The 98049-nt window shown below is 60.0% G+C and carries 92 protein-coding genes (1 of these 92 cut by a window edge); 75 read left to right on the top strand and 17 right to left on the bottom strand.

Annotated elements, in window-relative coordinates; genetic code table 11:
* Together ACWNRM_RS08305 and ACWNRM_RS08300 are read right to left on the bottom strand one after the other, a co-directional pair.
* Nucleotides 1-196: helix-turn-helix domain-containing protein (locus tag ACWNRM_RS08305; protein WP_485170338.1), on the bottom strand; the 196-nt coding region annotated here is incomplete at its 3' end.
* 144 nt (nucleotides 197-340) lie between these two features.
* A complete protein-coding gene (locus ACWNRM_RS08300) occupies nucleotides 341-2845 on the bottom strand; it encodes a glycosyltransferase family 2 protein (RefSeq protein WP_485172188.1) in 2505 nt (834 codons plus the stop codon).
* 151 nt (nucleotides 2846-2996) lie between these two features.
* On the opposite strand from ACWNRM_RS08300, the gene ACWNRM_RS08295 reads away from it, so the two are divergent.
* From ACWNRM_RS08295 to ACWNRM_RS08265, 7 genes are all read left to right on the top strand, one after another.
* Nucleotides 2997-3935 (top strand): glycosyltransferase family 2 protein, encoded by a 939-nt coding sequence (locus ACWNRM_RS08295; protein ID WP_485170336.1) that lies wholly within the window; start codon nucleotides 2997-2999, stop codon nucleotides 3933-3935.
* Between the two features lie 137 nt (nucleotides 3936-4072).
* The gene (gene pstC / locus ACWNRM_RS08290) at nucleotides 4073-5047 is read left to right on the top strand and encodes a phosphate ABC transporter permease subunit PstC (protein ID WP_485170348.1); all 975 of its coding nucleotides are present in this window, start codon (nucleotides 4073-4075) and stop codon (nucleotides 5045-5047) included.
* Complete coding sequence (pstA, locus tag ACWNRM_RS08285; protein ID WP_485170335.1) at nucleotides 5044-5913, top strand: phosphate ABC transporter permease PstA; 870 nt, start codon at nucleotides 5044-5046, stop codon at nucleotides 5911-5913. Before pstC ends, pstA begins: the two co-directional genes overlap by 4 nt.
* Nucleotides 5914-5932: 19 nt before the next feature.
* Nucleotides 5933-6739 carry a phosphate ABC transporter ATP-binding protein PstB gene (pstB, locus tag ACWNRM_RS08280; RefSeq protein ID WP_485170334.1) on the top strand — a complete coding sequence of 269 codons (807 nt, stop codon included), beginning with the start codon at nucleotides 5933-5935 and terminating at the stop codon, nucleotides 6737-6739.
* 31 nt (nucleotides 6740-6770) lie between these two features.
* Nucleotides 6771-7487, top strand: a complete 717-nt coding sequence (gene phoU / locus ACWNRM_RS08275; protein ID WP_023979057.1) for a phosphate signaling complex protein PhoU — start codon at nucleotides 6771-6773, stop codon at nucleotides 7485-7487.
* Complete coding sequence (gene phoB / locus ACWNRM_RS08270) at nucleotides 7484-8179, top strand: phosphate regulon transcriptional regulator PhoB (protein WP_023979056.1); 696 nt, start codon at nucleotides 7484-7486, stop codon at nucleotides 8177-8179. Before phoU ends, phoB begins: the two co-directional genes overlap by 4 nt.
* Before the next feature lie 84 nt (nucleotides 8180-8263).
* On the top strand, nucleotides 8264-9337 hold the full coding sequence (locus tag ACWNRM_RS08265) for a sensor histidine kinase (protein ID WP_485170333.1): 1074 nt from the start codon (nucleotides 8264-8266) through the stop codon (nucleotides 9335-9337).
* 310 nt (nucleotides 9338-9647) lie between these two features.
* Here the strand turns inward: ACWNRM_RS08265 and ACWNRM_RS08260 are convergent, their stop codons facing one another.
* Complete coding sequence (locus ACWNRM_RS08260; RefSeq protein ID WP_062164088.1) at nucleotides 9648-10019, bottom strand: DUF4870 family protein; 372 nt, start codon at nucleotides 10017-10019, stop codon at nucleotides 9648-9650.
* A 138-nt stretch (nucleotides 10020-10157) separates the two neighbouring features.
* Here ACWNRM_RS08260 and pstS point away from each other — a divergent pair, with 138 nt between their 5' ends.
* The 3 genes from pstS to ACWNRM_RS08245 all read left to right on the top strand — a co-directional run bounded on the left by pstS (nucleotide 10158) and on the right by ACWNRM_RS08245 (nucleotide 12719).
* Nucleotides 10158-11150 (top strand): phosphate ABC transporter substrate-binding protein PstS, encoded by a 993-nt coding sequence (gene pstS / locus ACWNRM_RS08255; protein WP_485170332.1) that lies wholly within the window; start codon nucleotides 10158-10160, stop codon nucleotides 11148-11150.
* Nucleotides 11151-11388: 238 nt separating this feature from the next.
* Nucleotides 11389-11856 (top strand): low molecular weight protein-tyrosine-phosphatase, encoded by a 468-nt coding sequence (locus tag ACWNRM_RS08250; protein ID WP_122049143.1) that lies wholly within the window; start codon nucleotides 11389-11391, stop codon nucleotides 11854-11856.
* A gap of 14 nt (nucleotides 11857-11870) precedes the next feature.
* Entirely contained in the window at nucleotides 11871-12719 is an 849-nt protein-coding gene (locus ACWNRM_RS08245; RefSeq protein WP_485170331.1) for a fructosamine kinase family protein, read from the top strand.
* 386 nt (nucleotides 12720-13105) lie between these two features.
* On the opposite strand, the gene ACWNRM_RS08240 is transcribed toward ACWNRM_RS08245, so the two are convergent.
* Nucleotides 13106-14743, bottom strand: coding sequence for a dihydroxyacetone kinase subunit DhaK (locus tag ACWNRM_RS08240; protein ID WP_485170330.1), 1638 nt, complete (start codon nucleotides 14741-14743; stop codon nucleotides 13106-13108).
* Between the two features lie 466 nt (nucleotides 14744-15209).
* Between ACWNRM_RS08240 and ACWNRM_RS08235 the strand changes: the two genes are divergently transcribed.
* The gene (locus ACWNRM_RS08235) at nucleotides 15210-16616 is read left to right on the top strand and encodes an amino acid permease (RefSeq protein ID WP_485170329.1); all 1407 of its coding nucleotides are present in this window, start codon (nucleotides 15210-15212) and stop codon (nucleotides 16614-16616) included.
* 18 nt (nucleotides 16617-16634) lie between these two features.
* Here ACWNRM_RS08235 and ACWNRM_RS08230 read toward each other — a convergent pair whose 3' ends face one another.
* The gene (locus ACWNRM_RS08230; protein ID WP_485170328.1) at nucleotides 16635-17867 is read right to left on the bottom strand and encodes a dicarboxylate/amino acid:cation symporter; all 1233 of its coding nucleotides are present in this window, start codon (nucleotides 17865-17867) and stop codon (nucleotides 16635-16637) included.
* Nucleotides 17868-18020: 153 nt separating this feature from the next.
* Between ACWNRM_RS08230 and ACWNRM_RS08225 the strand changes: the two genes are divergently transcribed.
* The 10 genes from ACWNRM_RS08225 to ACWNRM_RS08180 all read left to right on the top strand — a co-directional run bounded on the left by ACWNRM_RS08225 (nucleotide 18021) and on the right by ACWNRM_RS08180 (nucleotide 30397).
* Nucleotides 18021-18482, top strand: a complete 462-nt coding sequence (locus ACWNRM_RS08225) for a hypothetical protein (protein WP_485170327.1) — start codon at nucleotides 18021-18023, stop codon at nucleotides 18480-18482.
* Nucleotides 18483-19283: 801 nt separating this feature from the next.
* Nucleotides 19284-21395, top strand: coding sequence for an AfsR/SARP family transcriptional regulator (locus tag ACWNRM_RS08220; protein ID WP_485170326.1), 2112 nt, complete (start codon nucleotides 19284-19286; stop codon nucleotides 21393-21395).
* A gap of 218 nt (nucleotides 21396-21613) precedes the next feature.
* The gene (locus ACWNRM_RS08215; RefSeq protein WP_485170347.1) at nucleotides 21614-22048 is read left to right on the top strand and encodes a DUF3576 domain-containing protein; all 435 of its coding nucleotides are present in this window, start codon (nucleotides 21614-21616) and stop codon (nucleotides 22046-22048) included.
* 47 nt (nucleotides 22049-22095) lie between these two features.
* Nucleotides 22096-24693, top strand: coding sequence for a leucine--tRNA ligase (gene leuS / locus ACWNRM_RS08210; RefSeq protein ID WP_485170325.1), 2598 nt, complete (start codon nucleotides 22096-22098; stop codon nucleotides 24691-24693).
* Nucleotides 24694-24697: 4 nt separating this feature from the next.
* The gene (locus tag ACWNRM_RS08205) at nucleotides 24698-25348 is read left to right on the top strand and encodes an LPS assembly lipoprotein LptE (protein WP_122038871.1); all 651 of its coding nucleotides are present in this window, start codon (nucleotides 24698-24700) and stop codon (nucleotides 25346-25348) included.
* 6 nt (nucleotides 25349-25354) lie between these two features.
* Complete coding sequence (holA, locus tag ACWNRM_RS08200) at nucleotides 25355-26365, top strand: DNA polymerase III subunit delta (protein ID WP_485170324.1); 1011 nt, start codon at nucleotides 25355-25357, stop codon at nucleotides 26363-26365.
* Nucleotides 26366-26516: 151 nt separating this feature from the next.
* Complete coding sequence (locus ACWNRM_RS08195; protein WP_485170323.1) at nucleotides 26517-27479, top strand: ABC transporter permease; 963 nt, start codon at nucleotides 26517-26519, stop codon at nucleotides 27477-27479.
* Nucleotides 27476-28456, top strand: a complete 981-nt coding sequence (locus ACWNRM_RS08190) for an ABC transporter permease (protein WP_485170322.1) — start codon at nucleotides 27476-27478, stop codon at nucleotides 28454-28456. Before ACWNRM_RS08195 ends, ACWNRM_RS08190 begins: the two co-directional genes overlap by 4 nt.
* A complete protein-coding gene (locus ACWNRM_RS08185) occupies nucleotides 28446-29447 on the top strand; it encodes an ABC transporter ATP-binding protein (protein ID WP_485170321.1) in 1002 nt (333 codons plus the stop codon). The genes ACWNRM_RS08190 and ACWNRM_RS08185 overlap by 11 nt, the downstream gene beginning before the upstream one ends.
* Complete coding sequence (locus ACWNRM_RS08180; RefSeq protein WP_485170320.1) at nucleotides 29444-30397, top strand: ABC transporter ATP-binding protein; 954 nt, start codon at nucleotides 29444-29446, stop codon at nucleotides 30395-30397. Before ACWNRM_RS08185 ends, ACWNRM_RS08180 begins: the two co-directional genes overlap by 4 nt.
* A 96-nt stretch (nucleotides 30398-30493) precedes the next feature.
* On the opposite strand, the gene ACWNRM_RS08175 is transcribed toward ACWNRM_RS08180, so the two are convergent.
* Nucleotides 30494-32797 carry a TonB-dependent receptor gene (locus ACWNRM_RS08175; protein ID WP_485170319.1) on the bottom strand — a complete coding sequence of 768 codons (2304 nt, stop codon included), beginning with the start codon at nucleotides 32795-32797 and terminating at the stop codon, nucleotides 30494-30496.
* A gap of 246 nt (nucleotides 32798-33043) precedes the next feature.
* On the opposite strand from ACWNRM_RS08175, the gene ACWNRM_RS08170 reads away from it, so the two are divergent.
* Entirely contained in the window at nucleotides 33044-34225 is a 1182-nt protein-coding gene (locus ACWNRM_RS08170; RefSeq protein ID WP_485170318.1) for an SMP-30/gluconolactonase/LRE family protein, read from the top strand.
* Between the two features lie 127 nt (nucleotides 34226-34352).
* On the opposite strand, the gene ACWNRM_RS08165 is transcribed toward ACWNRM_RS08170, so the two are convergent.
* The 4 genes from ACWNRM_RS08165 to minC form a co-directional block, all read right to left on the bottom strand.
* Nucleotides 34353-34715, bottom strand: coding sequence for a YidB family protein (locus ACWNRM_RS08165; RefSeq protein ID WP_485170317.1), 363 nt, complete (start codon nucleotides 34713-34715; stop codon nucleotides 34353-34355).
* A 32-nt stretch (nucleotides 34716-34747) separates the two neighbouring features.
* Nucleotides 34748-35020: a cell division topological specificity factor MinE gene (gene minE / locus ACWNRM_RS08160; RefSeq protein WP_485170316.1), complete on the bottom strand. Its 273-nt coding sequence runs from the start codon at nucleotides 35018-35020 to the stop codon at nucleotides 34748-34750.
* Nucleotides 35017-35832, bottom strand: a complete 816-nt coding sequence (gene minD / locus ACWNRM_RS08155) for a septum site-determining protein MinD (RefSeq protein ID WP_485170315.1) — start codon at nucleotides 35830-35832, stop codon at nucleotides 35017-35019. The genes minE and minD overlap by 4 nt, the downstream gene beginning before the upstream one ends.
* Nucleotides 35833-35945: 113 nt before the next feature.
* The gene (gene minC / locus ACWNRM_RS08150) at nucleotides 35946-36680 is read right to left on the bottom strand and encodes a septum site-determining protein MinC (RefSeq protein ID WP_485170314.1); all 735 of its coding nucleotides are present in this window, start codon (nucleotides 36678-36680) and stop codon (nucleotides 35946-35948) included.
* 132 nt (nucleotides 36681-36812) lie between these two features.
* Here minC and fzlA point away from each other — a divergent pair, with 132 nt between their 5' ends.
* From fzlA to ACWNRM_RS07905, 49 genes are all read left to right on the top strand, one after another.
* Nucleotides 36813-37481 carry an FtsZ-binding protein FzlA gene (fzlA, locus tag ACWNRM_RS08145; protein WP_023979024.1) on the top strand — a complete coding sequence of 223 codons (669 nt, stop codon included), beginning with the start codon at nucleotides 36813-36815 and terminating at the stop codon, nucleotides 37479-37481.
* Nucleotides 37482-37498: 17 nt separating this feature from the next.
* The gene (locus ACWNRM_RS08140; protein ID WP_485170313.1) at nucleotides 37499-38677 is read left to right on the top strand and encodes a BaiN/RdsA family NAD(P)/FAD-dependent oxidoreductase; all 1179 of its coding nucleotides are present in this window, start codon (nucleotides 37499-37501) and stop codon (nucleotides 38675-38677) included.
* Between the two features lie 99 nt (nucleotides 38678-38776).
* The gene (locus ACWNRM_RS08135; RefSeq protein WP_485170312.1) at nucleotides 38777-39313 is read left to right on the top strand and encodes a type 1 glutamine amidotransferase domain-containing protein; all 537 of its coding nucleotides are present in this window, start codon (nucleotides 38777-38779) and stop codon (nucleotides 39311-39313) included.
* Nucleotides 39314-39397: 84 nt separating this feature from the next.
* Complete coding sequence (locus ACWNRM_RS08130; RefSeq protein ID WP_062164114.1) at nucleotides 39398-39643, top strand: hypothetical protein; 246 nt, start codon at nucleotides 39398-39400, stop codon at nucleotides 39641-39643.
* Nucleotides 39644-39806: 163 nt separating this feature from the next.
* Nucleotides 39807-41039 (top strand): DNA recombination protein RmuC, encoded by a 1233-nt coding sequence (locus ACWNRM_RS08125; RefSeq protein ID WP_485170311.1) that lies wholly within the window; start codon nucleotides 39807-39809, stop codon nucleotides 41037-41039.
* Between the two features lie 48 nt (nucleotides 41040-41087).
* Complete coding sequence (locus ACWNRM_RS08120; protein WP_485170310.1) at nucleotides 41088-41813, top strand: response regulator transcription factor; 726 nt, start codon at nucleotides 41088-41090, stop codon at nucleotides 41811-41813.
* Nucleotides 41800-43251 carry a sensor histidine kinase gene (locus tag ACWNRM_RS08115; protein ID WP_485170309.1) on the top strand — a complete coding sequence of 484 codons (1452 nt, stop codon included), beginning with the start codon at nucleotides 41800-41802 and terminating at the stop codon, nucleotides 43249-43251. Before ACWNRM_RS08120 ends, ACWNRM_RS08115 begins: the two co-directional genes overlap by 14 nt.
* Before the next feature lie 324 nt (nucleotides 43252-43575).
* The gene (locus tag ACWNRM_RS08110) at nucleotides 43576-46746 is read left to right on the top strand and encodes an efflux RND transporter permease subunit (protein WP_485170308.1); all 3171 of its coding nucleotides are present in this window, start codon (nucleotides 43576-43578) and stop codon (nucleotides 46744-46746) included.
* Nucleotides 46743-48026 carry an efflux RND transporter periplasmic adaptor subunit gene (locus ACWNRM_RS08105; protein ID WP_485170307.1) on the top strand — a complete coding sequence of 428 codons (1284 nt, stop codon included), beginning with the start codon at nucleotides 46743-46745 and terminating at the stop codon, nucleotides 48024-48026. The genes ACWNRM_RS08110 and ACWNRM_RS08105 overlap by 4 nt, the downstream gene beginning before the upstream one ends.
* The gene (locus ACWNRM_RS08100) at nucleotides 48023-49645 is read left to right on the top strand and encodes an efflux transporter outer membrane subunit (protein WP_485170306.1); all 1623 of its coding nucleotides are present in this window, start codon (nucleotides 48023-48025) and stop codon (nucleotides 49643-49645) included. Before ACWNRM_RS08105 ends, ACWNRM_RS08100 begins: the two co-directional genes overlap by 4 nt.
* 138 nt (nucleotides 49646-49783) lie before the next feature.
* Entirely contained in the window at nucleotides 49784-50218 is a 435-nt protein-coding gene (rplK, locus tag ACWNRM_RS08095; protein ID WP_023979014.1) for a 50S ribosomal protein L11, read from the top strand.
* Nucleotides 50219-50222: 4 nt separating this feature from the next.
* Nucleotides 50223-50915, top strand: a complete 693-nt coding sequence (gene rplA, locus ACWNRM_RS08090; RefSeq protein WP_023979013.1) for a 50S ribosomal protein L1 — start codon at nucleotides 50223-50225, stop codon at nucleotides 50913-50915.
* A gap of 293 nt (nucleotides 50916-51208) precedes the next feature.
* On the top strand, nucleotides 51209-51727 hold the full coding sequence (gene rplJ / locus ACWNRM_RS08085) for a 50S ribosomal protein L10 (RefSeq protein ID WP_485170346.1): 519 nt from the start codon (nucleotides 51209-51211) through the stop codon (nucleotides 51725-51727).
* Nucleotides 51728-51805: 78 nt separating this feature from the next.
* A complete protein-coding gene (rplL, locus tag ACWNRM_RS08080) occupies nucleotides 51806-52180 on the top strand; it encodes a 50S ribosomal protein L7/L12 (protein ID WP_023979011.1) in 375 nt (124 codons plus the stop codon).
* A 238-nt stretch (nucleotides 52181-52418) separates the two neighbouring features.
* Nucleotides 52419-56594: a DNA-directed RNA polymerase subunit beta gene (gene rpoB / locus ACWNRM_RS08075; protein ID WP_485170305.1), complete on the top strand. Its 4176-nt coding sequence runs from the start codon at nucleotides 52419-52421 to the stop codon at nucleotides 56592-56594.
* An 88-nt stretch (nucleotides 56595-56682) separates the two neighbouring features.
* Nucleotides 56683-60933, top strand: a complete 4251-nt coding sequence (rpoC, locus tag ACWNRM_RS08070) for a DNA-directed RNA polymerase subunit beta' (RefSeq protein WP_485170304.1) — start codon at nucleotides 56683-56685, stop codon at nucleotides 60931-60933.
* Between the two features lie 366 nt (nucleotides 60934-61299).
* A complete protein-coding gene (gene rpsL, locus ACWNRM_RS08065; protein WP_023979007.1) occupies nucleotides 61300-61671 on the top strand; it encodes a 30S ribosomal protein S12 in 372 nt (123 codons plus the stop codon).
* A gap of 14 nt (nucleotides 61672-61685) precedes the next feature.
* Complete coding sequence (rpsG, locus tag ACWNRM_RS08060; RefSeq protein WP_023979006.1) at nucleotides 61686-62162, top strand: 30S ribosomal protein S7; 477 nt, start codon at nucleotides 61686-61688, stop codon at nucleotides 62160-62162.
* A gap of 105 nt (nucleotides 62163-62267) precedes the next feature.
* Entirely contained in the window at nucleotides 62268-63458 is a 1191-nt protein-coding gene (tuf, locus tag ACWNRM_RS08055) for an elongation factor Tu (RefSeq protein WP_023979005.1), read from the top strand.
* Between the two features lie 123 nt (nucleotides 63459-63581).
* Complete coding sequence (rpsJ, locus tag ACWNRM_RS08050) at nucleotides 63582-63890, top strand: 30S ribosomal protein S10 (protein ID WP_007282720.1); 309 nt, start codon at nucleotides 63582-63584, stop codon at nucleotides 63888-63890.
* A 10-nt stretch (nucleotides 63891-63900) separates the two neighbouring features.
* Nucleotides 63901-64584 (top strand): 50S ribosomal protein L3, encoded by a 684-nt coding sequence (gene rplC, locus ACWNRM_RS08045; RefSeq protein WP_023979004.1) that lies wholly within the window; start codon nucleotides 63901-63903, stop codon nucleotides 64582-64584.
* 12 nt (nucleotides 64585-64596) lie between these two features.
* Nucleotides 64597-65211, top strand: coding sequence for a 50S ribosomal protein L4 (gene rplD / locus ACWNRM_RS08040; RefSeq protein WP_023979003.1), 615 nt, complete (start codon nucleotides 64597-64599; stop codon nucleotides 65209-65211).
* Nucleotides 65212-65252: 41 nt separating this feature from the next.
* Nucleotides 65253-65549 carry a 50S ribosomal protein L23 gene (locus ACWNRM_RS08035; protein ID WP_171840724.1) on the top strand — a complete coding sequence of 99 codons (297 nt, stop codon included), beginning with the start codon at nucleotides 65253-65255 and terminating at the stop codon, nucleotides 65547-65549.
* Nucleotides 65550-65565: 16 nt separating this feature from the next.
* Complete coding sequence (gene rplB, locus ACWNRM_RS08030) at nucleotides 65566-66396, top strand: 50S ribosomal protein L2 (protein WP_485170303.1); 831 nt, start codon at nucleotides 65566-65568, stop codon at nucleotides 66394-66396.
* Between the two features lie 17 nt (nucleotides 66397-66413).
* Nucleotides 66414-66692, top strand: coding sequence for a 30S ribosomal protein S19 (gene rpsS / locus ACWNRM_RS08025; protein ID WP_023979000.1), 279 nt, complete (start codon nucleotides 66414-66416; stop codon nucleotides 66690-66692).
* A gap of 2 nt (nucleotides 66693-66694) precedes the next feature.
* Entirely contained in the window at nucleotides 66695-67126 is a 432-nt protein-coding gene (rplV, locus tag ACWNRM_RS08020; protein ID WP_023978999.1) for a 50S ribosomal protein L22, read from the top strand.
* 1 nt (nucleotide 67127) lies between these two features.
* Entirely contained in the window at nucleotides 67128-67805 is a 678-nt protein-coding gene (gene rpsC, locus ACWNRM_RS08015) for a 30S ribosomal protein S3 (protein WP_485170302.1), read from the top strand.
* 47 nt (nucleotides 67806-67852) lie between these two features.
* Nucleotides 67853-68269, top strand: a complete 417-nt coding sequence (gene rplP / locus ACWNRM_RS08010; protein WP_023978997.1) for a 50S ribosomal protein L16 — start codon at nucleotides 67853-67855, stop codon at nucleotides 68267-68269.
* 2 nt (nucleotides 68270-68271) lie between these two features.
* Complete coding sequence (gene rpmC, locus ACWNRM_RS08005; RefSeq protein WP_023978996.1) at nucleotides 68272-68505, top strand: 50S ribosomal protein L29; 234 nt, start codon at nucleotides 68272-68274, stop codon at nucleotides 68503-68505.
* 13 nt (nucleotides 68506-68518) lie between these two features.
* Complete coding sequence (gene rpsQ / locus ACWNRM_RS08000; protein WP_023978995.1) at nucleotides 68519-68800, top strand: 30S ribosomal protein S17; 282 nt, start codon at nucleotides 68519-68521, stop codon at nucleotides 68798-68800.
* Between the two features lie 14 nt (nucleotides 68801-68814).
* Nucleotides 68815-69183: a 50S ribosomal protein L14 gene (rplN, locus tag ACWNRM_RS07995; protein WP_023978994.1), complete on the top strand. Its 369-nt coding sequence runs from the start codon at nucleotides 68815-68817 to the stop codon at nucleotides 69181-69183.
* The gene (gene rplX, locus ACWNRM_RS07990) at nucleotides 69183-69503 is read left to right on the top strand and encodes a 50S ribosomal protein L24 (RefSeq protein ID WP_025840917.1); all 321 of its coding nucleotides are present in this window, start codon (nucleotides 69183-69185) and stop codon (nucleotides 69501-69503) included. Before rplN ends, rplX begins: the two co-directional genes overlap by 1 nt.
* A 10-nt stretch (nucleotides 69504-69513) precedes the next feature.
* Nucleotides 69514-70080: a 50S ribosomal protein L5 gene (gene rplE, locus ACWNRM_RS07985; protein ID WP_222546858.1), complete on the top strand. Its 567-nt coding sequence runs from the start codon at nucleotides 69514-69516 to the stop codon at nucleotides 70078-70080.
* 115 nt (nucleotides 70081-70195) lie between these two features.
* Nucleotides 70196-70501, top strand: a complete 306-nt coding sequence (gene rpsN / locus ACWNRM_RS07980) for a 30S ribosomal protein S14 (protein ID WP_023978991.1) — start codon at nucleotides 70196-70198, stop codon at nucleotides 70499-70501.
* Between the two features lie 11 nt (nucleotides 70502-70512).
* Nucleotides 70513-70911, top strand: coding sequence for a 30S ribosomal protein S8 (rpsH, locus tag ACWNRM_RS07975; protein WP_188426066.1), 399 nt, complete (start codon nucleotides 70513-70515; stop codon nucleotides 70909-70911).
* A gap of 10 nt (nucleotides 70912-70921) precedes the next feature.
* Nucleotides 70922-71458 carry a 50S ribosomal protein L6 gene (gene rplF / locus ACWNRM_RS07970; RefSeq protein WP_485170301.1) on the top strand — a complete coding sequence of 179 codons (537 nt, stop codon included), beginning with the start codon at nucleotides 70922-70924 and terminating at the stop codon, nucleotides 71456-71458.
* A complete protein-coding gene (rplR, locus tag ACWNRM_RS07965) occupies nucleotides 71458-71820 on the top strand; it encodes a 50S ribosomal protein L18 (protein WP_222546860.1) in 363 nt (120 codons plus the stop codon). The genes rplF and rplR overlap by 1 nt, the downstream gene beginning before the upstream one ends.
* Nucleotides 71821-71833: 13 nt before the next feature.
* Nucleotides 71834-72415: a 30S ribosomal protein S5 gene (gene rpsE / locus ACWNRM_RS07960; protein ID WP_023978987.1), complete on the top strand. Its 582-nt coding sequence runs from the start codon at nucleotides 71834-71836 to the stop codon at nucleotides 72413-72415.
* On the top strand, nucleotides 72408-72593 hold the full coding sequence (gene rpmD / locus ACWNRM_RS07955) for a 50S ribosomal protein L30 (protein WP_023978986.1): 186 nt from the start codon (nucleotides 72408-72410) through the stop codon (nucleotides 72591-72593). The genes rpsE and rpmD overlap by 8 nt, the downstream gene beginning before the upstream one ends.
* A gap of 1 nt (nucleotide 72594) precedes the next feature.
* Entirely contained in the window at nucleotides 72595-73080 is a 486-nt protein-coding gene (gene rplO / locus ACWNRM_RS07950) for a 50S ribosomal protein L15 (RefSeq protein WP_023978985.1), read from the top strand.
* Nucleotides 73081-73187: 107 nt separating this feature from the next.
* Complete coding sequence (gene secY / locus ACWNRM_RS07945; RefSeq protein WP_485170300.1) at nucleotides 73188-74567, top strand: preprotein translocase subunit SecY; 1380 nt, start codon at nucleotides 73188-73190, stop codon at nucleotides 74565-74567.
* On the top strand, nucleotides 74564-75139 hold the full coding sequence (locus ACWNRM_RS07940; protein ID WP_485170299.1) for an adenylate kinase: 576 nt from the start codon (nucleotides 74564-74566) through the stop codon (nucleotides 75137-75139). Before secY ends, ACWNRM_RS07940 begins: the two co-directional genes overlap by 4 nt.
* A gap of 223 nt (nucleotides 75140-75362) precedes the next feature.
* Nucleotides 75363-75740: a 30S ribosomal protein S13 gene (gene rpsM, locus ACWNRM_RS07935; RefSeq protein WP_023978982.1), complete on the top strand. Its 378-nt coding sequence runs from the start codon at nucleotides 75363-75365 to the stop codon at nucleotides 75738-75740.
* A 92-nt stretch (nucleotides 75741-75832) separates the two neighbouring features.
* A complete protein-coding gene (gene rpsK / locus ACWNRM_RS07930; protein WP_023978981.1) occupies nucleotides 75833-76225 on the top strand; it encodes a 30S ribosomal protein S11 in 393 nt (130 codons plus the stop codon).
* A gap of 155 nt (nucleotides 76226-76380) precedes the next feature.
* Nucleotides 76381-77400, top strand: a complete 1020-nt coding sequence (locus ACWNRM_RS07925) for a DNA-directed RNA polymerase subunit alpha (protein WP_023978980.1) — start codon at nucleotides 76381-76383, stop codon at nucleotides 77398-77400.
* Between the two features lie 38 nt (nucleotides 77401-77438).
* Nucleotides 77439-77864, top strand: coding sequence for a 50S ribosomal protein L17 (gene rplQ, locus ACWNRM_RS07920; RefSeq protein WP_485170298.1), 426 nt, complete (start codon nucleotides 77439-77441; stop codon nucleotides 77862-77864).
* A 356-nt stretch (nucleotides 77865-78220) separates the two neighbouring features.
* The gene (locus ACWNRM_RS07915) at nucleotides 78221-79534 is read left to right on the top strand and encodes an MFS transporter (RefSeq protein WP_485170297.1); all 1314 of its coding nucleotides are present in this window, start codon (nucleotides 78221-78223) and stop codon (nucleotides 79532-79534) included.
* 73 nt (nucleotides 79535-79607) lie between these two features.
* Nucleotides 79608-80012, top strand: coding sequence for an ASCH domain-containing protein (locus tag ACWNRM_RS07910; protein WP_485170296.1), 405 nt, complete (start codon nucleotides 79608-79610; stop codon nucleotides 80010-80012).
* A gap of 96 nt (nucleotides 80013-80108) precedes the next feature.
* Nucleotides 80109-80282 (top strand): DUF1328 domain-containing protein, encoded by a 174-nt coding sequence (locus ACWNRM_RS07905; RefSeq protein WP_023978976.1) that lies wholly within the window; start codon nucleotides 80109-80111, stop codon nucleotides 80280-80282.
* A gap of 95 nt (nucleotides 80283-80377) precedes the next feature.
* Here ACWNRM_RS07905 and ACWNRM_RS07900 read toward each other — a convergent pair whose 3' ends face one another.
* Genes ACWNRM_RS07900 through ACWNRM_RS07885 form a run of 4 tightly spaced genes read right to left on the bottom strand, consistent with a single transcriptional unit; the run spans nucleotide 80378 to nucleotide 89689 of the window.
* Complete coding sequence (locus tag ACWNRM_RS07900; RefSeq protein ID WP_485170295.1) at nucleotides 80378-81916, bottom strand: efflux transporter outer membrane subunit; 1539 nt, start codon at nucleotides 81914-81916, stop codon at nucleotides 80378-80380.
* Nucleotides 81913-85191, bottom strand: a complete 3279-nt coding sequence (locus ACWNRM_RS07895) for an efflux RND transporter permease subunit (protein WP_485170294.1) — start codon at nucleotides 85189-85191, stop codon at nucleotides 81913-81915. Before ACWNRM_RS07895 ends, ACWNRM_RS07900 begins: the two co-directional genes overlap by 4 nt.
* The gene (locus ACWNRM_RS07890) at nucleotides 85188-88367 is read right to left on the bottom strand and encodes an efflux RND transporter permease subunit (RefSeq protein ID WP_485170293.1); all 3180 of its coding nucleotides are present in this window, start codon (nucleotides 88365-88367) and stop codon (nucleotides 85188-85190) included. The genes ACWNRM_RS07895 and ACWNRM_RS07890 overlap by 4 nt, the downstream gene beginning before the upstream one ends.
* Before the next feature lie 8 nt (nucleotides 88368-88375).
* The gene (locus ACWNRM_RS07885) at nucleotides 88376-89689 is read right to left on the bottom strand and encodes an efflux RND transporter periplasmic adaptor subunit (RefSeq protein ID WP_485170292.1); all 1314 of its coding nucleotides are present in this window, start codon (nucleotides 89687-89689) and stop codon (nucleotides 88376-88378) included.
* Between the two features lie 263 nt (nucleotides 89690-89952).
* Between ACWNRM_RS07885 and ACWNRM_RS07880 the strand changes: the two genes are divergently transcribed.
* From ACWNRM_RS07880 to ACWNRM_RS07865, 4 genes are all read left to right on the top strand, one after another.
* Complete coding sequence (locus ACWNRM_RS07880; RefSeq protein ID WP_025840905.1) at nucleotides 89953-90246, top strand: CsbD family protein; 294 nt, start codon at nucleotides 89953-89955, stop codon at nucleotides 90244-90246.
* A 200-nt stretch (nucleotides 90247-90446) separates the two neighbouring features.
* Nucleotides 90447-91088, top strand: a complete 642-nt coding sequence (locus tag ACWNRM_RS07875; protein ID WP_485170291.1) for a ribonuclease HII — start codon at nucleotides 90447-90449, stop codon at nucleotides 91086-91088.
* Entirely contained in the window at nucleotides 91088-92176 is a 1089-nt protein-coding gene (locus ACWNRM_RS07870) for a DNA methyltransferase (RefSeq protein ID WP_485170290.1), read from the top strand. The genes ACWNRM_RS07875 and ACWNRM_RS07870 overlap by 1 nt, the downstream gene beginning before the upstream one ends.
* A gap of 371 nt (nucleotides 92177-92547) precedes the next feature.
* Entirely contained in the window at nucleotides 92548-94788 is a 2241-nt protein-coding gene (locus tag ACWNRM_RS07865) for a beta-glucosidase (protein ID WP_485170289.1), read from the top strand.
* A gap of 177 nt (nucleotides 94789-94965) precedes the next feature.
* On the opposite strand, the gene ACWNRM_RS07860 is transcribed toward ACWNRM_RS07865, so the two are convergent.
* From ACWNRM_RS07860 to ACWNRM_RS07850, 3 genes are all read right to left on the bottom strand, one after another.
* Nucleotides 94966-95559 (bottom strand): ankyrin repeat domain-containing protein, encoded by a 594-nt coding sequence (locus ACWNRM_RS07860; RefSeq protein WP_485170345.1) that lies wholly within the window; start codon nucleotides 95557-95559, stop codon nucleotides 94966-94968.
* 90 nt (nucleotides 95560-95649) lie between these two features.
* A complete protein-coding gene (locus ACWNRM_RS07855) occupies nucleotides 95650-97719 on the bottom strand; it encodes a glutamine amidotransferase (protein WP_485170288.1) in 2070 nt (689 codons plus the stop codon).
* Nucleotides 97716-98049: the final stretch of a DUF4159 domain-containing protein gene (locus ACWNRM_RS07850; RefSeq protein ID WP_485170287.1), read on the bottom strand. It continues 2480 nt past the right edge of the window; the window shows 334 of its 2814 coding nt (coding positions 2481-2814); its start codon lies off the right edge, out of view — the gene reads right to left on this strand; its stop codon occupies nucleotides 97716-97718. Before ACWNRM_RS07850 ends, ACWNRM_RS07855 begins: the two co-directional genes overlap by 4 nt.

The raw sequence follows: 98049 nt of genomic DNA, 5'->3' as shown, positions 1-98049 counted from the left end.
CGATCCTGTGTGACAGTCGATCCCCACCGCGTGGTTTTGCTGCGGGGCTGCCAGTCGACGCGGCCAGGGCACACCAGCGAACCGCACTCGCCGGACTGACGCCAAAGCGCTCGGCAGCCTGCCGGCGCGACAGGCCCTTTGAAACCGCCGCGACAACGCGGGCACGTAGATCCAGAGACAGGGTGCGTGACGACATCCAGCGCCGACCTCCATCCCGGCCGTCACCTTGAATCAGATCACACACAGATTGGGAATCCCAAATGGTTCAATCAGCAAAGAAAACGCTCTAGCAGGCAAGCGCCTTGTCACGGGCGCGAGCCCTTCATGCGGGTAGCCCCGATCAGGTGCGTTGGGGATCGACCAGATCAAAGAAGGGCTGAAGATCGACGGTGAAGAAGCGCGGATAGGCCGGGTCGCGTTCATAGAGCGGGTGTCCGGCCCAGCGCTGCTGCATGACCTGTCCTTCCTCGAAGAAGCGCGCTTCCTGCTCCGGCACATCATCCGAGCCGCGTGAGACGCTTTCATGGTGCCAGGCCAGTGCCTCGGCGCAGTAGATAATGCGATGACCGGCCGCCCGTATCCTGAGGCAAAGATCGACATCGTTATAGGCGATCTTCAGATGGGTCTCATCGAACTGCCCGACATCCTCGAAAACCGAACGCTTGACGAGCATGCAGGCTGCGGTGACCGCCGTGACCTCATGGCTGAGCAGGATACGACCGATATAGCCGTAATCCTCAGGGCCGCAGCCGCGATGGGCATGGGCCCCCACGCCAGCAGGGCCAACCACGACGCCGGCATGCTGTATGGTCTGGTTGGGATAGAGCAGGCGCGCCCCAACGGCGGCGACGCCCGTATCGGCCAGCGCCTCATTCATCATCAGGCGCAGCCAGTTGGGGTGTTCGACGAACACATCATTGTTCATGAACACAAGATAGTCGGACCGGCATCCCGCCGCGGCTAGGTTGTTGAGCCTCGAATAGTTGAAAGGCTCTTCCACTGTCAGAAAGCGGATATTGGGTTGGTCACCGAACTCACGCATGAAGTCGTGTGCCTCGGGCGTGACTGACCAGTTATCGATCAGGACAATCTCGAAATCCGGATAATCCGTGCGTTCCAGCAGGGTTTCCAGGCAGCGGCGCGTGATGTCGATCTGATCCTTGAACGGGATGATGATCGAGACACTGGGGGCGGCATCGAGCCGCCAGTCCACCCGGTAAAGGGTAAGGCCATTGATGGACGAGACATCGGCCGGAAAGCCCCGACGTGTCAGATGGTCCGAGACGGCCTTCACCCCGGCGGCGATGGCGTAATTCTTGTTGCCCACTGTCACCGCAGTCGAATTGGGTGTCATGCGCCAGTGATAGAGCAGCTCCGACACATGGGCGATGCGATCATGGGGAACGGCTTCACAGGCACGCAGCATGAAATCGTGATCCTGCGCACCATCATATTCGGCGCGCAGCGGGCCGATGGCGCGCATGGTCGCGGTTTTAACCATCGTGAGATGGCAGATATAGTTGCAGCCCAGCAGGTAGCGGTAGTTGAAATCAGGCTTGAAATTGGGGGATTGCCAGTTATTGGCCAGATCAACCTTGTCCTCATCTGAATAGATGACGAGCGCATTGCTCTCCTGTGCCTTGCGCAGCATGATTTCTAGTGCGACATCGACCAGCATGTCGTCATGGTCGAAAAACACCGTATAGGCTCCCCTGGCGGCTTCCATGCCAGCATTGGTAGCCCCTGAAATTCCCTGGTTTTTCGTGAGCGGGAGAACGCGGATACGGCTGTCTCTGGCGGCATATTCCTTCATCAGCGCTGTCGTCCGGGGGCAGACCATGCCGTCATCAATCAGGAGAAGTTCCCAGTTGCGATAGGTCTGGTTCAGGACCGAGTTGATGGCGGTGACATAGTCTGCCTTCAGAGGCTTGTAGGTGGGACAAAGGATGCTGATCAGCGGTTCATCTGCCAGCGGGGCCTTGACGCGCATGAGTGCTGTGCGCTCGCGCAGGGCCGGATAATAGAGCGAGGCCCAGCGGTCATAATTGCCAAGATTATATCCTGCCTGGGGGATGGCAGCGCGTATCTCGGTGCGCAGCTTGGTCAGTTCGCGGTGCAGGCGGTCGATTGTCTCGGCAATGTCGAGAAGGCGCGTTTCAAGCGCGTCATCGGCGATCGAGCTTGTGAAAGGGCTGCCCATGAGGTGCTCCCCCTCGGGCATGACCTTGACCGAAAAGCTTCTGGGGGAGGAGCCGCGAAAGCGCTGCGGGATGGGAATTTCGAACCCGCAATTCGGATTGCAGCCCACAGCAGCGGCAACGTCGCCACGATAGCGATCGGCACGCACCTGCGCGACCATGACATTATTGGCTGTGACCGATATGATGCAGTCACCGCGCCATTCGACGTCTCCGGGCAATTTTTGCAGGATCCAGCCCTTGAGCGCCCCCTGTTTGATGCCATCAATGCAGCTTGAGTATTCAATTCTGGATTCCAAAGTAAATTTCAGGTAAGATTTCACGGAATCCGGTACAGAATCATCTCGTACAGGTAAAGATTTTCGATCTTGGAGGCGAATGGATAATTCGTGCGCCTTGCCATCCATGAAATCTGAAGGAATATCGAAAACGAAACCCAGACGGTCGTGGGGTGCTTTCAAGGCAGTCTGAACATCGCTCCGTGACCGATCGGCCAGAACCTGTGCGATTTCCTGACCGTCAATCAGGATATGGAGGCGGACCGGGGTTGAAGGATCAAGCCGGTTCACAGCCCAACCGGTGATGGTCTCATTCTGGAGACCTTCACAATAGCCAATAAAGGGACTGTTGGTTGGGGCGGTTTGCATAGTCTGTTTCTCTTGCCAGTCATCACCAATGACCTTCTCGCGGTCATTGATGCCAGCAATGCCGCAGTTACACTCTTGTGGCTAGGTAAATACCTTGTCCGATCTACTCAGGAGATATTTCATTACACTCCCTTCCAGAATACGCGTTGTCATGATGCAGCGTGATGAAGGCACCATGCTGATGGCATGGCTATCCTATTACGGTCGGTTGTTCGGCTTTCAGAACCTGACGATTTTCGATAATGGATCGTCTGACCCTTTCACGCTTCACCTTCTGGCTCAGGCCCGCCGATGCGGCGCAACCGTGCGGTATGATCGCGATGATCCGTCGGATTTCCACGGTAAAGGGCTGCATTTTGCCGAGCAGATACGTGAATGGGATCGTATCGGCGCATATGACTTTGCGCTTCCTGTTGATTGCGACGAGTTTCTTGCCGTCGTGGGTGATGAGGGTATTTCGACAAGCCCGGACATGATCATGCAGGAGTTTGTCAGTCATGCCAATGAAAAGCGCTCTTTGCGTATCGCGACATCACTGTTCAATATCCCCGCTCGGCCCGGCTGGTTTGCGGTTGATTCCGGATTCTACAAGGGGTTTGTGCCTGCGCATAGCGTCGGTGTGGTCGATAACGGGCAGCATAACCCGTCTTCCGTTCTGGCCCCCGGTTATGCCCTGACGCGCTTTACCTATCTGCACTGGCATAATCATGAGTATGACGAGATGCAGCGCCGCGCCCGTCGCAAACTGGCAAACTCACTGGTTGATCCCAATGATCACGAGGCCCTTTTCCGCTACGCAGCAACGCCCAACCTTCCCGGACGCCACCTTGTAAATGTGTTGCTGGAGAATGAAGCACATTATCTCGCCCGCTATGAGGGGCTTCTTCAAGTCTATATTCCGTGGGCAAAATCCCCATCCGCCTTGCCAAATCACCTTGAAGACGGACCGGTTTTCTTTCGCGATCATCTGACTGCACGGCCATGGAGAGCCGAATCATACAAGGCGGCGCAACCTGACGTCGGAGAGTGGTCACCGGGCCCGTTGATGCATTATCTGCTTCATGGCTGGGCAGAGGGGCGCGGCTTCTGACCTTGTCATGAAATCTTCACAGGCTTGCCACGAACAGGCTTGTTGTCTCACAGGGACTGGAAAGCTACACGACAGACTGGCAGAAGATGCCTTTGACCTCTGTCACCGCCTTGTTTGAGCCAGGACGCAACGACCGTATGACTAGTGCTGCCGCGCCGCGGACCCAGCCTGCCCCGCTCCAGGAAGCCCGGAAAACTCCGTTCTGGAAGGGCGATCGTCTATTCCGGCTGCTGGTAGGGGCATGCGCCCTTCTGGTGCTCGTATCGCTGGGCGGGCTTGTTCTGACCATGGCGCTGGGCGGAAGCAAGGCCTTCAGCACCTTCGGTGCCGGCTTTGCTTTCCATGATGTGTGGAATCCCGTCACCAATGAATACGGTGCACTGGCGCCTGTATTCGGTACGATCGGCTCGACGCTTATCGCCATTCTGATCGGTGTGCCGCTGGCCTTCGGGGCGGCGTTCTGGCTGACCAATATCGCACCGCCCATGGTGGCTGGCGTGGTCGGGACTGCCGTGCAGCTTCTTGCCGCGGTGCCCTCGATCATCTTCGGCATGTGGGGCTTCTTCATTGTCGTGCCCTTCATGGCGCAGCATGTTCAGCCTTTCTTCCGGCATCATTTCGGCCATGTGCCCGGCATACGCTGGCTCGTGCATGGGGCGCCGTTCGGTTATGGCCTGCTGACGGGAGGTCTCGTTCTGGCTGTCATGATCACACCCTTCGTGACGGCAGTGATGCGTGACGTGTTTGCGGTCATGCCGCCCATGCTCAAGGAGAGCGCCTACGGGCTGGGCGCCACACGCTGGGAGGTCATGCGCCGGGTAATCGTGCCCTGGTCGCGTGCTGGTATGATCGGTGGGGTGGTGCTCGGCATGGGGCGAGCCCTTGGTGAGACCATGGCGGTCACCTTCGTCATCGGCAATGCCAATACGATTGGCTGGTCACTGTTTGCACCGCGCAATACGGTGGCCTCTCTTGTCGCGCTCGAATTTCCTGAGAGTGCGGCAGGCAGCCTCAAGCTCTCCTCGCTTCTGGCTCTGGGTTTCATCCTGATGCTGCTGTCCTTTACCACGCTGGCCATCGCGCGCTGGTTACTGCGGGAGAAGCGGGCATGAGCAAGGCGATGGGACAGGGCTGGCGCAAGGACCCGCGCGCCACACAGCGCCTCGTGATGGACCGTCTGGCAACTATCATGAGTCTTGCCGCAACGGGCATACTCGTACTGGCGCTGGTTTCCATTCTCTGGACTCTGCTCTGGAACGGTCTCGCAGGGCTGTCTCTGGCGGCATTGCTTCATCCCATGGGGCCGCCGGGCAGTGATGGCGGTCTGGCCAATGCCATTCTCGGCAGCCTGATCCAGACAGCGGTGGCGCTCATCATTGCAACGCCGGTCGGTCTGGGCTGCGGGATCTATCTTTCGGAGTTCGGCAGCGGCTCGAAATTTGCGATGTCGGTGCGCTTCGTCTCTGACGTGCTGCTTTCGGCGCCGTCCATTCTGATCGGCCTGTTCGTTTATCTCGTGCTTGTGGCCCCTTTCGGCCACTTCTCCGGGCTGGCAGGGTCGGTGGCGCTGGCCATTCTCGCTGTGCCGATCATCGTGCGCACGACCGAGGATATGCTGCGCCTCGTGCCCGTGGCCATGCGTGAGGCTGGCTCGGCCCTTGGGGCGGCTCATTGGCGTGTTGTGCTCTTTCTGTGCCTGCGTTCCGCAGCACCGGGCGTTCTCACGGGCATCCTGCTTGCGCTTGCCCGCGTGAGCGGTGAGACCGCCCCCCTTCTATTCACCTCGCTTGGCAATCAGAACTGGTCGTTCAGCCTCAACAAGCCCATGGCGAGCCTTCCCATCGCCATCTACCAGTATGCTGGAGCGTCTTATGATGACTGGGTCCGTCTGGCCTGGACGGGCGCGCTTCTGGTGACGCTTGGCGTTCTGGGTATCAATATCATCGTGCGGTTCGGCTTCCGCAGCAAACAGTCATAAGCAAGAGGACGACACGCTCATGAGCGAAGCCCTGCAGGATTTTTCCCATACATCGTCCGCTCCGGCCACACCGGAGGCGGCTCTGGCTGTGCGGGAACTCGATTTTTACTACGGCGAGAAACAGGCCCTTAAATCCATCACGATGGATTTTCGCAAGCAGAACGTGACGGCTATGATCGGCCCTTCCGGCTGCGGCAAGTCCACGCTGCTGCGTATCTTCAACCGGATGTACGATCTGTATCCGGGGCAGAAAGCAACGGGGTCGGTCCTGTTTGACGGCGCCAATATTCTCGATCCGGCGCTCGACCTGAATATGCTGCGCTCGCGTATCGGCATGGTGTTCCAGAAGCCCACTCCGTTTCCGATGTCGATCTATGACAACATTGCTTTCGGTGTGCGCCTGCATGAGAAGCTCTCCCGCTCGGAAATGGACGCACGTGTCGAAGATGTGCTGACGCGCGTGGCCCTGTGGAAGGAAGTGCGCGATCGTCTGAAAGAGCCCGCAGCGGGCATGTCGGGTGGCCAGCAGCAGCGTCTGTGCATTGCCCGCAGCATCGCGACCAAGCCAGAAGTGCTGTTGCTCGATGAACCGACTTCGGCGCTGGACCCGATTTCGACCGCGCGTATCGAGGAGCTTCTTGACGAGCTCAAGCAGGATTTCACCATCGCTATCGTGACGCATAACATGCAGCAGGCGGCACGCTGTGCGGATCAGGTCGCCTTTTTCTATCTCGGCTCCCTGATCGAAATGGACAGCGCTGACCGGATGTTCACCAATCCGCGTCAGAAGCAGACTCAGGATTATATCACCGGGCGTTTCGGTTAAGTTTTCCCCAAGCGGGTAGGGATACGCAATTATGCCAGCGGACAGTCTTCACACAGTCAAGAGCTACGAGCAGGAACTGGACCGGATGCGCGCCATGATGGCGCGTATGGGCGGTATTGTCGAAAGTCAGGTGGCGCAGGCCGTAGCCGCCGTGACCGAGCATGATGAGGATGCCGCTCAGGCGGCCCCTGCGCAGGACCCGCAGGTGGATATGCTTGAGCGCGATGTCGAGGCCCTGGCGATCCGCCTTCTGGCGCTCCGCAGCCCGATGGCGGGCGATCTGCGCGAGATCGTGGCCGCTCTCAAGATCACCGGCGACCTTGAGCGTATTGGCGATTATGCCGCCTCGATCGCCCGTCGCAGTCAGCGTTTCGATCTGGTCGATCGCCAGATCTCGCTTTCGGGTCTGCGCAGCATGGGGCGACTGGTGCAGGAGAACCTGCGCCGCGTGATCGATGCCGTGACCCAGCAGGATGCCGACCGCGCAACCGAAGTCTGGCAGGCCGATCGTGAGGTGGACGAGTACTATACCGCCATGTTCCGCGAGCTCGTCACCTACATGATGGAGGACCCGCGCAACATCAGCCCGTGTACTCATCTGCTGTTCATTGCCAAGAATTTTGAACGCATCGGTGATCACACCACCAATATTGCCGAGCGCGTCTATTACGCCGTGACGGGGGAGAACCTGCCTTCGGTGCGCCCGCGCGGTGGTCTGGCAGCCGGGGATGATCTGGTTTCGCGATGAGTGGCTCTTTGGTGAAAATCGTTGTGGTCGAGGATGATCCCTCCCTGCAACTCATGATCCGCTATAACCTCGACAAGCTCGGTTATGACGTCTCGGCTTTCCCCGAGGCCGAGCAGGCCTGGGAGTTCATCTCCCGCTCCCGTCCGGATGCGATGGTGCTGGACTGGATGCTGCCGGGTATGTCGGGCATCGATCTGTGCCGCCGAATCAGGGGGACAGCCTCGCTGCATGACCTGCCTGTGCTCATGCTGACGGCGCGTGCCGACGAGCAGGACAGTATTCGCGGGCTCGACAGCGGTGCTGATGACTATATTGCCAAGCCCTGCAGCATCGAGGCGCTCGACGCCCGCCTGCGCGCCCTGCTGCGCCGTACGCAACCCGTCAAGCAGAATGTCCTGAGCTTTGCCGATCTGACACTCGATCTGCAGACACATCGTGCCGAGCGCAATGGCCGTGCCCTGACCCTCGGCCCGACCGAATTCCGCCTGCTGGAATTTCTGATGCGTCATCCGCGCCGGGTCTTTTCACGCGAGGATCTGCTCCAGAAAGTATGGGGCTCCAACGTGCATGTGGAACTGCGTACCATCGATGTGCATATCCGCAGGTTGCGCCGGGCGCTTAATCTCGACACGGAACTCGATTACGTCAGAACCGTGCGTTCTGCCGGTTATGCCCTTGACGATCAGGCCTGAGAGACCACGACCCTGACGGCTCTGCTTGCAATCCTTCTTGGTTGCTCATGTCTTGGGTGGGGGCTTACATGGCGACAGTCACGTTTGCGCCTCGCCCGCCTGCCAACCCCTGTGGCGATGGTGAACACCCAGCCGGGAGAGGCTCCCAAGGCCCCGGTCTTTTGCGAACTCCTGCCTATTCCTGCTGTGTTGCTGGGCGCAGGCGGGCGCATTTTCCATGCCAATCGTGTGGCACATGCTGTCTTTGGTGACGCGCTTGGGGCAGTCATCCGTCACCCTGCGGTGCAATCTGTCCTTGCAACGCTGACCCCCGAAACGGGGGTCGTCACGCGTGTCGAGCTCGATGTGCCGGTGCGGCGGATCGTGCAGGTGACTTTCCGGAAATGGCCGGAGCGCTTTGCCAGCGCCATAGGCTGGGAAGAGGGCGTGCTTGCCGTTCTGGAAGACTGCTCCGAGTTCGAGGTCGTGGACCGGATGCGCGCCGATTTCGTGGCCTATGCAAGCCATGAACTGCGCACGCCTCTGGCGTCACTCATAGGCTTCATCGAAACCCTGCAGGGCCCGGCGGCCGAGGACCCTGCAGCACAGCAGCAGTTTCTGGCCATCATGGCGGCGCAGGCTGCGCGTATGGAGCGGCTGATCGAGCGCCTGCTTTATCTGTCGCGTGTGCAGCGCCTCGAACATATGCGGCCTCATGACATGGTGTCCGCACAGGACCTTATGGATCGCCTGCTGGAAGACAGTCAGATCCTGATACGGTCATCCGATGCCAGACTGATCCTTCTGCCTACTGAGGATGACCTTTTCTTCCCGGCGGATGAGGATCAGATCGTTCAGGTGTTGCTCAATCTGGTCGAAAACGCTCTTAAATATGGCGGCCCTGCCATCGAGATACGGGTCGGGATCACAGCAGAGAACGGCAAGGGTATCGAGATTACCGTCGCGGATAATGGCCGTGGGGTGGACAGTCAGCATGTGCCCCGTTTGACCGAGCGTTTCTATCGGGTTGAGGGGCGTGCCACAGCTTCGCAATCGGGTACGGGGCTCGGACTGGCGATCGTCAAGCATATCGTGGATCGGCATGGCGGCCGCCTGCGTATCGAGAGCGCGCCGGGCAAGGGCATGACCTGTCGCATCTGGCTGCCAAGAACGAGCTGAGCAGGAATGGGGCGGGCGAGCCTCTGTCCCAAGCTTTGACAGAGCACAGAAACCTGCCGTGATGGCAGCTTCCAATTTCGTGATGACCCGAGGGCAATACACAAGCTGGTTCAGGAACCGAAGGCGAGCGAGGGAGGAGTGAGAGGGAAGGGCCCGAAATCCTGCAAGGGGCAGTGTATTATCGAGGCCGCTTTCATCCCCCCGATCTACGCAGGCTGTGGGGCGGCTTGTCCCGGCGTCCTCCAGAGGCATGGCATGCCGGCAGGGGACGCCTGCCGCATTCGGGCAGGCTCACTCACGGCGTGTAGTGTCAGAACCAGCCGCGCGGATTGCGCATCGGTGCTTCGTCAACCAGTGCGACGATGGGGCGGATGACGCGGACCAGCCACCAGACAAAAAGCAGACCAAGCAGGACATAACCGATCATCACGAGGCAGAGTAGTCCTGCCACGATGGCCCCCAGGAGTCCGAGCCAGAATGTGCGGATGGCGTAGATGAAATGGCTCTCATAGATCGTCCCCACCGCGTCACCGCGTTTGAGATAGGCAACAATCACACCGGGTATGCTGGTGATGCCGAAAAAGAACGAGGCGATGAACAGGATATGTACGATCCAGGCCCAGCGTCTTGCACGGTCGCTTCGGGGCGAAGCAGGCCAGGTTTGTGTAAAGCTCGGTTGCATGGAAGGAGTCGCTCCTGAAATCCTGTCGGGCCGATGCGGTATTAGGCCTGTTGGCGGGATATGGTATCGTATCATCAGCCCGTTCGCTCAGGCTATCCTGAAGAGCGGCATTGTGGTTACAGAAAATCGATCGGTGTCATGATTTCGCTTTCCCGCTCCCTTCTGCTTTTCGGTCTGGCAGCCGTCATTTCCGCTCCCGCCGCCCACGCCCAGAGCGTGACCGGTGCCGGGTCGAGTTTTGCAGCGCCGCTTTATGAAAGCTGGGGCGAAATCGCCAAGGCAAAGGCGGGGATCGGGGTGAATTATCAGAGCGTGGGTTCGGGCGCGGGGCTCAATCAGGTCGTGGCCGGTACGGTCGATTTCGGCGCGTCGGACAAACCGGCAGCGACTGCCCTGCTCGATGCCCATCACCTTTACCAGTTCCCCACCGCGCTCGGGGCGATTGTGGTCATCGTGAATGTTCCCGGTATCCCGGCCGGGGCGCTGCAACTCGACGGGCCGACGCTGGCCGCCCTTTATGATGGGCGCATCACCGAATGGAATGACCCGAAAATCCAGGCGCAGAACCCCGGGCTGAATCTGCCAGATGCGGATGTGGCACCGATCCATCGAGCCGATGCCTCAGGGACGAGCTTCGTCTTTACCTCCTATCTCTCCCATGTCTCCCCTGAATGGAAAGCCCATATCGGCGCGGGAACCTCTGTTGCATGGCGTGATGGCGCAGGCGCACGGGGCAACGATGGTGTCGCGGCCAGCGTCAAGGAGACCGTGGGGGGAATCGGGTATGTGGAATATGCCTATGCCAGTCACAACCACATTCCCATGGCGCGTATGAAAAGCCATGACGGGGTCTATGTCACGGCCTCGCCTCAAAGCTTCATGGCCGCTGCTTCGCAGGCCGACTGGGCCCATGCAAGCCACCATGTGGTGGATCTGCTCGACAGTGCGGGCGGCAATGCCTGGCCGATCATGAGCGCGACCTACGCCATCGTGCCGATTGAGGTGAAGCCGGAGACGAAGCGTTTCTTCGAGATCGGCCTGCGCGAAGGTGAGCAGGAAGCGCGAAAGCTCGACTACATCACTGTGCCCGATGCGGTGCGTGACGATATTCTGGCTGGCTGGCCGCACTGAACCCGGCTGCCGGAACGTTGCACGAACCGACACGACTGGCGCAGATTTCCTGAAAGGGTCTCTCTGACGCCTGATAGGGCCGGGGGCTGAAAGTTCCCTTGCCAGGCAGTAGCAAAGTCTTGATAGGCCATGGCATTTCCAAGCGTCACGGGCTGTCTATTCTGGTTCAGATCCTTCCAAGGCCGGTAAGTAACGCCCGGTTTCGGAACGGCACCAGAGATTCTGCGGGAATGATCCTATGCCTTTGCCTTCCTTTCTTTTTGTCTGCACAGGCAATATTTGCCGCTCTCCCCTTGCCGAGGCAGCCATGCGTGCCGAAGCGGCTCGTCGGGGCCTGACTTTGGACATCGACTCGGCGGCGACCGGTGTCTGGCACGTGGGCGAAGCACCGGACAGCCGTGCGCGGCGCGTTGCGAAGAAGCACGGGCTTGATATTGATACCTATGTCGCAAGGCAGGTCCAGGAAGACGATTTCACGCGTTTCGATCATATCATCGCGCTCGATTCAGGGCATTTGCGTGCCCTGCGTCGACTGGCCCCGGAGGCGGAACAGGAGCGTATCCGCCTGCTGATGGATTATGTGCCTGAGCGCGCTGGTGAGGAGATCTCAGATCCTTTTTATGGCAAGGACATCGATTTCGAGACGGCGTGGCAGGAAATTGCTCTAGGCTGCGCGCATCTGGCCAGTTTCACGCTGGATTCCTGATAGGGGCTTCCCTGATGACAGATCGCCCTCCTCAACAGGCCGCTTCCCGGTTCGTGCAGATTGCGGCCCTGATCGGGGAGGAGAGCGTCTTTGAGGTGCGATCCCTCGGTGGGGGCGATTTGTCTGACATCTGGCAGCTCGATTTCGCGTCCGGGCGCCGTGTTGTCGTCAAGAATGGCCCTCATGTCGCTACTGAAGCAGCCATGCTCGATGCGCTGGCGACAACAGGCGTGGCTGTTCCGCCCGTTCTGGCAGTGCAGGGGGATCTGCTCGCGCTGGGCTATGTGCCGCGGGGCGGGCAAGGCGACGAGGCGTGGTCGGCGCTGGGGCAGGCGATGCGCTGCCTGCATGAGGTGAAGCAGCCTCCACGTTATGGGTGGGCCGAGGATTACGCTTTCGGTACGGTGCCTATCGTCAATGACTGGACGCTCGACTGGCGTGATTTCTGGCGAGATTGCCGGTTAAGGCCTTTCCTCGCTAGCCTTCCCAGGGAAGTGGCGGCACGGGTCAATCGCCTGTCGCAAACCCTGGATCGCTTTCTGCCATCGATTCCGCGCCCCACGCTTTTGCATGGCGATCTCTGGACTGGCAATTTCATCACCTCGCCCGCGGCTGAGGGCGGAATACGCGCCGTCTTGATCGATCCCGCCTGTTATATCGGCGATGCAAGCGCGGATTTTGCCATACTGACGCTTTTCGCCACGCCGCCTGAGGCGTTCTGGCGCAGCTATGGTCCATTGCCGGAGGGATATGAACGTAGCATCAATGTCTATCGTCTCTGGCCTGCACTGGTGCATTATCGTCTGTTCGGGGCCACTTATCTCGGTCTTGTGCAAAGCCTGCTCGATACGTTGGAGCTTTGATATTGCTAACCCGGTCTGCGTTGTAGAGCATAAACGCTCTATTGATCCACAGGCGGAGTTCTTCGGGCATGGGCAGATCCATGACCAAGGGAGTCCAGCTCAAAGCACGGGGCTTGTTGTTCGACTGTCGCGGTTGTAGCGCAGCGCGCTATGGCAGCGCATCCGAATACACGGACAGGCTCCCCCCTGTCGCGAGTGCGCTCGGTGTCGTGGCGTCGCGATAACATGCGTTTTGATGTGTGTGAGGCCTGGGTGCGCGGCGACCTCATACCATTTGAGGTGGATGTCAGAGCCATCGGAGCGTGACCCATTGTCACGCTCCTTCGCTGTTGCCCCCTGTCCGGTTCGCGGGAAGCACCCGGGATGGAACAGGGGGGGGGGAGTTTTCAGGTCGATGCCGCCAGGGCCTCGAAGAGCACGGCGATGGCCTCGGCACCGGGGTCCGGGATATTGGCCAGCTGCTCGGGCGGGATATAGGAAGCGCGTCCGGCACGCGCTTTCATGCTCCGTGTCGCGTCGGCCCCCTTGCGTGCTGCGACCGCCGCCTGCGCGAGTGACTGACCGGATTGCAGCGCGGCAATGGCAGGAAGAAGTGCATCGAGCATGGTGCGGTCACCTGGCTTTGCCCCGCCATAGGCCTGCATGCGCGCGGCACCGTTATGCAAACCTTCGCGCCAGTTTTCATCATGCCCCGCCGTGGTCATGAGAATGGACAGCAGAACGCCGCTCGACCCACCGCTGTGACGGGCCAGAAGGCGGCCGATTGTGGCCATGAGTGCCTGCGGCGAGGCGAGGGGAAGGCGGTCGATGGCGCGCAGAACCTGCCGCGCGGCTTCGGCAAATGTCGAGCCTGCATCGCCATCACCGCATTTGGCATCGAGCGTATTGAGGGCGGCCTCGTGCCCGATCAACGCATTCGCGCCGCTTGTGATGAGGCGCCTGAGCAACGGATTGTCAGAGGGCGCATCCGTAAACGTTTCGGGCAGCGCGGGCACAGGCAGGGTCGCGACCGGACCGAAAGCGGCCAGACCGGGCCATGCGTGAGGCTCGGCCGGTGCAGCAAGCGCCTCAACGAAGGCGGGTTCTGCAGGGAGCGTCGTCAGGGAGAAGCCGTTCATGTCGAGCGCTGTCATGACCGGGGCTGGGCCGGCAATCCATGCTGTCCGGGCGGCCAGTGATGTGCGGGAGAAACCGTCAAGGAGTGCCAAGGCCTCAAGGGGCGGCACACTACCCAGCATGTTGAGAAGGATAATCTGCCTGGTTGCGCCTTTGGCATCGTTCTCTGGCAGGGATGACAGGAGCCGGTCCGCTGCGAGCGCAACCAGTTTGTCGAGAGGGGCCATCGGCATACGTTCGACGCCGGCTTCACCATGTATGCCGAGCCCGAGTTCGGCCTCGTTTTCGCCAAGGCGGGGCGGCTGGTCAGGCGTATAGACATTGCAGTCGCTCAGGGCGAGGCCGATGGAACGAAGCGCACCCGCCGCATTCCGGGCCTGCGCGGCGACCTCTGCAAGCGGGCGGCCAGTCTCGGCGGCGTAGCCAGCGATCTTGTGAACCAGAACGGTGCCGGCAATGCCGCGTGCCTTGGCCGTTTGGCCAAGGGCAATGTCATCGCCCACGATAACGAGCTCGACGTCGAGTCCGAGCGCCTTCGCCTGTTCGGCTGCGATACCGAAATTGAGCCGGTCTCCGGTGTAGTTCTTGACGACAAGCAGGCATCCGGCCGGGCCGGTCACGGCGCGTATGGCCGCAAGAATGGCATCGACACCCGGTGAGGCGAAAAGCTGACCGCAGACGGCTGCCGTCAGCATGCCCTTTCCGACAAAGCCAGCATGGGCGGGCTCGTGCCCCGAACCACCACCCGAGACAACGGCCACGCGATCTTTCGCCCAGTTCTTTCGCAGGACGACATGGATATCGTCGGCACCTTCAAGCCGACAAAGATGGCTCCCCGCTGAGGAGCGCAACAGCCCCTCAATGCCCTCGGCTACGATTGTGTCACGGGAATTGAAAAAGCGCTTCATGGACGAACTCCGCCTTGATCGCGGGGCTGTGGCGGCCCCTGTTGTCGCTCGGTTGGGTCAGGCTAGAATCGTCAACGATCGGAGGACATGACATTTCTATGTGAAAAGAGACACATTGATGTGACGTTGATCGCATTCCTGCGAGATCGGGCGTGATTTACCGGCATGCGGGTGGCAAGGATCGCGCCCCTGCATCGGCGTTCAGGCCGTATGGGTCCATTGGTCGCGTTGGATCAGTGCCAACGACCCCTCTGTTATCTTTCAGGCTCGACAGGTTGTGAAGAAGTGCCGACTGCCCCGCTCGGTCACCTGAATACGGGCAATGACTTGACACAAGCGGTGCGCTGCCGTGCATTTCCGGATTATGGCATCCGGTTCGGAGGCTGATCGAAACGATTGGCAGCGGTCCGGGAATTCGTTACGATTAGACAAGAATTTTTGTCAACAGGGTCAGGATTACAGAGTTTTGGACATTCCATCCAAGTCGCATCTTCATCCCCCACCGCAAGTCGATGAGGGCTATCACAAGGATCTCGGGCGCCGTCAGGTCCAGATGATCGCCATTGGCGGGGCTATCGGCACGGGGCTTTTCCTTGGTGCCGGCTCGCGGTTACAGCAGGCGGGCCCGGCTCTCGCACTCGATTACCTCGTTTGCGGCATGTTCTGCTTTCTCATCCTTCGGGCGCTTGGCGAACTGGTGATGTACCGCCCCAGCGCGGGCAGCTTCGTTTCCTATGCCCGTGAGTTTCTGGGCGAGAAGGCGGCCTATGCAGCCGGGTGGCTCTCCTTCCTGAACTGGGCCATGACCGGTATCGTCGATATCACGGCTGTTGCGCTTTACATGCATTTCTGGGGCACGTTCGATCATGTCCCACAATGGGTGTTTGCGCTCGTGGCGCTGGGCATTGTCGGCACCATGAACATGATTGGTGTGCGCTATTTTGGCGAGCTGGAGTTCTGGTTCTCGCTTATCAAGGTCATTGCGCTCGCCCTTTTCCTGATTTTCGGTTGCGTCGTTCTTGGCCTCAAGATGCCGGTGGCAGGCACTGTGCCCGGTTTTCATCTGATCTCCGAAAATGGTGGTATCTTCCCCCACGGGATCATGCCGGCGTTGTTCCTGATGCAGGGCGTCGTGTTCGCCTATTCGGCCATCGAACTGGTAGGCACGGCGGCAGGTGAGTGCGCCAATCCGCGTGAGATCATCCCGCGTGCCATCAACAGCGTGATCTGGCGTATCGGCCTGTTCTATGTCGGCTCGGTTATCCTTCTGGTCTGTCTGCTGCCCTGGAATGCCTACCACAAGGGCGTCAGCCCGTTCGTGACCTTCTTCCAGGCCCTTGGCGTGCCTCATGTCGATACGGTCATGAACATCGTGGTGCTCACCGCAGCCCTGTCGAGCTTGAATTCGGGCCTGTATTCGACCGGGCGTATCCTGCGTGCCCTTGCCATGGGGGGCTCGGCACCGCGTGCCCTGGCACGGATGAACAAGCAATCCGTCCCTTATGTCGGGATTCTGACCACCGTCGCAGTCTATCTGGTTGGGGTGGGTCTCAATTATCTCATCCCGTCCCGCGTGTTCGAGATCGTGCTCAACGTGGCAGCTCTCGGTATCATCAGCACCTGGAGCTTCATTCTGATCTGCCAGATACGACTGCGCCAGCTGGTTAATCGTGGCGCGGTCGAAAGTGCCGGGTTTCGTATGCCGGGTGCGCCGTTCACCTCGTGGCTGACGCTGGGCTTTCTCGGCTTTGTGGTTGTCATGATGGGGCTGGATTACCCCGAGGGCACCTACACGGTGCTCGCTATTCCGTTCATTGCTTTGCTTCTCGCCGGTGGCTGGGGACTGATCCTTCTGAGCCGCAGGAAAGCCTGACCAAACGAGACGGCCTGCTCAGTCCAGTTGGGACCGGGCAGGTTCTGCGGGCAACTGCCCTTCCCATTTGGCGACCACGGCCGTCGCCAGGGAGTTGCCGACGACATTCGTGGCCGAACGGCCCATATCCAAAAAAGTATCGACGCCTAGAATCAGCAGAACCCCCTCTTCCGGGAGTTTGAACTGGCTGAGCGTTGCCGCGATCACGACCAGCGACGCGCGGGGAATACCGGCAACGCCCTTGCTGGTCAGCATCAGGGTGAGCAGCATGATGATCTGCGTGCTCCAGGGCAGGCTGATATCATAGGCCTGTGCGATGAAGATGCTGGCGAAGGTGCAATACATCATCGTGCCGTCGAGATTGAACGAGTAGCCAAGGGGCAGCACGAAGGACGAAATGCGGCGTGAAATGGGAAACCGCGAGAGCTGGTCGAGCATCAGCGGATAGGCGGCTTCCGAACTTGCTGTCGAAAAGGCCAGCAGGAATGGCTCACGCATCAGGCTGATCAGGCGGCGCGCCGGCCGACCGAGAATGGCGAAGGCAGCCGCAATAAGCGAACACCAGAGCAGGAAGAGCGCAATATAGAACTCCCCCATGAACTTGCCGTAATTGATGAGCACGCCCAGGCCATTGGTGGTTATGGTCGCGGCCATGGCGCAGAATACGGCCAGCGGGGCCAGGAGCATCACATAGCCTGTTACCTTGAGGATGATCTGTGACAGGCTCTCTGTCCATTCCATGATCACCTTGGCCTTTTCAGGCATGGAGGCGCAGGCGACGCCAAAAAAGACCGAGAACACGACAATCTGCAGGATTTCGTTATCCGTCATCGCGCGGAAAACGGAATCTGGCACAATATGCTTGACGAAGCTGTCGAGCGACATGCCGTCGGTTGCGATGGGAGATGTTGTAACGCCGTGCAGGCGATGCATTCCGACACCGGGGCCAAAAAGATTGACCAGAATCATGCCGAGCGTCAGCGAGAACAGTGAGGCCAGAACGAACCAGATCATGGCTTTCGCCCCAACGCGTCCAACTGAAGCTGCATCCGACATATGACCGATACCCACCACGAGGGTGGAGAACACCAGCGGGGCAATGATCATCTTGATCAGGCGCAGAAAGACGGTCGAGCCGATGGAGATGTAATGCGCAAAATGCTGCTGCTGTACGGAATCGGCGATCCAGGCATGAGCGAGGCCACCCACCGTAATGCCAAGCAGCATCGCGATGATGATGAGTGTGGTCATGCTCATGCGCTTCATTGAGGCTGCTCCAAAACGGCGAGGGAAGCCTGGGTCTAGGCCATAACACCCTGTCATATCAAATCTGGAACAGTCATCAGGCCCCTTTGTCGCCTCCGAACCGCTTTCTGGACGGGTGTCATCCCGGAGCGACGGGCGGTGAAAACTTTCCTGACCTCCGGTCTTCATCTGGCGTTGTGGCCCCGTATGTTCTCGGTCATACGAGATAAGGCCCAACGGGCGATGGCGGGAGGCACGGGGGTAACCAACCCTGTCATCCTGTCTCGCCAATCTGCCAAGCCTTGCGCCGTTCAGAGGAAGAGAAGCGTGATACAAAATACCATTGCGGTGATATTCGGGCTGATTGTTGGTCTGTTTTCCCTGATCGTATCGGTTATTGCTGTTATTGAGGAGGCGGCACGGAGGGGATTGCAGTCCCTTGGTGTACCTCATCAGGTGCAGACTTCGCTTCTGGCTTTGCTACTGCTGATACTTGTGGTGGTATCTTTTCGATTGTTCGGTCGACTTTTCGGTTTCCTGATAGCGATCGCCCTGATTGCGCTTTTGCTGCATGCCCTTTTTGCGCCGCAAGTGCAGAATGTGTCTGGTATCGCAATCTGATAAGCCCTCGGGGTGAGGTCAGGAAACGGGTCGTACCAGTGACGTACGGATGTCCGTCTGTCGTGCGGTGATATGGATCATCACCTAGTTGCCCGAGTGCAGATTTTTTTTGGGAGCGCTTCGGGTCGCCGTACAGGAGCGGCAAAGATTGTGATGGTGTCCGCGGCGGGATTCGAACCCACGGCCCCAGGATTCATACCACTTCGGCTTTCGCCGCCGGTGCGCAAGGCGTACCGTTCGTGGTCTGGACTGTCTCTTCACCATGGCCCGGCGAACCGGACGACAGGCGCTGCCCGTACAGTCTCTACACCTCCATGCCTCCTTGCGAACGCATGTTTGGCTCGGGATTGGCACAGCTAGACGCCAGAGCGTTCCCCGAATTTGAGCAGATCCACCATGACGTTTCCGACCATGGCGCCCAATTTTAGGAATCCTGTGCTCTATCCTGCTGAGCTACGCGGACAACCTCGGCTACTTTAAGGTTCTCGCATGGGTCAGGCAAGAGGTGCATTTTCAATTTTTTCTGTACCCGCTGATCGGTTGCAATACTCGTAAGTCATTCTAAGATTGATTTTGTCAGTAAGTCCGTTTGCATGCGAAGGTGAAGAAAATTAAACACTTTTATGCTGGCATGCGGAACGATTTACTTTAGTTCTCTACCCTGAGGGTGCCAACGGCAGTCACATTCTTGGCATATTCGTCTCCTTCAACTACGCGCGATGCCGAGTGGAGAATACGTTTCGTAAAAAAAACCGGGATGGGGATGTGATACAAGGCTTTGAGAAAAGAAAGCGTGAAGTAATGTTCGATCTGGCCCTTCGTGGTGTTGCAAAAACCGATTCCACCCTGCTGCGTCTGCGACTGATTGGTCGCGTTGAGGCGACAACCCTGACGGGTGAAAGTGTTCTTCCTGTCGGTGGAAAGACGAAGGGACTACTCGCCATTCTTGCGCTTTCCGACCGCAAGCCTGTTGCCCGCTCCCATCTCGCCGAATTGCTGTGGAGCCGTCGCCCGGATGATCTGGCGCGCGCATCATTGCGTCAGGAAATACATCGGCTGCTTGATGCGCTCAGTCCCTTGGGGGTCGACGTCATCGACGTGCAGCGCCACACGCTTGCGCTCAAGCCCGCGCTTACTTCGGTCGATGTTGAGCGCATTCTCAATGGCGGGAAATCCATCCTGCGTGAATTGCCGCCGCCAAGCGAGGTTCTGCTCGGAGAGCTGAATGGTATCGATCCGGCGTTCAGCGAGTGGATCGAAGGTCAGCGCACACGCCTGAACCGTCACATCTATCAGCTTTTCGAGAGTGCCCTGCGTACGCAGGTTGATCCTGATGCCATTCTTGAGACTGCCGACCATTTGCTGGTGCGTGATGGCCTGAATGAGGCCGCATGGCGCGCGCGTATCCAGGCTTGGGTGACGAAGGGAGAGTATGCCCAGGCTGCCGCGCTGGGCGACCAGGTCGTGCAGCTTTTTCAGGACCAGCTAGGCACCGTGCCGGGGCCTGCGACAATGGGGCTTGTGCGCAGCCTTCAGGAGCGCATTGCCTTTGACTCCTATGCCATGACGCATCATGGCACCGCTGTTGCCAGTGACCCAGGGCTTGTTCACACGGATCTCCATGCCGAAAACGGCAGGCTGTTTCCCGGTGGAGGGGCGGAGGCGTCCCTTTTGACGACAGGTCACGCGCCGCGCACGCTGGGTTCCATCGCCGTTGCGCCCCTGAAGGCTGCGGGCGGTATACATGCCGACACCCTGGCAGCTGAGCTTACCGAGCGCCTTGAGGTCAAGCTCGTGGGCCTCCAGACCTTTACGGTTGTACCGTTCCCCGAGACGCCTCAGGGTGAAACAGGGCCTCTGCTGGGTAATACGCACAACCCGGGGACCGATTATGTCATTTCGGGTCTGGTTCGATCGAATGTCGAGCACGGTGATGCCAGTGAAGGCTATGTGATCATCCGGCTCCTGAGTCTGCGTCAGGAAGGATCTGTTGTCTGGGCTGATCGTTTTGAGCTGCCGCGGGATACGCGTGCTCAGCGTGCGTTGCTTTTCTATGTGATGAAGTCGCTTCAGTGGTCGCTCTTCGTTTCGGAGGGACAGCGTATGATGTCACGCCCGATCGCAGAACTGTCAGCCTTTCAGATGGCTGTGCGCGCGCTCACTCTCCTGTTGCGCTGCGACGTGACGCTTTTCGCCGAATTGAGCGATCTGGTCGAGCGAGCCTATCAGTCCGATCAGGAATCGGTTTTCGTTCTCTATGTGCGTTCACTGATAAGGTTCTTCCTTCATCAGGAAAACTGGTCGTCGACCCCGCGCGAGGATATTGAGGAGATTGCTTCTGCTGCGGGATATGTGGCCATTCAGCTCCGCGCCAATCCGCTTGGCGTATGGCTGTCGATGATGACGCGGACTTTCACGCCTGGTCAGCTCGATGAAGCAAAGGCGCTTACGGCAGAATATACCGGCGCTGCCGGTGTGTTTCCTGCTATCGCCATCTCGCCGTCCATTCATGCGCTCAAGGCTGCTCAGGCGCTGTTGTCCGAAGAGAAAGCGGTTGCGCTTGAGGAGATCCAGCAATTCCGGGCTTTGCGGGCCTCACAGCCTCTGGCCGTTCTGTCGGAGCCGTTCAGCATTTTTGTGCTTGAGGCCGCCGGAAACAATGAAGAGGCCAGGCAGGCGGGTGCAGCCTTTGTCAGTCTTTATCCGCGCAGTGCTGCCGGGGTGCTTTATTACCTCGTCTCCCTCGCTTCTCATGGGATGGGAGAAGAGACTGAGCGCGTGAAACGCCATTTGCTGCGGCTTGTGCCGGACATTACCATTTCTGGTGTGCTGTCACGACATGACTTTCTGCCGCAGGCAATGCAGACTTGGCTGCGTGAAATGCTTGGGCGGGTAAGCCTGCCGCAAGGATAAGTGGTAACCCAGCCTTGGCGGGACCGGGCGGGCGCGATATGAACGATTGTTGAAGCCGGACGCGGGTGCCGCGATCGGGGATTTCGACACGCGGCCAGTGCCAGTCTAATAGGGACAACATGACACCTCGTTTGCAGCCGATCGCCCCTCTCAACGCGCCCATAAAGGCGCTGTCATTCAAGGGACGGTTCCTCCCCGTTCTGCCGCTTTGCGCCCTTATGGCGCTGAGCGCCTGTGGCGGTGGGCGTGATCCCGACAGCCTGACACAGCCCCGCAACCATCTGCTTGGCGTCGATCGCGGCGCAACAGGTGGAGACGACCAGCTTCAGGGCGGGGTCAATGCCTATCTCTGGCGTGGTGCTATCGACACTCTGTCATTCATGCCATTTGCCTCGGCTGACGCCAATGGCGGCGTAATTCTGACGGACTGGTATCAGCCTCCAGCCAGTACCAATGAGCGCTTCAAGATCGCTGCCTATATTCTTGATCGCCGGCTGCGCTCGGATGCACTGCGCGTTTCTGTGTTCCGTCAGGAGAAACAGGGAGGCGAGTGGGTAGATACACCCGTTGCCCCGAATACGACCTCGGACATTACGACGCGTATTCTTGCCCGTGCGCGCCAGCTCCGTGCGGATAATGGCAACCGGGACTGAACGTCCCGTCCTGAAGACCATGTGACACGAACAGACGACAGAAGATCATGACGGAACAAGAGACACTCGGCTACGATTTCGGCAAGGCTGAGCCCAAATGGCAGGCAAAATGGGATGGCGTGCGCGCATTCGCCGCCGATGACCATCCCGCTGCTGACAAGCCGAAATATTACGTGCTTGAGATGTTTCCGTATCCGTCTGGTCAGCTCCATATGGGCCATGTGCGCAATTACGCGCTGGGCGATGTGGTGGCGCGTTACAAGCGTGCGCGTGGTTTCTCGGTTCTGCATCCCATGGGCTGGGATGCGTTCGGCCTCCCGGCAGAAAATGCAGCGCGTGAGCGCGGTGTGCATCCGGGGCAGTGGACGCTGGACAACATTGCCGCCATGCGCGGCACGCTGCAGCGCCTCGGTTTCTCACTGGACTGGGAGCGTGAAATCGCCACCTGCCTGCCGGAATATTACGGGCATCAGCAGAAGCTGTTTCTGGATATGTGGCGCAAGGGGCTGGTCGAGCGTCGTGAATCCTCAGTCAACTGGGACCCTGTGGACAACACGGTGCTCGCCAATGAGCAGGTGGTTGACGGGCGTGGCTGGCGTTCGGGTGCGCTGATCGAGAAAAAGCGTCTGTCGCAGTGGTTCCTCAAGATTACGGATTTTGCAGCACCTCTGCTTGAAGGCCTCGACAAGCTCGATCGCTGGCCGGCACGTGTACGCGTCATGCAGGAGCGCTGGATCGGCCGCTCGGAAGGCGCTCGTGTCCGCTTTGCGCTTCATACGCCCCCGGAAGGGTTCGACACCGACCTGGATTCGGTCGAGGTGTTTACCACGCGTCCGGACACGCTGTTTGGCATGAGCTTTGTCGCCATTGCTGCCGATCATCCGCTGGCCGCAAAGGTCGGTCAGGACAATGCTGCCGTACGCAGCTTCATCGAGGAATGTCAGCGTCTCGGTACGTCCGAGGAGGCAATCGAGGCTGCTGAAAAGCGCGGGATCGACACCGGATTGCGTGTCAGCAACCCGTTTGCGCCTGACGAGACCGTGCCGGTCTGGATCGCCAATTTCGTTCTGATGGAATATGGCACAGGCGCTGTGTTCGGTTGCCCCTGTGGCGATCAGCGCGATCTCGACTTTGCCCGTAAATATGACTTGCCAGTGCGTCCGGTGATTCTGCCGACAGGCGAGCAGCAATCTGGCTTTGCGGTGGGCAAGACCGCTGTCACGGGTGAGGGCACGCTTATCAATTCCGGCTTCCTCGACGGGCTGGACATCGTCGAAGGCAAGCGCAAGGCCATCGAGCGTCTCGAGGGTATGGGCATCGGCCGTGGCGTCGTGAACTGGCGCCTGCGTGACTGGGGTATTTCGCGCCAGCGTTACTGGGGCTGCCCGATACCGGTCATCCATTGCGACAGCTGTGGCGCCGTGCCTGTGCCCGACGACCAGTTGCCGCTGAAACTGCCCGAGGATGTCACTTTCGATCGCCCCGGTAATCCGCTCGATCACCATCCAAGCTGGAAGCATGTGGACTGCCCGCAATGTGGTGCCAAGGCACGTCGCGAGACTGATACGTTCGATACATTCGTCGATAGCTCGTGGTATTTCGCGCGCTTTACGGCGCCCCATGCCAGCACCCCGACTGACCCGATTGCGGCGAATAGCTGGTTGCCGGTCGATCAGTATATCGGTGGTATTGAACACGCGATCCTGCATCTTCTTTACGCACGATTCTTTACGCGCGCCATGCACGAGACGGGTCATCTGAACGTCGATGAGCCATTCGATGGTCTGTTCACCCAGGGCATGATCACCCATGAGAGCTACCGCGATGAGAGCGGCTGGCTTGCACCTGAGGATGTGGTGCGTTCGGGCGAGGGCTATGTGCGTCGTGACAATGGCCAGCCCGTGCAGCTCGGTCGCCTGGAGAAAATGTCGAAATCCAAGCGCAATACGGTTTCGCCTACGGCGATCATCGAGCGCTTTGGTGCGGATACGGCGCGCTGGTTCGTGCTGTCCGACAGCCCGCCAGAGCGTGATATGGAATGGACCGAGTCCGGTGTTGCCGCTTCAGCCCGCTTCGGTCAGCGTCTCTATCGTCTGGTGCAGAATGTCGCGGCGCAGGTGCCGCAGGGAGCGCCCTTCACTGAGGGCGGTCGCAGCCTGCGTCAGGCCACGCATCGCACCATCAAGGCTGTGACCGAGGCGCTTGAGGGCTTCACACCCAATGTCGCCGTGGCGCGTCTGCACGAATTGAGCGCTGCCCTGTCGGAGGCCGAGAAATCGACCGAGGACGGTCTTGGTGCAGCCCGCCGCGAGGCCGCTCTGTCACTTGCTCTGCTCGTGGCACCCATGATGCCGCATCTGGCGGAAGAAATGGTGGCCCTGCTGGAGCCTGAGGGGGCTATGGTTGTCGAGCGCGCCTGGCCGGAGGCGCTGGACGAGTTCCTTACGCGTGACAGCATCACGCTGGGTGTGCAGATCATGGGCAAGCTGCGTGGCACGATCGAAGTGCCACCCGACGCGCCGTCTGACATGGTTCTTCCGCTGGCTGAGGCCGAGCCGAATGTGGCGCGGATGCTGGAAGGCAAGCGTATCGTCAAGCGCATTCACGTGCCCAACCGTATCGTCAATTTCGTAGTGGCAGGCTGAACCGATGCGCCGTCTTATCCTGCTTGCTTCGCTGGCTCTGAGCGGTTGCGGGTTTCAGCCGCTTTACGGAAGCAACGGAGATGGCGGCGCCCGCGTGATGCACGAGATGCAGCGCATCTATGTCTCCAACATCCCCGAGCGCCAGGGGCAGGAATTGCGGCTGGCACTTCAGGAGCAGCTGGGGAGCGGCAGCACCAAGGCGCCAGACGGCTACACGCTCAATGTAAGCTACGGCGTCAATGCTTCAGTCATTGATATTCATAGCGATAATACTGCGGGCCGTTATCGCGAATTGGGGACAGCGCATTGGCGCCTCTATACTGTCGAGCCATCCCCAAGATTTCTGGCTGAGGGCGATGTGAACGAGCTTGATGGCTTCAATGCGACCTTCGAGCAGTATCTCGCGCAGACCCTGAATGACGAGACTGTGCGGGCCCGTATCGCCCAGACCCTTGCAGGATCAATTCGTCAGCAGATCGCCATATGGTTCAAGACCCAGATCAAGCCATCGCGCAACAACGCTGCGGATCTGCCTTCCTATTTCGATCCGAACGCCATGCCGACCCAGAATGGCCAGCCTTACGAGAAGGCGGGTCCTGATGGCTTCCCGGCTGCGGCAACGGGGCGTACGGATCTCAACAGTACGGACAACTGATCGCGCATGAAGATCGATGCCCGCTCGACTTCCCGCACACTCGCTGAAATTGGCAAGTGGCGCGGGGTCCTGCTCTATGGCGATGATCTCGGCCTGATACGCGAGCGGGCCGCCCAGTGCGTCAAGCTGGTGGCGGAGTCGCTGGATGATCCGTTCCGTGTCGCAGTGCTCGATCAGGAGCAGCATGGCCGCCTCGAAGAGGAGATGGGTGCGCTTTCCCTGATCGGGGGGCGTCGTGCCATATGGGTGCGCGATGCACAGGACGCGTTGTTGCCCAGAGTCATGGCGGCGCTTGCGATCGACAGCGATACGGTTCTGGTCATCGAAGCACCGGGGCTTGCCTCACGCGCGAAGCTGCGAACCTCGCTTGAAGCCCATGCTTCGATTGCCGCCATCGGTTGTTACCCCGAGGAGGGTAAGACCCTCATTGCCTCACTGGCGGATCTCTTTCGTGAGGCCTCAGTCACGATCGACCGCGACGCCCTGTTCTGGCTTTCTTCCGTCATGGGAGCCGACCGGGCGGCTATACGCAGCGAAGTCGGGAAGCTCGTTCTCTTTGCCGGGGAAGGGGGCCGACTGACGCTCGATGACTGTCAGGAATGTATCGGTGATTCTGCCAGTGCTACGCTGGATGATGCGACAACCGCTGCGCTGGCTGGTGATCGAACCATTGCTGATATTGCCCTGGAGCGTGCGCTTGCCGATGGGTTGTCCCCCATTGCACTGGCCCGTGCCTGTCTGTCGCTCATGAACCGGCTGCTGCGGGTGCTGGACTGGATGGATGAGGGCAAGTCGCGTCAGGAAGCCATGAAAATGCTTCGCCCCCCGGTGTTCTTCAAGAAAACCGAGAGCTTCACGAAAGCCCTTGAGCGCTGGGATCGCCAAGGTCTGAGGAGAGCCTGCGATGCCGTGCAAGGTTTCGAGCTGGCCTGCAAGCAAACGGGCAGCCCCGATCTGGCGCTGTCACGTCGTCTGATTGCCCAGCTCTGTCTCGGGCCGAGATCATTCCAGCGTTGAAATCACCGCGTCGTTTTGCCACGATCGGTGCGATGAGGATTTCGACCCGCGGCCCAAAGGCGATTATGGCGATTGGCGCGTTGCCGGCCAGCCCGCTGATGTCTCTCGCGGGGCAGGTTATTCCGCCGCGGCATGCGCGCTTGCGCAACCGATGAGAAACACGAGACGCTTCGCCCTGTGGCACGGAAACGTTGCGGTGTTGCTGGCAATTGGTGCCTTGCTCCTTCTGGTGCTTGGCGCGGTCGCCGCGCCGCTCTATGCGCGAGCGGTCGGGGTCGATGCAATGGCTTCCAATCTGGCCGGCACCGTCATGCGCAACGGCCATGCGCAGGATATCATGCAGGCCAATGACAACCCGCTCCATCTGGGGCTCTCTCCCATTGGCCCGTCATGGCGCTGGGGGCCTTATGCCCTTGGGGCCGATTCACAGGGGCGCGACATTGCTGCGAGACTGCTTTACGGGGCGCGGTCCTCGCTGGTCATCGCTTTTTCAGCCGCTTGTCTGTGCCTGATTGCCGCGACGTTTTGCGGTCTGGCGGCCGGATATTGTGGGGGCTGGGTCGATCTGATCCTGTCGCGCATACTCGATATTCTCTGGGCAGTACCGGTTTATCTGTTCGCCATCAGCCTCAGCGTGGTGACAATTGGCCACGATCTCTCCTTTGGCCCGATCCACTTGCGGGCGGACTCACTGCTTCTACCCATTCTGATCATCGCGCTCATCTATGTGCCCTATGCGGCGCGGCCCATACGGGCCCGGACGAAAAGCCTGCAAAATGCTGGCTTCGTTCTGGCCGCGCGTGGGCTGGGGGCGTCGTCCCTGCGCATCATCCTGCGCGAAATCCTCCCCCTGCTGGCAGAAACCGTATTCGTGCTGGCACCGCTCATCATGGCGCTTTGCCTCCTGGCGGAGTCCGCGCTGTCTTTTCTCAGCCTCGGTGTGCAGGCTCCTGCCGCCTCGTGGGGGAGTCTGATTCATGATGGCGAGGGATTGATCTATAGCCGCCCGGTGGTCGCCATCGCGCCGGGATTGGCCATCATTGTGACTGTTCTGGCCCTGAACACGCTGGGTGACGCTGCGCAGACGGCATTGCGCAGGCGGGGCAGCAGATGAGGGGCTTCCTCTCCCGCCTCGGGCAGATGCTGCTCGTGCTGTTCGGCATTTCGGTACTCGTCTTTGCCGTGTTTTTCGCAACACCGGGGTCGGACCCCTCAGCCCGTATTGCGGGGCGCGGCGCGAGCCCGGAGGTGATCGAACGTGTTCGCCATGCCTATGGCTTCGATCGCTCGCTCCCTGTCCGTTATCTCACAATGATGGATCATCTGTTCATCTCGCGAAACCTGACATCCTACGTCAATCACGGGCAGAATGTGGTTTCGGAGGTGTTTGCTGCTGCACCTGTCACGCTTTCGCTTGTGCTCTGGGCGGCGTTATTCTGGGTGAGTGGCGCGCTGGTGCTTGGTATGATGGGTGCGGCCTATCAGGGAGGTGCGCTGGACCGTCTCCTTTCTGTGCTGGCTATGGTTGGTTTGTCCGTCCCGGTTTTCTGGCTGGGCGAGATGGTCAATCTGGTGAGCCAGAGCCGGTTGCATGACACCTGGCTGTTCCGTTGGGTGCCCCCACTGGGCTATGTGCCACTCTCCACAAGCGTTCTTGGCTGGACGAAATGTCTGATCCTCCCGGGTCTGACGCTCGCTGTTGCTTTCATCGGCCTTTACAGTCGGGTTCTGCGCTCGGACCTGCTTTCGGCCATGCAGGAAGACGCGCTGCGCACGGCACGTGCGAAAGGGGCAGGGCCGTGGCGCCTCTGGTTCTTCCACGCCTTGCGCCTTTCCGGTCTGAGCGCGCTCTCATTGTTCGGTCTCGATTTCGCCCAGCTGCTTGGGGGCGGTGCCCTGTTGACGGAAGTCGTGTTTGCGCTGCCCGGTGTCGGGCATTTGACCTATCAGGGCCTGAGCACACTGGATCTGCCGCTTATTATGGCAACCGTGCTCTATGCGGCATTTTTCGTGGTGGTCGCCAATGCCCTGATCGACGGGCTGTATCGCCTGCTCGACCCGCGCATCGGGGGAGGGAAAAATGGGCACTGAGCCGCTTTTGTCCCTGCGCAACCTGCGCTTGAAACACCCCAGAGCCGGCTATCTGCTCGATGGCGTGACCCTCTCGCTGCAGCGCGGTCAGATCCTCGGGGTCGTGGGAGAATCAGGCTCGGGGAAAAGCCTGACCGGGTTGAGCGTGCTTGGGCTGCAACCTCCCGGCATCCTGTCCGGCGACCTGATTTTCGACGGGCAGGATCTGCAATCCCAGACCGAAAGGGCGTGGCAGCATTTTCGCGGCAGGCGGGCCGCCATGATCTTTCAGGATCCGATGACGGCTTTTCTGCCGGTTCGGCGTATTGGCGCCCAGATTGCCGAGCAGATCAGGCTGCACCAGCTTGTATCGAAACGCGAGGCGAATGAGCGTGTGGTGGCACTGCTCGGGCGTATGGGCGTACCGTCTCCCGCGCAGACTGCATTGCGTTTTCCGCATGAACTGTCTGGCGGGCTGCGCCAGCGCGCCATGATTGCAATGGCGGTATCCTGTGAGCCGGATCTGCTGATTGCTGACGAACCGACAACAGCGCTCGATGTCACGGTTCAGGCGCAGATTCTGGCGTTGCTGCGTGAGATCGGTGCGCGTGAGGCGAGCGTCATGCTGATCACCCATGACATGGGAGTAGTGGCGCAAAGCTGCACGCATGTTGCCGTTCTTTATGCCGGGGTCGTCATCGAGACCGGCCCTGTGGCGGCTGTTCTCTCAGCCCCGCGCCATCCCTATACGCAGGCCCTGTTGCAGGCCATACCACCGATCGAAGGACCGCGCCCTGACAGATTGCCCGTGATCGCGGGTGCTCCTCCCTCGCCACAAACACGCCCCAGCGGGTGCGTTTTCGCGCCGCGCTGCCCTCATGTCATGCAGCCTTGTGAAGTGCGCCCGGCGATGCGTCGCGTCATCGATGACGGTTACGGAACTACGCCTGCCGCCTCAGCCAAGGCGCAGAAAGAGGAGCGCCATGAGGTGGCGTGCGTGCTCTACGAATGACGGAACTGCTTAAAGCGCAGGATGTCGCCCGGACCTATCAGCTTGGGCGCGGCAGGACACTCCGGGCCGTCGATGGCATCTCGCTCGCCCTGAAGCGTGGAGAGAGCCTTGCCCTCGTCGGTGAGTCAGGCTGCGGCAAATCCACACTGGGCCGCCTCATGATGGGGTTTGATCGCCCCGGCAAGGGAGAGATCCTGTTCGACGGGCAGGATATGGCGCAAATGGGGAGACGCGCCCTGCGCGATCTGCGCAGCCATCTGCAGATGGTTTTTCAGGATTCCGGATCGTCCTTCAATCCGCGCTGGACGATCGGCAATACATTGGCGGAGCCGTTTCGTATCCATCGGCGTGAGTGGTCCAGGGCCACGTTGGCGGCGCTCTTGGAACGCGTGGGTCTGTCAGCAGATTATCTGCCCCGTTATCCCGGTGCGCTCTCTGGCGGGCAGCGGCAGAGGCTGAACATTGCCCGCGCCATCGCGCTCTCACCGCAGGTCATCGTCGCGGACGAGCCTGTCTCGGCGCTGGACGTTTCCGTACAGGCACAGATTGTCAATCTGCTGCGCCAGCTCCAGGCCGAGATGGGTCTGGCCTGTCTGTTCATCTCGCATGATCTGGCGGTGGTGCGACAGATTTCGGACCGCGTGGCGGTGATGTATCTGGGCGCGATTGTCGAGGAAGGGGAGACGCTCGCCCTGCTTTCGCAACCGCTTCATCCCTATACACGGGCGCTGGTAGAGGCCGTGCCACAACCGGGAAAACTTCTGGCAGCGCCCTTGCAGGGCGATGTGCCAAGTCCTCTTTCCCCGCCATCGGGCTGTCGCTTCCATACACGCTGCCCGATTGCCCGGCCCCGTTGTGCGGTTGAGAGGCCGATCCTCACGGATTACGGGGCAGGGCGCCGGGCGGCGTGCCATTACCCGCTTCTGCATGATGGCGACGCCGCCAGCTGATTGCCGGATGAGCTCGGCGTACCGGGCGTCCTGCTTCAGGCAGGGTGAGACAGATATCCGGGCCCTTGCCCGTTCTGGCAGGCAAGGGCCTGGGGCTCAGAACCTCTGCGAAATACCGGTCAGGATGGTGCGACGCAGGCCGTATTGGGGTGCCCCGACGCCAATGCCTGATCCGTCGCGGATCTGGTAGCTCTTGTCGAACAGGTTCAGCACATCGAGACGCAGTTCGGTGCGCTTGAGGAAGGGCACGCGGAACAGATCCCTGAAGGACTGGACAAGCGAGAGGTTGAACGTGGCATAGATCGGGACGGAGCGGCCATTGGGCACCACACCATCGGCGCGCAGGCCGCTACCATAGACCATCGAGGCCGAAACACGGGTGGGGTGGCCCGTGTGATAGAAGAAGGAATAGCTTCCCCCTGCGGACGCCGTCCAGCGCTGGTCATGATCGAGATGGATCCAGCGGTTCTGGACATAGGCAAGATCATCCGGGTCCATCGTCCACTGTGCGGTGGTGATGTCCTTGCCGATTGCTCGCGACCAGGCCGCGTTGCCGTAGAGCGAGAGCGGGCCATGCTCGTAATTGGTCGAGAGCTCATAGCCATTCACCTGCCCGCGACGATAATTGAACGCCGAGAGAATGATTGGTGCGCCAAACTGGCCTTCATCGATCATGTTCTTGGCAAGCTTCACATAGGCATCGAAGGAGGCGTGCCAGCCGGGCAGGATGGACTGCGTCACCCCGGCATCGAAGTAATGGTCGCGCTCCGCCTTGACCGTATTGTTCTGCAAGGTCTGCGGCTCGTTGGATGTGCCGACATATTTGCTGAGCGAGGTATTGGCGACGAGCTCAAAGGGAGGGGGGGTGAAATAGCGCGAATATCCGGCATGAATCACGCCCCCCCGCCATGCACGCCATACGATGTTGATGCGCGGGCTGACCTGTTTCGAGTGCGTGTACTCATCGACACCGTCGAAGCGCAGACCGTAATTGATGGTCAGATCACGCACCGGGCGCCACTCATCCTGAGCGTAAAGCCCATACATCCAGCCGGTGCGGCCGCTGCCGTCATGTACATTGGTGGTCGTACCATCATAGATGGGTGTGCCGTCATCCTCGGCGCCCGTCTGCTGATAGACGATGGAATCCGTCTTGGAGCTGTTGCGCTCGACATAGACCTGATAACCGAAGCGCACCGTATGCTGTCGGTTGGCGTGCCATGTGACATCGGTTTGCGAGCCCGTCGAGAAGACCGAACGCGCTGCGTGCTGGCTGATGCCGTTATAGACAAGATCGCCCAGCGGATCGGGCGAGTAGCCGAGCGACGAGTAGCGCGTGATAACCGAACTCTGCAGGCTGACCTTGCCCATGTCTTTCTGAAGCGAGAGGATGCCGAAATCGGTGATCTCCTTCTGGCGCTCGTTCAGACTGGCGCTGTCCACGCTGCCATAAACCTGCTGAGACAGGGCTGAATCCAGAAAGCTTGGATTGGCAAACTGGCGTTGCTGACCCGGGTTGTTCGGCAGCTGGTATTGAGCGTTCGACACACCTCCGGTGAGGCTGATACGGGTATTCTCATCAGCCGTGTAACGCAGATGACCGAGCGCATGATACTGGTTGCTCAGGTCGTGGATCGGGTTGAAGCTCGATGTCGGATTTTCAACACCGACCCGGTTATGAACAAAGTCACCGGTCGCGAAGAAATCCCATTTCCCGGCATGGCCACCATATTGCAGCGACGGGAAGAAATAGTCGCGCGCACCACCATAGATCGAGGCATCGCCACCAGGATCGGCGCTACCGTTCTTGGTAGTGATGTCAATCACACCGGCTTGGAGAAAACCGTATTCGCTGGGCAGGGCCCCGGTGGTGAGCGAAGCGGAATGGGCAAAGCGTGTCATCAACGCCTGACCGAAAACGCTCAGCCCTTCAGGAAGCTGCACGCCATCAAGGCGGAACTGGACCTCGTTATGATCACCGCGGACATGAATCTGACCAAAGCTGTCCTGCGCGACGCCGGGTGCCTGAAGAAGCAGTGTGTTGAGCGGTGCATTATCGCCGCCCGGATTGTTTTCGATATCACGGCGGGTGAAGCGATAGGTTGTCGCACCCGTGGAGGATTGGAGCGAGGAGCGGATTTCATCGAGGCGCGCATTGACGATGATATGTTCTTCCTTCTGGGCGTTCACGCCCTGCGAGGCTGTATCACCTGTGTTGTCAAAGGAGGTTCTGGACGCTTGGTCGCTCGCCGTGCCGGGCTGGGTCGTCACAGGCGTTACAACCGGGGTCGTCGTGGTTGAGGAAGGCACTGCAGTCTGGGCATGAGCAGGCGTGGTAAGCGCCAGAACCGAGCATGACAGGAACAGGCTGGACGACCACAGGGATCGGGATGACATCATGACTACCCAACAGGTTGAAGGCGGAACAAATCGCCTTCGTTCCTATTCTGTATGATATAACATAACAACTCTTTCTTAATCTTCGTCTGCCGGCTCTGTTGCGAACTGTGACAAATTGGCGACAGGTAAGGGGATAGTCCAAGCAGCATTCAGCTTCCCTTGTGAAAAGCATTTTAAGGACGAAGCCGCGCTCGTCGCATAGCGTTTCAAGCACGTCGTCCAGTCCTGATCGAGGTGAACCCCGCCATGAAACGCCGGTCCTTTCTTTCTGCTGCTTCCGTTGCACCGCTGCTGGGGGTGGCTGGTCCGGCTCTCGCCTCAGGCAATGCCGATGACGGGACGAGCTCGAGCGGTGAATTCGACATTGTCGCCAAGTTTGTCGGACCAGGGCCGTCTGGCGTTGCGGTGCTGCCCGATGGCCGCATGTTTGTCAGCTTTCCGCGTCACGCCGATAACCATGCCGGTGCCACACTGGGTGAGGTCAAGGGGGGCGTGGTGGTGCCTTATCCGTCAGCCGAGCTCAGCCTCCCATCCGACAGGGCCCCGGCAGATCGCCTGATGTCTGTCCATGGCATCGCCCATGATTCTGCCGGACGGCTATGGGTGATCGATGATGGCAAACTCGCGGGCCACGACATTCCTGAAGGCGCGGCAAAGATTGTTTGCATCGACCCGATGAGTAACCGCGTCACGCACAAGATCCTGCTCAAAGCCCCGGTCATGCTGCCGAACAGCCATATGAATGATTTGCGCGTTGCGCTGTCGGTCGGTGCCAAGGGAACTGTCTTCGTGACGGATTCCTCGTTCGGCGATGAGCCTGCCATGATTGTTGCGGATATTGCGACTGGCCAGACCAAGCGGGTTCTAGCGCATCATGTTTCGACCCAGGCCGTGCCGGGGTTCATGGCCATTGTCGAAGGAGAGCCCAGACGCTACGTGCCGCATCATCCCCAGATGGTGTCAGGTGGGGTGGATGGTATTGCCCTCCTGCCTGACGAATCCCGCCTGTATTACGCACCGCTGACAAGCCGGCGCCTTTACAGCATACCGACGCGCACACTGGCCGATCAAAGCCTGTCGGATGAGGCCTTGGCTGCCCAGATACGGGATGAGGGCGAAAAAGGTACAGCCGATGGCCTATGTTTCGATCAGCATGGCCGGCTCTACACCACGAATTACGAGCATGATTGCATCCTGCGCCGTGATTCTGACGGGTCGTTTGCCATGGCTGTCAGGGATGCCCGTATCCTGTCACCTGATGGCATCTGTGCCACGCGTGACTGGATTTATTGTACGCTTGGGCAGTGGAATCGCCTGCCGTCATTCAATGACGGCCATAACCGGCGTGAGCCGCCTTATCTGCTGATCCGTTTTCCCGTTGATCCGCTCTCGCCCCTCGATGCGCTCCCGGCTTCCTCACAGCAATAGAGACCGCTGTTATGCCCAGCCGTGACCCCAGGTCATTGCTCCAATGCCTGAAAACGAGAACAACCGGGTCGTCATCCGGCCCGGCTGTTCATGAAGTCATGCTTATCAACCAATTGGTCGCAATGCCTTACCCAGCCGCCGGGGGCTGGCCCTGCTCGTTGGTATGCTGATCGACTACGCCTGGAATGAACTGGGCGAGGGCAGGGAGAAGTGCCCCCGCAGGAAGGCCTGTCTTCGAAACGAGCATCTGGACCTGCTCGTCAGTCAGAAGGGCGCGTAGTTCATCAGCAGAGATGGGCAGGTTTTCACCCGAACCGATCCAGGAGCGTACCTTGTCTTCAAGACCGGCCTTGCGGGCCTGCTCGACCAGGGTCTGGATGCCCTGTTCACTGGTGAGATATTCACCGATGCTGCCACCCAGCTTGTCCTTGAGCTTGTCGCCCACGGACCCGAGGGCGGAATTGATCATTGATCCGAAAAAACCACTCAAATCTTGTCTCCAGACTGAACGCTCGGCCAGTTTCAGGCAGAGCGTCGTGCTTCCTTGTCGATCTGCGGCATCTCGATATCAATTTCGAGCATTGAGCAACCATCGAGGCCGCCATCGAGCTTTACTTGAACCTTGTCCTGATCAACTGCTACATGGCGCTTGATCACTTCAAGGATCTCCCGATGCAACTGGCTGATCAGTTCGGAGTTTCCGCCTCCCGAACGTTCATGCGCCAGCAGGATCTGCAGGCGATCACGGGCAACCGTACCGGTATTGCGCTTCGTAAAGAGTCCGAACAGGCTCATGCGACCCTCTTCTTGAACAGCCACTCGAGAATGCCTTTGCGCTCGAGCGGGACCTGGATTTCGATCTTTTCACCCTGAAGGCGCCGCGCCGCAGCGAAATAGGCACGCGCGGGAGCCGACTCCGGGTTTGACAACGTGACAGGCGCGCCAACATTGGAGGCGCGCAAAACCTCTTCGCTTTCGGGAATGATGCCGAGCAGCGGAATGGACAGGATTTCGAGCACGTCTTCGGTGTTCAGCATCTCGCCCCGGGCTGCGCGGGACGGGTCGTAACGCGTCATCAGAAGGTGCTTTTCGACCTTCTCGCCATTCTTTGCTTTTTCGGTCGTGCTGTCCAGCATGCCGATGATGCGGTCACTGTCACGCACCGAGCTGACTTCGGGGTTGGTTACGACCACCGCAATGTCAGCATGATACATGGCCATCTGGGCGCCACGCTCGATACCGGCAGGGCTGTCGCAGATGATCCAGTCGAATTTCTCGCGCAATTCGTCGATGACCTGAGCGACGCCCTCTGCTGTCAGGGCATCCTTGTCGCGCGTCTGCGATGCCGGGAGGATGGAGAGTGTCTCGACGCGCTTGTCGCGGATCAGTGCCTGAGAGAGCTTGGCATCGCCCTGCACGACATTGATAAAGTCAAAGACGACGCGTCGTTCCGCACCCATGATGAGATCGAGATTACGCAGGCCGACATCGAAATCGATCACCACCACGTTCTGACCCGACTGGGCAAGCGCGGCACCCAGTGCTGCTGTCGTGGTCGTCTTGCCGACCCCGCCCTTACCGGATGTGACTACCAGCACCTTAGCCATGTGCGCTCCACCAAACTTCCGTGAAAAAAGTCGCTTTTTCTGTGAAGCGACCAGAGTCAATACTACTGACGAAACGGCGGATGCCGCAATCGTCAGATTGCAAATAGTTGCATTCAGCCCAGCCGGGCGACCACGACGCGGTCTTCACTCAGCATGGCCTGGGCGGGCTGATCATGAAGATCAGGCTCAATTTCCTCCGCCACCTTGTAGAAGCCGTCGATTGCCAGCAATTCTGCCTGCATGCGGCTGGCAAATATACGCGCGTCAGGCTGGCCGCCCACGCCGGCTATGGCACGGCCGCGCAGTGCTCCGTAAACATGGATTGACCCGCCGGCAATCAGTTCGGCCCCTGAGGCCACGGAACCCAGAATGACGATATCACCGTCAAGATGGGTGATGCTCTGGCCAGACCGGATGGCCCTTTCGATGATCAGCCCTTCGGCGCGCTGTGTGGCCGGGGGGAGGGGAGCAGGTGAATCGTTGTCGGCTTCAGGGAAATCTACTGCGCCGCTCGCGCGACCGCCTTCAAGCGTGGCAGGCCAGGACCAGTTTTCAAGCTGGGTCCAGCTCTGATCTGCCCCTTCAATGCCAATCACGTGAATGCCGCGCACTTCAAGTGCTTCTTGCAGGTCTGCGAGGCCCTCGGCCTCTGGCGAAAGCAGCCCCAGATCGAGAATGACGGGCCGTCCCGCAAAAAAGCCGATTGAGCGGGCGATCTGATTGTCCAACCCCAACAGCCAGCCGACCAGTGGGGCCTCGGGTGACAGGACAAGGGCGAGAAAGGAGCGCCCACGCGCCCGGATGCGCATGGGTGCGGCAGCAGCAGGGTCGTTTTCAGCGCGGGTCATCTGGTCTGTCATGATCGTGGGACGCTCTGGAGAGACCCTGGGAGATCAGGATCGAAAATGGGGCAGAAAATGGAACGAAGGAACGCTGTAGCTCTCTTGCTTCACGGCGTGGCAGATGCGTAAGAATACAGCATGCGCATTTTGTATCATCTGCCGCTCTCGCCGCAAAGCCGTCAGGTCAGGCTTGTTCTCGCCGAGAAACGGTTACCTTATGAACCCAAGACCGAAAAGGTCTGGGAAAACCGCCCGGAATATCTCGCCCTGAACCCGGCGGGCGATGTTCCGCTTCTGGTGGAGGAGAACGGCCTTTCCATCCCCAACGCATGGGTGATCTGCGAGTATCTTGAGGAGGCTTATCCTGACACGCCGCTCATGGGACGCACCCTGGCAGAGCGCGTCGAAGTCCGTCGCCTCATGGCATGGTTCGAGGGCAAGTTCGGCCATGAAGTGTCGCGCAATCTCCTTGGCGAAAAGGTTGACAAGCGTCTGGCCGGACGCGGCAATCCGGACGGGACGGCCCTGCGTGCGGGCTATGCCAATATGCGCTTTCATCTCGACTATATCGGGTGGCTGGCCGAGACACGCGCCTGGCTGGCAGGCAACATGCTTTCGATGGCCGATTTTGCGGCAGCAGCGCATCTGTCCTGCCTCGACTATATCGGGGATATCGACTGGTCGAAGGCACCTGCGGCCAAGGACTGGTATGCGCGCATGAAATCACGCCCAAGCTTCCGCTCCCTGCTTAATGACCGGGTCAACGGATTCAATCCGCCCGCGCATTACGCCGATCTCGATTTCTGAGCGACGCAGGGTATCAGATGAGCAATGTGTTTGATGCGGTCGTTCTCGGCGCCGGCGCTGCCGGGCTCATGGCGGCAGCAGCGGCCAGCAAGGGCGGGGCGTCGGTGGCCATTCTCGACCATGCGTCCGAGCCTGGGCGCAAGATCCTGATCTCAGGGGGCGGACGCTGCAATTTCACCAACCTGGATGCGCGCGCCGAGAACTTTCTCTCAGCCAACCGTCACTTCATGCGCTCCGCTCTGGCCGGCTATACACCGCGCGATTTTCTGGCTCTGGTCGAGCGCCACGGGATCGGCTGGCAGGAAAAGGCGGAAGGCCAGCTTTTCTGTGCCGAATCGGCCCGTGACATCGTGACGCTGCTGCTGCGCGAGGCCGAAGGCTGTGCGCTGTATCTCGATACGCGCATCCAGGCGGTCACCAAAGGCGAGACTTTCGTCGTCAGAACAGACCGGGGTGAGATCGAAGGCCGTAATCTCGTGTTGGCAACAGGGGGGCTTTCCATTCCCAAGCTTGGTGCGACCGATCTCTCGCTGCGCCTTGCACGGCAGTTCGGGCTGGATGTGGTGCAGACGGTGCCCGGCCTCGTGCCCCTCACGCTGGAAACGCCACTACCCGATCTTGCCGGCGTGTCGCTGCCTGTGCGTGCAAGTCTTGGCAAGACCGGCTTCACGGATGGGATGGTGTTCACCCATCGCGGTCTTTCCGGTCCGGCGATATTACAGATTTCGTCCTATCAGCAGGGATCGCTTGATGCGCCGCTGATCGACATGATGCCAGGCAAGGATGCCCGCGAGGCTTTGGGTGCCATCAAGAAGGCACGGCCTCGCGCCGAGCCTGCCTCGCTGCTGGCGGACCTGCCGCAACGTCTGGCGCGTCACATCGCGGGGATCAGCTTGGCGGATGTAACGTGCACTCTTGCAAACCTGCCAGACAGACGCATCGCCGAGCTGGCCGCGCAGATTGCGTCATGGCGTCCCCGGCTATCGGGGACAGAAGGTTACGCCAAGGCCGAGGTCATGAAGGGTGGGATCGATACGCGCGCACTGTCGTCCAAGACCATGGAGGCCCGCGATGTGCCGGGTCTCTTCGCAATTGGCGAAGCGGTGGATGTGACTGGCTGGCTTGGCGGCTACAATTTCCAGTGGGCATGGTCGAGCGGTGTCGCTGCTGGCCGGGCGATCGCTGCGAGGCGCTGAATAGCGAACCCTTGCGTCTGTCCAGCGTCATGGCAGAACATAGTGCGCTGACAGGGCTCAATGCCGGGCTGTGGGCGCGTCGTATCAGGAGATCATCTCATGAAACCGTGCATTGCCATTCTCGCCACCAATGGCGTCGAGGAATGTGAACTCGTTCAGCCACGTCAGGCTCTTGAGGCAAATGGCTTCAGCACGTTGGTCGTCGCGCCGGAGAAAGGCACCATCCAGTCCATGAAGGGCGATGTGCACCCGGCCTCGACCATCGAGGTTGGCGCAACCATCGGCGAGGCTGCCGATATGGAGTTTGCTGGCATCCTTCTCCCCGGCGGGACGACAAATCCTGACGCGCTGCGTATCAACGAGGCCGCAATTGCGTTCCTGCGCGGGTTCGTTGCTCAGCAAAAGCCGATTGCGAGCATCTGCCACGGTGCATGGACCCTGATCGAGGCGGGTGGCGTCAAAGGCCGCACCCTGACGTCGTGGCCGTCACTTCAGACGGATCTGCTCAATGCCGGGGCAAACTGGGTGGATCGCGAGGTTGTGGTGGATGCCAATCTGGTCACCTCGCGCAATCCCGATGATCTCCCGGTATTCTGCGAGGCGCTGGTCGCGCAGTATCGTGACAAAACCGCCTGAAAACTGCCTTGTTTCTGCGTCGTTCTGACCGACGAGAAAACCGGCGACTTCCAGAGCCGGGAGCAAACAGGAAAGGTGTAAACCATGACGAACCCGACAAACTTCAGACGTTCTGCCCGTGTTCTCGGCGGCCTTGCCGGATTGCTCATGCTTGCCGCCTGTGAGGGAACGGCGGCACCTGGCCCCACGCCGCCGGGTACGCAGGTCGTTGGATACGGCTATACCTGCAAGGCAGGCATCTATACCTGCAAGATGCCGACACAGGTGCCGCTGGGTAACCCGTGTTCCTGCCCGGGTATTGGTGCTGCCTCCTACGGCAATATCCACTGATTCTGCCTGACGGGCCTCCCTGCTGATTGCCTGCATCAGGGGGGGCTCTATCCCTGCTGTAATCAATCTGGCCGCCGCAGGCTGATGGAGAATGGCTTGCAGCGAAACACCTTCCGCTATTCCTATTTTGTTCCTATACTGGGGAGGTAAAGCGGAGCCGGATTTGTCGCAGGATTTTTTCAGTTTTTTCCCCTGGCTGGTGGCTGTCATCGCCCTGGCTATCTCGGTGTTTCTATGGTCACGGCTCTCGCGCCGTGGCACAGACAGAGACCTTCTTTCACGCATCTACGTGCTGCTTGAGCGTGACGCGGCCGAACGCGGCAGCGAGAGTGAGTTCCATCGTAGTGCCCTGATCGAGACCGAGCGGGTCTTGTCTTCTCGTCTTGAACAGCAGCGCAGCGATATGAGTGATCGTCTGGCCGGGCTGAGTCATCGCCTCGGTCAGGAGCTTGCCGAGACAAGGCTGGCCCAGGCGCAGATGCTGCGCGACATGATGCGTGAAAATGCTGAGCAGCTTGCTCAGATCCGGGCCTCTGTGAGTGAGCAGCTGCACGTTACCGTCGAAAAACAGATGCAGACTTCGTTCCAGCGTGTTGTCGAGCAGTTCTCAGCCATGCAGAAAGCCATTGGCGAAGTCTCCGCCGTGACAGCCCAGATTGGCGATCTGAAAAGGCTGTTTGGCAACGTCAAGACGCGTGGTGGTTGGGGTGAAGCCCAGCTGCGCGCGATACTGGACGATATTCTGCCCGCAGAATCCTACGACAGTAACTACCGGATCGGCGATGGTGGTGAGGTTGTGGAGTTTGCCCTGCGCATGCCGGTGCGGAGCGCCACGCCGCCGCGCCTAGCTATCGACAGCAAATTCCCCACCGAAGCGTATGAGCGTCTGATTGATGCGGTGGATCGCGCCGATCAGGCAGCAGAGCGTATCGCGCGGCGCGCGCTCGATAATGCGGTGCGTCTGGAGGCGCGCAAGATTGCCGAAAAATATATTCATCCACCGCTTACCGTCGAGTTTGCCGTGCTCTACCTGCCAACAGACGGGCTCTACATGGAGGTTGCGCGCATACCGGGGCTGATCGATGAGGTTGGGCGTGTGCACCGGGTTATCATCATGGGGCCTTCCCTTATTCCCGCCCTGCTGCGTACAGTCCATCTCGGATATGTGACATTGGCGCTGGAGGAACGCACCGACGCCATCGCACGGCTTCTGGGGCTGACCCGGCAGGAAATGCTGCGCATGGACGGCGTACTTGAAAAACTCTCACGTGGTGCGGGCGCCATGAGCAACACAATCGACGAAGCAAGACGAAGGACGCGTGTTCTGGGGCGCAAGCTTCGAGGACTCGACGGGCAGGGAGCGGGTGACGACCTTGAAGCACTGGATGAGCTTTAATCTGAATTTTACTATCGTTTCGATGCAGGATTAGGCAGAAATGGTCATATGAAACCGGATCATAGTCTCTCTTCTGCTTTGTCAGAAGCGTCGTCAAAAGCCCGTATCCTATTTGTTGAGGATGATGACACGCTCGCGAAGGAAGTTGTCGAGGAACTTGCTGCACGCGGGTTTTCCGTCTCGCATGTTTCAACAGGCCAGGCAGGGCTCGAAGCGGCGACGAGCGACGCCTATGATCTGATGGTGCTCGACCGCATGTTGCCCTTGCTCGACGGGCTTTCCGTGATCGAGAAATTGCGTAACCAGAACATTCATGCCCCCGTACTCGTCCTGTCCGCGCTTTCAGCCGTCGATGATCGTGTGACAGGACTGAAGGCGGGTGGTGATGATTACCTGACCAAGCCTTTTGCGATGGATGAACTGGTGGCACGGATAGAGGCCCTGTTGAGGCGCCCCAACGATACGAGAGCCACGACGCTGCGTGTCGGACCCCTGGATATGGACCTGATTGACCGTACTGTGACGCGTGAGGGGCGTGAGATCGAGTTGCTGCCGCGCGAGTTCCGCCTGTTGGAATATCTGATGCGTCGTCCCAATCAGGTTCTTACACGGACCATGCTGCTTGAGGATGTCTGGAATTACCGGTTCATTCCACAGACAAATCTGGTTGACGTGCATATCGGCAAACTGCGTCGTAAGGTCGATGCAACGGGTGAAACACCACTGATTCACAGTATCAGGGGGTCGGGGTTCATGCTGCGTGTCGCTCTCTGACAATCCGCGCTTTGGCGTTTTCCGGACCGCAACATTTCGCCTGACGCTGGCTTTTGTCGCGGCCATCATTGGCGGCATGGTTCTGCAATTCATTCTGCTTTTCGTGCAGATGACGCATTTCGAGGCTGAGCGATCAAGCGGCATCCTGCATCGGGAGGCCGATGTGCTGGTGCAGGAAACGCCTGAACGTCTCGAATATCAGGTACGCGAACGGGCCAGCAACGAGTTGCGCGTGGTGATCAACTGGGTGGGCCTGTTTGACGGGCATTACCATCATATCGCTGGCGACCTCAAGGCCTGGCCTGAAGGGTTGGCAGTCGATGGCAAGGTCCATCGGCTCACACTCTCGCCAACCGATGATGCGCCCTACGAGATGAGTTTTCTGGCGGTCAAGGTGCCCGGTGGGCGCATATTGGTGCTGGCTCATTCGCTGCACCTGTTGTCTGAACTGCACTTCATGATACGGCGCGGCGCCCTGTTGTCGGTCTTTCCGGTTGTCATGTTTGCGCTGCTCACGGGTGTGGTGCTCAGTCACCGGGCGCTCGCCCGCGTCAAGACCATGCATGAGGCCATTGACCGCATCATGCAGGGTGATGTGCATGAGCGCCTCCCTGCAGCGAGGGAGCGGGACGAGCTTGAGCGTCTGGCGGGTTCCGTCAACAGAATGCTTGATCGCCTCGAATATCTGATGGATGAGATTCGCGATGTCGGCAACGACATTGCGCATGATCTGCGTACGCCGCTTTCGCGGGTGCGCGCGCGGCTTGAGCGCGCCACATCAAGCCCGCATGACGCTGATTATCTGAATGCCGTCATCGAGCGCGCCACGCAGGATCTGGACCAGTGCTTTTCTGTCATCACGGCGTTGTTGCGTATCGGCGAGATCGAGAACGGGCGTCGCCGGGCGGGGTTTGCCCTTGTGAATCTGGCCGATCTCGTGGCCGATATCGTCGATCTGTACGAGCCAATTGCCGAGACGAACGGGCTCGTGCTTGTCAACGCCGTCATGCCAGCCCTCCCGGTATCGGCCCAGGGTCGAGCCAGCGAGCGTGCGCCGGAGGCCATGATCACCTTTGGTGATCGCGATCTTCTGGTGGAAGTGCTGGCCAATCTGCTCGATAATGCCATGAAATTCACGCCGTCAGGTGGACGCGTTACGATCTCCGCACAGCCCGCGCCCGGGGTAATTCATCTGCGTGTGGCCGATACGGGTATTGGTATTCCAGAAGCAGAGCGCGAAGCGGTTCTCGGACGGTTTTACCGCTCGGACAAGAGTCGTCACGTCCCCGGGAGTGGTCTGGGGCTCAGTCTCGTTATGGCCATATTGCGACTGCACGGGGTTGAACTGGCTATTGCCGATGGTGACGGTGCACCTGATCGTCCGGGCTGTGCTTTTGAAATGGTGTTCCAGGCCTCCGAGACAGTCGAGGCTGTCTGAACCTGTTCATCCCGGATGCAAAGCCGCTGCGTCGAGCCGCATAGGGTGAGGCGCGACGGTCGGTAGGCTGACTCCCTGCTTCGCGGTCCAGGCGCCGGGGCTATGGACACAGGCAGGGTTCATTTTGTGGCAATTGCGTGAAAGGTCGTTGCAGAACGAAACTTAAAAGGAATTTTCCTTGTCGGCTTCCGAGCTATGCGTATTTCTGGCTGTAACAGGAAAAGGAATCTCCTTGATGATATCGGGAAACGGATGGGGACTCCTCATGCCGGGTGGTCAGCACAGGCAAAAGGTGGTTTCCATGCTGCGTAAGGCGACGACTAGATGAACCAAGTCGTCATTACCGCGCTCAAGCGGCCCTACACTTTCGTTGTCCTGTCCATCTTCATCGTCATTTTCGGTGTCCGTTCGGTTCTCAAGACGCCGACAGACGTTTTCCCGAACATCAATATTCCGGTTGTGGCGATCGTCTGGTCCTATCTGGGCCTCATGCCCGAAGACATGTCGGGGCGTGTCGTCTATTACTACGAGCGAGCTCTGACCACGACGGTCAATAATATCGAGCATGTTGAAAGTGGCTCCTATTACGGCCGCGGTATCGTCAAGGTCTATTTCCAGCCCGGTACCGATACCTCGGTCGCACAGACCCAGATTACCTCGGTTTCGCAGACGGTTATCAAGCAATTGCCCACCGGGGCGACGCCACCGCTGATCCTGACCTATAATGCCTCTTCGGTGCCGGTGCTGACGTTGCAGATCAATTCGGACAAGCTCAATGGCTCCGAATTGTACAACATGGCGTCCAACCTGATACGGCCGCAGCTCGTTTCCGTACCCGGTGTGTCGATCCCGAACCCGTATGGTGGTCTGGCGCCGTATATCACTGTCGATATCGACCCTTCCAAGCTGATGGCGCATAATCTTTCGGCGGTTGATGTCAGCACGGCGCTCAACAAGCAGAACATTGTGCTGCCGGCGGGCGATCAGCGTATTGGGCCGTTCGACTATATGGTGCGTACCAACGCGCAGCCGCGCGAGGTAGAAACCTTCAACAACCTGCCCATCAAGCAGGTTGGCAACGCCGTGGTTTATCTGCGTGACGTGGCTCATGTGCATCGCGGTGGCCCGCCACAGGCCAATATGGTGTTGGTGAAGGGCCGTCAGGCCGTCATGATGGTCATCATGAAAAGCGGCGATGCCTCGACACTCGATGTCGTGGCTGGCGTGAAAAAGCTGCTGCCTCAGATCATTGATACACTACCCAAGGGGACGAGCATCAAGATTCTGACCGATGCCTCAGGCTTCGTGAAGGACTCGGTCGAGGACGTGGTGCGCGAGATGATTATCGCCGCGCTGCTGACCTCTCTTGCGGTGTTGCTCTTCCTCGGGTCATGGCGTTCTACCCTGATTGTTGCGACCTCCATCCCTCTCGCCATTCTCTGCTCGGTCATCGGGTTGAGCCTTGCGGGTCAGTCCATCAATGTGATGACGCTTGGCGGGCTCGCGCTGGCGGTGGGTATTCTCGTCGATGATGCGACCGTCATGATCGAGAATATCGATGCCCATCTCGAGATGGGCAAGGATCTGGAAATGGCCATCATTGATGCGGCCAACCAGATCGTGGTCCCGACTTTCGTCTCGACAACCTGTATCTGCATTGTGTGGCTCCCGCTTTTCGAACTGACAGGTGTTGCGGGCTGGCTGTTCATGCCGATGGCCGAGGCCATCATCTTCGCCATGATCGCGTCGTTCATCCTGTCGCGAACGCTGGTGCCAACCATGGCCAACTGGATGCTGGCGGCGCAGGTTGCTGCCCATGAGCATGGTGATGACGGCAAGGAGCCGGGATTTTTTGGCCGCTTTCAGCGTGGCTTCGAGAACGGGTTCTTCAGTTTCCGCGAGCGCTACAAGATTGTGCTGGCGGGTCTGATCGAGGAGCGCGTGAAGTTCGTCCCGTTCTTCATGGGGGTGTCGATCCTGTCCACGGGGCTCTACTACTTTGTGGGTGAGGACTTCTTTCCCGAGATCAAGTCCGGCACATTGCAGCTCCATATGCGTGCCCCCATCGGGACGCGTCTGGAGGAATCCGGCAAGATTTCCGTGCTCATCGAGAAGAAGATGCACGAGATCCTGCCCGGGCAGATCGACGCCGTTCTGAATAATTGCGGCCTGCCTTTCTCTCAGCTGAACCAGGCCTTCATCCCGACCCCCACCGTAGGCACGGAAGACTGCGATATCACCGTCTCGCTCAAGAATGACGAGAGCCCGACCGCCGAATACCGTCGCAAGATACGCGCGGGTCTGATCGAGGCCTTCCCCGGCACACAGATTACGTTCCAGCCTGCCGACCTGACCGCCAAGATCCTGAATTTTGGCTTGCCAGCGCCGTTGGACGTGCAGGTTGTGGGGCGCGACCTTTACGGCAATTTCGCCTTTGCCAAGAAGCTCCGCCGCAAGCTTGCCACCATACCGGGCATCACCGATGTCTCGATCCAGCAGCCGATGACGCAGCCTACGCTCAGCATCAATGCCAAGCGCAGCTTTGCGCTAGGCACCGGTATTACCGAGCAGGATATCGCCCAGAACGCACTCGTTGTGCTCTCGGGGTCGGCGCAGGTCGGGCAGGTGTACTTCCTGAACAGTTCGGGTGTCGCCCAGCTGATCGACGTGCAGACGCCTGCAAATTATCTGCAGACGCTCAACGATCTCAAGACTGTGCCGATTGACCGTGGTGACGGCAACCCGACCAATGCCCAGCCCCAGCTTCTGGGCGCCTTGTCCGAAATCGAGCAAACGGGGACCCCGGCGGAGGTGGCGCACTACAACATCATGCCGGTGTTCGATATCTATGCGGCCAATGAAAACATCGATCTCGGTACTGTGGCCAAATCCGTTCAGCGCGTTGCAGACTCGATGAAATCGGAGCTGCCGCGCGGCTCGCATCTGGTGGTCCGTGGTCAGGCAGTGACGATGACGGATGCGTATTCGCAGCTGATTGTCGGCCTCGCGATGTCGATTACGCTCGTTTATCTGATCATTGTCGTGAACTTCCAGTCCTGGCTGGATCCGTTCGTGATCATTACGGCGCTTCCCGGTGCTCTGGGCGGTATCGCCTGGAGCCTGTTCCTGACCCATACGTCGTTGTCGGTGCCCGCCTTGACGGGAGCCATCATGTGCATGGGAACGGCCACGGCCAACGCCATTCTTGTCATCTCATTCGCACGTGAGCGGATGGAGATTCATGGCGATGCGCTCAAGGCAGCGCTTGAAGCGGGTTATGAGCGTATCCGCCCCGTGCTGATGACAGCGCTGGCCATGATTATCGGCATGGTGCCGATGTCCATAAGCAATTCCGACAATGCCCCGATTGGCAAGGCCGTGATCGGTGGCCTGCTGGTGGCAACGGCGGCGACACTCCTGTTCGTCCCCTGTGTTTTTGCCATTGTCCATTACAGAAAGCCGCGTGAACGCGGAGATGAGGGAGCCCACGCATGACCCAGCACCCAAAACAAGGTGCCGAGCCGAACCGCAAGCGGGGCCGCCTGATCATTCTCATCGTGCTGGGTATTGCCGTTCTTCTGGCCGTCTGGGGGATCGTCGAGCGTTCGATGCATTACGGCACCCTGCGCGAAGAGGCTGATGACAATGCCCGGGCGCGTGTCAGCCTGATCAACCCGCAGGCCGGTCCGGCCGAGCGGCATCTTGATCTGCCAGCCAATCTGGCCGCCTGGTATCAGGCGCCGATCTATGCGCAGGTCTCGGGCTACGTGAAGATGTGGTACAAGGATTACGGTGCGCATGTGAAATCGGGCGATCTGCTGGCCGAGATCAGCACGCCGAGCCTTGATGCCCAGTACGAGGCCGCCAAGGCGAATTACAACGTGGTTCTGGCCCGTTACAAGCTGGCCGTGATTACCGCCAAGCGCTGGGCGGATCTGCGTGACACACAGGCGGTGTCGCGTCAGGAAGTCGATGTGCAGGCTGCCAACGCTGCGGCACAGAAGGCGCAGGTCGATCAGGCACAGCACGAGGTCGAGCGCTTTGAGGCGCTGGAAAATTTCAAGCGCATCGTGGCACCGTTCGACGGTATCGTAACGTCGCGTCTGGTGAATGTGGGCGACTATGTGAATGCCGGGGGCGGTGATCTGAACTCCCGTGGGAGTGCGTCCGAGCTCTTTACGGTGGCGGATACGCACCGCATGCGCGTGTTCGTGTCGGTGCCGCAGGATTATGCGGCCGTGATTTCCGACAAGCTCGCGGCCAAGCTCACCCTGCCGCAATTCCCCGGTCGCGTTTACGATGCAAGCTTTCTGGCTACCGCGCAGGCATTCAATGCCGCGACGCGAACGGTCACTACCGAACTTGAGCTGGATAACAAGGACGGGTCGCTCTGGCCGGATTCCTACGCTACCGCCCACTTCACCGCTCCCGGTGAGCCCGGTGTCCTGATCGTGCCGGTCAATGCGCTGATTTTTCGCGCCCAGGGCACGCAGCTCGCCACAGTGGTCGATAACCGTATTCATCTGATCGACGTGAAAACGGGCATCAACTATGGCATGACGATCCAGATCCTTGGTGGCATTGCGGCCAAGGACCAGATCGTGGCTAATCCTACGGCAGATATGCTCGAAGGTGACGAGGTGAAGGTGGTGCCTGCAACGCGCGGCTATAACGATGCGACAGCCGCACCGCGCAAGAATGTGGCTCCTGCGCCGCATCAGCCGGTGCCGGAAGATGACGACGGTGGCAGCAACGAGAACGGGGCGCGTCGATGAGGGCAGGATCCAGGCGCCGCGCCTTGCGTGGCAGTGCCGCTGGTGCTGTTTTCAGCCTCGCCCTGCTTTCTGGCTGCGATCTCGCGCCGCACTACCAGGCCCCGAAATTCATCTATCCCGATGGATGGAAAGGGAAGGGCGTTCTGGTGGACGCCAGGCCGGCAGACGACGTGCCCAAGGGTAAATGGTGGGAGGTCTTTCATGACCCCCAGCTGAACGCCCTTGAGGAAAAGATGCTGGCCTCCAATCCCGACCTGCAGGCTCAGGCGGAGGTGTTCACGCAGTCACGCGACATCGCGCGGGAGACAGAGGCGCAACTGGCGCCACAGCTCAATGGCTCAGCGGGGATGTCGAACAACAAGACGTCGCTTACCCGTCTGTGGCGCGGAGCTAATGCCAATTCGCCGACAACCGAGTCGAGCGTGTTCTACAGTGGTGCCGCGACATGGGAGCCTGATTTCTTCAGCCGCATCCGCAATTCCACACATATGCAGAAGAACATGGCGCAGGCCAGCGCGGCTGACTACGCCAATCTGCGCCTGATGCTCGAGGCGGAGCTGGCTTCGAACTATCTCGGACTGCGCGGGCTGGATGCCCAGTATGCGGTGTATGACGACTCGATTCGTTATTACCAGACTGCGGTAAAGATCACCCAGCTTCGTCAGGCAGGGGCAATTGCGGCGGGGCTCGACGTCTCACGAGCCGAGAATCAGCTTTACGCCACGATGGCCTCTCAGAGCCATGTGCGTGCCCAGCGTCAGGTGCTGGAACATGCCATAGCGGTGATGGTGAACACCGTTCCGGGCAGCTTCCAGATCGCCCCGACCAACAAGCAGGTTCTGCCTTATTCCATCCTGCGTATCCCGAGCGGCTTGCCCTCGCAGCTTCTGGAGCGCCGCCCCGACATTGCCTCCGCCGAGCGCAATCTGGCGGCGAACAGCCGCGCCATTGGCGTCGCGCGGGCTGCGTTCTACCCGGATGTCACCTTCAGCCTGAATGGTGGCTTCATGAATAACGGTTTCGACCTCGCAAGCCTTGGTAACTCGATGTGGAGTTACGGCGTGCAGGCCGTAGAGCCATTGTTTACCGGGGGCTTGCGTCGTGCGGCCTTGCAGCGTGCCTGGGCCCAGTATCGCGAAAGTGCTGATCATTATCGCTCTACCGTCCTGTCCGCTTTTCAGGATGTGGAGGACGGCCTCTCGCAGACAAGCGCCTTTGCTGACCAGCAGAAGCAGCAATATGCCGCGGTGGACGCAGCGTTGCGTACGCAGCGCATGACCATGGCGCTCTACACGGGCGGGCTGACCAATTACCTCGACGTGGTTGTGGCGCAGCAGGCGGCCCTTGTCGCGCGTATTGATGCGGTTCAGGCCCAGACCATCCAGCTTCAGGCCAGTGTCCGCCTCATCAAGGCGCTTGGCGGTGGTTGGGATCGTTCGGCGCTGCCTTCGGTCAAGTCCATCGATCCGTTCGGTGTGCTGCAATATGACGGGCTGCATCACCCGCGACCCGCAGGCGATGTGGACACACGCAACAGCGCCAGCGATGTGAACCTGACCGGTGCGACACCCGCCGTTCCGGCGGTGACTCCCCTGTCGGCGACGGGCACTGCGCGATGACGAAAGACTTGACAGCCCCGGCCGCGGGGCGTTAAGGGGCCGCTCCCATTCGGAACGCGGGAGAGGCATGAGCGGTCGCGAGATCGCAAACGCCTCATTGGAACCGCGGTTCGGGCAAACCATCAAGGAGTCCCGGATATGGCCAAAAAAGTTGTTGGCTACATCAAGTTGCAGATCCCGGCAGGCAAGGCAAATCCCTCGCCGCCAGTCGGTCCGGCGCTGGGTCAGCGCGGCCTGAACATCATGCAGTTCTGCAAGGAGTTCAACGCCAAGACGCAGACCCTCGAGCCTGGCATGCCGATCCCGGTCGTTATCACGGCCTATGCGGATCGTACGTTCAGCTTCGTCACCAAGACCCCGCCGAACACCTACTTCCTGCTCAAGGCCGCCAAGGTCTCCAAGGGCAGCCAGACAGTCGGCAAGGCTGCCGCTGTTGGTTCTGTCACGACCGCGCAGCTGCGCGAGATCGCTGCAGAGAAGTTCAAGGACATGAACGCGAATGACATCGACGGCGCTGTGCGCATGCTGGCCGGTTCGGCCAAGTCGATGGGTCTGAACGTGGTGGAGGGCTGATCCTATGGCCAAGAACAAGAGGCTGAACGCCGCCCGTGCGACGGTCGACACCGACAAGCAGTACGACCTGTCCGCAGCTGTTGCCCTGGTCAAGGGTAACGCCAAGGCCAAGTTCGACGAGACCATCGAAATCTCGCTGAACCTCGGTATCGATCCTCGCCACGCTGACCAGATGGTCCGTGGTCTGATCTCGCTGCCGAACGGCACGGGCAAGACCCTGCGCGTCGGCGTTTTCGCCCGCGGCCCGAAGGCTGAAGAAGCCACGGCAGCCGGTGCGGAAGTCGTTGGTGCAGAAGATCTGGCCGAGAAGATCCAGAATGGTGAAATCGAGTTCGATCGCTGCATTGCGACCCCGGACATGATGGCACTGGTTGGTCGTCTGGGTAAGATCCTCGGCCCGCGTGGCCTGATGCCGAACCCCCGCCTGGGCACGGTGACCATGGACGTGAAGGGTGCCGTTCAGGCAGCCAAGTCCGGCCAGGTCGAGTACCGCGCCGAGAAGGCCGGTATCATCCATGCTGGTATCGGCAAGGCTTCCTTCGGTGAAGACAAGCTGGTCGAGAACATCAAGGCTCTGGTCGATGCCGTCCAGAAGGCTCGTCCGACTGGCGCCAAGGGCACCTATCTGAAGAAGGCAGCCCTGTCTTCCACGATGGGTCCGGGCGTACGCGTCGACGTGGCGTCGTTCACGGCCTGATTTGAGAGATGACACCGCGCGGCCTGGCCGTGCGGTGGCGTAGGGGTGGGGGAATTCCCCCGCTTCCGAACCTGTCCGAGACCGGGCGTACTGTTCCAAGGGGCAGTCTAAGGGATCTTGAGAAAGATCCGCGAGCGGGAGACGGGGCGCCAGCAGACAAGGGTAGGGCAACCTGCCGGAATGCTGGGTTCCGATTGAATGGACAGGCGAGCGGTACTTTTCCAATTGCGGGGAAGTGCCATGGGTAACCCGGTCTGGAAGCCAAGGTTTCCGGACTGACGAGGAGAATGGATTTGGACCGTCAGGAAAAACGGGCCTTCGTCGAATTCCTCGCCAACGTGTTCAACAGCACGTCCATGGTTGTCGTGACCGAAAACAAAGGTCTCACGGTAGCTGATGTGACGGAGCTGCGTCGACGCGTTCGTGCGGCGGGTGCGACGTACAAGGTTGTGAAAAACCGGCTGGCCAGCCTCGCTCTGCATGGGACCCAATTCGACGGGATTCTTCCGCTGCTGAAGGGCCCGACCGCGCTTGCGTGGTCTGAGGATCCGGTTGCAGTCGCGAAGGCGATCGTCGAGTTCGCCAAGACGAATGAGAAGCTTGTGGTGCTCGGTGGCGCCCTTGGTAGCCAAACGCTTGATGCGAATGGTGTCAAGGCTCTTGCCGCACTGCCGTCGCTGGACGAACTGCGTGCGCAGCTGGTGGGTATGATTTCTACCCCCGCTACGCGTATCGCAGGCGTTGTCCAAGCTCCGGCCGGCCAGCTTGCTCGCGTTTTCGGCGCCTATGCCAAGACCGGCGAAGCCGCCTGAATTGTCTTACGCAGCACCGCTCCTCTTCAGGAGCGCGGGTTGTGAATCGAAAACCAGTTACCATATAGGACCATCATCATGGCCGATCTGAACAAAATCGTTGACGAACTGTCCGCTCTGACCGTTCTCGAAGCTGCTGAACTCTCGAAGCTGCTCGAAGAGAAGTGGGGCGTTTCCGCTGCTGCTCCGGTTGCCGTTGCGGCTGCTGGCCCGGCTGCTGCCGCTGCTCCTGCTGAAGAGCAGACCGAGTTCACCGTGATCCTCGCCGAAGCCGGCGACAAGAAGATCAACGTGATCAAGGAAATCCGTGGCATCACGGGCCTGGGTCTGAAGGAAGCCAAGGACCTGGTCGAAGGCGCACCGAAGACCGTCAAGGAAGGCGTTTCCAAGGACGAGGCAGCCAAGATCAAGAAGCTGCTCGAAGACAACGGCGCCAAGGTCGAAGTCAAGTAATCAAGCCCACGGACCGCGCTTCGCCTTCGGGCGGGGCCGGTTGTGGATTGAGACAGGTCAGGGCGGAAATCCTTTCGGGTTTCCGCCCGATTTGCCGTTGCGGACAAACCCTGTATAAGGGCCGGTTGTCACGCAACAACAATGTGAATTCACGGTACCGGTCGTTCCGGTCGCCCGCCATGACAGGCTTCCTGACATGTGGACGACCCGAAGGTCTGGTGCGAGAGGGCAGGGATAGATGAACGCAATCACCAAATCGTTCACAGGACGCAAGCGGATTCGCAAGAGCTTCGGGCGGATCCCCGAAGTGGCGCCGATGCCCAACCTGATTGACGTGCAGCGCGCAAGCTATGAGACGTTCCTTCAGATGAACGTGGCGCCTGACAGCCGTCAGCAGACGGGTCTTCAGGAAGTGTTCCGGTCGGTTTTCCCGATCAACGATTTTGCGGGACGTGGCCGTCTCGAGTTCGTTTCCTATGAACTCGAAGAGCCGAAATATGATGTCGAGGAATGCATCCAGCGCGGGCTGACCTTTGCCGCCCCGCTGAAGGTCATTCTGCGTCTTATCGTCTGGGATGTGGATGAGGACACGGGCTCACGCTCGATCCGCGACATCAAGGAGCAGCCGGTCTACATGGGCGATATGCCGCTCATGACCGATAACGGCACGTTCATCATCAATGGCACCGAGCGCGTCATTGTCAGCCAGATGCATCGTAGCCCCGGCGTGTTCTTCGATCACGACAAGGGCAAGACACATTCTTCCGGCAAGTATCTCTTTGCTGCCCGCGTCATTCCGTACCGTGGTTCTTGGCTCGACTTCGAGTTCGATGCCAAGGACCTGATCTATGTGCGTATCGACCGTAAGCGCAAGCTGCCGGTAACGACACTGCTCTATGCCCTTGAGGGCGAGCACTCCATCGCTGCCCGCGCTGCCAAGGCTGCCGAAGGCGGTGATGTCGAGGCGCTTGGCATCCGTGGCATGGATCAGGACGAAATCCTGGCCTATTTCTACGGCACCGTGCCGTTCACGCGCATGCCCAAGGGCTGGGCGCGCCCGTTCGACCCCGAAGCGTTCCGTGGCATGAAGCTGCTTGAGCCGCTGTACGACGCCGACACCGGTGAAGTGGTGGCAGAGGCTGATGCCAAGCTGACCGCGCGCATGTGCCGCAAGATCGCAGAAACGACCAAGGACGTGCTCGTTGGCCGCGCCGATCTGCTGGGCCGTTTCATCGCGCAGGATCTCGTCAACGAGAACACCGGTGAGATCTACGCCGAGGCTGGTGAAGAGCTGACTGAAGCACGCCTCGAAGCGCTTGAGGAGTTGGGTGTTACCGAGCTGCCGATGCTTGCCGTCGACTCCTCTCATGGCCCTTGGATCCGCAACACGCTGGCCGTGGACAAGAACAACCGCCGCGATGAAGCGTTGATCGATATCTATCGCATCATGCGTCCCGGCGAGCCGCCGACCCCGGAAACGGCAGAAGCCATGTTCCAGGGCCTGTTCTTCGATGCCGACCGCTACGACCTCTCGGCCGTGGGCCGCGTCAAGATGAACATGCGTCTTGAAGTCGATGCACCGGACACCATGCGCGTGCTGCGCAAGGAAGACATCCTGCGCACCGTCAAGATCATGTGCGAGCTGAAGGATGGCCGCGGCCAGATCGACGATATCGACAATCTCGGTAACCGTCGTGTCCGCTCCGTTGGCGAGCTGATGGAAAACCAGTACCGCGTCGGTCTGCTCCGCATGGAGCGCGCCATTCGCGAGCGTATGGGTTCGGTCGATGTCGATACGGTCATGCCGCATGACCTGATCAACGCAAAGCCTGCTGCTGCTGCCGTGCGTGAGTTCTTTGGCTCCTCGCAGCTCAGCCAGTTCATGGACCAGACCAACCCGCTCTCCGAAGTCACGCATAAGCGTCGTCTTTCGGCGCTTGGCCCGGGCGGTCTGACCCGTGAGCGCGCCGGCTTCGAAGTTCGCGACGTTCATCCGACGCATTACGGCCGTATCTGCCCGATTGAGACGCCTGAAGGACCGAATATCGGTCTGATCAACTCGCTTTCGACCTATGCGAAGGTGAACAAGTACGGCTTCATTGAAACACCGTACCGCCTTGTTCAGGACGGTGTGCTGCAGGCCGGCTGGAAGTACCTCTCCGCTATGGAAGAGGACAAGCTGATCGTCGCTCAGGCAGACGCAGCGCAGGACAAGAGCACGGGCCGTCTGACCGACGAACTCGTTTCTGTCCGTCGTTCGGGTGACTTCCGCCTTGTGCCGCCCGAGCAGGTCACGGCCTGCGACGTGTCGCCCAAGCAGCTTGTTTCGGTCGCCGCCGCGCTCATTCCGTTCCTTGAGAACGACGACGCCAACCGCGCGCTGATGGGCTCGAACATGCAGCGTCAGGCCGTGCCGCTGGTGCGCGCCGATGCGCCGCTGGTCGGCACGGGCATGGAAGCCGCTGTGGCCCATGACTCGGGTGCGACCATTGTTGCCAAGCGCAATGGCGTGATCGACCAGATCGACGGTGCACGTATCGTCGTGCGTGCCACCGACGAAGCTGGGTCGACCCAAGGCGTCGACATCTATCGTCTGCGCAAGTACATGCGTTCGAACCAGTCCACCTGCATCAACCAGCGTCCGCTGGTGCGCGTGGGTGACACGGTTCATGCCGGTGACATCATTGCTGACGGTCCGTCCACCGAGCTGGGTGAACTGGCTCTGGGCCGCAACGTGCTCGTCGCGTTCATGCCCTGGAACGGCTACAACTTCGAAGACTCGATCCTTATCTCCGAGCGTATCGCCCGTGATGACGTGTTCACCTCGATCCATATCGAGGAATTCGAAGTCATGGCCCGTGACACCAAGCTGGGTCAGGAGGAAATCACCCGCGACATTCCGAATGTCGGTGAGGAAGCCCTGCGCAATCTTGATGAAGCCGGTATCGTCTATGTCGGTGCCGAGGTGAACCCGGGTGACATCCTGATTGGTAAGGTCACACCGAAGGGCGAAAGCCCGATGACGCCGGAAGAAAAGCTTTTGCGCGCCATCTTCGGTGAAAAGGCTTCTGACGTTCGTGATACCTCGCTCAAGCTGCCCCCGGGCACGAGCGGTACGATCGTTGACGTGCGCGTCTTCTCGCGTCGTGGCGTGGACAAGGACGAGCGCGCCATGGCGATCGAGCGCGCCGAGATCGAGCGCCTGACCAAGGATCGTGACGACGAGCGCGCCATCCAGGAGCGCAGCTTCGTAGCCCGTCTGCGCGAGCGTCTGCTGAATCAGACGGCGGCTGCCGGCTTCAAGGGTATCCGTGCAGGCACCGTCATCACCGACGAGGTTCTGGACGAGCATCCGCGTGGCGCCTGGCGCAACATCACGGTCAGCGATGACAGCGTGATGTCCGAGCTGGAAACGCTGCGCCGCGAATATGACGCTGCCGTTGGCAAGATTCAGGCCCGTTTCGACAGCAAGGTCGAAAAGCTGCAGCGCGGTGACGAGCTGCCGCCGGGCGTGATGAAAATGGTCAAGGTCTTCGTGGCTGTGAAGCGCAAGCTTCAGCCGGGTGACAAGATGGCCGGTCGTCACGGTAACAAGGGTGTTGTTTCGCGCGTCGTGCCGGTTGAGGACATGCCGTTCCTTGAAGATGGTACGCCTGTCGATCTCGTGCTGAACCCGCTGGGCGTGCCGTCGCGCATGAATGTCGGTCAGATTCTCGAGACCCATCTGGGCTGGGCCTGCGCCAATATCGGCCAGAACATCGGCAAGATTGCCGATGATTACCAGCGCACGGGTGAGCGCAAGCTCGAACTGCTTGAGAGCCTGCGTGACGTCTATGGCGACGCCGTGTTCGAGAGCGATATCGCGACCCTGCCGAACGAGCAGCTCCTCGAGCTGACCGGTAACCTCCGCAAGGGCGTGCCGATCGCAACGCCGGTGTTCGACGGTGCGTCGATCCCGGATATCGAGGACATGCTGGTGAAGGCCGGTGTCGACAAGTCGGGCCAGTCGCAGCTGATCGACGGCCGTACGGGTGAGGCTTTCGAGCGTCGCACCACGGTCGGCTATATCTACATGCTGAAGCTGCATCACCTTGTTGACGACAAGATCCATGCCCGTTCGATCGGTCCGTACTCGCTCGTCACGCAGCAGCCGCTGGGTGGTAAGGCGCAGTTCGGTGGCCAGCGCTTCGGTGAGATGGAAGTCTGGGCTCTTGAAGCTTACGGTGCCGCCTACACCCTGCAGGAAATGCTCACGGTCAAGTCCGATGACGTTTCCGGCCGTACGAAGGTCTATGAGGCCATTGTGCGTGAGCAGGACGATTTCGAAGCCGGTATCCCCGAGAGCTTCAACGTTCTGATCAAGGAACTGAAGTCGCTCGGCCTGAATGTCGATCTGGAGCAGAGCGCAATCTGATGTGCTTTGTCTCTGCCTCCTCTGTGTTTGTTGCTAACGCGGGCGCGGCCGGTCTTCCGGCCCGCTCCGTGAAATGGGATTTCGGCGCATGAACGAACTCATGAAGATCCTTGGTCAGACGGGCCAGACCCAGTCTTTCGACCAGATCAAAATCCAGCTCGCTTCATCCGAGCAGATCCGCTCCTGGTCTTACGGCGAGATCAAGAAGCCGGAGACCATCAACTACCGTACGTTCAAGCCTGAGCGCGACGGCCTGTTCTGCGCGCGTATCTTTGGCCCGATCAAGGACTATGAGTGCCTGTGCGGCAAGTACAAGCGCATGAAGTTCCGTGGCATCGTGTGCGAGAAGTGCGGCGTGGAAGTCACGCTCGCAAAGGTTCGCCGCGAGCGTATGGGCCATATCGAACTGGCATCGCCGGTTGCGCATATCTGGTTCCTGAAGTCGCTGCCGAGCCGCATCGCGACGATGATCGACATCACGCTGAAGGACCTTGAAAAGGTCCTGTATTTCGAGAGCTATATCGTTCTCGAATCCGGCACGAGCCCGTTCAAGCGTTATTCGCTGCTGTCGGAAGACCAGTATTTCGACGCGATGGACGACTACGCCGATGAAGGCCTGGAAGTCGGTATCGGCGCTGAAGCGGTCAAGAAGATCCTGTGGAAGGCGCGCCTGCTTTCCACTGAAACCGATCGTCCGGGCCTGATCGACCGTGACGGTCGCGATCAGGACAAGTCTGACGGCGATCTGCTGCGTGAAGACCTGCGTGAAGCCACGTCGGAAGCCAAGCGCAAGAAGCTCGTCAAGCGTCTGAAGCTGTTCGAAGCCTTCGCCGAGAGCGGTTCACGCCCGGAATGGATGATTCTCGACCTCGTCCCGGTCATTCCGCCCGAGCTGCGCCCGCTTGTGCCGCTGGACGGCGGTCGTTTCGCGACGTCCGATCTGAACGATCTCTATCGTCGCGTGATCAACCGTAACAACCGATTGAAGCGCCTGATCGAGCTGCGTGCGCCGGACATTATCGTCCGCAACGAAAAGCGCATGCTTCAGGAAGCCGTTGACGCGCTGTTCGATAACGGCCGTCGTGGTCGCGCCATCACGGGTGCCAACAAGCGCCCGCTGAAGTCGCTTTCCGACATGCTGAAAGGCAAGCAGGGCCGCTTCCGTCAGAACCTTCTCGGCAAGCGCGTCGACTATTCGGGCCGTTCGGTCATCGTGGTCGGACCCGAGCTGAAGCTGCACCAGTGCGGCCTGCCGAAGAAGATGGCGCTCGAGCTGTTCAAACCGTTCATCTACAGCAAGCTGGAAAAATACGGTCACGCCACCACCATCAAGGCTGCAAAGCGCATGGTGGAAAAGGAGCGTCCGGAAGTCTGGGATATCCTCGAAGAGGTCATCCGCGAGCATCCCGTGATGCTGAACCGCGCACCGACCCTCCACCGTCTCGGCATCCAGGCGTTCGAGCCCGTGCTGATCGAAGGCAAGGCGATCCAGCTGCACCCGCTGGTCTGTACCGCGTTCAACGCCGACTTCGACGGCGACCAGATGGCCGTTCACGTGCCGCTGTCGCTCGAAGCCCAGCTTGAAGCCCGCGTGCTGATGATGTCGACCAACAACATCCTCAGCCCTGCAAACGGCAAGCCGATCATCGTGCCGTCGCAGGATATCGTGCTTGGCCTGTACTATCTGAGCCTTGAGGTTCCCGAGTATCACACGACGCCGGATCAGGCAGAGTATGACGCAGAGGGTCGCCTGGTTAAGGCCGGTCCGTCCGCCTACGCATCGGTGGCCGAGATCGAGCTCGCCATGAACGAGGGCACGCTCAAGCTGCACGACAAGATCCGTCTGCGCATGGACACGCTGGATGCCGACGGCAAGCCCGTTCGTCAGACCATGCTCACCACGCCGGGACGCGCGCTGATCGCGCAGATCCTGCCGCGCAATGCGGCTATCCCGTTCTCGCTGGTCAACAAGCAGCTGACCAAGAAGAACGTGTCGGACGTGATTGACGCCGTGTACCGTCACTGCGGCCAGAAGGAAGCAGTCATTTTCTGCGACCGCCTCATGGGCCTCGGTTTCCGCCATGCCGCGCGCGCCGGTATCTCCTTCGGCAAGGATGACATGATCATCCCGGTCGAGAAGCAGGAGCTGGTCGAGCGCACACAGGCCGAGATCAAGGAATTCGAGCAGCAGTATCAGGACGGTCTGATCACGGCTGGCGAGCGCTATAACAAGGTGGTCGATGCTTGGTCGCGTTGCACGGACGAAGTCCAGGCGGCGATGATGAAGGAGATTTCCCGTCAGGTTATCGGCAAGCCGACGAACTCGGTGTGGATGATGAGCCACTCCGGTGCGCGTGGGTCGCCAGCCCAGATGAAGCAGCTTGCCGGTATGCGTGGTCTGATGGCCAAGCCTTCGGGCGAGATCATCGAGCAGCCGATCATCGCGAACTTCAAGGAAGGCCTTTCGGTTCTCGATTACTTCACCTCCACTCACGGTGCCCGTAAGGGTCTCGCGGACACGGCGCTGAAGACGGCGAACTCGGGTTACCTCACGCGTCGTCTTGTCGACGTGGCGCAGGACTGCATCATCGTCGAGAACGATTGCGGCACCGAGCGTGGCCTGACGATCCGCGCAGTCATGGATAGCGGTGAGGTGATCTCCTCGCTTTCCGAGCGTATCCTGGGTCGTACCCTGACGGCTGACGTGACCGACCCGGTGAGCGGTGCGGTTCTCTTCCCGCGCAATACGCTGATCGAGGAAGCCGAGGCTGAGATCATCGAGAAGGCAGGCGTCGAAAGCGTTCTGATCCGCTCGGTGCTGACCTGTGACAGTCGCGTTGGTGTGTGTGGTCATTGCTATGGCCGCGACCTTGCGCGCGGTACGCCGGTCAATATCGGCGAGGCCGTGGGCGTTATCGCTGCACAGTCCATCGGTGAGCCCGGCACGCAGCTGACCATGCGTACCTTCCATATCGGTGGTGCGGCGACGCGTGGTGCAGAGCAGTCGATGGTTGAGGCGTCGCGTGACGGCAAGGTGACCATCCGCAACCGCAACGTGGTTCAGAACAGCCAGAACGTCACCATTGTGATGTCGCGTAACTGCGAAATCCTGCTGACAGACGAGAAGGGTGTCGAGCGCGCACGCTATCGCGTGCCCTACGGTGCCCGTCTTATGGTCAATGAGGGCCAGGAAGTGACGCGCGGTCTGAAAATGGCCGAGTGGGACCCCTACACCCTGCCGATCATCACCGAGCAGGCCGGTACGGTCGAGTATCTCGACCTGATCGACTCCATCACGCTCGTCGAGCGTATGGACGAAGTCACGGGCCTGACCTCCAAGGTGGTCGTTGACTACAAGCAGGGCAGCAAGGGTGTGGACCTGCGTCCGCGCCTGCAGCTCAAGGATGCGGCGGGCAATGTCGTTCGTCTCGCCAATGGCAATGAGGCACGCTACTTCCTGTCGCCCGATTCGCTGCTGTCGATCGAGAATGGCGCCACGGTCCATGCCGGTGACGTGCTGGCCCGCATCCCGCGTGAAGGCTCGAAGACCCGTGACATTACGGGTGGTCTGCCGCGCGTGGCCGAACTGTTTGAAGCCCGTCGCCCAAAGGATCACGCGATCATCGCGGAAACCGAAGGCCGGATCGAGATCGGCAAGGACTACAAGTCCAAGCGCTGCATCATCGTGAAGAACGACGAGACCGGGGAAGAGACCAACTACCTCATTCCCAAGGGCAAGCATGTGTCGGTGCAGGAAGGCGACTTCGTGCAGAAGGGCGATCCGCTGGTCGACGGTCCTCGCGTTCCGCATGACATTCTCAAGGTCATGGGTGTCGAGGCGCTGTCCGATTATCTCGTCAACGAGATCCAGGACGTCTATCGACTGCAGGGCGTGAAGATCAATGACAAGCATATCGAAGTCATTGTTCGTCAGATGCTGCAGAAGGTGGAAATCCTCGAGCCGGGCGATACAACGTATCTGATTGGCGAGACGGTGGACCGCATCGAGTTCGAGGTCGAGAACGAGAAGCGCGTCAAGATGGGTGAGGAGCCTGCACGCGGCATGCCCATCCTGCAGGGCATCACGAAGGCCTCGCTGCAGACGCAGTCGTTCATCTCTGCGGCTTCCTTCCAGGAGACCACACGTGTGCTGACCGAAGCGGCGACAGCCGGCAAGGTCGATACACTGAACGGCCTGAAGGAGAACGTGATTGTCGGGCGTCTGATCCCGGCAGGTACGGGCAGTGTGATGAACAAGCTGCGCGCCATGGCGGCTTCTCAGGATCGTCAGCGTGTCAGCCGCGCAACTCCCGAGGTAACGGACGACGCAGCGGAGTAAGACCCCGCTCCAGCCTCGGAAAAACTAGTTTACGTTTGAGATCGGGCGGGGTAATACCCGCCCGATTTCGTATCCGGCGATTCGAGACGGGAATCGAACGAGAATCGGGCAGAACGCTAGAGTATGCTTGACTTTCATTCAGAACGGTCATAGGGTCCGCGCCCTCGGCTACCCCCGTCTCCTGAGGCGTCTGAGCCGTTGATAGACAGCATCAAACGCTAACGGTGCCGCCGCCTTCGGGTGAGGCTCAGGCCGGTAGTGAAAGAGTCAAAAGCGGGCGGCATTCTGCCGCGCGCTGAATTTTGTTGGAAGCAAGCAGATCGGGCGTCGCTCGGTCTAGCAGTGAGCAAGGATCGGGAAGGGCGTATGCCGACCATCAACCAGTTGATCGCCAAGGGCCGTGAGCCTGCCGCCAAGCGGAATAAAGTGCCGGCCCTTCAGGGTTGCCCCCAGAAGCGCGGCGTTTGCACGCGCGTCTATACGGTTACCCCGAAAAAGCCGAACTCGGCCCTGCGTAAGGTGGCAAAGGTGCGCCTGACCAACGGGTATGAGGTCGTTAGCTACATTCCGGGTGAAGGCCATAACCTGCAGGAACACAGCGTCGTGCTGATCCGCGGCGGCCGTGTAAAAGATTTGCCGGGTGTGCGTTATCACATCCTGCGCGGCGTGCTTGACACGCAGGGCATCGCCAAGCGTCGTCAGCGCCGTTCGCTGTATGGCGCGAAGCGTCCGAAGTAAGAGGAAATTCAGGCATGAGTCGCCGTCATCGCGCTGTAAAGCGTGAGATCCTTCCCGATCCGAAATTCGGAGATGTCGTCATCACGCGTTTTATGAACGCCCTGATGTACGATGGTAAGAAGTCCACAGCCGAGGGTATCGTTTACGGTGCGCTTGAGTCCGTGCGTCGTCGTGGCGGTGCCACGGCCGACCCGGTCGCCATGTTCCATGCGGCTCTGGACAACGTGAAGCCGGCCGTAGAGGTTCGCTCCCGCCGCGTCGGCGGTGCGACCTATCAGGTCCCCGTCGAAGTCCGTGCCGAGCGCCGTCAGGCCCTCGCCATCCGCTGGCTGATCGACGCCTCGCGCAAGCGCGGTGAGAACACGATGCAGGAACGCCTTTCCAACGAGCTGATGGACGCGATCAACAATCGCGGCTCCGCCGTCAAGAAGCGCGAAGACACGCATCGCATGGCTGAAGCAAATAAAGCATTCAGCCACTATCGTTGGTAAGCTTAAAAGGCTAACCGGTTTTCCCGGGTGCCTCCTTCGGGGGTGCCTGGTACGAATTAGCAATCTTCCCCGCCGCACCTTCGGCGGTGGGTTATGGAGAGAATGATGGCTAAGGCTAAATTTGAGCGGACGAAGCCGCACTGCAACATCGGCACCATCGGTCACGTTGACCATGGCAAGACCTCACTGACGGCTGCAATCACGAAGACGCTCGCCAAGTCCGGCGGCGCGACCTTCCGTGCGTATGACCAGATCGACGCTGCTCCTGAAGAGCGCGCTCGCGGCATCACGATCTCCACCGCTCACGTTGAGTACGAGACCAAGAACCGTCACTACGCCCACGTCGACTGCCCGGGCCATGCTGACTACGTCAAGAACATGATCACGGGTGCCGCCCAGATGGACGGCGCGATCCTGGTTGTGTCCGCTGCTGACGGCCCGATGCCCCAGACGCGTGAGCACATCCTGCTCGCTCGCCAGGTTGGCGTTCCGGCGCTGGTCGTGTTCCTGAACAAGGTTGACCAGGTTGACGATGCCGAGCTCCTCGAGCTCGTCGAAATGGAAGTCCGTGAGCTTCTTTCGTCCTACCAGTTCCCCGGTGACGATATCCCCATCGTCAAGGGTTCGGCTCTGGTGACGCTTGAAGACGGCGACGCAGCAATCGGTGAAGACCGCGTGCTCGAGCTGATGGAAGCCGTTGACACCTACATCCCGCAGCCGGAGCGTCCGGTTGACCGTCCGTTCCTGATGCCGATCGAAGACGTGTTCTCGATCTCGGGTCGTGGTACGGTTGTCACGGGTCGCGTTGAGCGTGGCGTTGTGAACGTGGGTGACGAAGTTGAAATCGTCGGCCTCAAGGACACCGTCAAGACGACCGTCACGGGCGTTGAGATGTTCCGCAAGCTGCTTGATCGCGGTGAAGCCGGTGACAACATCGGTGCCCTGGTTCGTGGCACGAAGCGTGAAGACGTCGAGCGTGGTCAGGTTCTTGCAAAGCCGGGTTCGATCACCCCGCACAAGAAGTTCAAGGCCGAGGCTTACATCCTCACGAAGGAAGAAGGCGGACGTCACACTCCGTTCTTTACAAACTACCGTCCGCAGTTCTATTTCCGCACGACCGACGTCACGGGCGTCGTTCAGCTGCCGGAAGGCACGGAAATGGTCATGCCGGGCGACAACGTTGCCATGGACGTCGAGCTGATTGCTCCGATCGCCATGGACGAAGGTCTCCGCTTCGCTATCCGTGAAGGCGGCCGCACCGTCGGTGCAGGCGTGGTCTCCTCGATCAGCGCCTGATTGTAAGCACGGCCCCTGATTTGGCTGGCCCCGGTCGGAGTAATCCGGCCGGGGTCGGCTTTAGAAGGGACCAGGAGGGAGCAGGGTAAGACCCGAACCCCAACGAGTTGGATTATTGGTAAGATGGACAACCAGAACATCCGCATTCGCCTAAAGGCGTACGATCACCGCGTGCTCGACAACAGCACGAAGGAAATCGTAAACACGGCGAAGCGTACGGGTGCGCGGGTTCGGGGTCCTATCCCGCTACCGACGCATATCGAGCGGTTCACCGTGAACCGTTCCCCACATGTGGACAAGAAAAGCCGCGAGCAGTTCGAAATTCGGACTCATCGCCGCCTGCTCGACATTGTTGAGCCGACACCGCAGACCGTGGACGCCCTCATGAAGCTCGACCTCGCCGCTGGCGTTGATGTCGAGATCAAACTTTAAGGTCCAGACGATGCGTACCGGATTGATCGCAAAAAAGCTGGGTATGACCCGGCTATTCAAGGAAGATGGCACACATGTGCCGGTCACAGTGCTGCATCTCGACGAAGTCGAGGTTGTGGATGCCCGCACGCAGGAGCGTGATGGCTACACGGCAGTGCAGATCGGCATGAGCAAGGCAAAGGTGAAGAACGTCACCAAGCCGATGCGTGGCCATTATGCTCGCACCAAGGTGGAGCCGAAGAAGACTCTTGTCGAGTTTCGCGTGGCAGAAGATGCCGTGCTTGAGGCTGGCACGAAGCTCTCCGCGGCCCATTTCGTCGTTGGCCAGAAGGTCGACGTCACCGGCACCAGCAAGGGCAAAGGCTTCGCCGGCGTCATGAAGCGCTGGAACTTCGCTGGTCTTGAAGCCTCCCACGGCGTGTCCATCAGCCATCGTTCGCATGGTTCGACGGGTCAGCGCCAGGATCCGGGCAAGGTCTTCAAGGGCAAGAAAATGGCCGGTCACATGGGTGACGAGCGCATCACGACGCTTAATCTCGAAGTGGCAGCCGTCGACGCCGAACGCAACCTGATCATGGTTCGTGGTTCGATTCCGGGTGCCAAGAATGGCCTGGTGATGATCCGCGATGCGATCAAGAAGGCCCGCCATGCAGATGCGCCGTACCCGGCAGCGACTGCGGCGGCCGCCGGTTAAGGACTGAGGGCGATGGAATACGATATCAAAACCCTCGATAATGGCAGCGCCGGAACGGTGACCCTGCCAGAGGAACTGTTCGGCGCGACCCCGCGCGCGGACATCATGGCACGCGTTGTCCACTGGCAGCTGGCCAAGCGCCGGGCCGGTACGCACCGCACCAAGGGCATGGGCGAGATTTCTGGCACGACCAAGAAGCCGTACCGCCAGAAGGGCACAGGCTCGGCACGTCAGGGCTCGCTGCGCGCACCGCAGTTCCGCACTGGTGGCGTCGTTCATGGTCCGGTCGTTCGCGACCACGGCTATGACCTGCCCAAGAAGGTGCGTCGCCTCGGCCTGATTTCTGCGCTCTCGCAGAAGGCTGCCGCTGGCAAGCTGATCGTCATCGACCAGGCCGCTGGTGTGACCAAGACCCGTGAAGCCGCTGCAAAGCTGGCAGCACTCGGCTGGTCCTCCGCCCTGATCGTTGATGGCGCCGTTGATGTGGCTTTCGGTCGCGCTGTGCGCAACCTGCCCAAGATCGACGTGCTGCCCACGATCGGCGCCAACGTCTATGACATTCTGAACCACGATGTTCTCGTGCTGACGCGCGCAGGGCTCGAGGGTCTCAAGGAGCGCCTGGCATGACCACGGGCATCGTTCTTGCGCGCCGCACAAAGGCGCAGCGCATGACGCGTGAAGCGATGTTTGACATCGTTCGCGCGCCGCTCATCACCGAGAAGGCGACGGCCCTCTCCGAGCGTAACCAGGTTGTTTTCCGCGTGGCGATGACCGCCGCGAAGCCGGAAATCAAGGTTGCGGTCGAGACGCTTTTCGGCGTCAAGGTCGTCTCCGTGAACACGCTGGTGCAGAAGGGCAAGACCAAGATGGTCAAGGGCCGTCCTGGTCGCCGTTCGGACATCAAGAAGGCGTATGTTCAGCTTGCGGAAGGTCAGTCCATTGACCTCACCGCGAAGCTGGGCTGACGCGGGATAGGATACCATGGCACTCAAGCACTTTAATCCCACGACGCCGAGCACACGTGGCACGGTACTGATCGACCGCAGCGAGCTCTTCAAGGGCAAGCCGGTCAAGCAGCTGACCGAAGGCAAGAACAAGACGGGCGGCCGTAACAACCACGGTCGTACCACGTCGCGTTTCCGTGGCGGCGGGCACAAGCAGTCCTACCGCTATGTCGACTTCAAGCGTCGCAAGTTCGATGTGGCCGGTACGGTCGAGCGTCTGGAATATGACCCGAACCGCACCGCTTTCATCGCGCTGATCAAGTACGAAGACGGCGAGCTGGCCTACATCCTGGCACCGCAGCGCGTTAAGGTTGGCGATCAGGTTATCGCTGGCGAACGCACCGACGTGAAGCCGGGCAATGCCATGCCGCTGGGCGCGATGCCTGTCGGTACGATCGTGCACAACATCGAGCTGAAGCCCGGCGCTGGTGCCAAGATCGCCCGTTCGGCTGGCACGTATTGCCAGCTGGTCGGCAAGGATGCCGGCTACGCCCAGATCAAGCTTCAGTCCGGTGAGCTCCGTCTCGTCCGTGGTGAATGCATGGCCACTGTTGGCGCGGTGTCGAACCCCGACAACATGAACCAGCATCTCGGCAAGGCCGGTCGCAACCGTTGGCTCGGCCGTCGTCCGCATAACCGCGGCGTCGTCATGAACCCGGTCGACCATCCTCATGGTGGTGGTGAAGGTCGTACCTCTGGTGGCCGTCACCCGGTTACGCCATGGGGCAAGCCGACCAAGGGCTACAAGACTCGCGTTAACAAGAAGACGGACAGCCTGATCATCCGTCGCCGCAAGACCGGCAAGTAAGAAGGGGGCACACAGAGATGGCACGTTCCGTCTGGAAGGGCCCGTTCGTTGACGGGTACTTGTTCGGCAAGGCTGAAGCGTCACGCGCTTCGGGTCGTAATGAGGTGATCAAGATCTGGTCACGTCGTTCCACCATCCTGCCGCAGTTCGTCGGACTCACGTTCGGCGTTTATAATGGCCACAAGTTCCTGCCGGTGCAGGTTACGGAAAACATGGTCGGGCACAAGTTCGGTGAGTTCTCGCCGACACGCACGTTCCCTGGTCATGCTTCCGACAAGAAGTCGAAGCGGGGCTGATCATGAGCAAGCCGAAGCACATTCGCACACTCGCTGATACGGAAGCGCAGGCTGTCGCCCGCAACATCCGCGTCAGCCCGCGCAAGCTGAACCTGGTTGCGGCAATGATCCGCAACCAGCCGGCAGACAAGGCAATCGCAGCGCTGACGTTTTCGCGTCGCCGTATCGCTCAGCAGGTTCGCAAGACCCTCGAGAGCGCCGTGGCCAACGCAGAGAACAATCATCAGCTCGATGTCGATCAGCTCGTGGTCAAGACCGCAGAAGTTGGCAAGTCGATCGTCATGAAGCGTTTCCACGCTCGTGGCCGTGGTCGTTCCTCGCGCATCGAGAAGTTCTTCAGCCACCTGAAGATCGTCGTTGCCGAGCGCGCTGCAGACGAAGCGCCTGCGCCGAAGGGCAAGGGCAAGGACGCAGCAGAGCAGAAGGCAGCCTGATATGGGACACAAAGTCAATCCGATCGGGCTCCGGCTCGGCGTAAACCGCACCTGGGATAGCCGCTGGTACGCTGGCAACGACTATTCCCGTCTGCTGCATGAAGACCTGAAGCTGCGCGCTTATCTGCGTCGCAAGCTTTCTGGTGCAGGCGTTTCCCGCGTTGTGATCGAGCGCCCGGCCAAGAAGCCGCGCGTCACGATCTATGCAGCGCGTCCGGGCGTCGTCATCGGCAAGAAGGGGCAGGACATCGACGCTCTGCGCAAGGATCTGAGCCGTCTGGCAAAGACCGACGTTGCGCTGAACATCGTCGAGATCCGCAAGCCCGAAATCGACGCAACCCTGGTTGCCGAGAATATTGCACAGCAGCTGGAGCGCCGCGTGGCCTTCCGTCGTGCAATGAAGCGTGCGGTTCAGTCTGCCATGCGTCTTGGCGCGCAGGGTATCCGAATCAACTGCTCCGGCCGTCTCGGTGGTGCGGAAATTGCTCGTATCGAATGGTATCGCGAAGGGCGCGTGCCACTTCATACGTTGCGCGCCGACATCGATTACGGTATCGCCACTGCCAAGACGACCTATGGTACGTGCGGTGTGAAAGTCTGGATCTTCAAGGGTGAAATCCTTGCCCATGATCCGATGGCTCAGGACCGTCGTGCAGCGGAACAAGCGCCGCAGCGCTGAGCAGTAGATTATGACAAGCGCCGCGAGGCGCATGAGGATACGACACCATGCTTTCCCCGAAGCGGACTAAGTTTCGCAAGGCCCACAAGGGCCGCATTCATGGGTTGGCCAAGGGCGGAACGACGTTGAATTTCGGCGCGTTCGGCCTTAAGGCTCTTGAACCCGAACGTATCACCGCACGCCAGATCGAGGCGTCGCGTCGTGCGATCACTCGTGCGATGAAGCGTGCCGGTCGCGTGTGGATCCGGATTTTCCCGGATCTGCCGGTTTCCACGAAGCCTGCCGAAGTCCGCATGGGCTCCGGCAAGGGCTCGCCCGAGTTCTGGGTGGCCCGCGTGAAGCCCGGTCGCGTACTGTTTGAAATCGAAGGCGTGCCGCCCGAAGTGGCACGTGAGGCCCTGGCTCTTGGCGCAGCGAAGCTGCCGATCAAGACCAAGTTCATCACCCGTATCGGGGAGGCATAAGAATGGCTGACGCTTACAAGGTAGCCGATCTTCGCGCCAAGTCCCCTGATGAACTGCAGGCCCTCCTTCTGGACCTGAAGCGTGAGCAGCTGAACCTCCGGTTCCAGGCCGCCACGGGCCAATCAGAGGGAGTCGGACGCGTTCGCGTTCTCCGTCGTGCGATTGCTCGCATCAAGACGGTGGCGCATCAATCGAAGAACAAGGCGGGCGCAAAAACGTCCGCCGCAGAGTCCTGAGAGGAGACGGACGATGCCAAGGCGCGTCCTGACAGGGCGAGTGACGAGCGACAAGATGGACAAGACGGTTACCGTTCTTGTTGATCGTCGTATCATGCACCCGCTCTATAAGAAGTTCATTCGTCGTTCCAAGAAGTACGCGGCGCATGACGAGCTGAACGAGTGCAAGATCGGAGACACGGTGCGCATCGAAGAATGCGCTCCGATTTCCAAGCGCAAGACCTGGACGGTGATTACCCGCAACGGTGCGGCCCTTGAGGCAGCAGCGGCGGCACCGGCTCAGGCGTCAGCGTAAGAGGGGACTGAGAAATGATCCATCCCGAGACCAATCTCGACGTCGCCGATAATTCCGGCGCACGTCAGGTGCAGTGCATCAAGGTGCTGGGCGGCTCCAAGCGGAAAACCGCCTCGGTCGGCGACGTGATCGTCGTGTCCGTCAAGGAAGCGATTCCCCGCGGCAAGGTGAAGAAGGGTGACGTGCATCAGGCCGTCATCGTTCGCACGTCCTATCCCGTTCGTCGTGCTGACGGCAGCGCCATTCGCTTCGACAAGAATGCGGCCGTGCTGATCAACAAGTCGATGGAACCGATCGGTACGCGTATCTTTGGCCCGGTGGTTCGTGAGCTGCGCGCGCGCAAGTTCATGAAGATCATCTCCCTGGCTCCGGAGGTGCTATAATGGCTGCTCGTATCAAGAAGGGTGATCAGGTTCTGGTCCTCTCCGGCTCTTCACGCGGCACGCGTGGCGAAGTCCTGGCCGTTCTGCCGAAGGTCGAAAAGGCTATCGTGCGTGGCGTTGCCGTGGCCAAGCGTCACCAGAAGCCGACCCGTATGAATCAGGAAGGCGGTATCATCGCCAAGGAAATGCCTGTTCATTTGTCCAACCTGAAGCTCGTCGATCCGAAGAGCGGCAAGCCGACCCGCGTCGGTTTCCGTCAGCTCGAGGATGGGCGCAAGGTCCGTGTCGCCAAGGTGACCGGCGAAGTGATCGAAGGCTAAGGGGGCGACAATGAGCGAGACCATTACCCGCATCCAGCCGCGCCTGCAGCAGCATTACAATGATGTTCTCCGTGACAAGCTGCGTGAGCAGTTTGGTTACAAGAACGCCATGCAGGTTCCCAAGCTGGAAAAGATCGTGCTGAACATGGGCGTCGGCGAAGCCGCTGGCGATCAGAAGAAGCTCGATGCCGCCGTTGCCGAAATGGCAGCCATCTCCGGTCAGAAGCCCGTCAAGACGGTTGCTCGCAAGGCAATCGCCGGCTTCAAGATCCGCGAAGGCCTGCCGATCGGCTGTAAGGTAACCCTGCGCCGCGCACGCATGTACGAATTCCTCGACCGTCTCGTAACGATCGCGATGCCGCGCATTCGTGACTTCCGCGGTCTGCCCCCCAACAAGGGCTTTGACGGTCGTGGTAACTTCGCCATGGGCATCAAGGAGCAGATCGTGTTCCCGGAAATCGACTACGACAAGATCGACTCCGTACGCGGCATGGACATCATCTTCGTCACCACGGCGAAGAGCGATGAAGAGGCAAAAGCGCTTCTCAAGGCGTTCGATCTGCCCTTCACTGCCTGATTTATCGGGTTGAGCCGGGTTTTTTCCTTTTCAAAGGGAGCTCGGCTCCCTATATACACACGCTGTTTGGAAAACCGTTGGGATTGGCCCGACAGGTTCCGGGAGAAGATTTAGCATGGCAAAAATCTCCGCCGTGAACCGCAACGCCAAGCGCGCCTACATGGCGACGCGCGACAAGGCGAAGCGGACCGCGTTGAAAGATATCATCAAGGACCGGAGCCTTCCGGTAGAGGAGCGTTTCGACGCAACCCTGAAGCTGGCAGAAATGCCGCGCAACGGGTCGCGCGTTCGTTTCCGTCTGCGCTGCAAGGTTTCGGGACGTCCCCGCGCGAACTACCGCAAGTTCGAGCTGAGCCGTATCGCCCTGCGCGACCTGGCCTCCACCGGCCAGATCCCCGGTATGGTCAAGTCGAGCTGGTAAGGTAGAAGCGAATGTCATTGTCCGATCCGTTGGGTGATATGCTCACCCGCATTCGCAATGCCCAGCGTGCACGTCACGCGGCTTGCATCGCGCCGGCTTCCAAGCTGCGTGCGAACGTTCTGGAAGCGCTGCGTCGCGAAGGTTACATCCGTGGCTACACCACGGAAGAGCTGCGCGCCGGCATCTCCCAGCTGCGCATCGAACTGAAATATGCCGATGGTCAGCCTGTGATCAAGGAAATCCACCGCGTCTCCAAGCCGGGCCGTCGCGTGTATTCCAAGATCAAGGAACTGCCGCGCGTGTATGCCGGTCTCGGCGTGTCGATCCTGTCCACCCCGCGCGGTATCCTGTCGGATATCGAGGCTCGCGCCGCAAATGTCGGTGGCGAAGTCCTCTGCCGCGTCTTCTGAGGAGGATCACATGTCACGAGTAGGCAAGTATCCGGTTGTCATCCCTGCTGGCGTGGACGTGTCCATTGCAGATGGGTCTCTGACGGCCAAGGGCAAGCGCGGTTCGCTGAGCATGCCTCTGACCCGCTTCGTTCAGGCGAAGGTGGAAGACGGCAAGGTTTCTGTCCTTCCGGTGGGTAACCGTTCGCGTGAGACCTGGACGATGTGGGGCACAACCCGCGCCATCGTCGCCAACCTGGTCAAGGGCGTTTCCGAAGGTTTCAGCAAGACGCTCGAAATCACCGGTACGGGTTTCCGCGCCAGCGTGCAGGGTTCGAACCTGGTGATGAACCTGGGTTATTCCCATGACGTCGTCTATCCGATCCCCGCCGACGTGAAGATCACCACGCCTCGTCCCACGGCCATCACGGTCGAAGGGAACGACAAGCAGCGTGTTGGTCAGGTTGCGCTCGACATCCGTAACTTCCGCAAGCCGGAACCCTATAAGGGCAAGGGCGTGCGTTACGAGACCGAAGTTCTCCGTCGTAAGGAAGGCAAGAAGAAATAATGGCTACGCAGCATGGATTGCAGGAACGGCGCCGTCAGCGGCTTCGCTTCCAGCTTCGCCGCAAGAGCGGTGGCCGGCCGCGTCTGTCGGTCTTCCGTTCTGGCAAGAACATCTACGCACAGGTCATCGACGACGCTCAGGGCGTTACGCTGGCCAGCGCATCCACGCTTGAGAAGTCTCTTCGTGAGACCGGCAAGACGGGTGCAAATGTCGACGCCGCTTCGGTTGTTGGCAAGCTGGTTGCCGAACGCGCTGTCGCCGCTGGTGTGACGGCTGTCGTGTTCGATCGCGGCGCGTATCTCTATCATGGTCGCGTCAAGGCGCTGGCCGAAGCTGCCCGCGAGGGCGGCCTTTCGTTCTAAGGAAGGATCACACATGGCACGTGAGCCAAGAGAAGGCGGCCGTGGTGGTCGCGAGCGGGAACGCGAAGGCGACGATCTGGTCGACAAGCTGGTAACGATCAACCGCGTGGCCAAGGTGGTCAAGGGTGGACGTCGCTTCGCTTTTGCTGCCCTGGTTGTCGTTGGTGACCAGAAGGGTCGCGTCGGGTACGGTGCGGGCAAGGCCCGTGAAGTGCCGGAAGCAATCCGCAAGGCCACCGAGCGCGCCAAGCGCACGATGATCCGCGTTCCGATGAAGGAAGGCCGCACGCTGCATCACGATTCCTACGGGCATTTCGGTGCTGGCAAGGTCGTGGTTCGTGCAGCCGAGGCCGGTACCGGTATCATTGCAGGCGGCCCGATGCGCGCCGTTTTTGAATCGCTGGGCGTGAATGACGTTGTTGCGAAGTCCCTCGGGACCCGTAACCCGCATAACATGGTCAAGGCGACTTTTGCCGCTCTCGAGCGTTGCAGCAGCCCCCGCGCTGTCGCAAGCCGCCGTGGCAAGAAGGCCTCTGAGCTGTTTGCAAAGCGTGATGCATCGTCTGACGAGGCAGTGGAGGCGACCAATGGCTGAGAACAAGACTGTTCGCGTCAAGCAGATCGCTTCGGCTATCGGGCGCAAGCCCGGCCAGGCTGAGACCCTTGTCGGTCTGGGCCTGCGCGGCATCGGCAGTGTTCGTGAGCTGGAGGATACACCTTCGGTTCGCGGCATGATCCGCAAGGTTGCCCACCTCATCCAGGTGGAGGGTTGATATGAACCTTAATGAACTGCGCGATAACGCCGGTGCGCGTTACCGCAAGAAGCGTCTGGGCCGTGGTATCGGCTCGGGCAAAGGCAAGACCTCCGGTCGCGGCGTCAAGGGTCAGAAGGCCCGTGAAGGCGTCTCGCTGAACGGCTTCGAGGGTGGTCAGCTTCCGCTGTACCGTCGTATGCCGAAGCGCGGGTTCAAGAACATCTTCCGCAAGGAATTTGCTCCTGTGAACCTGGGTGCGATCGACCGTGCACTGGCTGATGGCAAGCTTCAGGCAGACGCAACGATCACGGAAGAGGCTCTGCGCGCCGCTGGTCTGGTGGGCACTGGCAAGTATGCCGGTATCCGCCTGCTGGCAAAAGGCGAGCTGACCCGCGCCGTGACCGTTGAAGTTTCCGGCGCTTCGGCAACCGCGATTGCGGCTGTCGAGAAGGCTGGTGGCTCTGTCAAGGTTGCCGCCAAGGCTGAAGCTCCGGCAGAAGCCTGATCGCCCGAAACGCTCATCGCGCACCTTTTCGTGTGCGACGAACGACGGTAATCCTGAACAGCGTCCCGCGCCTGCGGCGACGCTGTTTTTGTTGAAAGGACCGGTGGATGGCCTCCGCAGCCGAGCAGCTTGCCGCCAATCTCAATCTGAGTTCGTTCTCCAAGGCGACCGAACTCAAAAAGCGCATCTGGTTCACCCTGGGCGCGCTCATCATCTATCGTCTGGGAACCTACATCCCGGTTCCCGGCGTCGATGCGGCCGTGATGGGTCAGCTTTTGAACCAGAATCAGGGCGGCATCATCGGCATGTTCGACATGTTCACCGGTGGTGCGCTTGGGCGTATGACTGTGTTCGCCCTGAACATCATGCCTTACATCAGCGCATCGATCATCGTGCAGTTGCTCTCGACGGCGCTGCCTTCGCTTGAGGCGCTCAAGAAAGAGGGTGATCAGGGCCGCAAGAAGCTTAACGCCTATACGCGTTACCTGACTGTGCTGATCGCCCTGTTCCAGGCCTATGGCATCGCCATGGGGCTTGAGCACATGACCAGCAAGACCGGTGCCCTGGCTGTCGTGGCGCCCGGCCCGTTCTTCATCCTGTCCTGCGTGGTGACCCTTGTGGGCGGAACCATGTTCCTGATGTGGCTGGGTGAGCAGATCACGTCGCGTGGTGTCGGTAACGGCATCTCGCTGATCATCTTTGCTGGTATTGTCGCCAACCTGCCTCACGCGCTCGCCAGCCTGTTCCAGCTTGGCTACACGGGCGCGCTCTCGCCATTCTTCGTGTTGCTGTTCCTGGTGCTTGCCGGGGCGACCATTGCGTTCATCGTGTTCATGGAGCAGGCGCAGCGCCGGGTGGTCATCCAGTATCCCAAGCGTCAGGTCGGCAGCCGCATGTTTGGTGGCGATTCCTCGCATATGCCGCTCAAGGTCAATACGGCTGGCGTGATTCCGCCTATCTTCGCTTCCTCCGTTCTGTTGATCCCTGTGACGATTGCAGGCTTCATGAACGGCAAGGGGCTTCCGGGCTGGCTCAACACGCTTGGTCAGGAACTGGGGCAGGGGCAGCCGCTCTACATGCTGTTCTATGCTGCGATGATCCTCTTCTTCTCGTATTTCTACGCAGCAGTAACCTTCAACCCTGAAGAAACTGCCGAGAATCTGCGCAAGCAGGGGGGCTTTGTGCCGGGTATTCGTCCCGGATCGAACACGGCACGTTATTTCGACCGTATTCTGTCCCGCCTGACGACCATCGGTGCGCTCTACCTCGTGGCGGTCTGTCTGCTGCCTCAGATTCTGATCAGCCGCTACAACGTGCCTTTCTACTTCGGTGGTACGAGTCTGATCATTATCGTGTCGGTCACGATCGACACCATGACGCAGGTGCAGTCGCATCTGGTAGCTCATCGCTATCAGGGCCTTATCCGCAAGCAGCGTGGCCGTGGAAACGGCAAGGCTGAGGCTGGCAGGGGAGTGCGCCGTCGATGAACATCATCCTTCTTGGCCCGCCTGGTGCGGGCAAGGGAACGCAGGCCCAGCGTCTTGAACAAGAGCATGGCCTCAAGCAGATTTCGACGGGCGATATGCTGCGCGCCGAGATGGCCGCAGGAACGCCGTTGGGTCTCAATGTAAAGTCGATCGTCGAGTCCGGGCAGTTTGTGCCGGACCCGGTGATGATCGATCTGATCAGGAGCCGCACCCTGCAGGCCGATTGCGCGAACGGGTTCATCCTCGATGGATTCCCGCGCACCGAGAGCCAGGCAGAAGCGCTGGACGCGATGCTGGCTTCGCGCGATATGAAGATCGATGCGGTGCTGCTGCTCGAAGTCGATGCCGATCAGATCGTGGCCCGCCTGGCGGAGCGGCGTGCGCCGGATGGCTCACGACGCGCCGATGATGAACCCGACACGGTCCGTCGTCGTATACAGGTCTATCGTGATCAGACGGCGCCCATTCTGCCTTATTACGAGAATGCGGGGCGTCTGCGTCGTATCGATGGTATGCAGAATGTCGAGACGGTGCATCAGGCTATCGTCACGGCGCTTGGGCTTGCAAAATAAGTCTGATATGGCTGATCACGCAAAAGTGAACGGTTTTATTTGACTCAAGGGGGGTGCTCGATATATTGCGCGCCCTCGACACAGGTGCTGTCAGTCGCGTTAATCGTCGCCCGTGAGGCGTTCGATTCTTTGGCGGATTGAACAGTTTCGATTGAACTGGCCCATGACATGGGTCGAAGCAGAAAGAGAGCCTGGCTTTCCGGTCAGGCAGGGAGTGAGTGGCGTGGCGCGTATTGCCGGCGTAAATATTCCGACGAACAAGCGGGTAGTCATTGCCCTGAGCTACATCTACGGCATTGGTCCGTCGACGGCGAAGGCAATCTGCTCGAAGCTCGAAGTACCTGAAGCGAAGCGCGTCAACGAGCTGAGCGACGATGAGATCGTGAAGATCCGCGAACTGATTGACGGCGATTACCGCGTCGAGGGTGACCTCCGCCGCGAAACCGCGATGAACATCAAGCGTCTGATGGACCTTGGTTGCTATCGTGGTCTGCGTCACCGTCGTGGTCTGCCGGTGCGCGGCCAGCGTACGCACACGAATGCCCGTACCCGTAAGGGTAAGGCCGTGGCGATTGCCGGTAAGAAGAAAGCGACGCGCTAATTCGCGCATCTTAGGCGGATCGTGGCGAGTGGCGGCCCTCAGGCTGTCCTCTGCCCTTCGCTCATTGCCAAGTTTGACAGGACGACCTCATCATGGCCAAGGCCGCAACTCCGCGTATCCGCAAGAAGGAGCGCAAGAACATCATCTCTGGTGTCGCGCACGTTCTTTCGACGTTCAACAACACCATGATCACCATCTCCGACGCCCAGGGCAACTCGATTGCATGGTCTTCGGCTGGCGCGCAGGGCTTCAAGGGCTCGCGTAAGTCCACGCCGTATGCCGCACAGGTTGCCGCCGAAGACGCAGGCCGCAAGGCACGCGACCACGGCATGGAGACGCTGGAAATCGAAGTTTCGGGTCCGGGTTCGGGCCGTGAGAGCGCCCTGCGTGCCCTTCAGGCCGTCGGGTTCTCCATCACGTCGATCCGCGACATGACTCCGGTGCCGCATAACGGCTGCCGCCCGCGCAAGCGTCGTCGCGTCTGATTGACGGCGGCCCTTTGGGGGCTGCTTGTCTGTCACCACCCGTCCGTAGGTGGTTTCTCCTTCGGGAGAGGCCACCGGCACGTTCTGACCGCGCTCCGGCGCGGTTGATGTTCCGTTGGGTCCCAGCGGGACAAGTTGTTTGAAAGGCCACGACATTGGTCCTCCAGAAGAACTGGCAGTCCCTTATCAAGCCGGAAAAGCTGGAAGTCGCGCCCGGCTCCGTGCCCACGCAGACAGCCACGGTGATTGCCGAGCCGCTGGAGCGTGGTTTTGGCATGACGCTCGGCAACGCGATTCGTCGCGTGCTGCTCTCCTCGCTGCAGGGTGCTGCCGTCACCGCGATCCAGATCGACGGCGTGCTGCATGAGTTTTCGTCCGTGCCGGGCGTCCGCGAGGACGTGACGGATATCGTGCTGAACATCAAGCAGCTTGCCCTGCGCATGCATGGCGAAGGCCCCAAGCGCATGGTGCTGACGGCTACTGGCCCCGGCGAAGTGCGTGCAGGCCAGATCCAGGCCGGTCATGACATCGAGATCATGAACCCCGACCTCGTGATCTGCACGCTCGATGACGGCGTGAAGCTCGGCATGGAGTTCACGGTGAACATGGGCAAGGGCTACGTCCCGGCTGCTGCCAACCGTCCGGAAGACGCGCCGATCGGGCTTATCCCCATCGATGCGATCTACTCCCCGGTGCGCAAGGTGTCCTACAAGGTTGAACCGACCCGTGTGGGTCAGGTCACCGACTATGACAAGCTGCTGCTCACGGTCGAGACGAATGGTGCGGTTACACCGGAGGATAGCCTGGCTCTGGCCGCCCGCATCCTGCAGGATCAGCTCCAGCTCTTCATCAACTTCGACGAGCCGCGCCCGGTGCGTCAGGAAGAGCCGCGTGACGATCTCCCGTTCAACCGCAACCTGCTGCGCAAGGTTGACGAGCTCGAGTTGTCGGTGCGTAGCGCCAACTGCCTGAAGAACGACAACATCGTCTACATCGGCGATCTGGTTCAGAAGTCTGAGCAGGAAATGCTGCGTACGCCGAACTTTGGTCGTAAGTCGCTGAATGAAATCAAGGAAGTCCTGACTTCCATGGGTCTGTCGCTGGGCATGAATGTTCCGGCCTGGCCTCCCGAGAACATTGAGGATCTGGCAAAGCGTCTCGACGAGACGTTCTGAGCCCTATCCGGTAGAAAGCAGAGTAAGGAAACCCGATCATGCGTCATGGTGTTGCTGGGCGTAAGCTCAATGTAACCTCGACCCACCGCGCAGCCATGTTCCGCAACATGGCCGTGGCTATCATCAAGCACGAGCAGATCACGACGACGCTGCCCAAGGCGAAGGAAATTCGCCCGATCGTCGAGAAGCTGATTACCCTCGGCAAGCGCGGCACGCTCCACGCCCGCCGCCAGGCGTTCGCTCAGCTGCGCGACGAAGCTATCGTCACCAAGCTGTTCTCGACCGTCGCTGAACGCTACCAGGGCCGTTCGGGCGGTTACACCCGCGTCCTGAAGGCTGGCGTGCGCTATGGCGACAACGCTGACATGGCCGTTGTCGAGATGGTGGACCGTGATGTGGACGCCAAAGGCAAGGATAGCGGCCCGGTGTTCAACCAGTCCGGTGAAGAACCAATGGCTGCCTGATCCTGAAGGATCGGAACGCCGATGAAGAGGCCGGGCAGGAAACTGCCCGGCCTTTTTCATTTTGGCTTACAAATTTCTTTCCAATCGTTTAAACAACTAGCCAACACGTAAACACATCAATCCTACCTCTAAGAGCAGGATTTTTGGTCAGTTTCGATACCGATCCTTCCTATCATGGGGTCGGGGGGCCAGTCTCGATATTCGCTATGAATATTCAGACGTCTTCTCGCGTTGGCGGGATCTGGCTTCTTTCACGGTCCGAGCACTCTCGTAGGACCAGTCACCACGTATCCTATGCCGATCCGGGCAATGAGGTCCGGTACGCTCGCGCTGCGTGTAGATACAGGAGAGCTTCTTTGTCTGAGGCAAGTACCACCCAGAGACGCGGGATCGCAGAGATCCTCGGTATTCCACGCCCTCTCTTTTTCGGCTTTGTCGGTCTGCTTTTGTTCATGATCGGTGACGGTGTCGAGGCGGGATACCTTGATACATTCATGCTGCATAATGGGCATACCCAGGGCGACGTGAACCTTTTGTTCACCACCTACGGCATCACAGTCATGATCTCGGCCTGGTTTTCCGGGCCACTGTCAGACCTGTATGGCCCAAAGCGTGTGATGTGGATTGGACTGATCCTGTGGTCCGTGCTTGAGGTTGGCCTTCTCGCGTTGGGTCTTGGCCCGAACAACTTCACCATGACGCTCGTTTTCTACACGTTGCGCGGGTTTGCCTATCCGCTTTTTGCCTATGGTTTCCTTGTCTGGATCGCAGCGGCGACACCGGCCACCATGCTGGGTTCAGCAGCGGGCTGGTTCTGGTTTTCCTTCTCAGCGGGTCTGCCGACGCTCGGTTCGCAGTTTGCCCGTTATGCCATCCCCGCAATCGGCGAGCTGGCAACATTCTGGTGTTCGCTTGGTCTCGTGATCCTTGGTGGTCTGGTGGCGCTGCTCTTCACCCATGAACCAACCGGCAAGAAGCGTCTGCTGCCCGATCATGTGAGCACGCGTGACATCTTCTTCGGCTCGATCAGCATCATGTGGCGTGAGCCCAAGACACTGATCGCCGGTATCGTGCGCACAATAGACACGTCGTCGGAATACGCGTTTCTCGCGATCATGCCGGCATTCTTCATCGATCATCTTGGCTTCACACAGGGCCAGTGGCTGAATCTGCTTTCGCTGATCTTCCTGAGCAATATCCTGTTCAACCTGGTGTCAGGCATGCTGGCCGATGCGCTCGGGCATCGCTTCATCGTTTCCGTGTTCGGCGGTATTGGTGGTTTCGTTTCGATCCCGCTCTTCTATTATATTCCTGTCTGGTATCCCGGTAACTTCGCGGCTGCCGCGGCTGTTGGCATTTTCTACGGCGCAACCGTCGCTGCCTTTGTGCCGCTTTCTGGTCTGATGCCGCAGATCTGCCCCAAGGAGAAGGCGGCTGCGCTTTCAATCCTTGGTCTGGGTGCTGGTGCCAGCACCTGGGTTGGCCCGGCCATTGCCGGCATCTGCGAGAGTGTGTTCGGCTTTGGCATGGAAGGGATCATCTGGGCCTTTGCCCTGATCTATCTGGCAGCCGCCGGTATGACGATCACGCTTCGTATCTCGGACGAAGCGCGCCGCTATACGCAGGAAGCGCTTGCCCGTGGTGATAACATGACGGCCGTCGGACACTAAGGGTTCGCTTCTTTCTTTTCCGACGTAGAGAGGCGCCGTTGACATCTGTCGACGGCGCCTTTTCTCTGTCTGGATGACTGACCCTGTCTCTTCACCACCGGCAGAATGGGAAAGCTTTGATCGCTTTTCCTTCGGTGACAGTCCGGCTCTTGCCGATGAACTTCTCAGCCTCGTTATCCGCGGGATCAAGACGGGCACATGCTGGGCTGCCTGCGACGGACAGCAAACCCATATAGGGAAATTGAGCGTCGTCTGTGACGGCAGGGACGAGCCTCGTGTCATCGTCCGCACGCTGGCTCTCGAGAAACGACGCTATTGTGACGTGGATGAGGCTTTTGCGGCCAAGGAAGGCGAGGGCGACCGGAGCCTCGCCTATTGGCGGGGCGAGCATGAGCGTTATTTCCGTCGTCTAAACCAATTCAACGAGACGATGGAGCTATGGTGCGAGGAATTTGCTGTCGTGTTCGTATTGCCTTAGGTGCCCTCACAGGGCGCCTGTCACCAGTGCGGCGGCAGGGTGAACTTTCATTGCGACATCGCGTTGACCCCGGACAGAACTAATAAGGGTTTCGCTATGCTAAAGCTCGCCATCTTCTTCCTGATCATCTCCCTGATTGCAGGGCTCTTCGGATTCACCGGTATCTCGGCAGCTTCGGCGGGGATCGCGAAAATCCTGTTCTTCCTCTTCATCGCCCTGTTTGTGCTTTTCCTGGTCATTGCCGTGTTTGTTGGCAAGGCCGTGACCTGAGCCCATCAGAGACGCCACAGCGAAAAGGGGAGAGCCGAAAGGCTCTCCCCTTTTTTGTTTGCTCGTGCTGCCGAGCGGAAAACGTTGGGTGAGGTCTACTGCTTCGTCTTGGACAGAAATTCCGGCAGCAACGGATTATTGGTCTGCAAGGAGGCCTTGCTGGGAAGCTGCGAGACATCCCAGCCACCGCCGAGGGCCACAATCAGATCGACATGCGCAATGGCCTGGCTCTGATGGATACCAAGGGCCTGAACTTCGTAGTTCAGGGCATTCTGCTGGCTGGTCAGGACGGTCGTGTACGTCTGGGTACCTGCCATGTATTCATTAAGCGAAACACGCACAGCTTCCTGAGCTGACTTGACCGCGACATCCTGTTGCGCGAGCTGCTGGTCGAGGATACGCAGGTTAGACAGATTATCCTCAACGCCCTGCAGCGCGCTCAGCACGGTCTGACGATAGGTCGCCACCGAGGCATCATAATCAGCCCGGGCGCTGAGCACGGCCGCGCTGCGTGCGCCGCCATTGAACAGGGTCTCGGTCGATGACGCACCGAGTGACCAGAAGCGGGTGGCTGCCTGGATCAGCGTCTGGAGCGGGTTGCCACTATACCCATAACTCGCGCTTACCGAGATCTCCGGGTAGAAGGCGGCGATATAGTAGCCGATCTCGGCATTATACCCTTCCATGTTGCGTTCGGCGGCCGCGATATCGGGGCGGCGCTGCAGCAGCACTGATGGCACGGCACTGGGGGCTGTGGGCAGGGTAAGCGGCAGAGCCCCGACGGGAATGGTCAGATCAGCAGGTGCCCGACCGATCAGCACCGCTATGGCATGTTCGTACTGGGCCCGTGTGATCCCGGCCTGGGTGGCCTGCGCCTCGGTCTGCTGCAACTGATATCGCGCCTGCCAGAGCGAACTTGGGTCCGTTACGCCGGCATCGACCTGATTTTGCACGATGCTGAGAGCCTGACGGAAATAGCCGACATTATCGAGGTAGAGCTTCTTCAGGCTGTCCTGATAACGCAGGTTGAAATACGCATTGGCCAGCTGGGACTGATAGGACAGCTGCGCATTAGCGAGATCAGCCGCGCTCGCCTGGGTGGCCGTCACCTGTTGCTGGATCTGGCGACGGATACGGCCCCATACGTCGAGTGTCCAGGAGGCAGAAGGCCCTGTGTTCCATGTATTGACTGTGGTGGTAGACGAGTAGTTGACCACCGATCCCGAACTGGCGCTTCGTGAGCTGCTACCCTGGGCGTTACGGCTGAAACTGAATGAGCCGGAAAGCGTGGGGAAGAGCTGGGCGCGAATGGAATCGATGGTCGCCTCTGCCTTGCGATACTGCGCCTCATATTGCTTCACGTTCTGGTTGGAGATCGCGACCTGCGACTCAAGCCAGTTCAACTGGGGATCGTGATAGACCTCCCACCACGCCCCTTTTGGCGCCTCGGCCAACTGGGGCTGGGCGACACCCCAGCCTGCAGGCGGCTTTGGGGCTTCCTTGAACTTGGCCGAAATCACCGCATGAGGACGATGGTAATCAGGCCCCACCATGAAGCATCCTGAAAGCAGGGGCGTGCAACATGCAGCAAGGAGGGACAGGCGTCGGGCTGAGCGAGACGGGAAGAGAGTCATCCTTGGGTCTGATCCTGATGGTGCCGGCGGAAAAGCATGAACGTGGAGTGGAAAAACCGTGAGATCCTGCGTCCCATCGCATCGAGCGTCAGGAAAACGGCAGGCGTGCTGTAAAGGGTCAGGGCCTGACTGACGACCAGACCGCCGAGAATGGAAATACCAAGAGGGCGGCGCAATTCTGCACCATAGCCATTGGCAATGATCAACGGAACTGCACCCAGCGCTGCGGCGAGCGAGGTCATGATGATGGGGCGAAAGCGCAGGGCGCTGGCCTGACGGATCGCCTCTTCGGGGGTGGCGCCGTCACGCTGGGCCTGCATGGCAAAATCGATCAGCATGATGGCGTTCTTCTTGACGATGCCAATCAGCAGGATCACGCCGATCATGGCGATCAGCGAGAACTCCTCGCCAAAGATCTGGAGCGCCAGAATGGCGCCGACCCCAGCTGAAGGCAGCGTGGAGAGAATGGTGAGCGGGTGCACAAGGCTCTCATAGAGCACGCCCAGCACGATATAGACCGCGGCCAGGGCCGCGAGGATGAGCAGGGGCTCGTCATTGACCGATTTCTGGAACAGGGCGGCATTACCGGCAAAGCCACCCTGAATGTCTGACGGCACATGCAGCTTGATCAGTGCGGCACTGATGGCCGTCACCGCATCGCCCAGCGACACGCCCTGCTTGAGGTTGAATGAAATGGTGGTGGCCACCGATTGTCCCTGATGGTTCACGCTCAGGGCTGTGGTGCCCGGAATGATGTGCGAGGTCAGGCTGAGCGGCACCATGGTCTCGGCGCTGGTCGCCACAGCCGAACCGGAAGAGGCATTGCTGCCGCCGGCCAGACTGTTGGCCATCTGGTTCTGATAGTTGGAATCGGCGGTCGAGACGCTGCTGGAGGCCGTGCTGGTCGAGACAACGCGGATACGGTTCGATGCGACGCTGCCTGAGGCCGTCCCGCCCGAGGTGCTGATCCAGACCTGCTGTAGCGTGTTGGGGTCCTGCCAGAAGCGTGGCGCTGCCTCCATGATCACACGATACTGGTTGATCGGCTTGTAGATGACCGACGCAGCACGCTGGCCATAGGCATCGAACAGGATGTTCGAGACGAGTTGTGGGGTGATCTGGAAACGTGACGACAGGTCGCGGTTGATCTTCACATCCAGTGCCGCGCCGCCTTCGCTCAGATCGGACGAGACATCCATAAGCCCCGGAATTTTCTGGAACGCTTCCACCACCTTGGGGGTGAGGGTGAAGAGCTCATCGGCATCGGGGCCCTGCAGGGCATATTGGTAGGAGGCATTGCCGCCGCGGGCACCCGCCCTCACGGCACCGGGGGCCATGAAGAAAATCTCGGCGCCCACCATATGGCTGAACTTGCGGCCGAGGCGCTCGATGGTCTGGGTGACCGTGTCGTTGCGGGCTGACTTATCCTTCAGCGAGGCAAAGAGATTGGCCTGATTGGCCTGACGACCGCCCAGAAAACCGACGATGGCGGCAACATCGCGATCTTTCGAGACGGTCTTGGCCACCTCATAGGTCTTGCCGCTCATCTGGCTGAATGATGATGACTGGTCGCCGATGATATGGCCCATCATCATGCCGGTATCTTCATCCGGGAAGAATCCCTTGGGCATCTTCACGAAAAGCGCACCTGCGATGAACAGGGTAGCTGGCAGCGTCATCAGCATCAGCCAGCGATGGCGCAGGGACCAGTCGAGTGAGGCGACATAGCCGTCGGTGACACGGGTGATCTGCCGATCGAGGAAGATGGCGATACGCGCGCGTTGATGCCCTTCTTTTGCAGGGTGCAGCAGCAGGGCACAGATCATGGGGGTGAGTGACAGCGACAGGATCATCGAGATCACAAGGGTGATCGAGATGGTCATGGCGAATTCGTGGAACAGGCGCCCGGCAATCCCACCCAGAAGGATGATCGGCACAAACACCGCAATAAGTGAGAGGGTGATGGAGACGACCGTAAAGGCCACTTCACCCGCGCCGATCAGCGCCGCCTTGAGCGGCGAGAGACCCCGCTCCAGATAGCGCGTGATGTTCTCAAGCACCACGATGGCATCATCAACCACGAAGCCGGTGGAAATGGTGAGGGCCATGAGTGACATGTTGTCGAGCTGGTAGCCTAGCAGCTTCATGACAGCGAAGGTCGCGATGATGGAGGTGGGCACTACAATCGCCGGGACCAGAATGGCCGGGGCCGATTGCAGGAAGACCAGCACGACCAGCACCACCAGCACGACGGCAAGGATGAGCGTCAGCTTGGTGTCATCCAGCGCGGCGCGAATGGTCTTGGAGCGATCAACGGCAATATGCAGGTCGATATCGGGGGGCAGGGCCGCCCGGATGAGGGGCAGACGCGCCTTGATCTCGTCGGTGGTCTTGACCACGTTCGCCCCTGCCTGAGCAAAGACGAGCCCCACCACGGCACGCTGTCCGTTATAGACGCCAAGCGTACGCAGGTTTTCCACACTGTCATTGACCTCGGCCACACTCGACAGGCGGACAGGGCGGGCATTGCGGTAGGCGATGATCAGGTCGCGATAGGCCTGGGCCTTCTCAGCCTGGTCGTTCGTGTCCAACGTAAAGCGGTAGCCGCCCTGATCGATGAAGCCTTTGGGCGTATGAGCATTGGCCGAGGCCAGCGACGCACGCACGTCCTCGAAGCTGATCCCGAATTTGTAGAGCAGGAGCGGATTGACCTCGACGCGCACGGCAGGGAGGGCACCGCCACCGACTTCCACCTCGCCGACACCCTGAACCTGACTGAGCTGCTGCTGCAGAACGTTCGTGGCCTGATCGTACAGCATGGCCGGAGTCTTGGTGGGGGAGGTGAGCGCCATCACGAGGATGGGCGCGCCGTTCGGATTGGCCTTCTGATAGCTGGGGTTGGTGCGCAGCGTGGTGGGCAGGTCGGCACGGGCGGCTTGCAAGGCGGCCTCGACATCGCGCGCGGCCCCGTTGATGTCGCGTGACAGATCGAACTGCAGGATGATCCGGGCCTGATTGACCATGGATTGCGAGGTCATCTCGCTCAGCCCGGCAATAGCACCCAGATGACGCTCAAGCGGCGCTGCGATCGTGCTCGCGATCTCGGTAGGCGAGCCACCCGATTGCTGCGCCTGTACCATGATGACCGGCATGTCCACATTGGGCAGATCGGCCACGGGAAGCATGGTGTAGGCCAGCATCCCGGCAATGAGCATGGCGGCCGTCAGAAGCGAGGTCGCAACGGGCCGCAGAATGAAGGGGCGGGTGATATTCACTCGCCACCTTGCTCCGCAAGGCGCTCAGACATGGAGCGGAGTCCGAAACGGCGACGCGTTGCGGCGGCAATGCGATCCATCATCAGGTAGATGACCGGTGTGGTGAACAGGGTAAGAAGCTGCGACAGCAGCAACCCGCCCACAATCGACACACCAAGCGGACGACGCAACTCCGACCCCACGCCGTGGCCGAGCATCAGTGGCAGGGCACCGAAGAAGGCCGCCAGCGTGGTCATCAGGATCGGGCGAAAGCGCAGCAGCGCCGCACGACGGATGGCGTCGAAAGGCGCCAGCCCGTCCAGTCGCTCGGCCTCGAGCGCGAAGTCGATCATCATGATGGCGTTTTTCTTCACGATGCCGATCAGCAGCACAATGCCGATGATCCCCATGACATCCAGATCCATGCCACAAAGCGAGAGCGCCAGCAGCGCGCCGATGGCGGCAGAGGGCAGGGTGGAGAGGATGGTGATCGGATGGATGAAGCTCTCATAGAGCACGCCCAGCACGATATAGACCGCCACAAGCGCCGCAATCACCAGATAAAGCTCATTGCTCAGCGAGGAGCGGAATGCAGCCGCCGTGCCTTGGAAGGCCGTCTGGAACGCAGGGGGCAGACCGATGCTCGACGCTGCGTGGTCGATGGCATTCGTTGCGGCACCCAAAGAATAACCCTCAGCCACGTTGAAGGATACGGTGGTTGCCGGGAACTGGCCGAAATGCGTGATCAGCAGCGGGGCGAGGCCCTTGGTGATGGTGGTCACCTGATGCAGCGGCACCAGACCGGAGGTGGGCAGACGGGTCGGGCCGGACGAGCTCTGGCCAGCCTCGCTGGAGATGCCAGGCAGGTAAAGCTGGCCGAGGCTGGCCAGGTCATGCTGGAAACGCGGCTCAGTTTCGAGGATCACGCGATACTGGTTGGACTGGGTATAGATGGTCGAGATCTGGCGCTGGCCGTAGCTGTCATAAAGAAGGTTATCGATGGTCTGTGGCGTGATGGAGTAACGCGCGCCATTGGTGCGATCGAGGTCGACATGCGCGACCAGCCCCTCGGCCTGCAGGTCGGAGGTGACATCGGCCAGAGCGGGTTCCTGCTGCAAGGCGGTAAGGAGCTTGGGCACCCAGGTCTTGAAGGTATCGTAATCCGGGTTTTCGAGCAGGAACTGATACTGCGTGGCGGACACCGTGGAATCCAGAGACAGATCCTGCACGGGCTGGAGGAACAGCCGCGCACCGGGTGTCGAGCTTCCTCGTTCGGCCAGACGCTTGAGGATGGCAGAAAGCCCGGTGCTGCGCTGGTCCAGCGGCTTCAGGTTGATCAGCATACGCCCGACATTAAGCGTCATGTTCTGCCCGTCGATACCGACGAAGCTCGACACGCTGGCAACGTCAGGATCTTCAAGCACGGCGGCGATCACCGCCTCCTGATGCTTCTTCATGCTGTCGAATGAGATGGCCTGCGCCATCTGGGTAATACCCTGCACCACGCCTGTGTCCTGACGGGGGAAGAACCCCTTGGGGATGATCACGGCAAGGAACACGGTCAGCACGAAGGTGCCCAGCGCCACGAGCAGGGTCGCTGTCTGGTGACGCAGCACGAAATCAAGCCAGCGCGCATAGGTGGCGATCAGGCGTTCGATGGCATTGCCAACCCGTGCGGCGACGCGCTGGAAGCGGGTGGTGGCATGTTCGTCATGAGCACGCTCGCTGAGCAAACGGGCGCACATCATGGGCACGAGCGTGATGGAAACAATGGCCGAGATCACGATGGTGATGGCCAGCGTCATGGCAAATTCATGGAACAGGCGACCGACCACATCGCTCATGAAAAGCAGCGGGATGAGCACGGCAATGAGCGAGACCGTCAGCGAGATGATGGTAAACCCGATCTCCTGCGAGCCCTTGACGGCTGCGGTGTAACGGTCTTCGCCCATCTCGATGTAGCGCGCGATGTTCTCGATCACCACGATGGCGTCATCCACCACGAAGCCCGTCGCAATGGTCAGGGCCATGAGTGAGAGATTATCGAGCGAGAAATCGAGCAGATACATTACTGCCAGCGTACCGATCAGCGAGAGCGGCACGCTCAGGCTTGGAATGATGGTGGCGGGCACGTTGAACAGAAACACGAAGATCACGGCCACCACGAGCAGCATGGCCATGCCAAGCTCGAATTCCACATCCGCCACCGAGGCGCGGATGGTGGTGGTGCGGTCGGTGAGCGGGGTGATCTCGATACCGGGCGGCAGGGTCTTGCGCAGCTGCGGAAGGACCGCCAGCACGTTGTCGACCACTGAAATCACATTGGCACCGGGCTGGCGCTGCACGTTCAGGATCAGCGCCGGTGTCTTGTCGGACCAGGCGGCAAGCTGGTCATTCTCGGGTCCCTGCACCACGGTGCCCACATCGCGCAGGCGGATCGGGCCGTTATCCTGATAGGCGATGATCTGGTTCATCAACTGGTCGACAGAGGAAATCTGTCCGTCGATGCGCAGCGTGGTTGAGCGATGTGGGCCGTCGAACGTGCCGGTTGGCGAATTGATGTTGACCGTGCCGATGGTGGTGCGCACCGTATCGATGGCGATGCCATAGGAGGTCAGCTTGGGGATGTTGATCCGAACACGTATGGCCTTGCGATTGCCACCCGAGAGCGTGACAAGGCCCACACCCGAAATCTGGCTGACACGCTGCTGAAGCCGCGTATTCACATAATCCTGCACCTCGGTCAGGGGCATGGTACGCGAGGTGATGCCCAGCGTGAGGACGGGGGTGTCAGCCGGGTTGACCTTGGCATAGATCGGCGGGGCCGGAAGGTCGGTTGGCAGAAGCGAGTTGGACTGGTTGATGGCCGCCTGGACTTCCTGCTCGGCAATATCCATCGACATGTCGAGCCCAAAGCGCAGCGTGATGACCGAGGCACCGCCCGATGACTGCGAGGTCATCTGGTCGAGGCCGGGCATCTGACCGAGCTGCGTTTCGAGCGGGGCCGTGACCGATGTCGCCATCACATCCGGGCCTGCGCCCGGATAGAAGGTCGAGACCGTGATGGTCGGATATTCCACCTGGGGCAGGGCCGAGATCGGCAGGAAGTGATAGCCGAGCAGGCCGGTCAGCATGATCGCCAGCATCAGGAGCGATGTGGCGACCGGGCGATCGATGAAGAGACGAGAAGGATTCATGGGCGGGCTTACTGCGCGGGCTTGGCGGCAGGAGCGGGAGTGGCGCTGGTGTCGCCCTTGTTCCCGTTATCCGACGCATTGGCATTGTCCGCAGGGATGCTCACCTTGGCGCCGGGGCGCAGATGATTGGTGCCATCGGTCACCACGCGCTCGCCCAGCTTGAGCCCGGTCTTGATGACCGTCACGTCATTGCTGGCAATGCCGGTCGTGACGTTGCGGACCTCAACCGTGTTGTCGTCTTTAACGACATAGACGAACTGGCCGTCCGGGCCAGTCTGGAGCGCGTTGGACGAGAGCAGGATGACGTTATGCAGCGTGTCGACCAGCAGACGGGCATTGACGAACTGGTTCGGAAACAGGTGCTCGTCTTCATTGCTGAAGATGGCGCGCATACGCACCGTGCCTGTGGCCGTATCGATCTGGCTGTCCAGCGCCTTGACGGTGCCGGAGGCGATCTTGTTCAGGTTCGCGCTATCCCACGCATCGACAGGAAGCTGGCCCACAGCGCGCAGCCTGTCCATGACCTGCGGCAACTGGTCCTGCGGCAGGGTGAAGATCACGGAGATCGGCTGCATCTGCGTGAGGATGGTCAGACCGCCTGACTGTCCCGCCGTGAAGTAATTGCCCATATCGACAGCGCGGATGCCGACACGACCATCAACAGGCGCAATGATGTGACAGTAATACAGGTTCAGGCGGGCATTATCGACATTGGCCTGGTCGAGCTTGACGGTGCCCTCAAGCTGCTGGACCTTGTACTGCGCATCGATGGCCGTCATGGCGGCGATCGAGTTCTGCTTAATCAGCTTGTCGTAACGTCCGGCATTGATGCGAGCATCGGCCAGCTGGGCCTGATCCTGCTTCAGCGTACCAAGCTGCTGTTCCAGCGCTACCTGATAGGGGCGCGGATCGATCAGTACCAGCTCGTCACCAGCCTTGACATGTTGCCCTTCCTTGAAGGCCACATTCATGATGTAGCCGCTTACGCGGGCCTGCACGGTCACGTTGGTGATCGGCACGACGGTACCGAGCTCCGTCAGGATCTCCGGCATGTCACCTGTTTTGACCACAGCCACGGCGACAGGTGTCGCCTCGCTGCTGCCCTGTGCGGTGGCACCGGCGCGGTGGCTGCCGCGACTGGCATGGCGTGTACCTGAATGGGGGCGCAGGAAGGCGACGGCAAGAAGCAGGACAATCAGACCGCCGATAATGAAAAGCAGGCGCCACTTGCGCCGGGGTTTTGCCGGCGCGGACGAGGCGGAAGGGTGGGGCGCAGCATGGCGCGCAGGCTGGGTCCGGTCAGGGCCCGTCTGATCAGTCATCTCTTCTCGTCTTCCATCACCCAAACCAAAGGCGAACAGATGCGCCTACTGGTGTTTGAGACATACGTTATTTGAGGCCGCCGTAACATGACGTCAGCTAAATTCTAGTTCAAACTCGAAACAATTCACAATATCCCGTGTTACATGGGGTCGGCCGTGATGATAGATTAAGACTTAAACGGTGAGGAAACCGTTTTGCTCATGCGCCGTTCGTCCTAAAGTCACGGAAGTTTCAAGTTGCGTTAAGTGAAAGGATTATGACAATGGCCGATGCAGTGGAAAAAAAGGGAGAAGGCCTTCTGGATGAAGCCAAGGGCCGCCTGAAGGACGCCGCTGGTGGTCTCACTGGTGATGCCAAGCTGCAGGCGGAAGGGAAGGTCGATCAGCTCTCTGGCATGGCCCAGCAGGAGTTCGCTGATCTGTATGACGACGCCGAGACCACGCTGGAAAAGGCAACTGCCTTCGTGCAGGACCGTCCGCTGATCTCGCTCAGCGTCGCCATTCTGGTCGGCACCATTCTGGGTGCCATCTTCTTTGGGCGCTCCAAGAAGAAATAACGTTCAGGGCGCTGCCTGAAATTGGAAAGGGAGATCGCAGCAATGTGGTCTCCCTTTTGTCATTTTGAGGGTAAAAACGATTCGTTCACGCATTGCAGGGGTTTACAGCGCGATTCGGGTGATTCAAAAGCGATTCGCAGGACTGTGCGACTCGGGCAGTCTATCTCGTTTCAAGCTGCCAGGGATCATGTGACTGCACCATGCCGGACTACACTCTCGAACTTGCCAATGGGGCACCGAAGAAGAGGGTCGCTGGCCTGGACGAGGTGGGCCGTGGCCCACTTGCCGGACCTGTCATCGCGGCAGCACTCGTGTTTCTTGAGCCGCCAGAAGCGGCGCTTTCTGCGCTGATCGATGATTCAAAGAAGCTGAGCGCCCGTCGTCGCGAAGCAGCGTATGCGGCGCTGATCGAACACCCCTCAGTCCGGATCGGGCTTGGTGCGGCATCGGTAGCTGAAATCGAGCAGATCAATATCGGCAAAGCCTGTCACCTTGCCATGCAGCGCGCGCTGGCGCATCTCGGTGCTACCCCGGACCTTGCTCTTGTCGATGGTAATCGCCTGCCTAAACTGGGTTGCCCTGCCATCACTGTCATTGGCGGCGACCGCAAGAGCCTTTCCATTGCCGGAGCATCGATCATCGCCAAGGTCAAGCGAGATCGCCTCATGGCTCGCCTCTCGGAACGCCACAATGCTTATGGCTGGGAGAAAAACGCTGGCTATGGCACGGCTGTCCATATGGCCGGTCTGCGCGAAGCTGGCGTTACGCCGCATCACCGACGCGATTTTGCCCCTATACGTGCCCATATTGCGGGTGCCACCCTTTCGGCCGGAGCCATCTAATGCAGGATTTTCCTCTTGATCAGATCCTGTGTGGCGAGTGCATCGACACGATGCGTGGCCTGCCTGATGCCAGCATTGACTGCATCTTTGCCGATCCGCCGTATAACCTGCAGCTGCGCGGCGAACTGCGCCGCCCGGACGAAAGCGTGGTCGACGGTGTTGACGATGCCTGGGACAAATTTGCCGATTACGCGACCTACGACAACTTTACGCGTGAATGGCTGACCGAAGCCCGTCGCTTGCTGACAAAGGACGGAACGATCTGGGTAATCGGGTCCTATCACAACGTGTTCCGGCTAGGCGCGATCATGCAGGATCTGGGGTTCTGGATCCTGAACGACATTGTCTGGCGCAAGGCCAATCCGATGCCCAATTTCAGGGGGCGTCGTTTCACCAATGCCCACGAGACCCTGATCTGGGCCGCGCGCGGGCCTGAAAGCAAATATCGCTTCAATTATCAGGCCATGAAGGCGCTGAATGATGACATGCAGATGCGAAGCGACTGGTATCTGCCGCTCTGCACCGGCAATGAGCGCCTGCGCAACGCGCACGGGCTGAAGCTTCACCCGACCCAGAAGCCGGAAAGCCTGCTTCATCGCGTCCTGATTGCATCCACCATCGTGGATGACATTGTTCTTGATCCGTTCTCAGGTAGCGGGACAACGGCGGCGATGGCAAAGCGCCTTGGGCGCCGGTTTGTCGGTATCGAGCGGCATCCCGACTATATCGAGGCGGCTCGTGCCCGTGTCGAGGCTGAGGTGCGTCTTTCCGACGAGCAGCTCGCGATCACTCCGGCCAAGCGTGAGATGCCGCGCGTGCCGTTCGGCAGTTTCGTCGAGCAGGGAGCCTTGCCCGCCGGGACCGAACTGTTCGATCGCCAGCGTCGTGTCAGCGCGATTGTCATGCCCGATGGCAGCCTCGTTTCCGGCTCGCATCGCGGCTCCATTCACAAGATGGGCGCCTTGCTGACCAACGCCCCGTCCTGCAACGGCTGGACGTTCTGGTATTTTGAACGCCAGGGCGAAGTGCTTCAGATTGATATCCTGCGCACCGAAATGGCGCAGACGCCCCTGCGTAACGTCGGCTAGGTCCGCCCGTCCTGCCGTAAGGCTCTGCGTCCGTGGGGTCTGATTTGTAAAACTGGGCAAGATCAGGCTGCCCGGCACGCCGCTCGTGCTCATGGCATTGCGGCACACCCCAGGACTCGGAAGAGTGTCGCACCCTGATTGTGCAGACAGAACCAACATCAGGCCGGTGCAAGCCGGCGCTCGTGTATTCGTTGGTTTTATTGACAAATTATGTCGCGTTACTGTGACTTTGCATCTGTAACATGCTGGCGCGTTTATAGATCAGGCTCGCGGGCAAGCGTCTTTGGAGCGCAATGCCGATCCATCAGGGAGGGTGTGCGCGTTTTCCGTCCTGCGAGTATCCGCTGAAGATGATGAGGCAGATATCGATCATGGATACGACGACATCCCGCGCAGATACCCAGGGCACTGGCACTGGCACTGGCACTGACACGGGCAAAGGGTCGAGAGAGAGCAGGCCATTGTGGCTCGACCCGACGCTGGACCCTGATACGCGCGCCCGTGCGGCCACCAAAGCCATGAGCCATGCGCAAAAGATGTCATGGATGGCCGGCCCGATGGCAATCCCGATTGGCGATGAGAGCAAACCCGAAGGCGCTATCGGTTCTGCCGGTTATTTTCCGGCGATGCCAGAGCTGGGTATTCCGGCGCAGCAGCAGAGCGATGCAAGCCTGGGCATAGGCAACCTCAATAATGTCCGCCCCAATGACAACGCCACGGCGCTGCCATCGTCCCTCATGCTCGGTGCCTCTTTTGACCCTGAGCTTGCCCGCGAGACGGGCCGCGTGGTTGGGTGCGAAGGACGCGCGAAGGGGTTCAATGTCGTGCTCGGTGGGGGTGCCAATCTCGTGCGCGAACCACGCGGGGGGCGCATTTTCGAATATATATCTGAAGATCCCCTGCTGACCGGTCAGATCGCGGGTGCGTCCATTGAGGGAATCCAGTCACAGAAGGTGGTCTCGACCATCAAGCATTATGCGATCAACCCCGAGGAAACCGGTCGGGTGATGATCAGCTCGGATATCGATGAGGCAGCCCTGCGGGAGAGCGACCTTCTGGCGTTCGAGATTGCCATCGAGATCGGCAGCCCAGGCGCCGTCATGCCTGGCTATAATCTCGTCAACGGCCATTGGGCGTCAGAAAATACCTTTTTGCTCAGCGAGGTGCTGCGTCGGGACTGGGGCTATCGTGGCTGGGTCATGTCGGACTGGGGAGCCACCCACACCACCGTCAAGGCCATTACGGCAGGGCTCGATGTGCAATCCGGCGCCAATATTGACCCCAAGCCGTTCTTTGGTGCGCTGCTGGACGAGGCAATAACCTCTGGTGAGGTGCCACAGGCGCGTCTTGATCAGTCAATCCAGAGACAGCTGCGCAGTCTCTTCGCCGTGGGAGCCATTGACGATCCTGCCGAGCCGGGTGGGAACATCGATTTTGAGGCGCATAAACGGATCGCCCAGCGTGCCGCCGAGGGCGGTATTGTCCTGCTGCGCAACGAAAACGCGCTATTGCCGCTCAGGGCTACGGCTCAGAATATTCTGCTGATCGGTGCCCGCGCTGATCAGGGTGTTCTTTCAGGAGGTGGTTCGTCCTCGGTCACACCGAAGGGCAGCCTGCAGATGGAGGGCGCGACTTTTGCCGGTGTGCCGCTGGAAAAAGTCTATCATCCTTCCTCTCCCATGCGGGCCATCGCCGCTGCAGCGCCGCAGGCGCATCTGGGTTGTGATGACGGTCAGGATATCGACCGTGCGGCCGGTCTGGCAGCGGCAGCGGATATCGTGGTCATTTTCGCGGAGCTGTGGCGCACCGAAGGGCAGGATGTGCAGGGGCTTTCGCTGCCCGGTGAGCAGGAACGCCTGATCGAGCGTGTGGCGGCGGCCAATGCCCACACGGTCGTGGTGCTTGAAACCGGCGGCCCGGTTCTTATGCCCTGGCGTGATAAGGTGCCTGCTATCCTGCACGCATTCTACGCAGGGTCTGGCGGGGGAGAGGCAATGGCGTCCATCCTGTTCGGGCGCGTCAGTCCCTCGGGACGTCTGCCCTTCACCATTCCCCTGAGTGAGAGCGATCTGCCGCGCCCCGGACAGATCGATCCGCAGACGGTCATCTCCAATCCCGGTGAGCCCGTGGACAAACCGATTGTGCATCGCGACTACGCGATTGAGGGTGCCGATACAGGATATCGCTGGTTCTCACGGACCGGGAAGCCTGTCGCATATCCCTTCGGGTTTGGCCTGAGCTATACGCATTTCGACCACGGTGATGTGACGATCAACCCGCAGGCACTCGTGGCGCGCTTGCCCGTCACCAATACCGGGCCCGTCTCCGGGGCAGAAGTCGTGCAGATCTATGCCACCCTCGAAGATGATCCCTCGTTCCAGCCCCGCCTTGTGGGATTTGCCAAGATCATGCTCGCACCGGGCGAGACGGAGGAGGTGCAGGTGTCGCTGGAACCGCGTCTGCTGGCGCGGGTCGAGGGAGAGAACTGGGTGCGCAAGGCGGGGCGCTATCGTTTCGATCTGCGTCGTGACGCGATGACCCCGATTGCCGGACAAAGCCTGACGCTCGATGAATGGGTCCGTCCCTTGCGCCATGAGGCGGCGATTGATTGATGCTCAGGCGCGGGTGAGGGTGGGAGCCGGATGAGATATCCGGCTTTGTTTCCCTGCTGGCATGAGGGTAGTCGCAAAAAAAAGCGTATCGGGAGACCGATACGCTTTTTGCAGTTCGTACGCTCGACCAGAGGATCGTCTGGTGCAGAGGCTCGTCGAGGCGGGGGCAGGAAGCTTTCAGCGACCGCCGAAGCCGAGGAACCCGATATCCGGCTGGGCCTGGCCTCCGGAAACATCGAAACGCGGCTTGGTGGATGCGGCCACAGCCGAGGTCCCCTTGCGACCCTTGCCCTTGATGGTCAGGTGCCCGTTGCCCTTGGCATCGGTTTCGATCTGCGAGTGGGTCGTTTCTGCAGCGAATCGGCTGTCATCGCCATAGGTCCGCATCGACAGCAGCAGAAACATGATATCCTTGCGGTTGAGGTCGATCGCCATGTCCAGCGGAGTCTGGAACAGGACGTTCTTGGCATTCATGTCCGCACCGCGGTTGAGAGCTTCCTTCGCCGCATTGAGCGAGCCGCGATTGATGGCATCGAACAGGGCGTCGGTCGGGTTCAGGTCCGCATTGGCGTGGCCCGCATCTGATTCCTGTGAGTCAGCGCCAGGCAGGGCGGAAGGCGGCGCTGCCGCCTTGGCGGCCCGACGGGCCTCAGCCTTCTTCTGCGCCTCTTCGGCCTCCTGTTCCGCTTCTGCATCGTCGGCAGACTGCGCATGCGCAGCATGCCAGGGAACGAAGAGGACTGGCGTTGCCGCAAGGGCAGCCGTCAGCATCAGGGGAAAGAATCGTGGGACATTCATGTGACGTCTCGAGTGGCGCATGAGTTGACTATATGTGATCGTTAACAAGCTGGCGACTCCCTATCAGCGGCGAAGCCGCCCTTCGCGCCACCAGCCCAGAAAAAGAAGTGCCAGAACTCCGCCCAGCACGAGCCAGGAAGGCGCAATCTCGGTCATACGGCTCGACGAGGCAACAGGCACCATCTGGCGTGGAAAACCGATCCACCCCGCGCCAGACATGGCTGCATCGTGACTGGTATCGGCAATCTGCCTGATCGCAGGGGTGGCGGTATCAGGGCCAAGCCAGAGGACAGCTCCATGTGACTCTTTCGCCAGAGGCGAGAGGCGCAGGGCAGTGGCGCGCAGATCGGTATCCTCGATCGGGTTGCGGCTGGCCTGCGCCGCAAAGGCGGTGAGACCATCCTGCCGGATGGTCCAGAGCCCATCCTGATCCGTGACGGGATAACGGGCCTCGAATACGCCATTGCCCGACGGCTTGAGCATCAGGGGGAAGGTGCGCCCATCGGGTGCCGTGATCATGGCAGGCCCCGACAGATGCTCGCTGTCACTGTGACGTTCGACGTGCAGGCTATCCTCGCCAATTGTCGCACGCAGCTGGTTCTCTTCCAGGTCCGGCTCCTTCATGAGCCAGTGCGACAGACGTTTGAGCAATTCCGCCTGCGGGCCGCCGCCGCCCTCGCCGCGTGACCAGAGCCAGAGCTGATCGGAAAGCAGCAGCGCCACGCGCCCTTTCTGTACCGTATCGAGCACCAGAAGTGGCTGTTGCTCCGGCCCGGTCAGCAGGGGGGTGCCCTTGACGCGATCGGAGGCCAGCGCCCGATACCAGGGTCCCCAATTGGTCGACAGGCCCGCCGTCACCGGGTGGCGCTTGCCCGATGGCGTGAGCTGCGGAACGAAACGCTCCCTGATCACACCATCACCAGGCACATGGGCAGGCAGGATATCGGCAAGAGGCGTGTCCTGAAGTGTGCCGTCCTCGGTGAATTCCGGTCCGGCAGTCAGCAGCAATCCGCCGCCCTCGCGCACGTAATCCGCAATATTGGCAAGATAATCCTGCGGCAGGATTCCGGCATTGTGGAACCCGTCCAGAATGATCAGGTCGAACTGCTTGATACGGTCCTGAAACAGCTCCTTGATAGGGAACGGAATCAGGGCGAGATCGGAAAGCGGAGTGCCGTCATCCTTGTCGGGCGGACGCAGAATGGTGAAGTGCACCAGATCGACCGAGGGATCGGCCTTCAGCAGCCTGCGCCAGACACGCTCACCCTGATTGGGCGTTCCTGAAACCAGAAGCACCTTCAACCGGTCGCGCACGCCATTGATGCGCACGATGGTGCTGTTGTTGCGTGTACTGACCTCCCCGGCCAATGGCGAGGCATCGAGGGTAACCAGTGTCTCGCCGGGGTGCCGCACGGCCACGGTAATATTGATGGGTTCGCCCGACAGGGCGTCGATATGGCGGGGCGACTCATCACCCTGATGTACGGTGAGGGTGACAGGCTGCCTGCCTGTTACACCGAGATCATCCACAACGACGCGCAGCTGCGCCTCCTTGCCGACAAGGGCATAGGGGGGGGCCTGCAATACGCGCAGGCGCCGATCCGTTTCCTCGCCCTTGCCCGTGAGCAGGACGTGGAGCGGCAGGGTCTTGCCATCGCGCGTGAAAAGCGGAGGCAGTGCTGACGGGATGTCATGCACCATGCCGTCAGTGACCATGATGGCACCGCTGAATCGTCCCGGTGGTAGATCGGCATGGGCAATGGCATCGAAAAGGCGTGTGCCATGGTCTGAACCGCCCGATACATCGACAACATGCAGCGTCAGGCCGGGAATGTCGTGGGCTGCCTGTTGCAGTGCGCGGGCAGCCTTGTCCGCGCTGTCAACGCGGCCATGCAGGGCCATGGACGGCGAATGATCCACCACCAGCATCACATCCTGCGGGGCAGCCTCGAAAAATGGCCGGCTCAGCCGTGGGCCGCTCAGCCAGAACAGCACAAGGAGAAGCGCGAGCAGGCGTGGCACACTGCCCGGTGCGCCACGAAAAAGCGCATAGGCACCGACCACCACAACCAGCGCGGCAGAACCTGTCAGCAGCCAGAAAGGCAGGAGCGGCATGAAGGTGAGATGGATCATTGCTCCATCCTCTTCAGGAGTTCGGGCACGCGCATCTGGTCGGCCTTGTAATTGCCGGTCAGGGCATAGAGCAGCAGATTGACGCCAAAGCGATAGGCCTGTGTGCGCTGCTCGTCACCACCGGGGATCACGGCGTAGGGGGTGTTGCCCTGGGCATCCATCGCCCAGGCATGAGCCCAGTCACCGGCACCGATAATAATGGGGCTGACATCGTCATTGCTGTCATCGCCGCTGCGGGCCACCCAAACAGGAAGGCCCTGAACGCGACCGGGAAAATCGTGCAGCAGGTAAAAGCTGTGGGCAAGGACGTGATGATCATCGAGCTTTGAC

It is taken from the genome of Asaia sp. A2 (genome assembly GCF_057319415.1).
This window is presented reverse-complemented; position numbering and strand designations above follow the sequence as displayed.

Bases quoted from the DNA above. Each gene is read 5' to 3' on its own strand.
- ACWNRM_RS08300 (WP_485172188.1), bottom strand. From the start codon at position 2,845: ATGCAAACCGCCCCAACCAACAGTCCCTTTATTGGCTATTGTGAAGGT.
- ACWNRM_RS08295 (WP_485170336.1), top strand. From the start codon at position 2,997: ATGATGCAGCGTGATGAAGGCACCATGCTGATGGCATGGCTATCCTAT.
- pstC (WP_485170348.1), top strand. From the start codon at position 4,073: ATGACTAGTGCTGCCGCGCCGCGGACCCAGCCTGCCCCGCTCCAGGAA.
- pstA (WP_485170335.1), top strand. From the start codon at position 5,044: ATGAGCAAGGCGATGGGACAGGGCTGGCGCAAGGACCCGCGCGCCACA.
- pstB (WP_485170334.1), top strand. From the start codon at position 5,933: ATGAGCGAAGCCCTGCAGGATTTTTCCCATACATCGTCCGCTCCGGCC.
- phoU (WP_023979057.1), top strand. From the start codon at position 6,771: ATGCCAGCGGACAGTCTTCACACAGTCAAGAGCTACGAGCAGGAACTG.
- phoB (WP_023979056.1), top strand. From the start codon at position 7,484: ATGAGTGGCTCTTTGGTGAAAATCGTTGTGGTCGAGGATGATCCCTCC.
- ACWNRM_RS08260 (WP_062164088.1), bottom strand. From the start codon at position 10,019: ATGCAACCGAGCTTTACACAAACCTGGCCTGCTTCGCCCCGAAGCGAC.
- pstS (WP_485170332.1), top strand. From the start codon at position 10,158: ATGATTTCGCTTTCCCGCTCCCTTCTGCTTTTCGGTCTGGCAGCCGTC.
- ACWNRM_RS08250 (WP_122049143.1), top strand. From the start codon at position 11,389: ATGCCTTTGCCTTCCTTTCTTTTTGTCTGCACAGGCAATATTTGCCGC.
- ACWNRM_RS08245 (WP_485170331.1), top strand. From the start codon at position 11,871: ATGACAGATCGCCCTCCTCAACAGGCCGCTTCCCGGTTCGTGCAGATT.
- ACWNRM_RS08240 (WP_485170330.1), bottom strand. From the start codon at position 14,743: ATGAAGCGCTTTTTCAATTCCCGTGACACAATCGTAGCCGAGGGCATT.
- ACWNRM_RS08230 (WP_485170328.1), bottom strand. From the start codon at position 17,867: ATGACCACACTCATCATCATCGCGATGCTGCTTGGCATTACGGTGGGT.
- ACWNRM_RS08220 (WP_485170326.1), top strand. From the start codon at position 19,284: ATGTTCGATCTGGCCCTTCGTGGTGTTGCAAAAACCGATTCCACCCTG.
- ACWNRM_RS08215 (WP_485170347.1), top strand. From the start codon at position 21,614: ATGGCGCTGAGCGCCTGTGGCGGTGGGCGTGATCCCGACAGCCTGACA.
- leuS (WP_485170325.1), top strand. From the start codon at position 22,096: ATGACGGAACAAGAGACACTCGGCTACGATTTCGGCAAGGCTGAGCCC.
- ACWNRM_RS08205 (WP_122038871.1), top strand. From the start codon at position 24,698: ATGCGCCGTCTTATCCTGCTTGCTTCGCTGGCTCTGAGCGGTTGCGGG.
- holA (WP_485170324.1), top strand. From the start codon at position 25,355: ATGAAGATCGATGCCCGCTCGACTTCCCGCACACTCGCTGAAATTGGC.
- ACWNRM_RS08195 (WP_485170323.1), top strand. From the start codon at position 26,517: ATGAGAAACACGAGACGCTTCGCCCTGTGGCACGGAAACGTTGCGGTG.
- ACWNRM_RS08190 (WP_485170322.1), top strand. From the start codon at position 27,476: ATGAGGGGCTTCCTCTCCCGCCTCGGGCAGATGCTGCTCGTGCTGTTC.
- ACWNRM_RS08185 (WP_485170321.1), top strand. From the start codon at position 28,446: ATGGGCACTGAGCCGCTTTTGTCCCTGCGCAACCTGCGCTTGAAACAC.
- ACWNRM_RS08180 (WP_485170320.1), top strand. From the start codon at position 29,444: ATGACGGAACTGCTTAAAGCGCAGGATGTCGCCCGGACCTATCAGCTT.
- ACWNRM_RS08175 (WP_485170319.1), bottom strand. From the start codon at position 32,797: ATGATGTCATCCCGATCCCTGTGGTCGTCCAGCCTGTTCCTGTCATGC.
- ACWNRM_RS08170 (WP_485170318.1), top strand. From the start codon at position 33,044: ATGAAACGCCGGTCCTTTCTTTCTGCTGCTTCCGTTGCACCGCTGCTG.
- minE (WP_485170316.1), bottom strand. From the start codon at position 35,020: ATGAGCCTGTTCGGACTCTTTACGAAGCGCAATACCGGTACGGTTGCC.
- minD (WP_485170315.1), bottom strand. From the start codon at position 35,832: ATGGCTAAGGTGCTGGTAGTCACATCCGGTAAGGGCGGGGTCGGCAAG.
- minC (WP_485170314.1), bottom strand. From the start codon at position 36,680: ATGACCCGCGCTGAAAACGACCCTGCTGCTGCCGCACCCATGCGCATC.
- fzlA (WP_023979024.1), top strand. From the start codon at position 36,813: ATGCGCATTTTGTATCATCTGCCGCTCTCGCCGCAAAGCCGTCAGGTC.
- ACWNRM_RS08140 (WP_485170313.1), top strand. From the start codon at position 37,499: ATGAGCAATGTGTTTGATGCGGTCGTTCTCGGCGCCGGCGCTGCCGGG.
- ACWNRM_RS08135 (WP_485170312.1), top strand. From the start codon at position 38,777: ATGAAACCGTGCATTGCCATTCTCGCCACCAATGGCGTCGAGGAATGT.
- ACWNRM_RS08130 (WP_062164114.1), top strand. From the start codon at position 39,398: ATGACGAACCCGACAAACTTCAGACGTTCTGCCCGTGTTCTCGGCGGC.
- ACWNRM_RS08120 (WP_485170310.1), top strand. From the start codon at position 41,088: ATGAAACCGGATCATAGTCTCTCTTCTGCTTTGTCAGAAGCGTCGTCA.
- ACWNRM_RS08110 (WP_485170308.1), top strand. From the start codon at position 43,576: ATGAACCAAGTCGTCATTACCGCGCTCAAGCGGCCCTACACTTTCGTT.
- ACWNRM_RS08105 (WP_485170307.1), top strand. From the start codon at position 46,743: ATGACCCAGCACCCAAAACAAGGTGCCGAGCCGAACCGCAAGCGGGGC.
- ACWNRM_RS08100 (WP_485170306.1), top strand. From the start codon at position 48,023: ATGAGGGCAGGATCCAGGCGCCGCGCCTTGCGTGGCAGTGCCGCTGGT.
- rplK (WP_023979014.1), top strand. From the start codon at position 49,784: ATGGCCAAAAAAGTTGTTGGCTACATCAAGTTGCAGATCCCGGCAGGC.
- rplA (WP_023979013.1), top strand. From the start codon at position 50,223: ATGGCCAAGAACAAGAGGCTGAACGCCGCCCGTGCGACGGTCGACACC.
- rplL (WP_023979011.1), top strand. From the start codon at position 51,806: ATGGCCGATCTGAACAAAATCGTTGACGAACTGTCCGCTCTGACCGTT.
- rpoB (WP_485170305.1), top strand. From the start codon at position 52,419: ATGAACGCAATCACCAAATCGTTCACAGGACGCAAGCGGATTCGCAAG.
- rpoC (WP_485170304.1), top strand. From the start codon at position 56,683: ATGAACGAACTCATGAAGATCCTTGGTCAGACGGGCCAGACCCAGTCT.
- rpsL (WP_023979007.1), top strand. From the start codon at position 61,300: ATGCCGACCATCAACCAGTTGATCGCCAAGGGCCGTGAGCCTGCCGCC.
- rpsG (WP_023979006.1), top strand. From the start codon at position 61,686: ATGAGTCGCCGTCATCGCGCTGTAAAGCGTGAGATCCTTCCCGATCCG.
- tuf (WP_023979005.1), top strand. From the start codon at position 62,268: ATGGCTAAGGCTAAATTTGAGCGGACGAAGCCGCACTGCAACATCGGC.
- rpsJ (WP_007282720.1), top strand. From the start codon at position 63,582: ATGGACAACCAGAACATCCGCATTCGCCTAAAGGCGTACGATCACCGC.
- rplC (WP_023979004.1), top strand. From the start codon at position 63,901: ATGCGTACCGGATTGATCGCAAAAAAGCTGGGTATGACCCGGCTATTC.
- rplD (WP_023979003.1), top strand. From the start codon at position 64,597: ATGGAATACGATATCAAAACCCTCGATAATGGCAGCGCCGGAACGGTG.
- ACWNRM_RS08035 (WP_171840724.1), top strand. From the start codon at position 65,253: ATGACGCGTGAAGCGATGTTTGACATCGTTCGCGCGCCGCTCATCACC.
- rplB (WP_485170303.1), top strand. From the start codon at position 65,566: ATGGCACTCAAGCACTTTAATCCCACGACGCCGAGCACACGTGGCACG.
- rpsS (WP_023979000.1), top strand. From the start codon at position 66,414: ATGGCACGTTCCGTCTGGAAGGGCCCGTTCGTTGACGGGTACTTGTTC.
- rplV (WP_023978999.1), top strand. From the start codon at position 66,695: ATGAGCAAGCCGAAGCACATTCGCACACTCGCTGATACGGAAGCGCAG.
- rpsC (WP_485170302.1), top strand. From the start codon at position 67,128: ATGGGACACAAAGTCAATCCGATCGGGCTCCGGCTCGGCGTAAACCGC.
- rplP (WP_023978997.1), top strand. From the start codon at position 67,853: ATGCTTTCCCCGAAGCGGACTAAGTTTCGCAAGGCCCACAAGGGCCGC.
- rpmC (WP_023978996.1), top strand. From the start codon at position 68,272: ATGGCTGACGCTTACAAGGTAGCCGATCTTCGCGCCAAGTCCCCTGAT.
- rpsQ (WP_023978995.1), top strand. From the start codon at position 68,519: ATGCCAAGGCGCGTCCTGACAGGGCGAGTGACGAGCGACAAGATGGAC.
- rplN (WP_023978994.1), top strand. From the start codon at position 68,815: ATGATCCATCCCGAGACCAATCTCGACGTCGCCGATAATTCCGGCGCA.
- rplX (WP_025840917.1), top strand. From the start codon at position 69,183: ATGGCTGCTCGTATCAAGAAGGGTGATCAGGTTCTGGTCCTCTCCGGC.
- rplE (WP_222546858.1), top strand. From the start codon at position 69,514: ATGAGCGAGACCATTACCCGCATCCAGCCGCGCCTGCAGCAGCATTAC.
- rpsN (WP_023978991.1), top strand. From the start codon at position 70,196: ATGGCAAAAATCTCCGCCGTGAACCGCAACGCCAAGCGCGCCTACATG.
- rpsH (WP_188426066.1), top strand. From the start codon at position 70,513: ATGTCATTGTCCGATCCGTTGGGTGATATGCTCACCCGCATTCGCAAT.
- rplF (WP_485170301.1), top strand. From the start codon at position 70,922: ATGTCACGAGTAGGCAAGTATCCGGTTGTCATCCCTGCTGGCGTGGAC.
- rplR (WP_222546860.1), top strand. From the start codon at position 71,458: ATGGCTACGCAGCATGGATTGCAGGAACGGCGCCGTCAGCGGCTTCGC.
- rpsE (WP_023978987.1), top strand. From the start codon at position 71,834: ATGGCACGTGAGCCAAGAGAAGGCGGCCGTGGTGGTCGCGAGCGGGAA.
- rpmD (WP_023978986.1), top strand. From the start codon at position 72,408: ATGGCTGAGAACAAGACTGTTCGCGTCAAGCAGATCGCTTCGGCTATC.
- rplO (WP_023978985.1), top strand. From the start codon at position 72,595: ATGAACCTTAATGAACTGCGCGATAACGCCGGTGCGCGTTACCGCAAG.
- secY (WP_485170300.1), top strand. From the start codon at position 73,188: ATGGCCTCCGCAGCCGAGCAGCTTGCCGCCAATCTCAATCTGAGTTCG.
- ACWNRM_RS07940 (WP_485170299.1), top strand. From the start codon at position 74,564: ATGAACATCATCCTTCTTGGCCCGCCTGGTGCGGGCAAGGGAACGCAG.
- rpsK (WP_023978981.1), top strand. From the start codon at position 75,833: ATGGCCAAGGCCGCAACTCCGCGTATCCGCAAGAAGGAGCGCAAGAAC.
- rplQ (WP_485170298.1), top strand. From the start codon at position 77,439: ATGCGTCATGGTGTTGCTGGGCGTAAGCTCAATGTAACCTCGACCCAC.
- ACWNRM_RS07910 (WP_485170296.1), top strand. From the start codon at position 79,608: ATGACTGACCCTGTCTCTTCACCACCGGCAGAATGGGAAAGCTTTGAT.
- ACWNRM_RS07905 (WP_023978976.1), top strand. From the start codon at position 80,109: ATGCTAAAGCTCGCCATCTTCTTCCTGATCATCTCCCTGATTGCAGGG.
- ACWNRM_RS07900 (WP_485170295.1), bottom strand. From the start codon at position 81,916: ATGACTCTCTTCCCGTCTCGCTCAGCCCGACGCCTGTCCCTCCTTGCT.
- ACWNRM_RS07890 (WP_485170293.1), bottom strand. From the start codon at position 88,367: ATGAATCCTTCTCGTCTCTTCATCGATCGCCCGGTCGCCACATCGCTC.
- ACWNRM_RS07885 (WP_485170292.1), bottom strand. From the start codon at position 89,689: ATGACTGATCAGACGGGCCCTGACCGGACCCAGCCTGCGCGCCATGCT.
- ACWNRM_RS07880 (WP_025840905.1), top strand. From the start codon at position 89,953: ATGGCCGATGCAGTGGAAAAAAAGGGAGAAGGCCTTCTGGATGAAGCC.
- ACWNRM_RS07875 (WP_485170291.1), top strand. From the start codon at position 90,447: ATGCCGGACTACACTCTCGAACTTGCCAATGGGGCACCGAAGAAGAGG.
- ACWNRM_RS07870 (WP_485170290.1), top strand. From the start codon at position 91,088: ATGCAGGATTTTCCTCTTGATCAGATCCTGTGTGGCGAGTGCATCGAC.
- ACWNRM_RS07865 (WP_485170289.1), top strand. From the start codon at position 92,548: ATGGATACGACGACATCCCGCGCAGATACCCAGGGCACTGGCACTGGC.
- ACWNRM_RS07860 (WP_485170345.1), bottom strand. From the start codon at position 95,559: ATGCTGACGGCTGCCCTTGCGGCAACGCCAGTCCTCTTCGTTCCCTGG.
- ACWNRM_RS07855 (WP_485170288.1), bottom strand. From the start codon at position 97,719: ATGATCCATCTCACCTTCATGCCGCTCCTGCCTTTCTGGCTGCTGACA.